This is a genomic window from Streptococcus sp. HF-100, from assembly GCF_015594635.1.
Taxonomy (GTDB): Bacteria; Bacillota; Bacilli; order Lactobacillales; family Streptococcaceae; genus Streptococcus; species Streptococcus vaginalis.
On record NZ_JADNQV010000002.1, the window covers coordinates 115344 to 230686 of the forward strand.

A 115343-nucleotide genomic window follows, 5' to 3' on the forward strand; every position below is an offset into this window, starting at 1 on the left:
TTTGGAGGAATTATGTCAACCATTGAAGAACAATTAAATAAGCTTAGAGAAGAAACTCTGGCGTCGCTGAAAAAAATTTCAACTGAAAATGAAAAAGAAATGCAGAATCTGCGTGTTTCTGTCCTTGGAAAGAAAGGCTCTTTAACAGAAATTTTAAAAGGTATGAAAGATGTCTCTGCTGATATGCGACCGATTATCGGGAAACATGTCAATGAAGCACGAGATGTGTTGACTGCTGCTTTTGAAGAATCTGCAAAATTATTGGAAGAACAAAAAGTTCTCAATCAGTTGGCTAAGGAGTCAATAGATGTAACGCTTCCGGGTCGGAAAATTCTTGCTGGGAATCGTCATGTTCTTAGCCAAACAAGTGAAGAAATTGAAGATATTTTTATTGGTATGGGCTATCAAGTCGTAGATGGTTTTGAAGTTGAAACAGACTATTACAACTTTGAGCGGATGAATTTACCAAAAGATCACCCAGCACGTGACATGCAGGATACTTTTTACATTACAGAAGAAATTTTGCTGCGCACTCACACCAGCCCAGTTCAAGCTCGTGCTATGGACGCTCATGATTTTTCTAAAGGTCCTCTGAAAATGATCTCGCCAGGGCGTGTGTTCCGACGGGATACGGACGATGCGACGCATTCTCATCAATTTCATCAAATTGAAGGTTTGGTTGTCGGGAAAAATATTTCTATGGCAGACCTTCAAGGAACATTGCAGCTCATTGTGCAAAAAATGTTTGGAGAAGACCGCAGTATTCGTCTGCGTCCGTCTTATTTCCCATTTACAGAGCCGTCTGTTGAGGTGGATGTTTCTTGCTTTAAATGCGGTGGGCAAGGATGCAATGTCTGCAAAAAGACTGGCTGGATTGAAATTATGGGAGCTGGAATGGTACACCCACGCGTCCTTGAAATGAGTGGCATTGATGCTGATGTTTATTCTGGTTTTGCTTTTGGGCTGGGTCAAGAACGGGTGGCTATGCTGCGCTACGGTATCAATGACATTCGTGGCTTCTATCAAGGTGATGTTCGTTTTTCAGAACAATTTAAATAAATGCTATGTTAGTAAAAGTAAAAGAAGAACAGGCTGAAGTTCTACGAGAACTGGAAGTGCAAACCTATCAAGAAACTTTCGGCCCTTATATCAAAGCGGAAGATATGCAAGATTATTTTACCCATGAACTCTCACTTGAGCAGATTCAGAAGGATTTGGCGCAAGTAGAGTCGGAGACTTATTTTGCACTAGATGAGAAAGAAAAGATTGTTGGTTTTCTCAAATTTAACTGGGGGCAAGCACAGACTGAGCCCGTAGAGGCAGAACACTCAATGGAGAATGCTTTTGAGGTTCATCGGATTTATGTTTTGAAATCTCATCAAGGACAGGGTTTTGGCAAGGAAATGTTTGATTTTGCCATGCAAGAAGCTACTAAACGAAAGTTTTCGTGGGTTTGGTTAGGTGTTTGGGAAAAGAATTTTAAGGCACAAAACTTTTACTTTAAATATGGTTTTAAACGTTTTAGTGAGCATGAATATGTGACTGGTGAAACGGTTGATATTGACTGGCTCATTCGGAAAGAATTAAAATAAGCAAAAAAGCACTTGGCTTGGGCACTTGTCCCAGCCTCAAAAAGAAAGGAAGTAATATGAGGCAAAATTTTTGAGCAGAAACAGTAGTTCTCAAAGATTTCTATGCACTCATATAGATGAATTATGCTAGTAAGTTATAAATGGTTAAAAGAACTAGTTGACGTAACTGTTCTGAGTGAAGAATTAGCTGAAAAAATGTCAACGACAGGGATTGAAGTAGAAGGGGTCAGTTCTCCTGCTGAGGGATTGTCAAAAATTGTAGTTGGTGAAGTGATTAGCTGTGAAGATGTAGCTGAGACGCACTTACATGTCTGTCAAGTGAATGTTGGCGAAGAAGCGCTTCGACAAATCGTTTGCGGCGCTCCAAATGTACGAACGGGAATCAAGGTTATGGTAGCTCTTCCAGGAGCTCGTATTGCGGATAATTACAAGATTAAAAAAGGAAAAATTCGTGGGTTAGAATCCCTTGGAATGATTTGTTCCCTTGGAGAATTAGGCATTTCGGACTCGGTTGTTCCAAAAGAATTTTCTGACGGCATTCAAATTTTGCCAGAAGAAGCTGTACCGGGGGATTCCGTTTTTCCTTATCTTGACTTGGATGATGAAATTATTGAGCTTTCTATCACGCCGAACCGTGCAGATGCGCTTTCAATGCGTGGAGTAGCGTATGAGGTAGCAGCTATCTATGACAAGTCAGTTCATTTTAAAGATTTTCCGTTGTTAGAAGCACAAGAGCAAGCTGCAGAACAACTCTCTGTTGCGATTGAAACGGACAAGGCTCCTTTTTATGCAGCACGTATTTTGGAAAATGTAACCATTGCTCCAAGTCCGCAATGGCTACAAAATCTGCTGATGAATGCAGGAATTCGCCCCATCAACAATGTAGTAGATGTGACAAATTATATTCTACTTTACTTTGGACAACCAATGCACGCCTTTGATTTAGATACTTTTGAGGGCAATCAAATTGTGGTGCGCGAAGCGCGTGCGGGTGAAAAATTAGTAACTCTTGATGATGAAGAGCGCGAATTAGAAACGAGCGATCTTGTGATTGCGGTAGCAGATAAGCCAGTCGCTCTTGCTGGTGTCATGGGTGGAGCTGCAACGGAAATTTCTCCTCAATCAAGGCGTATAGTGCTTGAAGCAGCAGTTTTTGACAGAACTTCTATTCGTAAGACAAGCGGACGTCTCAATCTTCGTTCAGAATCATCTTCTCGCTTTGAAAAAGGAATTAACCTAGCAACAGTAATAGAAGCTCTAGATGCTGCGGCTAGCATGATTGCAGAGCTTGCAGGTGCAACGGTACAGGCTGGTATCGTCTCAGCGGGTCAATTAGACACATCAGATGTTGAAGTTGTTTCAACATTATCAGATGTCAATCGTGTACTTGGGACGGAATTAACTTATACAGATATTGAAGATGTTTTCCGCCGTCTTGGCTTTGGTCTTACTGGCAATGCAGAGAAATTCACAGTCAGCGTACCACGCCGTCGTTGGGACATTCACATTGAAGCAGACCTTTATGAGGAAATTGCGCGTATCTATGGTTATGATAAATTACCAGCAACTCTTCCAAAAGGTGATGGGACAGCTGGTGAATTGACAGAAACCCAAAAACTTCGTCGCAAGGTTCGCACAGTAGCAGAAGGTGCTGGTCTGACAGAAGTTATCACCTATGCTTTGACTACTCCTGAAAAAGCTGTGCAATTTAGCACTAATCCAAGTAACTTGACAGAGCTGATGTGGCCGATGACAGTAGATCGCAGCGTTCTTCGTCAAAATATGGTAGCTGGCATTTTGGATACTGTTGCCTATAATGTAGCACGTAAAAATAAGGACTTGGCTCTGTATGAAATCGGAAAAGTCTTCGAGCAAACGGGGAATCCACAGGAAGAATTGCCAACTGAAATCAACAGCTTTGCCTTTGCTTTGACAGGTTTGGTTACTGAAAAGGATTTTCAAACTCCAGCTGTACAAGTTGATTTCTTTTATGCAAAAGGAATTTTGGAAGCACTTTTTGACCGTCTGGGTCTAAAAGTAGAGTACACAGCGACACAAGCATTAGCTGGTATGCACCCAGGTCGTACAGCGACTATTTCACTAGACGGACAAGTCGTTGGTTTTGTCGGTCAAGTTCATCCAGTAACTGCTAAGGATTATAATATCCCAGAAACGTATGTAGCAGAAATCAACTTGACAGCGATTGAACAAGTAATTCAACCGGCAAAACCATTTGTAGAAATTACCAAATTCCCAGCTGTAACACGTGATATAGCACTGCTTCTGAAAGCAGAAATCAGTCACAAAGAAGTCGTTGAAGCTATTGAGACTGCTGGTGTGAAACGCTTGACAGATATCAAATTATTTGACGTCTTCTCAGGTGAAAAACTGGGACTCGGCATGAAATCAATGGCTTACACCTTAACTTTCCAAAATCCAGAGGATACTCTGGAAGATGAGGAAGTAGCTCGTTATATGGAAAAAATCCAAAAGTCTCTTGAAGTAACGATTGGTGCAGAAGTGCGGTAAGACATGAAAAGCTCCTAAATTGAAGTTTAGGAGTTTTTTCTTGTAGTAATATAATGTATAATAAGGAAAAGTTTTATATCGGAGGAGAAAATGACGGTTTTTACACAACTTTGGAAAGCATTTTCCAATTTACCAGAAGTGACAGCGATTGCCTTAGGCGGATCTCGTAGCGGAGAAACTTATGATGAGACTTCGGACTATGATTTATATATTTACTGCACGAGCATTCCAGATGAAGACAGTCGGAAGTTGATTTTGACCCAATATTGTTCTTATATGGAAATAAGCAATCAATTTTGGGAATTGGAAGACGACTGTACCTTAAATAATGGCATTGATATTGATATTCTTTACAGGAACATTCGTGATTTTGCGCAAGATATTGAAAATGTTGTCGAAAAATACCAAGCAGGAAATGGCTATACTACTTGCTTTTGGCACAATTTAAAAACCTGCAAGGTTCTTTATGATGCCAATAGAGAGTTAGGAAAATTGAAAAAACGGTTTGACGTTCCTTTTCCTCAAAAATTAAAAGACAATATCATTTCACGAAATTTTAGTTTGTTAACCGGACATTTGCCGTCCTACGATATGCAGATTTTAAAAGCGGCGAAACGAAAAGACTTTGTTAGTGTCAATCATCGTGTAGCAGCCTTTTTAGAATCCTATTTTGACATCATTTTTGCAGTTAATGAATTGACCCACCCTGGCGAGAAGAGAATGATATCATATGCAGCAGCGCATGCGAACCTTCTTCCTAATCAATTTGAGCAATCTTTAAATACTTTACTAATGAGCATTACTGCTAGCCCTGAAATTCTTGAAAAACAATTAAAAGATATGATTGCAAATTTAGCAGAAATTTTATCATAAAATTCTCTGCAAATTGAATTGTTGAGGACTAAAAAACGGCTCAAGCCGTTTTTAAATGTTTTTGATTTATAACTGTAAAAGTGGTATAATGTCACATATTTTAAAGAACTATTTAAAAGGAGAGAAAAATGAATCATCAAGTAATGGATAAAGAGCGTTTAGGGCTTTTATTGATGCGGTGATTGCTATTATTATGACCATTTTGGTATTGGAACTGGACAAGCCGAGAACCTTTGATTTACAAGGCCTATGGGAGCTCAGAACTTTTTTTTTGCCTATGGATTGTCCTTTTTCTGGCTTGGGGCTATGTGGACAAACTTTCACTCTTCATCGCAGGTAGTGGAGAAGATTAGTCAAAAAACAGTCTGGGCTGCTATAGTCATGCTTTTCTTTTCATCATTTTTCCCTTATACGACAAAATTAGTTGCTTCAAATTTTAACAATGCTACTATGCAAGTATTTTATGGAGTCATTGTTCTGTTGATTTCATTCTCAGTCCTTTGGTATTATCACACATTGGTTGAAGTCAATCAAACAGCAGAGATTGAACAATTGAATATCAGTCGTTTGCATTGGATGAAGTGGGACATTGCAATTAAAATTTTAGGAATCATTCTTTCGCTCACGATTTTTCCAGCTGCAGAAATTGTTTCAGTGCTTATCACTCTTTGTGCACTTGTCATTCCAAATCAATTTAGATTATAAATGAAGAGAGTGTTGTTCCAGCTTTTTTCTAATAAGCCCAAAATTTGAAGATGAAGTAGCTGATTATGAAAAACACTGTTTGTTAATACTGTATGATATAATAAGTCTAGCAAATTATAACTAGGAATAGTGTGGAAGTTCAAGATAACAATGGAACAAAAAGAAACAATTATTGAGCTCTTGAAAAGTAGGTCAATGAAACAACGTGAACTTGCTGAATCTATCTACGGAGAGGAAAATCACACATTGAATATCTTAGATGAATTAAAAAAAACTAGAGACAGAAGAAATTATTATTCGTCATGACGATAGACATACCTATGATTCTTTAGCAGACTCTGCTCTTTCTGTTTTACAGACTTCTCGAAGTACCATGCTTGTGCCTAGACCAACTGTCATGGAAGTTGAAAAGTATTTGCAAGAGTGGGCTAACCTTGAAAGCTATAAATTACAAGAAACTGCATTAGATCGCTTGTTTTTTGAACTATCACCGAAAAATACAGATATTTCAGATATTCTGTTAAAGGTTGCAACACTAAATGACTTTTATAGTACTAATATTTTTTTCAATATTTCCTGTAGCAAAACATATTTTATCACTTGACATTGATGAGAGGTTAAAGAGTGGTGATATTTTTCTAGTAAATGAAATTCAAAATATAACCATAAAAGAAGGTGTGCAGCGAAAATTCTATTCTTTTGCAACTAAGCATTGCTCGCATCACAATCCTTTAGCGTATCCCATATACGATAGTTATGTTGAAAAGGTGTTGAAGTACTTTAGAAAAACAGATCATTTTGCAAAGTTTAAGAATGCTGATTTAAAGGATTACCAGCAATTCAAGAACCTAATTCTGACCTTTAGAAGTTATTACGGACTAGAGCAATTCAATCTTAAACAAATAGACCAATATTTATGGCAGCTGGGAAAAGAATATTTTCCAAATAATTATAAATAGTTTGTATCCCCTAGAAAGGAAAACGACAAAATTGCATTACAAATTTCTACTATTCGATCTTGACCATACCTTGTTAGATTTTGATTTGGCGGAGGATTTGGCTTTGACTGCTTTTCTAAAAGAGCAGGGTGTGGCTGATATTCAGGCTTATAAAGACTACTATATTCCTATGAATAAAGCTCTTTGGCGGGACTTGGAACAGGAAAAACTGACCAAATCTGAACTGATTAATACGCGCTTTTCTCGTCTCTTTAACCACTTTGGTATGGATAAGGACGGTGCCGAGTTGGCTCTCCATTACCAGCAGCATATTGCCCAGCATGGTCAGACCTATACTGGAGCTAGTGAGCTCTTGGATGTTTTGACAGAGGCGGATTATGAACTTTACGCTGCTACCAATGGTATCGGCTTCATTCAGACTGGTCGACTGTCTCACTCGGATATCTCCCCCTATTTTAATCAGATTTTCATCTCTGAGCAACTCCACACGCAAAAACCCGATGCTCTATTTTTTGAAAAAATAGCAGAGCTAATACCAAATTTTGACAAAAATCGAACTCTAATGATTGGAGATTCTTTGACAGCAGACATAGCGGGCGGAAACAATGCAGGCATTGATACGGCTTGGTATAATCCTAAAAGTTTGAGTAATCATACGCAAGCGAAACCGACTTATAATTTTCAGTCCTATCAAGATTTGTTAGACTTGCTGATAAAATAATAAGACAGAGATCATACCACCTCTGTCTTCTTATTTTATAGTTTATTTTCGTGCTATCCAAGCCATTAGAGTAGAAGCTAGAATGGCTAGAAAATAATGACTACCATGGCTTTAGGAGTGCCATCTGAAAAAAGAGCGAGGAGCAAGGAAGAAAGGATCCCACTTCCGTATTGGAGAGAGCCAAGGGGAGCGGCTGCTGAACCTGTCATCGAATCCTCTGCGCTATTGAGAGCTGCGGCATTTGAACATGCTGCAACGATACCATTGGTACTAAAAATGAGAAGCATAGGAAAGACGACTGCCCAAAGACTACGAAAATTTCCAATATTAAACAGTAGTAAAAGAGCAAAAGCAAGAGCACAGCTAGTGGCAATGCGCAAGAGATTTCGTAGAGAAAAACGATCAACTAACCGACGATTAAGCATACTGATGATTGAAACCCCGATAATATTGATACCGAAGAAAAACCCGTAATGTTCTGCTTTGTCGCCGTTTTCTTCTCTTCTCTCTTATTCATGAACTTTTCCTATTTTTTAAAAACTTTTTCCATGATGGTTTCTTGTGGTTTAAAACCTTGATGTTCATAAAACCGTAAGGCACCAGCGTTATCATTCCATACATTAAGGGTTAAGTTGTAACAGTCCATTTCTTGGGCAAATTCTTCTGCAAAACGGCAAAGCTGCTCACCAATTTTTTGACCACGAGCACTTTCATCAACGCAAAGGTCTTCAATGAAAAGTGTTTTGATAGGTGTCAATACGAGACTGTGTGGTTCTTTAATGATGCAAAAGAGGTGACCCAAGATTTTACCTTCTTCATTTTCATAGACAAAGATTGGTGTATGTTCTTGAGACATCAGTGTTTTCAATTGTTCATCGTTGAATTTGCAACCACTCTCTTTGAAAATGTCTGGTCGGACCTTGTGATGAATAAGCAAGACTTGCTCTAAGAGATTATTGAGTGCTGGAATATCGCTTGGGACTGCTTTTCTAATAGGCATGGTGAGCTCCTTTTGGTGACCGTCGGTTATTTTTTTTTAAAATATAATAGGACTGTTGGTCATTTTTGTCAAGAAGAAAATGAAAAAATCTTTTTGAGCAATGTAAAAAGAACCCACAACACGTGAGTTCTAATAATGGGAGTGAGACAACTTTATCAATTTTTAAAGTAGGGATGATCTTTTAAGCTTTTAAAAATAGGTCTACTGATAAAGCTAATTGCAATCAGTTTTATGAAATCTGGTAAAATGAAGGGGATGACTCCGACTGTAATAGCTTTATCAAGTTGAAAACCTGCTAGAAACATTAAACCAAGTACACCACCGACAAAAACCAAAGCATCTCCGAGTAGATTTGATACGAATATCGTTAAAAAGCTGCTATTTTTGGAAGTTAGACTAGCTGTTATTAGGGCGTAGAACAAATAAAACCAGAGATAACCTGCATTGGGACCGACAAGTGCTTGAAATCCACCGCTTCCTCCTGCAAAAACAGGAAGACCGATAGCGCCTAAGAGAAGATAAAGAGCGACTGCTAATAGAGCTTCTTTTCGATGAAAAATAGTAGCCACTAAGCCAATTGCCATATTTTGCAAAGCAAAAGGAACTGGACCGATAGGAATAGTAATCTGAGCAAAAACGGCTATCAAAGCTGCGCCAATTGCTGGTAAAACGAGTGTAAATGATTTTTTCATAATTGTAACCCTTTATTTTATGATATGGTAACTATTATAAAACAAATAAGAGAAATGTCAAGGGTTAAATAAAAAGGCAAAAGCATAGACTGAATTCACCTTTTTATCAAAATATTTACTTTTTCCGCGATATTGCTTTCCTTTTATGTTTACTGCGAAGGAATAATATCAAAAATGCAATTAGTCCAAAGACATTTAAAAAGATAAGTAAGACAGTTGTCAGAATTGTTTTGGTCTTTTGCATAAAAGTACCTCCTCGTAAAATCGCTTTAATATTATCATAACAAAATGTACCTCTTTATCAACTAAAAAATAACAGGAAAAAGGAGAGGCTGGGCAAAAATTGTCCCAGTTTCTATTAGATTTAGTAATAAACGAATAACGTAGAATAACGTAGCTTCAACAATTCAGTGAATTGTTGAAGGCGGGAAATCAGCCTTGCACAGCAAGCCACTATGATTGGGCTCTTCATTCACTGTTCAAGCTCGGAAGAGCACCTAATCACCCTTGCGGGGGTGGGACTACGAACTAAAAATCGAAAACTTTTAGTTCTGTCCCACTCCCTAGCAGATAAAATGAAAGAATAAGTTATGGAATGAGAAGAAGTTATCGTGTAAACTAAAATAGTCAGAGACGTTGGCAGCCATTCTGACTATTGAGATAAAATTGGAAAAACTCTGGGAGGAAGATATTTATGAGAAGCGTCTCTACGATTAACGCATGGTGACAAACTCTTCTGAACCTGTTGGGTGAATGGCGACAGTCGCATCAAAATCTGCTTTGGTAGCTCCCATTTTAATAGCAACAGCAAAACCTTGAATCATCTCATCAACACCGTAGCCAATAGCGTGGAGACCAATGACTTTCTCATCTGGTCCCGTTGTAATGAGCTTGAACTTGGCTTGTTGTCGGTGTTGGGTGACAGCTGAATACATGGAAGCAAAGTTAGAAGTGTAAATATGGATATTTTCTGCTCCGTATTGTTGAATCGCCTGCTCTTCGGTCAAGCCAACTGTACCAATCGCTGGGTGAGAGAAGACAACAGTTGGAATGTTAGAATAATCCATTTTAGCTTCAGTTTTTCCATTAAATAAGCGTTCGGCTAAGGTACGACCTGCTTTGATAGCAACAGGGGTTAATTCTTTTTCGCCTGTAACATCTCCTAGAGCATAAATACCCGATGTTGCTGTATTTTGAAATTCGTCAACTGCTATAAAGCCACGAGAATTTAGGGTAACACCAGCCGCCTCTAAATTCAACCCTTTGGTGTTTGCAGTCCGCCCAGTTGCCCAGATGACGTGTTGAGCGGTGTGGCTCGTTCCGTCCTCGAAGGTAATACGAATCGCTCCGTTTTCAAGTTTTTCAAGCCTTTCTGGTATTTTGTGCGTATGTAGAGTAGGATCTGATTTCTTCATTTCTTCCACAAGACCATCGATGATATAAGAATCAAAATTGCGGAGAGGACGATCTCGACGAACGAAAAGGTCTGTTTTTACACCCAGAGCATGAAGAAGTCCAGCTAGTTCAACTGCGATATAGCCGGCACCAAGAATGGCAACGGATTGAGGGAGTTTTTCCCATGCAAAAACATCGTCAGAGGTTTCACCGAATTCTGCTCCGGATACTGCTGGAATATGAGGGTGAGCACCAGTTGCGATGACAATATGCTTGGCTTGGATAAGCTCGCCGTTGACTTCAACTGTATGGCGGTCTATGAATTTGGCGCGACCTTCAATCAACTCAACGCCATTTCGATTGAAACTATTATTGTAAGAATTGCGGGCACGATCAATATAGGCTTCGCGATTCTTCCGAAGCGTCTTAAAGTCAAACTGCTGATTATCCGAAGTAAAACCATAGTCTGGTCCATAATCGCGAATGGCTTCGACAATCTGGGCGCCATACCACATGATTTTTTTAGGAACACAGCCGACGTTGACACAGGTGCCCCCTAATTTCTTTTCTTCAATAACGGCAGCTTTTGCACCGTGTTCTCCAGCACGGTTCATGGTCGCAATTCCTCCACTACCGCCCCCAATAGCAATGATATCAAATGTTCTCATACGAGTCTCCTTTTTATCTGTAGTATGAAATTATTGTAACGTTTTTAGAAAATGATTGCAAAAATCTGCTACAAAAATTGATAAAAGGCTTGATTATTTGATTGTATTATTGTATTATATATTTAATACAATACAAAATAACTAGAAAGAAGGTAGACGGATGTTAAAAGAGTAAAGGATTTCTTATAGATGTTATCTTATTTTTAATCGTATGTGTTATAATATAAAAAATAGACCGTTTTCATCAGGAGGAGAAAGAGATGAAAAAATTGAAAAAGTGGCAGTTGTACAGCTTGATTGGTATAACTGTGGTTGTCGTTTTAGGAGCGATAGGTACGATGTTATTGTTTAATGGTAATAGTACTGCTGATAAAGATAAAGAAGAAACGATTCAAGTGCAGAAAGCAAAAGAAGGGTCAGTTGCTTCATCTGTTTTGCTGTCAGGAAATGTTGCGGCTAACAATGAGCAATATGTCTATTATGACGGGACAAAGGGCGATTTGGATAATGTTCTTGTAAATGTTGGAGATCAAGTTACAGCCGGACAAGCTTTAGTTCAATACAAGAGTGTTGAAGCACAAGCTACATATGATGCTGCTGTTCGTGCTTTAAACAAGATTGATCGCCAAATTTATGATTTGAAAACGTATGGAACAACTGTTGATGTGACGGGTGATGAAGCGGCAGATAATAAAACAACTGCGTCTGCACAACGTTCGGTGGATTCTCAATTAAAGGATTTGCAGGACAATCGCGCAGATGCTGTGGACAATATCAATAAAGCACAGGCATTACTAGATGCAACGACTGTCATCAGTACAAATAATGGAACTGTAGTAGAAGTCAATCGTGATGTTTCTAAATCTACGACAGGTACTAATCAAACACTCGTTCATATTGTCAATAACGGAAACCTCCAAGTGAAGGGAGAGCTATCAGAGTATAATCTGGCAAATCTTTCAGTCGGACAAGAAGTGACGATTACGTCCAAGGTTTATCCAGATAAGAAATGGACTGGAAAAATCAGCTATATCTCAAATTATCCGAAAGACAGTCAAAATGCAGCGGCAGCTGGTGCAGGTACTGCAAATTCAGGAGCAAAATACCCCTATACAGTAGATATTACAAGCGAAATTGGTGATTTGAAGCAAGGATTTTCCGTCAATGTTGAAGTAAAAAACAATACAAGAGGGATTCTAGTGCCGGTCAGCAGCGTTGTTTCTGAAAACAATAAAAACTATGTTTGGACACTAGAAAAAGGAACTGCAAAAAAAGTGCAAGTGACACTAGGAAATGCAGATGCTAAAAATCAAGAAATCTCATCTGGTTTGACAAAAGATAGTAAAGTTATCACCAATCCAACAGATAGCTTGAAAGACGGTCAAGAGGTGAAATCGTATGAAGAAACTCATTGATTTAAAAAATGTTAGCAAAAGTTATCGCAATGGAGATCAGGAGCTTCAAGTTTTGAAAGATGTTCATTTAGAAGTTGAAGAAGGTGAATTTGTTGCGATTATGGGGCCTTCTGGCTCAGGAAAGTCAACCTTGATGAATATCATTGGTATGTTGGATCGCCCAACGAGTGGTGAATATTACTTGGAAGGTGAAGAAGTTGCCAAGCTCAGTGAGAAAAAGCTAGCCAAAGTGCGTAATCAGCAGATTGGCTTCGTTTTCCAACAATTCTTCCTCTTGTCAAAATTAAATGCTCTTCAAAATGTAGAACTTCCTTTGATTTATGCAGGGGTTTCTCAATCCAAACGGAAAGCTTTAGCAGAGCAATATCTTAAAAAAGTTGAGTTAGAAACGCGGATGCACCATTTACCATCAGAACTTTCTGGTGGGCAAAAGCAACGGGTGGCTATTGCGCGTGCCTTGGTCAATCATCCCTCCATTATCTTAGCAGATGAGCCGACGGGAGCCTTGGATACCAAGACGGGTGAGCAAATTATGGAATTGCTGACGGAGCTAAATCGTGAAGGAAAAACCATTATCATGGTCACTCATGAGCCTGAGATTGCAGCCTTTGCAAAACGACAAATCGTTATTCGAGACGGTGTCATCTCATCAGACAGTAAGAAAGGAGAAGCATGATGCAGAATTGGAAATTTGCAATCAACTCCATTATGGGGCATAAAATGCGCTCTTTCTTAACGATGTTGGGCATTATCATTGGTGTTATGTCTGTTGTGGTTATTGTGGCTCTAGGAAGTGGTATGTCCAATGCCTTCACAGATGTTTTGGGTGGTGCACAGCAAGATGTTTCCTTATTTTACTCACACAAGAGAAGTAAAAACGGTGATGGTGTTATGACGTATCAAGAGATGCGTGACGATGCTGAAAGTGGAAATGGTGATGAGACAGTTTCGACAGAAGAAGAGCCTCAAATCCAAGAAGTTTGGGTCAAGCAAGCGGTTAATGATATTAGCGGAATTGACAATTATTATGTTACAAATAACACAACCGCTACAGTAAATTATGGTAAGAAAAAGGCGGATAATATTCCTATAACAGGTATCAATTCCACTTACTTTACGGTAAAGAAATACCAAATCGTTGCAGGACGGACATTGAAATCAAATGATTATCAAACATTTGCAAGAGTTGTATTACTGGATACGAAACTAGCTGATATTCTTTTTGGAGGTGCAGATAAGGCGCTCAATCAGATTGTCCAGCTGGGATCTAATAATTACCGTGTGATTGGGGTTTATAAAGATCCAAATGAAACGCGAAATCGCTTAGCCAATATGAACAACGGAAATTTACTAATGGCTAACACTCAGTTGGCAGCTGAATACAATGTTGCTGAGATTATGAATGTCGTGGTACATGTTAAAAAATTAGATGATGTGCTGAAAGACGGAAGCGCAGCTGCGCGCTTGATGACAAAATTGTCTGGTGTGAGAGAAGGCGAGTACCAGATGTTTGATCAAGCCAGTCAATTAGCTGCTATTCAAAGTCAGGTTGCCATTGTACAAGTGGTTTTTGGAGCGATTGCTGGGATAGCACTTCTCGTTGGTGGTATCGGTGTTATGAATATTATGCTTGTATCGGTAACAGAACGAACCCGTGAAATCGGTCTTCGGAAAGCCCTTGGAGCCACACGTGGTAATATCTTGATGCAATTTGTCATTGAGTCAATGGTGTTGACAGCGATTGGCGGTTTGATTGGGCTTGCTTTAGCAGCTCTTATCGTGGCATCTATCGGTCATAGTTTGGATGCATTTTTCGGAGCTCCACCTACCATTACGACAGTATCTGCTGTCGGAAGTGTGCTCTTTTCTGCAACTATCGGGATTGTTTTCGGTATTTTGCCGGCTAATAAGGCTTCTAAATTAGATCCGATTGAATCCTTGCGTTATGAATAAAAAAACTGTCTTTTATAGTATGAGAAAGAACGTGTAAAAAAACTCCAACAGATACTCATTTTTCTAGTGAGTTATCCATTGGAGTTTTTATAATATATAAGCTATTAGTGTGATACACGTTTGCGAGCTGCTTTTTTACGGTTTTCTTCGATGAAAGCTGCTTTCTTTTCTTCAGGTTCAATCACTTTTTTCTTGAATGTATAAACTGCACCTGCAACAGCAGCAACAGTACCAGCTACGCCAGTTACAACACCTTTAACAAATCCTTTAGCCATGAGATTTCTCCTTTTCTGAACTTTATTTATGTTATAATATATAGTAACGAAAAATTAAATTTTTTTCAAGGGAAAATATGAAAACCAAGATAATTGTAATTGTAGGACCAACTGCTGTCGGAAAAACAGCTCTCAGCATAGACCTCGCAAAACGTTTCAATGGTGAGATTATTAGTGGTGATAGTCAGCAAGTGTATAGAAAACTGGACATCGGAACGGCTAAAGTCAGTCCAGATGAGCAGGAGGGGATTCCTCATTATTTGATAGATGTCCGGGAAGTGACCGAGTCTTATTCAGCCTTTGACTTTGTAAAGGAAGCAGAGGCTACTATTGAGATGATTGTAGCAAAAGGGAAACTGCCGATTATTGCAGGCGGAACGGGGCTTTACATTCAAAGTTTGCTGGAGGGCTATCATCTGGGTGGTTCAGCTTCTCATGAGGAGATTTTAGCTTATCGAGCTGAGCTAGATTCTTTGAATGATGAGGAGCTATTTGGCAAAATAGCAGAGCTTGGATTGGAAATTTCCCAGATTAACCGTAGGCGGGCTATGCGAGCGCTGGAAATTGCTCATTTGGGGAATGAACTTGAAAACAAACAGCCTGACTATGAATCCCTGCTGGTTTGTCTGAACGATGACCGAGAAATTCTTTATGAGCGTATCAATCAGCGAGTAGATTTAATGCTGAGGGCTGGCCTTTTAGAAGAGGCAAAGTGGCTTTATGACAACTATCCACATGTCCAAGCCAGCAAAGGAATTGGCTACAAGGAACTTTTCCCCTACTTTGCTGGAGAGTTGACCTTAGAGGAAGCTATCAATAAACTTAAACAAAATACTCGCCGCTTTGCTAAACGTCAGCTAACTTGGTTCAGAAATCGCATGAATGCTACTTTTTATCAGGTTTCAGAACCGAATGTCAAAGAGCGGATTATGCAGGATATAGAGGAATTTTTGAATGATTGAAACAGAAAAACAGCAGGAACGAGTGATCCTTATTGGAGTGGAATTGCAGGGAATAGAAAATTTCTCCATGTCTATGGAAGAATTAGCCAGTTTAGCCAAGACTGCTGGTGCTCAGGTGGTTTCCTCTTACACTCAGAAACGAGAGAAGTATGATAGCAAGACTTTTGTTGGTGCTGGAAAATTAGAAGAAATCAAGCGTATGGTAGAAGCAGATGAGATTTCCACCGTCATTGTCAATAATCGTCTGACACCTCGCCAGAATATCAATTTGGAAGAAATTCTAGGGGTTAAGGTTATTGATCGCATGCAATTAATTTTGGATATTTTTGCTATGCGGGCTAGAAGCCACGAAGGAAAACTTCAAGTTCATTTGGCTCAGCTCAAATATCTCTTGCCTCGCTTGGTCGGACAGGGGATCATGCTCAGCCGTCAGGCTGGGGGAATTGGTTCCCGCGGTCCTGGTGAAAGTCAGTTGGAACTCAATCGTCGTAGTGTTCGCAATCAGATCCACGATATCGAGCGCCAACTCAAAATTGTAGAGAAAAACCGCGCAACTGTACGGGAAAAACGTTTGGATTCTAGTGTTTTTAAAATCGGTCTGATTGGTTACACTAATGCTGGAAAGTCTACCATTATGAATGCCTTGACCAACAAGAGTCAATATGAGGCGGACGAACTTTTTGCTACTTTGGATGCGACAACTAAAAGCGTCAATCTGACAGGCAGATTCAATGTAACATTGACGGATACGGTCGGATTTATTCAAGACTTACCAACCGAGTTAATATCTAGCTTCAAATCCACTTTGGAAGAGAGTAAAAATGTGGACCTTTTAGTTCATGTGATTGACGCCAGCAACCCTAACCACGAAGAACATGAAAAAACGGTCTTGGCTATTATGAAGGACTTGGATATGCTAGACATTCCTCGCTTGACCCTCTATAATAAAGCAGACAAAGCAGAGAACTTCACTCCAACCTTAACTCCCTATGTCCTGATTTCGGCGAAAAATGAAAATAGCAGAACAGTTTTGCAGAATGCTCTGTTGAATAAGATGAGAGAACTTTTTGTCCCTTTTCGTATCAGGGTTAGTCCTAGCAAGGCTTATAAGTTACATGAATTGGAAAGTCTGGCAATCATTGATAAGAGAGAGTATCTGGAAGAAAGTGAAATGATTTCTGGCTATATAGCAGAAAAAAATAAATGGAGACTAGAAGAATTTTATGACTGATTATATCAATTTAGCGCTTAAATACGGTGGCTTTACGAGTTTAGACCGTATTTACCTAGAAAAGGTTCTGGACAAGCTGTCCGATTCGCAAAAAATGACTTTTATCACGCCACCGCCAAGTGTTATCAATGCGTATTTTTCGGAACTCTATCAAAAAAAGAGTCCGGAAGCTGCAACAACTTATTTTCTAGAACTAAGTAAAGAATTGGCTCTTTTTAACGACCATCCTAGCTTTGAGGAGGAAAAACCTTTTATTCGCCTGAATCTTTCAGGTAAGTCTTATGGTTTTTGCTTTGAAAATGAGGATGAAATTGGCTTGATTTTCTCGGAACATCCAGAGGAAATTGAGTCCAATTTGCTTTTTGAAATTGCTCAGATTTTCCCTCACTATCTGGTTTATGAAGAGGAAAATGTCATTCGGATGGTGCCAGCAATTCCTGAAGAAGTAGTACAAAAGCAGCCGCTCTCTGCTCTGACAGATTTTTATAAGCTAGCAGATGGTCGCCTGAAACTGGAAGGGTACAATCAAGAAGAGCTGATTCAGTTGGCTCAAGACTATGCTGGTCAGCTTTATTATCGTTCTCAGAATCGCTCTGCGATGATTTATATTAAGAAAAAATAGAAAGAAAAAGATGCAACTACAATTTTTAGGTACAGGAGCTGGTCAGCCTTCTAAGGCTCGGAATGTTTCTAGTCTGGTTTTGAAACTATTGGATGAAATCAATGAAATTTGGATGTTTGATTGTGGTGAAGGAACCCAGAATCGCATTTTAGAGACGACGATTCGTCCCAGAAAGATTAGAAAGATTTTTATCACTCATTTGCATGGGGATCATATTTTTGGTCTACCGGGCTTTTTATCCACTCGATCATTTCAAGCTAATGAAGAGCAAACAGATATTGAAATATATGGACCGATTGGCATTAAAAATTTTGTCATGACGAGTCTGCGAGTGTCGGGTTCGCGCCTGCCTTATCGGATTCATTTTCACGAATTTGACGAAAAACACTTAGGGAAAATTTTAGAAACTGATAAATTTACAGTTTATGCAGAGAAACTAGATCATAGCATTTTTTGTGTGGGTTACCGCATTATGCAAAAAGATTTGGAAGGTACGTTGGATGCTGAGAAATTGAAAGTCGCAGGTGTTCCTTTTGGCCCTCTCTTTGGTAAGGTGAAAAATGGAGAAGATGTAGTACTGGAAGATGGGACGAAAATTATAGCAGCAGATTACATTTCAGCTCCACGACCTGGCAAGATTATCACTATTTTGGGGGATACGCGTAAAACGCATGCCAGTGTGCGACTGGCTGTGAATGCAGATGTTTTGGTGCACGAGTCCACTTATGGTAAAGGGGACGAGAAAATCGCCAAGAACCACGGACATTCTACTAATATGCAGGCAGCAGAAGTTGCTAGAGAAGCTGGTGCCAAGCGTCTCCTTCTCAATCATATTAGCGCACGCTTTCTATCAAAAGATATAGGTCAAATGCGCAGAGATGCCAGTTCCATTTTTAAAAACGTTCACTTGGTCAAGGATTTAGAAGAAGTAGAACTATGAATTTTTGGCAAGGATAATTCTTAAAATTTAAAGGAAAGAGGAAATCATGAACCTATTATTTGTCAGACATGGGAAAGATTCTGATCAACACAGAGGTGGCTGGAGTCAGCTCGATTTGCTTCCTGAGGGGAAAAGAGAAGCAAAAACGTTAGCAGATTACTTAGTCCAACACAAAGAAGACTATCATTTTACGAAAATTATTACGAGTGATTTAAAAAGAACCGAAACAACTGCAACAATTTTAGCAGAGGCGCTTCAACTGCCATTGGAGAAAGAAAGCGCCTTACGAGAAACGAATAATGGCGATTTGGCAGGAATGTTAAATAGCGAGGCTGATCAAAAATTTCCTCATCTTTATTTTAGAAGTCTTGCAATGGACGAACATTATCCAAATGGAGAAAGTCCGAGAGAATTTTATCAACGGATAAAAACTTGGTTTCAACGCTTCTTGCAGGAAAATGATGATTCAGATGAGACACAAATTGTAGTCACACATGGTGGAGTGATCAACATTATCTATCATTTAGTGAACCAAATAGAGTGGACAAATAAAAGCAACCTATTCCACGTTAAACATTGCAGCATTAGTCTATTGAATAGAAAAACGCTTGTTTTTGAGGTTGAAAACCAAACGGATTTTTTAGAAGAAAAATAAGGAGAACACATGCGAACAATCGTTATTACAGGAGCTAGTGGCGGTGTGGCACAGGAAATGGTGAAGTTGTTACCAAATGACCAGCTGATTTTAGTGGGACGCAGCCTAGCAAAATTAACAAAACTTTATTCAAATCATGCTCATTGTGAATTAGTTGAGTTAGATATTACAGATTACAAAGCTTTAGAAGCTTTTACTGAAGAAATTTACCAGAAGTATGCTCAGGTGGATGTTTTAGTCAACAATGCTGGTTACGGTATTTTTGAGGAATTTGACAAGATTAGCAATGAGGATATTCATGCCATGTTTGAAGTCAACACATTTGCTCTTATGAATCTGTCTCGTCTTTTCGGAGAGCAGATGAAGCAAGCGGGTCATGGGCATATTGTCAATCTTGTTAGCACAGCTGGGCTGATTGCCAGCGCCAAATCCAGTCTTTACTCAGCTACCAAGTTTGCTGGAATTGGTTTCTCCAACGCCCTGCGCTTAGAGCTCATGCCTTACAATGTCTATGTAACTACGGTTAATCCGGGACCAATTAAGACGGCTTTCTTTGACAAAGCTGATCCTGACGGCAGTTATGTTAAGGCAGTTGATAAGTATATTTTAGAAGCAGATGTCGTCGCTAAGCAAATTGTGGACAATTTTGGGAAAAAGAAGCGGGAGCTGACGATGCCTTTTGCCCTGAAAGCAGCCCACAAACTTTACACACTTTTTCCAAATATTGGTGACAAACTAGCTAGTAAAATGTTTAATTATAAATAGGAGAAATTTATGGATGTGACAGCTTACAAGGCATTTGTAAATCAACCATGGGGCAAGCTTTATTATGAGATTCTCTTTGCTCAGCTAGCCCATATAAAAAATAAGGAAGTACTGGATTTCGGTAGTGGTTTTGGTCTGGTGGCGAATTTTTTAGCACAAAACAATCAGGTAACAGCCATAGAACCAAATGACGAGATGGTTGCAGAGCGGAAGCAGAATTTTCATTATCATCAACTACAAGGCAGCCTAGAATTGTTGAAGGAAATTCCAAGTGCTCGTTTTGACCTTATCATTTGTCACAATGTTCTGGAGTATGTGGATGAACCAGCTCTTTACCTAGCTGAATTTAGCAGATTGCTGAAAAAAGGCGGACAGATTTCTCTCATCAAGCACAATGAAGTGGGGCGAATCATGCAGACTGTTGTGTTTGCAAATGATACAAATTTAGCATTGGATTTATTATCAGGTAAGTCCTATCAATCACATACAATGGGGCAAGCAACCTATTATGAAATAGCAGACTTATTACAAAAAGCTGACATTGAACTGAATGTTCAGGACTATCAAGGAATCCGAATTTTCTATGGTCTGCAAGACAATGCAGTGAAGACTGCTAATGACTGGCGGGAAAAGATGCTGGAGGTAGAGCTTGTAGTTTGCCAACAGTCTCCTTATCGGGACATTGCGGCTTTTCAGCACATTTGGCTGCAAAAAGGAGACAAGAATGATTCGTTACTTTGCAAATAGACAAATTGCTATTGAAGACTTGCTTCCGCTTTACCAATCTGTTAGCTGGACTAACTATACAGAACGAGCAGATATGTTAAAGCAAGCATTTCAGCATTCACTGTTTTCTGTATCAGCCTATGATGGGGAACAGTTAGTTGGTCTCCTTCGAGCAGTCGGAGACGGATTTTCTAGTGTTTTCATTCAGGACTTGTTAGTTTTTCCGTCTTATCAGCGCCAAGGTATCGGTCGAGAATTGGTTCGACAAACGCTGGAGACCTTTGCAGATGTTTATCAGATTCAGCTAGTAACAGAGCAGTCAGACAAAAATTTAGCCTTTTATCGTTCTTTAGGATTTCGAGAATTGTCAGATTTGAATTGCACGGGTTTGATTTATAGAGGTAAAAGCTATTAGATAAATGCTTGTGTATAAAATTGGAGGTTTGGGCTAGTGAAAGCTAGTCTTTTCGTGTTATAATAGACTTTATATTGCAACAGAAAGATAAAAGCATGATTACATCAAAATATGATTGGCAGATTGCCACAAATTTTTCAGATGAGAGCTTTATTAAAAAAGCTAAAAAACTTGGCTTGGAGGCTTCGGTAGCTAATCTGGTTTATCAGAGAGGAATCCAGACAGAAGAAGCGCTGCGAGATTTTCTAGAGCCTAGTTTGGACCAGCTGCATGATCCTTATGAATTACATGATATGGATAAGGCAGTGACGCGCATTCGTCAAGCAATTGAAAATTATGAGCAGATCTTGATTTATGGAGATTATGATGCGGATGGCATGACTTCGGCTTCTATTGTTAAAGAAGCACTAGAACAACTTGGAGCAGAGTGTCAGGTCTATTTGCCCAATCGATTTACAGACGGTTATGGTCCTAACGCGAGTGTTTACAAGTATTTTATTGAAAATCAGGGAATTTCACTCATCGTTACAGTGGATAATGGAGTTGCAGGACATGAAGCAATCGAACTAGCTCAGTCTATGGGAGTGGATGTCATTGTGACGGATCACCATTCTATGCCAGAGGTACTTCCTGATGCTTATGCAATTGTCCACCCAGAACATCCGGAAGCTGAATATCCTTTTAAACATTTAGCTGGCTGCGGTGTAGCTTTTAAGCTAGCAACCGCGCTTTTAGAAGAAGTGCAAGTAGAGTTGCTAGATTTAGTCGCTATCGGAACTATTGCGGATATGGTCAGCTTGACAGGTGAAAATCGCATTCTGGTCAAATATGGGCTAAGTGTCCTCAAAAACACTCAACGAATCGGCTTACAGGAGCTTTTTAAGATTGCAGGTATTCAGGAAAATGAAGTGGATGAAGAAACGGTTGGTTTTCAGATAGCCCCTAGGCTCAATGCTCTAGGTCGACTTGATGATCCAAATCCTGCTATTGAACTTCTGACGGGTTTTGATGAAGAAGAAGCGCGTGATATTGCCCTTATGATTAACCAGAAAAATGAAGAGCGCAAAGAAATTGTTCAGAAGATCTATGATGAAGCCAAGACCATGGTTAATCTCAATAAATCTGTTCAGGTTCTAGCTGGTGAAGGTTGGAATCCAGGTGTTTTGGGAATTGTGGCAGGTCGGCTTTTGGAAGAATTACACCAGCCGGTCATCGTCTTGAATATTGAAAATGGTTTAGCCAAAGGTAGTGCTCGCAGCATTGAAGTAGTTGATATTTTTGAAGCGTTAGACCCTCATCGAGATTTATTTGTGGCTTTTGGTGGGCATGCCGGGGCAGCTGGGATGACTCTAGAGGCCAGCAAGTTAGAAGCACTCAGTCAGGTTTTGGTAGCATATATTGAAGATAATCAAGTGGATTTGTCCACTAAGAATGAGCTCTTTTTGGATGAGGAATTATCCTTGCCAGATTTGACACTAGAGACCCTCAAAAACTTTGAAAAGTTAGCTCCTTTTGGAATGGACAATAAAAAGCCTATTTTCTATTTAAAAGATTTTAAGGTTGAAAATTCCCGCACCATGGGGGCGGGAAATACTCATCTTAAGCTGAAAATTTCTCAGGCTGACGCAGTTTTTGAGGTAGTGGCTTTTGGTCTGGGTGATTTTGCGACAGAATTTTCCCAAACTAAAAACTTAGAGCTGGCGGTTACGCTGTCGGTTAATAAATGGAATGGTCAGACCAGTCTCCAGCTTATGCTGGTGGATGCTCGGGTCAATGGGATTCAGCTCTTTAATATCCGAGGTAAAAATGCTCCTTTACCTGAAAATGTGCCCGTCCTGCGTTTTTCAGAAGAAATTCCTAATTTGGAAAAGAGCAGAGCAGTTGTGGTGTATGACTTGCCTGGACGCCTAAATCAGCTCAAAGCAATCATTCAGCAAGGACATTTTGAAGCAATTTACTTTAAAAATGAGATTGCTCAGCCCTATTATCTGACAGGTTTCGGAACGAGAGACCAGTTTGCAAAACTCTATAAAACAATTTATCAATTTCCAGAGTTTGACATTCGTTATAAGCTCAAAGAACTAGCTGCTTATCTCAAGATTGACCCAATTCTACTCATCAAGATGATTCAGATATTTGAAGAGCTGGACTTTGTGACAATTCAAGATGGAGTGATGCAAGTAAACAAAAAAGCAGAAAAAAAGGCTATTGAAAACAGCCATATTTATCAAGAACTGAAGAAAACAGTCAAAGAGCAGGAGCTTATGGCTCTAGGAACGGTGCAGGAAATTTATGATTATCTGATAGAAAAAGATGAATTTTCAAACTAAATTTTAGATGAACTATTTATTTGTCTCGCACCGAAGGCCACGAGACGGACTGAAAGTCGCATAATAAAAAAGTCATGAGTAAGATGAATCTCATGACTTTATTGTTTATATAAGTATTGCTATCAGCTTGTGTTACCTACTGCAAATTCACTTTATTTTTGAGGATGTAATACGTTCCAGTATAGTAGATAAGCCCCAAAAGAAGAGAGGTTATGACTCCGCTCAAACTACCTAAAGAAGTTGAAAGCGACGGGAAGGCTGAAACATATAGATTAGCAGCGATAATCAGAGCAAATTGAATTCCAAAATAAGCTAGAAAGGCTATAGCGGCGCGGTGGTCTTGGAAAAGTTGACCAATAGAGATAGAAAGATAAATCAATAGGATATTTGGAATAAGGGCTACAAGATAGTATCCAAATGATTTCAATAGTTCACTAGCAATTTCCCAAAAGTGCTTGCCGAATAATTGTAGAACTGTTCCCATTTCAAATTGTGTATGAGAAGCTACCCCTACGATAAGAACAATGATTCCAAAACTAAGAAACAATGCAAGTGTGCTAAGAATCGTCCATATAACAGCACCGAGTAATTTTGAGAGGATAATTTGATGTTCGTTAACTGGTAAAGTGAGCGTTAGATATCCTTCTCTTTCATAAACACTATTTTTAAAGCGACGAATAATCAGAAAGAGTGTTGAAATGGCAAGTGCTACAAGGAGACCTGAGAAAATCAGCATTGTAAAACCGAAGAAAGTACTTGTCATACTCCCTGCTTCATTAGTAGAAGACTGCAAACGGTCGAAAAAGTTCCTTCCATTTGCAAAATGTCTTAGCCAAAGTCCAATACTAATAGATAGAAAGAGTACGATTCCATATAATCCTAAATACCACTTATTTACATTTTTAAATTCGTATTTTAATAAATTCCAAAACATAGTCAATCTCCTTTGTTCTAAGCCTTAAATTCTTGGCGGAAGAGCTGGTCAATAGATTCACCAGACTCATAGCGAATATCATCTACATTCCCTTGTCGAACAATCTTGCCATTATCAATAAAGATGATTTCATCTAGGATTGGTTCAATATCTGAAATCAAATGCGTTGAAATGAGAACGGAAGCGCTAGGTGAGTAATTGTTGATAATCGTCTTTAAAATGTAATCCCGCGCTGCTGGGTCAACCCCTCCAATAGGTTCATCCAGAACGTACAGTTTGGCTTGGCGGCTCATGACTAAAATCAACTGAACTTTTTCTTTGTTTCCTTTAGACAATTTTTTGAATGTCAAATTTTCGTCAATATGAAGATCTTGCAAGAGTGCCTGTGCACGCTCTATCTCAAAGTCTGCATAGAAAGATTGAAAATACTGCAAAGCATCTTTGACTTTCATATTTTCGTTTAGGTAAGTCGTATCTGGTAAATAAGATACGATTTTCTTAGTTTCTGACGACGGTTGAAGCCCGTCGATGAGGATTTTTCCGTCATTTGGTTGAAGTAAACCGTTGATTAGTTTTATCATGGTTGTTTTTCCAGAGCCATTTGGACCAAGTAAGCCGATAATTTTTCCGGCTTCAATTTCAAAATTGATGTGCTCTAAAGCCGGTGTGCTACCGTATGATTTTGAGACATTTTCAAATGCAAGTAATACCATTTCCTAAACTCCTTTTATATAATCTGCAATGATAGTTGGTAGTTCTTCTTTGTGATAGCCGAAGCGAGTCATATTGTTTACAAAATTTTTCACTTCCTTCTCAGAAAGTTTTTGTCTTGCTTGTAAAATCAAGTCGCGATTATCTGTAACGAAACGTCCTGATGTTCGTTGAGAATAGACAAATCCTTCCTTTTCCAAGTCAGATAAAGCTCGCTGGATTGTATTTGGATTGACCCCCGCTTCAGCAGCCAATTCTCTAACAGCAGGCAGCTTTTCGCCAGCTTGTAGTTGATTGGAGATGATTTGTAGTTTTATCCTGTCCATGATTTGTAAATAAATGGGCAGATTATTATCAAAAGTCCAACTCATGATTTCTCCTTTCTTCTGTATCTTTGTGCTAATTAAATAATACAATTTTTTTTTAAAAATAGCAAGCCTTTAGAAAAAACTTCTATCGTTTTTTCTTTAGCAAGCAAGCCAGAAATTTAGTATAATAGAAAAAAGAAGGATCAAAGGAGGATGCCGTGGTTGCTCAATTAGATACCAAAACTGTTTATACATTTATGGATAGTTTGATTTCTATAAAAAAATATGTAGAAACAGCTAAAAATTTAGGCTATCAAACTCTAGGGATAATGGATATTGATAATCTCTATGGGGCTTATCATTTCATGGAAACGGCGACTGAGCAAGGAATTCAGCCGCTTTTAGGTATAGAAATGACCTTGGATTACACTGGATTTCCTCTTAATCTCCACTTTCTAGCTCTTGACAGTCAAGGTTATCGCAATTTAATGAAACTTTCTACTTTAAAGATGATAGGAAAAAGCAAGTGGGAAGAATTTCAGCACTTATTGGAAGGGATAGCGATTATTGTGCCTGTGTTTGAGGGCATTGAAGCCTTAGACTTGGGACGAGAGTTTTATATTGGCGTATTTCCTGACACTCCTAAGCAGGCGTTTTCTCATGCAACCTTACCTTTGCAGACAGTTCGCTATTTTGATACAGGGGATTTAGAAACCTTGCAAATGTTATGTGCCATTCGTGAAAATAGTAGCTTGCGGGAAGTTGGAAATTTGCCAAATCACGAGTATCTCTTATCACCTGAGCAATTCACACAATCCTTTCAAGAAAATTATCCAGAAAGTCTGGATAATTTAAAGCGGCTAGTTGCAGGCATTCATTACGAAATCAATACAGAGTTGAAATTACCACGTTTTAATCCAGAACGACCAGCAGCAGAAGAATTACAAGAACGAGCAGAAATAGGATTAGAGAAAAAAGGACTGAATGGTTCGATTTATAAAGAACGATTGCAGCAAGAGCTGTCTGTCATCCACCAAATGGGGTTTGACGACTACTTTTTGATTGTCTGGGATTTATTGCGCTTTGGTCGCAGCCAGGGCTATTATATGGGTATGGGGCGTGGATCTGCAGTTGGAAGCCTAGTTGCCTATGCTCTTGAAATTACAGGGATTGATCCTGTCGAAAAGAACCTCCTTTTTGAGCGCTTTTTAAATCTGGAACGTTATACTATGCCTGATATTGATATTGATATTCCCGATGTCTATCGCCCGGAATTTATCCGCTATGTCCGCGATCGTTACGGGACGATGCATACAGCGCAAATCGTGACCTATTCTACTTTTGGGGCTAAGCAAGCAATTCGTGACGTTTTTAAACGCTACGGGGTGCCAGAATATGAATTGACCAACATTACTCGTAAAATCAGTTTTCGTGACACATTGACTTCAGCTTATGAAAAAAATATGTCTTTTCGTCAGATTATTAACAGTAAGCTGGAATATCAAAAAGCTTTTGAAATTGCGAAAAAAATTGAAGGGAACCCTCGTCAAACCTCTATCCATGCAGCAGGTGTGGTGATGAGTGACAATGATTTGACAGATCACATTCCACTTAAATACGGGGAAGATATGTATATCACGCAATACGATGCACATGGTGTTGAGAGTAACGGTCTGCTCAAGATGGATTTCCTTGGCTTGCGCAATCTGACTTTTGTTCAACGAATGAAAGAAGCAGCTTTGGAGAAATACGGTGTCGCTATTGACATTGCAAAGATTAACTTAGAAGATGCAGCAACCTTGCAGCTTTTCGCTGCTGGCAGAACCAAAGGGATTTTTCAATTTGAGCAAGCAGGTGCCATTAACCTTTTGAAACGGGTGCAGCCAGCTCAATTTGAAGAAGTGGTTGCAACAACTTCACTCAATCGTCCAGGAGCTAGTGACTATATAGATAATTTTGTCAGAAGAAAGCATGGACAAGAAAAGGTGGAAATGCTGGATCCAAGTTTGGAAGACATCTTGGCGCCAACTTACGGTATTATGCTTTACCAAGAGCAAGTAATGCAAGTGGCGCAGCGGTTTGGAGGATTTTCACTCGGAAAAGCTGACATTCTACGTCGTGCCATGGGTAAGAAAAATGTTGCCGAAATGCACAAAATGGAAGCAGAGTTTGTCACAGGAGCTTTCGAACTTGGGCATTCTGAAACTAAAGCAAAAGAAGTATTTGCAGTTATGGAAAAGTTTGCAGGTTATGGCTTCAACCGCAGCCACGCCTATGCCTATTCTGCACTTGCTTTTCAGTTGGCTTATTTCAAGGTGCATTATCCTGATATTTTCTTTGATATTATGCTGAATTATTCAAGCAGTGATTACATCACAGATGCGCTAGAATTCGACTTTCAAGTTGCCTCTTTAAATATCAATAACATTCCTTATAGAGATAAGTTTCAAGATAAGCAGATTTATTTAGGACTGAAAAATATCAAAGGTTTACCACGAGATTTTGCTTATTGGATTATTGAAAACCGCCCATTTACAAATGTGGAAGATTTTATTATGAAGTTGCCAACGCAATATCATAAGATTCAGTTGATAACCCCTTTGGTACAAGTCGGTTTGTTTGATGTATTTGAAAAGAATCGCCAAAAAATCCTACAAAATCTTCCGAACTTATTTGTCTTTGCGGATGAGCTGGGCAGTCTTTTTGCAGATACAAATTACAGCTGGACAGAAGCAGAGGATTATACAGAAGCAGAGAAATTCGAGTTAGAAAAAGAAATCATTGGTGTCGGTTTGAGCGAGCATCCTTTGGTAAAGCTTGCAAAAACTGCTACTCAATCCTTTACCCCTATTCAAGAGCTAGTTGAAAACAATCATGCAACGATTTTAGGAGAGATTTTGTCCATTCGTGTCATCCGTACCAAAACGGGGGAAAATATGGCCTTCTTGCAAGTAAGTGATGCTAAAAGAAAAATGGAGGTAACAGTCTTTCCAGACGCTTTCAAACAGTTCAGCAAAGGTTTGCATGAAAAAGGCTTCTATTATCTGACTGGTCGCGTTCAAAAACGAGAGGAGCGTTTGCAGTTGATTTTAAATGATTTGCAGGAAGCTGTTACAGAACGTTTTTGGATACAAGTAGAAGATCACGAAAGCGATGCAGCAATATCCGCTATTTTACGGAAATTTCGAGGAGATATTCCGGTTGTTCTTCGATATGAAAATGAAAGAAAAACAGTAGCAATCACTCAATATCGTGTTCAAAAATCAGAGAAATTACAAGAAGAATTGAAAAAAATAACCATGAAAACGATTTATCAATAAAAAGTTAGGAAAAAAGAGGAATTTTGGTTTTGATTGTGGTATAATCAAGGGTGAATGTAAAAAGAAAAAGGAGCGCAAACAAATGAAACGTATTGCTGTTTTGACTAGTGGTGGTGATGCCCCTGGTATGAACGCTGCTATCCGTGCAGTTGTTCGTAAAGCAATTTCAGAAGGAATGGAAGTTTACGGTATCTATGACGGCTATGCCGGCATGGTTGCTGGTGAGATTTATCCGCTTGATGCTGCATCGGTTGGAGATATTATTTCACGTGGTGGTACTTTCCTTCACTCAGCTCGTTATCCAGAATTTGCCCAATTAGAAGGACAATTAAAAGGGATTGAGCAACTTAAAAAACATGGGATTGAAGGAGTCGTAGTTATCGGTGGTGATGGTTCTTACCATGGTGCTATGCGTTTGACAGAACATGGTTTCCCAGCTGTCGGACTTCCTGGCACGATTGACAATGATATTGTTGGTACAGACTTCACAATCGGCTTTGATACCGCTGTAACAACTGCAATGGACGCCATTGATAAGATTCGTGACACATCATCTAGTCACCGTCGTACTTTTGTTGTTGAAGTCATGGGACGTAACGCTGGAGACATTGCTCTCTGGGCTGGTATTGCTACAGGAGCTGATGAAATCATCGTTCCCGAAGAAGACTTTAAGATTGAGGATATCGTCGCTAGCATTAAACGTGGCTATGAAGAAGGAAAGAAGCATAACATTATCGTTCTGGCAGAGGGTGTTATGTCGGCCGATGAATTTGGTAAGAAGTTGAAAGAAGCTGGTGATGTGAGCGATCTTCGTGTGACGGAACTTGGACATATTCAACGTGGTGGCTCACCAACTGCACGTGACCGTGTTCTTGCTTCACGTATGGGTGCTCATGCCGTTAGCCTTCTTAAAAAAGGTATTGGTGGTGTTGCGGTTGGTATTCGCAACGAACAAATGGTTGAAAATCCAATCCTCGGTACAGCAGAAGAAGGTGCTTTGTTTAGTTTAACTGAAGACGGCAAGATTATTGTAAATAATCCACACAAAGCTGATCTTGATCTCGCTAAATTAAACCGTAGCATTTCAATGTAATTTAAATTTGTTATCCTGGTCATAAAGACCATTAAATAAAAAGGAGTTTTCAGATATCATGAATAAACGTGTAAAAATCGTTGCAACTTTAGGTCCTGCGGTAGAAATCCGTGGTGGTAAAAGATTCGGTGAAGACGGATATTGGGGTGAAAAGCTTGACGTTGAAGCATCAGCGCAAAATATCGCTAAATTGATCGAAGCTGGAGCTAACACTTTCCGTTTCAACTTCTCACATGGTGACCACGCAGAGCAAGGTGACCGTATGGCTACTGTTCATCGTGCTGAAGAAATTGCTGGTCAAAAAGTTGGTTACCTTCTTGACACTAAAGGTCCTGAAATCCGTACAGAATTATTTGAAGGCGATGCTAAAGAATATTCTTACAAAACAGGTGAAAAAATTCGTGTTGCAACTAAACAAGGTATCAAATCAACTCGTGAAGTTATCGCATTGAATGTTGCTGGTGCACTTGATATCTATGACGATGTTGAAGTTGGAAAACAAGTTCTTGTTGATGACGGTAAACTTGGTCTTCGCGTTATTGCAAAAGATCCTGCTACACGTGAATTTGAAGTAGAAGTTGAAAACGACGGTATTATCGCTAAACAAAAAGGTGTTAATATTCCAAATACAAAAATTCCTTTCCCAGCACTTGCTGAACGCGACAATGACGATATTCGTTTTGGTCTTGAACAAGGAATTAACTTTATCGCTATTTCATTCGTACGTACTGCAAAAGACGTCAACGAAGTTCGTGCAATCTGTGAAGAAACTGGTAATGGACATGTGAAATTGTTCGCTAAAATCGAAAACCAACAAGGTATCGAAAACTTGGATGAAATTCTTGAAGTAGCGGACGGTATCATGATTGCTCGTGGTGATATGGGTATTGAAGTACCATTTGAAATGGTTCCAGTTTACCAAAAAATGATTATCACAAAAGTCAATGCAGCTGGTAAAATTGCGATCACAGCAACAAACATGCTTGAAACAATGACTGAAAAACCACGTGCGACTCGTTCAGAAGTATCAGACGTATTTAACGCTGTTATTGACGGAACAGATGCAACAATGCTTTCAGGTGAATCTGCAAATGGTAAATACCCACTTGAATCTGTAACAACAATGGCTACAATTGATAAAAACGCTCAAACTCTATTGAACGAGTATGGACGCTTGTCATCAGTTGATTACGCACGTAGTTCTAAGACAGAAGTTGTGGCTTCAGCTGTTAAAGATGCTACAAACTCAATGGACATCAAATTGGTTGTAACAATGACTGAATCAGGAAATACAGCTCGTTTGATTTCTAAATATCGTCCAGATGCTGACATCTTGGCAATTACATTTGATGAATTGACACAACGTTCATTGATGTTGAACTGGGGTGTTATTCCAGTAGTGACTGAAAAACCTGCATCTACTGATGATATGTTTGAAGTTGCTGAAAAAGTTGCTCTTGAAAGTGGTCTTGTGGAATCTGGCGACAATATTGTGATTGTAGCTGGTGTTCCGGTCGGAACTGGTGGAACAAACACAATGCGTATCCGTACAGTCCGTTAATCTATTTCATTCAGAAAACTAGCCTATCAATCCAACGATTATCTGATTGATAGGCTTTTTAGTTGTAAATGGGAGCAGAGATAAGAGTTGACTTTCCTACCTTTGTTTATTTTCTGAAAACATGATATAATGAGTAGAAGAAGAGGAGAGACTATGGTTAAAAGAGATTTAATTAGGAATGTTATTTTTTTATCTATTGTTGTGATAATCATTGCTTGTTTGCGAATTTTTATTTTTACACCATACAGGATTACTGCAAAAGATGCGAATCATTTTTTGCAAGATAAAGATGTTGTTATTGCCAATAAAAATGAAGCAATCAAAAGAGATGATTTTGTCTTGTACGAGGTGAAGGGAAAAGAGCATGTCGGACGTGTCATTGGTCTAGGAAATGACTCCGTTGTTTATATGGATGATGTTCTTTACTTAAATAATAAAATCAAGTCAGAAGATTATTTAACGAAGGCTAAGGAAGAGTACTTAGCAAAAGCTACTAGTACGGGTTATTTTACTCATGATTTCACCATTCAGACATTAACTAAATCGAATGCAAATAAAATTCCAGCGCAGTCATATCTGATTCTGAATGATAATCGGCAAGATATGGAAGATAGTCGGAAGTTTGGCTTGATTACAGAGAAACAAATTAAAGGAGTCATCTCATTTAGAGTACTCCCGCTTAATCAATTTGGATTTATTAAAACAAAGTAGTTCAACTATTTTGTTTTTTTATTCTTTAGAAAAGGAAGTTTTTGCGGTAATTATTAAATTTTTATGGATATATTTGCAAAAAGATGTTGAATATATAAAAATTTTTGATATAATGATAAATATTTATTTAGGAGGTGTACGCATGAACTATATTTTTGAAGTTTTGCCAAGCTTATTGAATGGCGCATTGGTGACTTTACAAGTATTTGTTTTAGTCTTAGTTTTATCCATACCACTTGGAATTGTGATTTCCTTTTTAATGCAAATCCACTTTAAGCTGCTTCATTGGCTTATAAATATTTATATTTGGATTATGCGCGGTACACCTCTCTTGTTACAACTAATTTTTATTTATTATGTGTTGCCAAGTATTGGTGTACGTTTGGATCGGCTTCCAGCAGCTATCATAGCATTCACGCTAAATTATGCTGCTTATTTCGCCGAAATTTTCCGTGGTGGGATTTTATCCATTCCAGCAGGACAATATGAGGCGGCTAAGGTTTTGAAGTTTACACCATTTCAAACGATACGGTTTATCATTTTACCGCAAGTTGTCAAAGTGGTGCTTCCTAGTGTCTTTAATGAAGTAATGACGTTGGTAAAAGATACATCCCTTGTTTATGCGCTTGGTGTTTCCGACTTAATCTTGGCTAGTCGGACTGCAGCCAATCGTGATGCGAGTTTAGCACCGATGTTTATAGCGGGGGCTATTTACCTGATCTTGATTGGTCTTGTGACGATTGTATCGAAGCAAGTTGAAAAGAGATATAGCTACTATAAGTAGGAGGCGCTTATGTTAGAATTAAAGAATATTAGCAAAAGGTTTGGCGAAAAGCAAATTATTTCCGACTTGAATTTAAAGGTGCCAGAAAAGCAAATCCTTGCCATTGTAGGACCGTCTGGCGGCGGGAAAACGACATTATTGCGGATGTTAGCTGGCTTGGAAACAATTGATTCGGGTGACATTATTTACAATGGCGAAGAGCTTCCCTTAGATGAACTTGAAAAACGTAATCTATTGGGATTTGTGTTTCAAGATTTTCAGCTATTTCCACATTTAACGGTTTTTGAGAATTTAACTTTATCACCCATTAAAACAAAACATTTTACAAAAGAGGACGCAGAAAAGAAAGCAATTGGCTTGTTGACCCGATTGGGACTAGCAGAATATGCAAAAGCGTATCCTTATTCTTTATCAGGTGGTCAAAAACAGCGTGTAGCATTAGCTCGTGCGATGATGATTGACCCAGAAATTATCGGTTATGATGAGCCAACTTCCGCATTGGATCCGGAATTGCGTCTTGAAGTTGAAAAGTTGATTCTTCAGAATCGTGAGCTAGGAATGACGCAAATTGTAGTGACCCATGATTTGAAGTTTGCAGAAAATATTGCAGATACGATTCTCAAAGTGCAGTCTAAATAGGAGGAGAATATGAAGATAAAACGTTATGTTCTTGCGATCTGTGGTTTGATTCTTTTTTTGCTCCTTACAGCTTGTAGCAATGTTAGCAACCCTAAAGTAGATAATTGGTCAAAATACCAACAAAAAAAGAGCATTACTATTGGTTTTGACAATACATTTGTTCCTATGGGATTTGAACAAAAAAATGGTCAATATGTTGGTTTTGATATTGACTTGGCAAATGCTGTTTTTAAAGAATATGGGATAAAAGTGAATTGGCAGCCGATTGATTGGGATATGAAAGAAACGGAGCTCACAAATGGAACGATTGATCTTATCTGGAATGGGTATTCGGCAACCAATGAGCGGCGGAAGAAAATACAGTTCACCATTCCTTATATGAAAAATGAGCAGGTATTAGTTGCTAAAAAGTCATCTAATATTGCAAAAACAGCTGACATGAAGGATAAAATTCTTGGCGCTCAGACAGGTTCTTCGGGTTACGATGAGTTTGAGGCTCATCCGGAGCTTTTGAAGAATCTGGTTAAAAATCATAAAGCTGCTCAATATCAAAGTTTTACAGAGGCGTTGATTGATTTGCAAAATAATCGGATTGATGGGTTGTTGATTGACCGAGTTTATGCTAATTATTATTTAAAAGAAGAGGGGATTTTGCCGGATTATTATGTTTTCCCAGCCGGATTTGATAGCGAATCCTTTGCAGTAGGCGCTAGAAAAACAGATAAGCAGCTCGTTGAAAACATAAACCAAGCATTCAAAAAATTATATCAAACAGGTCAATTTCAAAAAATAGCAAACAAATGGTTTGGTGAGGATATTGCGACAGATGAAGTCAAAAAATGAGAGAACATCTGATTGTTGCACCAATCACCCACAGAAGAAGTAAAGATAAAACCCAAAGTTTTCACTAGTAGTATCATCTTAGTGAGGGCTTTGGGTTTGATGATTTATTGATTGTGAGAAACGGGGGACAAATTAGTTTGCTTTACTGATAAATTCCTAAAAAAATAGGCTGAGAATATTTTTATCTCAGCCTTGTTTTTTATAGCAAAACTCCTTGTTAGCCTTGTGGGAGTGAAATAACAAAGCCGATTTCTATGGAATTACGACTGTTGTTCGCTCTCGTTTTTTCGTGTTTCCTGGTGGAAAATATTTTGCCATGTTTCGTGACGACGCCAAAGGCTGGTATGAATAATCCCGTCTTCTTCATAGCAAATTAGTTTGGTTTTTTGGCTGATAGAAGTTAATTGGAAATTTTTGATAGGAGATTGCTTTCCTTTTTCAATTTGAAATTCTTCTTTGTTCATTTGGCAACCGTCTTGGGAAATGTACACAAATTCAGGCGCTAGTAAGTCCTCTAATTGGCTTCCCTGCTCAACCAATTGTTCTCTCATAAATAACTTTCGATAAACATTGTCCAATATTTCATCTTCAGGGATAGGAGCAGGTTCAATGTGGATGTCAATATCAAAGACACCAAAGCGTTCTTTGAGCATATTTTCAACTTGATCGGCAATTTCGTGACTTTCATAGACAGATAAGTCAGGATTCATTTCTAAAATGAGGTCAAGGTAGATGTTGCTACCGTAAGTCCGCCCTCTTTGAGATTTAACACGGGAAATTTTGGGAATTTCTAAAATGGCTTCTTTGTATTCTTTTAAAAGATTTTCATCAAAGCCGTCTGATAAACTAAAAGAAGATTCCATGAAAATTTCGTAAGCTGTTTTAAGAATGAAAAATGTAATAATGATGGCAACCAGTTTATCCACAATCGGGAAATTGAAGGCGCTTGCGATGATTGCAATGGTTGTACCAAGCGAAGTAATGGCATCAGATAAATTGTCTTTGGCAGCTGCGTCGAGTGCTTTAGACTGTGCTTTTTTTGCTAAAGCTTTATTGTAAAAATACACTCCTGTCATGACTAAGGCGGAAATAATCCCGACGATAGCGCCTAAAGGATCAATAGTTGTTTCTTGGCGAGAGATAATTTTTTGAACGGTATCAATCAGAACATCAAAGCCAACAAAAAACATGATAAGAGAAGTGACAAGACTAGCCAAGTCTTCAATTTTCCAGTGACCAAATTTGTGATCCGTGTCAGCCGGTTTGCGTGCCATACGAAGTCCTATCAAAACGGCAATATTAGCAACAATATCCGAAACATTATTAAAACCATCGGCTGTCAAACTGGAGGATTGTAAGACAGATCCGGCAATGATTTTAGCAATGGATAAAACGATATAGGCTAGAATGGCTAAGATAGCGCCACGCTCTGCGAGTTTAAGATTCTTTGCTGGATTATTCATGCGTTTTCCTTTCAGAATGTTTATTATAACGCTTTTTTATTGATTTTTCAAACGTTTATAAGGGAAGAAATGATAGAAAGTCTCTCCTTTCTGGTTTAGCTTATGGATGATTTTTGTTATAATAGAGTCATTGACTTTGAAAGAGGAAAAAAGATGAATCCCTTATTAACTGGTATGAATGACCGTCAGGCGGAGGCAGTTCAAACAACGGAAGGCCCTTTGCTGATTATGGCAGGAGCTGGGTCTGGGAAAACCCGTGTCCTAACTCACCGTATTGCTTATTTGATTGATGAAAAGTTAGTCAATCCTTGGAATATCTTGGCGATTACTTTTACCAATAAAGCAGCTCGTGAGATGAAGGAGCGTGCTTATACTCTCAATCCAGCAACAGAAGATTGCTTGATTGCGACTTTTCACTCGATGTGCGTGCGGATTTTGCGTAGGGAAGCTGACCATATTGGCTATAACCGCAATTTTACGATTGTCGATCCTAGTGAGCAACGGACTCTGATGAAACGAATTCTTAAAACGCTCAATTTAGATCCTAAAAAGTGGAATGAACGAGCTATTTTAGGCACGATTTCCAATGCGAAAAATGATTTGATTGATGAAGTGGCCTATGTAGCTTTAGCAGGAGATATGTACACAGAGATTGTGGCGAAGTGCTATGAAATGTACCAAAAGGAACTGCGCCAGTCAGAGGCGATGGATTTTGATGACTTAATCATGCTGACCTTGCGCCTTTTTGATAAAAATCCAGATGTGTTGACTTATTACCAGCAGCGCTATCAATACATCCATGTGGACGAGTATCAAGATACGAACCACGCTCAGTACCAACTGGTTAAACTGTTGGCTTCACGTTTTAAAAATATCTGTGTAGTTGGTGATGCCGACCAGTCTATTTATGGCTGGCGAGGTGCTGATATGCAAAATATCTTGGATTTTGAAAAGGATTATCCTGAAGCTAAAGTTGTTCTTTTGGAAGAAAATTATCGCTCAACCAAGACCATTCTGCAAGCTGCTAATGATGTAATCAAAAATAACCGCAACCGCCGTCCGAAGAATCTCTGGACACAAAATGCTGACGGTGAAGATATTGTTTATTATCGGGCTAATGATGAGCAAGATGAAGCTCTCTTTGTAGCCAAAACCATTGATGAATTATCTAGCACATCTGACTATGTCTATCGGGATTTTGCTGTTCTTTATCGAACTAACGCCCAATCTCGGAATATTGAGGAAGCTCTCCTAAAAGCTAATATTCCTTACACCATGGTGGGGGGGACTAAGTTTTATAGTCGTAAGGAAATTCGAGATGTCATCAGCTATCTCAATCTCATCGCTAATACTAGCGACAACATCAGTTTTGAGCGTGTGGTCAATGAGCCTAAGCGGGGAGTCGGACCGGGTACAGTGGAGAAAATTCGTAATTTTGCAGCTGGTCAAGAGATGTCTCTTTTGGATGCTTCTTCGCAGATTATGCTCTCACCTGTTAAGGGGAAAGCTGCTCAGGCTGTTTTTGACTTTGCCAATCTCATTTTGAATCTGCGCGAGCAATTGGACGAATTGACCGTGACAGAATTGGTCGAGCTGGTGCTTGAAAGGACTGGTTACACCGAGCAATTAGTAGCTCAAGCTACACTGGAAAGTCAGGCTCGGATTGAAAATATCGAAGAATTTCTTTCTGTTACTAAGAATTTTGACGAAGATTCAGAAAATGATACTGAAGAGACTGGTTTAGATAGACTTAGCCGTTTTCTCAATGATTTGGCTTTGATTGCGGATACAGATGATGGTGTTCAGGAAAGCTCGGAAGTGACACTTATGACACTGCATGCTGCCAAGGGATTAGAGTTTCCAGTGGTTTTCATCATTGGTATGGAAGAGAATGTCTTTCCACTTAGTCGTGCGGCTGAAGATGAAGACGAGCTAGAGGAAGAGCGCCGATTAGCCTATGTTGGAATTACTCGTGCTGAAAAAGTCTTGTTCCTAACCAATGCAAACTCGCGCCTGCTATACGGAAAAACCAATTACAATCGTCCAACTCGTTTTCTCAATGAAATTAGCTCAAGCTTGCTAGATTATCAAGGCTTGGCTCGACCTGCTAATACATCCTTTAAAGCTTCCTATGTGAATGGTAAAACTGTTCAGTTTGGTCAAGGAATGAGTCTCGCTCAAGCATTGCAGGAACGCAAGCGGCAAGCTGCACCGAGCAGCATTTCCTCAAGCCAGTTGCCATTTGGTAAGAATGTAGCTGCTAATCAGCCGACTATTGATTGGGCTATCGGTGATATTGCTCACCATAAAAAATGGGGAGACGGAACGGTATTGGAAGTGTCAGGCAGCGATAGTAGCCAAGAATTGAAAATCAATTTCCCAGAGGTTGGATTAAAGAAACTGTTGGCAAGTGTTGCACCAATTGAGAAAAAGTGAAATCTAAGGGACTACTGCGATGAAATATTCCATTGAAGCCTGGATTTATAACCCGATTGCTAAGGAAATTTTGCTCTTAAAAGTTAAAACTGAACAACTTTCTTTCTGGCAACCGATTACTGGTGGCATTGAAAATGGTGAAAGTTCTGAAATAGCTTGTATTCGTGAGATTTTTGAAGAAACTGGACTGGAAATCGAGCTAACAAAACTGTTGCAAGTCGGTCATCACACAGTTGTTATTGATGAAGACTTGACCATTTTTAAAACACTTTTTCTTGTGGAAACAAAGCAAAAAGATATTCGTATTTCTGATGAGCACATTGATTTTATGTGGACAGAAGTTAAAAAGGTGCCTGATATATTATACTGGCAGAGCAATCAAGAGACTTTTCAAAAGATTTTAGAGAAATTGAGATAAGGTGTTCATGGAAAGGCACGGTCTATGACAGAGAGTAGATTATTTAGAATAGTGTATGTTCTTTTAGAAAGGGATAACGTTACAGCGAAGGAGCTGGCAGAACAATTTGAAGTATCTGTTAGAACGATTTATCGAGATGTTGACCGACTTAGCAGCGCAGGTATTCCAATTTACACGACACAAGGCAGAGACGGAGGCATTCGACTGACGGAGGATTTTGTCCTAAATAGTTCTTTGCTTAATCAATCGGAAAAAGAGCAACTGTTGGTTGCTTTACAAGGATTAGGGGTTACGGGTCTTCTGCATGAAAACGAGCTTTTGACCAAACTATCGGCTTTATTTAAATTGAACCAACCAAACTGGATAGAAGTAGATTTTACCAGCTGGTCCAATAGCAAGAAATATGAAGAGCTATTTCAGAATTTGAAAAATGCAATCATCAGAAAGCAAGTGATTTCCTTTTCGTATGTTAGCAACAAAGAAGAGTGCACCCAGCGTCAAGTAAAACCAGTCCGCCTGCTTTTTAAAGGACAATCCTGGTATCTTCATGCATTTTGCTTAGTCCGAAATGATTTTCGTTATTTTAAACTTTCTCGCATAAGCCAGCTAAAGCTTTTACCACAACATTTTGCAGATAACTTTGACAATGTTAGCTTGGAAAAAGAAGCGCGATTGGAAGAGGTCGTACGAGTCAAGCTGAAATTTAATAAAAAAGTTGCTTTTAGAGTATATGATGAACTGGATTGTCCAGTCAAAGAAGATGAGCAAGGAAATTTGTATGTAGATATAGAAATTCCAAATGATTATAGTCTGTACTGCTATATTCTCTCTTTTGGAGACAATGTGGAAGTGCTGGAGCCAACAAAGATTCGTGTGCAAATAACAGAAATGATTGAACGTATGGCACAAAAATATAAAAACTGATAGCAGTGTCTACTTTTTCAAGCTTCATTTGACTTTATTTCCAACCTCGAAAGGTTTCCCAAACCTTTCGAGCTGTGTGGAGGTGGGATAGAAATCAGGTTTCTACGAAACTACTGATTTCTGTCTCACTTTTTTATTTTTGTTTGACATTAGAATTGTCAGAATTTATAATATAAGTATAAATTAAATGACAGCATATCATGAATTGTTTGACTAGGGTTCTTTATTTGTTTTTTAGGAGAAAGAAGGGATTTGTATGAAGAAAAAGTCGGTTGTATCTTGGATACTGGAATTTGTCTCTCTTCACAAATTTTATTTTATTGTTAGTCTTGTTTTTGCCTTTTTATCTGTTTTATGCGGATTTTTTCCTTATTTTTTTGTAGGAAATATCATCAATCAGCTCTTACAAGGCAATCGAGATTGGAATTTTTATGTTCTTCAGTCCATTTGGATAGGACTGGCATGGATAGCACATTGGGGATTTCACGGGATTTCGACGCTCTTGTCTCATACAGCAACCTTTAAGATTTTAGCAGAAATGCGCTATCGTCTGACAGAGAAATTGGCCAAATTGCCTCTGGGAACGGTTTTAAGTCAATCTTCTGGAACTTACAAAAATATCATTGTTGAGCGAGTGGATGCCACAGAAGTAACTTTGGCACACTTAATTCCTGAGTTTACATCCGGGCTATTTGGTCCCTTTATTATCTTAATTGCCATGTTAGTGATTGATTGGCGCCTAACCATGCTTTCGCTTCTGACAATCCCGATTGTTATCTTAGCTTATGGGAATATGCTACGCAAGAGCGAAGGTGATTTTGAAAATACAGTCGAGAAAACGAAGAAGCTCAATGATACAGCAGTAGAATACATCAATGGGATTGAAGTCATCAAGGTTTTTGGAAAAGAGAAATTTTCTTACGATAAATTTGTCAAGGCTGCCAAAGAAGGAGCTGATTGCTTTATTGAATGGATGCGCAAGTGCGTAGTTGAAATGGGCATTGTTACAGCTTTCTTACCGTCTGGTTTGCTTTTCTTACTCCCTTTTGGAACTCTCTTTTACCTTCAAGGTAGCCTAACAGCTAGTAACTTTATTTTACTAATCATTCTGTCTCTTAGTCTTTTGACACCATTTATTTTAGTGGCTTCCTATATGGATGATTTACGGAAAATTGCGACAATCTTTGGTGAAGTGATTGCTATTTTGGAAAAAATTGATTTGCCTCGTCCGACAGAATTAACGGACATTCCAAAGGGAACAGAACTGCGAATGACAGATGTTAGCTTTGGTTATTCAGATAAGGAAGAAGTATTGCATAGTATTTCCTTAACGATTGAGCCTGATACAGTAACTGCTCTTGTCGGCCCTTCTGGCTCAGGGAAATCTACGATTGCTAAACTTCTAGCTTCTTTCTGGGATGTCAATTCTGGTAGTATTACCTTTGGTGGCGTGGACATTCAAAACCTACCTCTTGATTATTACAGTCGTCAGATTGCCTATGTCACACAGGATAATTACCTTTTTGATGAAACGATTATGGAAAATATTCGTATGGGTAATTCCGCTGCTTCGGATGAAGAAGTGATTGACATTGCTCGCAAGTGCGGCTGCTATGATTTTATTAGTAATTTAGAAAATGGTTTTGAGACCCGTGTTGGAACTGGTGGTAATCATTTATCTGGTGGAGAACGACAACGGATTGCAATTGCACGAGCTATGCTGAAAAACGCACTAGTCATTATTTTGGATGAGGCAACGGCTTATACCGATCCTGAAAATGAAGCTCTCATTCAGTCTAGTTTAGCTCGTTTGATAGAAGGTCGTACGCTTCTGGTCATTGCTCACCGTCTTTCAACGATTGCAAGTGCAGATCAGATTGTCGTAGTTAATGACGGACGTATTGAGGCAAAAGGAAAACATGTAGATTTGCAGAAGACTTGTCCGCTTTATGCTTCTATGTGGCAAGCTCATATAGCAGTAAAAGATAGCGATAAAATGACGGAAGGAGGATTGGCAGATGCTTAGTACATTGAAAAAATTCTTTGATTTTTGTACGGAAGAAGATCGTAAGAAATTCTACACTTCTGTTTGTTTAGGGGTTCTAAAGGCTTTCATTATTGCTTTTCGGATTCCAGCTATTGGGTTGGTTGTTATGGCTATCATTAACAATGATGTTTCTATGCAGATTGTATGGCTCTCTCTTGGAATTATGCTCTTGTCTGTTATTTTTAACATTTTGATTAGCCTGAAAGTTACGATGTTGCAGACAGAAGCGGGCTATCATACATGTACTCATAAGCGGATTGAAATTGCTGAACACATGCGCTACCTGCCAATGGGGTATTTTAATCAAAATAGTCTGGGACAAATTACCAGCGTTACAACCAATACACTTGAAAGTCTAGCAGATGTTGCTACTCGGGTTGTTATGATGACGTTGGAAGGATTCCTAACGGCAGGAACTATTACGGTTTTTGTATTTATCTACGATTGGCGAATTGGTTTAATCTTGTTGGCAGGATTGATACTGTTTCTCTTGCCAAATGGATTGATGCGTTGGCAAGCTGGGAATGTATCAGAAGCTAAACAACAAGCTGATACAGATTTGGTAGCAATTGTACTGGAATACAGTCAAGGGATTGCGGAAGTAAAGAACTATAATATTGTTCAATCATCATCTAAAAAGCTATCGCATGCTATTGAGAATAAAAGGCATTTAGATACAAAGCTGACTTGGGTTACCTCGCCTTATATCGCTCTGCAAGGGATGATTACCAAGCTGACTGGAACGATTATGGGACTGTTCTCTATTTACTTTTACCTAAAAGGCAGTATGAACCTTTTGATTTGTATCATGATGCTCATCAGTGCTTTTATGATTTACGAAAGTCTGGATGGAGTTGGCAGTTTTTCTTCTCTTCTTCGCATTGTTGATTTATCAGTTGATATGGTCAACAAAGTTTTGTCGATTAAACCAATGGATATTAGCGGAAAAGATTTGCAGCCAAAAACCAGCAATATCAAGCTGAATCATGTCAATTTTTCCTATGAGAGTAAGAAAATTATTGATGATGTATCGTTGGATATTCCAGAAAAGACGACGACAGCTCTTGTGGGACCCTCTGGCTCTGGAAAGACAACTCTTTGCAATCTCATTGCTCGTTTCTGGGATATAGAGAGTGGCAGTATTAGCTTAGACGGTCATGATGTGAAAGAATACAGTTATGACAGCCTTATTCGTAATTTTAGTTTTGTTTTTCAAACGGTCTATTTGTTTAAAGATACCATTGAAAATAATATTAAATTTGGAAATCCAGACGCTAGTCATGAAGAAGTTGTCGCTGCTGCAAAAAAAGCTGCTTGTCATGACTTTATCCTGTCTTTGCCAGAGGGGTATCAGACCAAGATTGGTGAGGGCGGAGCCAGTCTCTCTGGTGGAGAACGGCAGCGGATTTCCATTGCTCGTGCCATTATCAAGGACGCTCCAATTATCATTTTGGACGAAGCAACAGCCAATGTCGACCCTGAAAATGAAGAAGCGCTTATGCAAGCCATTCATTCTTTGACAAAGGATAAAACCATTATCATGATTGCTCATCGGCTAAAAACAGTAGAGCATGCCGATCAAATTATTGTTCTTAATCAAGGTCGTATAGTCGAGCAAGGCAAACACCAAGAATTGCTTGCTAAACAAGGATTATATAGTCGCTTTATTCAGGAAAGACGCAGTGCTGCCAGTTGGCGGATACAGGCTTAATTTACAAGCAAAAGGATTGTTGTTCATGTGCAACGGTCTTTTTTATATTTAAGCTGTTGATTTAAAATAACCATAAGAAATGGTATAATAAGATGTTATAAAGAACGATCAATGAAGAGGTATCCATGAACGAAATCAAATGTCCCAACTGCGGGGAAGTCTTTACAGTTAACGAAAGTCAATACAGCGAGCTCTTGGCTCAGGTACGGACGACAGAATTTGATAAGGAAATCCATGCTCGAATTGAGCAGGCGTTAGCTTTAGAAAAACAAAAAGCACAGAATGAGCAACAGCAGGTCTTAAGTCAGAAAGAATCTGAAATCCAGGAACTCAAGGCGACTATTTCCAATTTTGAATCCCAAAAAGAGCTAATCAAAAAGAATACAGAGCAGGCTTTGTCTGGAAAACTATCGGATAAAGAAAAAGAATTGGTAGAGCTACAAGCCCAACTAGACCGTCTTCGACTGGAACACCAAAATGAAATGCAAGCTTCGCTGACAAATATTGAAAAAGAACGCGACCAAATTCAAAACCAGCTTTTGTTGCAAGAGAAAGAAAATGAATTATCCCTTGCATCTGTTAAACAAAATTATGAAGCACAACTTAAGGCTGCTAATGAGCAAGTAGAATTTTACAAGAACTTTAAAGCACAGCAATCCACTAAGGCGATTGGAGAGAGTTTAGAACACTACGCTGAAAGCGAATTTAACAAGGTTCGTAGCTTCGCCTTTCCAAATGCTTACTTTGAGAAGGATAATCAGGTTTCTGCACGAGGATCCAAAGGGGATTTCATTTTCCGTGAGTGTGATGAAAACGGAGTAGAAATCATTTCTATTATGTTTGAAATGAAAAATGAAGCGGACGGTACGGAGAAGAAGCATAAAAACGCTGATTTTTACAAAGAATTGGATAAGGACCGCAGGGAAAAGAAATGTGAGTATGCTGTTTTGGTAAGCATGCTGGAAGCAGATAATGATTATTTCAACACTGGCATTGTTGATGTTAGCCATGAGTATGAAAAAATGTATGTGGTTCGTCCTCAATTTTTTATCCAGCTCATTGGACTTTTACGCAATGCTGCGCTCAATTCTCTTAAATACAAGCAGGAGCTGGCTCTGGTTCGAGAGCAAAATATTGACATTACCCACTTTGAAGATGATTTAGAAACCTTTAAAGTAGCCTTTGCTAAAAATTATAATTCAGCTTCTAAGAATTTCAATAAGGCAATCGAAGAAATTGACAAAGCCATTAAGCGAATGGAAGCAGTCAAACAGGCACTTCAGACATCAGACAATCAACTGCGCCTCGCCAACAACAAACTGGATGACGTCTCCGTTAAGAAACTGACCCGCAAAAATCCAACTATGAAAGCTAAGTTTGAGGCGTTGAAGAACGACTAGGAGGAAACGATGCAGATACGACAAGCAATCTTGAAAGACATAGAAGCCTTGCTACCCCTCTATGAAGATTTAGGCCATCCGACGACTGCTTCTAGTCTGACTAGATATTTGAATACAGCTTCATTACGGCTCTTGTGGGGCTGAAAGAAATAAAAAATTTAATCAACTACTAATAGAATTTTTAGCAGAATAAGGAATCAATGAACGGAATTATCAATTTAAAAAAGGAAGCGGGGATGACCTCGCATGATGCGGTATTTAAGCTGCGCAAAATTTTAGGAACTAAGAAAATCGGTCATGGGGGTACCTTGGATCCAGATGTGGTCGGGGTGCTTCCGATTGCTGTGGGCAAGGCGACGCGCTTGGTTGAGTTTATGCAGGAGGAAGGCAAGGTCTACGAGGGGGAGATTACCCTGGGCTGCTCAACAACGACAGAGGATGCTAGTGGGGAGCAGATTGCTTTCAGCCCTGTGACGGAAATATTGGATGAAAACTTAGTGGATCAAGTCATTGCTAGTATGGTTGGAGAGCAGACTCAAGTGCCGCCTATGTACTCGGCTGTCAAGGTCAATGGGCGAAAACTCTATGAGTATGCTCGATCTGGAGAGACAGTAGAGCGACCGAAGCGTCAGGTGACAATTTATAACTTTGAGCGGACAGGGGCTATTGTCTATGAAGGCGACTTGGCACGTTTTCCTTTTCGGGTTAAATGCAGCAAGGGGACTTATGTGCGAACGTTGGCAGTTGATTTAGGAGCGAAATTAGGATATGCTTCCCACATGTCTCAACTGACTCGAACTGCTGCGGCTGGCATGGCTTTGGAAGAAGCTTTGACTTTAGCAGAAATTGATGAGAAGGTGAATAAAGGAGACTTTTCATTTTTGCAGCCCATTGAATTTGGCATAGGAGATTTACCTAAGGTAAACCTTACGGAAGAGCAGGTTGAAGAAGTGCGATTTGGACGCTTTATTCATGTAGATACCAAGGCAGAACAGGTGGCTGGCTTTTATCAAGGGAAATTACAAGCCATTTTAGAAAAGCGCGACAAAGAATATAAACCTAGAAAAGTATTTCTTTAAAATTTTGTGATAAAATAGTTAAGTGATGAAAACGATTAGAATAAAAAATGAAAAAGACATTCAGCAAATTGAACACACAGTATTAGTGCTAGGGTATTTTGACGGGTTACATAAAGGACATCAAGCTTTGTTTGCTGAAGCGAGAAAAATGGCAGCAGAAAAGCATTTGAAGATTGCAGTGCTGACATTTCCAGAATCTCCCAAATTGGCCTTTGTACGCTACCAGCCTTCTTTAATGCTTCATTTGACTAGTCCAGAAGATCGCTTGCAGCAAATGGAAAATCTTGGTGTAGACTACCTTTATTTGATTGATTTCACCAGCCAGTTTGCTCGTAATACGGCTGAACAATTTTTTACAAAATACATCTCACGTTTGAAAGCAGAAGCAGTCATTGCGGGATTTGATTACCATTTTGGTTCAGATCGAGGCAATGCAGAAGATTTGGAGAAACTATTTGACGGACAAGTTATCGTGGTTCCTTCTGTAAATTTCAATGGAGAAAAAGTTAGTTCAACTCGCATTCGAGAAACAGTACTAGCAGGAAATGTCGCCGAAAGCAATCAATTGTTAGGCTATTCGTTATCCACTAGAGGAATTGTCGTTCATGGCAATGCAAGAGGGCGAACGATTGGCTATCCAACAGCAAATCTTGCTCCGCTAGATCGGGTTATTTTACCAGCCGATGGTGTCTATGTGGTTGATGTGGAACACGATGGAAAGATGTATCGCGGGATGGCTAGCGTCGGCAAAAATGTCACTTTTGAAGGAGATGAACTTCGTTTTGAAGCCAATATTTTTGAGTTTTCACAAGATATTTACGGTGATACTATTCGTATTTTTTGGTTGGATAAAATCCGAGATATGGTAAAATTCGACAATGTGGATGAACTAGTCAAACAATTGCAAGCAGATGAGGAAATCGCAAGATATTGGATACCTAAAAACGCAAACCACTAAATCATGTATTAAGCTTCTTATTTTTCCTAAAAAAATAGGAGAAAATTTGTAAAAATACCTAGTAATCTTACATAAAATTTAGTATAATGATAACAGTTACAAATAATAAGAAGAGAAATGCATGGTTACACTATTTTTATCACCGAGTTGTACAAGTTGTCGCAAGGCGCGTGCATGGCTATCCAATCATGAAGTTCCTTTTGAGGAGCACAATATTATGACTAGTCCACTGTCTGCACCAGAATTGCAACATATCCTTTCTCTGACGGAGAATGGGACAGATGACATTATTTCAACTCGTTCAAAAATTTTTCAAAAATTAAATTTAGATATTGAAAGTTTATCAATTTCCGAATTGCTTCGTCTAATTGAGGAAAATCCAGGTCTTTTACGTCGCCCGATTATTCTGGAAGACAAGCGAATGCAAATTGGATTTAACGAAGACGAAATCCGTGCATTTTTGCCTCGTGGTTATCGTAAACAAGAATTGCGCGATGCAACTTTGAGAGCTGAGATTGAATAATATGAATAAAAATTATCGTTACCCACTAGACATGTCGTGGAGCACTGAAGAGCTTGCTTCAGTGCTTTCTTTTTTGAATGATGTTGAGCAGGCTTATGAAGCGAAAATAGCAGCAGAAAAGATATTAGCTTCTTATCAACTATTCAAAAAAATTGTTTCAAGCAAAGCTGAAGAAAAGCGTATCGGACGTGAATTTGAAGCAGCGAGTGGCTATTCTTTATATCGAGCTATTCAAGCTGCAAAACAAAAGGAGAAAGGAACGTTTTCTCTTGGAAAAGAAATTTAATTTTGCCAAGCACATTGTACTGAATGCGGCTTCTTATATTAAAGAGCATTTGAATGATCAGTTGCAAATTGAGACCAAGTCCAGTCCGACTGATTTGGTAACTCAAATGGACAAAGAAGTTCAAGATAATTTAGTAACCTGGATTTTAGAAGCTTATCCTGCAGATCACATTTTAGCTGAGGAAAATGGCTTACGACATTCTATTTCAGATGGCAATGTTTGGGTCATTGATCCTATTGACGGCACGAATAACTTTGTAGCACAAAAAGCAGATTTTGCTGTTGTTCTGGCTTATTTTGAAAATGGCATTGGTCAATTTGGTGTCATTTATGATGTGATAGGAGATAAATTGTATCACGGCGGTGGTCAATTTGATGTCTATTGCAATGAGCAGAAATTGCTTCCCTACCAAGATCGCCCTTTAAATCAGTTTTTAATGGCATCAAATGCTGGTATTTTTGAGCGCAATGATTGGGGAATTGCAGATTTGGCAAAAGAAACCTTGGGCGTTCGAGTGTACGGAAGTGCTGCGATTAGTTTTAGCAAGGTTTTATCAGGACAACTGTTGACCTATATTTCCTATATTTGGCCTTGGGATTATGCTGCAGCTTCCATTATGGGAGATAAACTAGGCTATACGACATTGACATTTGAGGGTGAGGAGCCTGATTTTGAAAGCCACCAAGGTATTATGATGATTCCAACTATGAAATTGAACGAAATTAAAAAATACATATATCGAAAGCGAGAGGATTAGATGAATTTTCCAAAAGGATTTGAAGAAAAGTACAACAATCTTTTGGGAGAGGAGGCTCCCTCTTTTTTTCTAACTTTCGATGAGGAGCCAGTTTCCGCTTTTCGGGTCAATCCATTAAAAGAGCAGCAAAAAACTTTTCCAAATCCTATTCCAAATACGAACTGGGGTTATTATGGCAAAGTTTCTGGAAAATCAATAGAGCATGTCACAGGCTTAGTCTATTCACAAGAACCTGCTGCGCAAATGGTTGCCCAAGTTGCAGCACCACAACAGAATATGAAAGTACTTGATTTAGCTGCAGCGCCGGGTGGAAAATCCACTCATCTATTGTCATACTTGAACAACACAGGCCTTCTTGTTTCCAATGAAATCAATCCAAAACGATCTAAAGTGTTAGTAGAAAATATTGAGCGATTTGGAGCGAGAAATGTTGTGGTGACAAATGAATCAGCTGGCAGATTAAGTCAAGTCTTTCAAGGTTATTTTGACTTGATTGTCTTAGATGCACCATGTTCTGGTGAAGGAATGTTTAGAAAGCGGCCAGAAGCAATGGAGTATTGGAGTGAATCTTATCCTGCTCAATGTGCACAGCTTCAACGTGAGATATTGGAAGGTATGATAAAAATGTTGGCGACGAATGGTGAGTTGATTTACTCCACTTGTACTTGGGCACCAGAAGAAAATGAAAAAATAGTTGACTGGCTGTTAGAAAACTATCCACTTGAATTAGTTGAAATTCCAAAAATCAATGGCATGGTGGCTGGTATTCACTTTTCGGAAACAGCACGCATGTATCCTCACCATTTCAAAGGGGAAGGGCAATTTGTTGCAAAATTTCGTTTTTGTGGTGAGCAGTCAGCTAAAAAGATAAAGACAAGAAAAAGCTGTCTGACATCGGAGCAGAAGATGTTGTGGAAAGAGTTTCAAAGAGAACATCTTGCCATAGAGCTAACTGGAGAGTTACAGACTTTTGGTGAACATTTATATCTATTGCCACTAGGTCTTCCAGATCTATCGAAACTTAAAATTGCCAGAAATGGTTTGCACCTAGGTGTTTTTAAGAAAAAACGATTTGAACCGAGTTTTGCTTTGGGACTGACTTTAAAACCAAGTGAAGTAAAGCACATAATTGAAATTGATGAAGAGCAGTTTAAAAAGTACGTTGCCGGGGAGACAGTCAATCTCCATCAGAACACTGCAAATGGTTGGTATCAAGTTGTTGTCCAAGGCAATGGTTTAGGGTTTGCAAAAGTGACTGGAAATATTCTGAAAAATTATTTTCCAAAAGGCCTGAGATTTTAATAAAAAATCTTTCCAAATGTCTAAAGATATGCTATAGTGAGATTAGATGTGAAAAGATTAGGGAAATCTTAGAATGAAAATGCTTTCACATCTGAAAAGGAGTTTCATGTGATTAAACACAAAAAAATGCTTTGGGCAGTCACTCTCGTGATTTGCAGCATTGGTCTTTCAGCCTGTTCTTCCTGGATTAACCGCGGTGAGGCGATAACAGCAGTTGGCTCAACAGCTCTACAACCGTTGGTTGAAGCAGTTGTGGATAAATACACCGAGGAAAATCCGAAAAAAATTGTAAATGTGCAAGGTGGAGGATCGGGAACTGGATTATCACAAGTCCAATCCGGTGCAGTAGATATTGGAAATAGCGATTTATTTGCAGAAGAAAAAAGTGGTATCAATGCTAAGGCTTTAGTTGATCATCAGGTCGCTGTTGCAGGTACTGCTATCATAGCAAATAAAGGCATTAAGATAAACAACTTAACCACAGAGCAGCTACGTAAAATTTTTACCGGAGAATACACCAATTGGAAGCAAGTTGGTGGGCAGGATTTAGAAATTACAATTATCAATCGTGCGGTCGGTTCTGGTAGCCGTGCTGTTTTTGATAGTGTTATTATGAATGGCAAAGAAGCCAAGCAGGCGCAGGAGCAGGATTCTAACGGAATGGTCAAAACAATTGTTTCACAGACTCCAGGTGCCATTTCTTACTTAGCTTTTTCTTATGTGGACACGAGTGTGAAAAGTTTAAACTTGAATGGCTACAAGCCAACGAAGAAGAATGTGACAACGAACAACTGGCCTATTTGGTCTTATGAGCACATGTATACTAAGGGAGAACCTAACAAATTAGCTAAAAAATTTCTAGAGTATATGATGACAGCAGAAGTCCAAAATAATATTGTTGGTAAAATGGGTTACATTCCTATCAACGACATGAAAGTTACTCGTAGTCTTGACGGAACTATCGGCTCAAAGTAAAAGAAAGAATTTAGGAATAACATGAACGAAGTAGCAAAAAAAATGCTGACAAAGTCAAAAAACTCTCGTTTAGAAACATTTGGAAAAACCATTACTTTTCTTTGCATGAGTTTAATTGTTTTTGTCGTTGCAATGATTTTATTATTTGTAGCGGAGAAAGGACTTTCGACTTTCTTTGTTAATAAAGTAAACATCTTCAGTTTTCTTTTTGGAACAAAGTGGAATCCATCCGGTAAGGAATTCGGTGCTTTACCAATGATTCTGGGCTCTTTCCTCGTAACTCTCCTATCAGCTTTATTAGCAACACCATTTGCAATTGGAGCAGCTGTTTTTATGACGGAGGTTTCCCCTAAAGGCTCAAAAATTCTACAACCAGCTATTGAACTTCTAGTCGGAATTCCATCGGTTGTGTATGGATTTATTGGATTACAGGTAGTTGTTCCCTTTGTTCGCAGTATCTTTGGTGGAACAGGTTTTGGAATCTTATCAGGAATTTTTGTTCTTTTTGTCATGATTTTACCAACAGTGACCTTTATGACAACAGATAGCCTGCGTGCTGTACCGCGGCATTATCGAGAAGCTAGTATGGCAATGGGAGCGACTCGTTGGCAAACGATTTGGCGTGTGACGCTAAAAGCAGCTCGCTCAGGTATTTTTACGGCTATTGTCTTTGGAATGGCTCGTGCCTTTGGTGAAGCTTTGGCGATTCAAATGGTTGTCGGAAATTCAGCGGTTATCCCAACTTCTCTGACAACACCTGCTGCAACCTTGACCTCTATTTTAACAATGGGCATTGGAAATACCGTTATGGGAACCGTTAATAACAATGTCTTGTGGTCGCTTGCTCTGGTTCTGCTTTTGATGAGTTTAGCCTTCAATACTGTGATTAAATTGATTACAAAGGAAAGAGGTAAGAAGAACTATGCACGCTAAAAAGATGGATAAATTAGCAACAGGCGTCCTCTATACCATTGCAGGAATCATTGTTGCTATTCTTGCTTCCTTGATTTTGTACATTTTAGTAAGGGGCTTACCTCATGTTTCGTGGAAATTCTTGACGGGACAATCGTCTTCATACCAAGCGGGCGGCGGAATTGGAATTCAGCTCTATAATTCATTGTTTCTGTTAGTTATCACCTTGATTATTTCCATTCCTCTATCAATGGGAGCAGGGATTTACTTATCTGAGTATGCAAAAAAAGGTCCGGTAACAGATTTTGTCAGAACCTGTATTGAAATTTTATCCTCCTTGCCCTCTGTTGTTGTGGGTCTCTTTGGATATTTGATTTTTGTTATTCAATTTCAATATGGTTTCTCAATCATTTCTGGTGCTTTGGCTTTGACTGTATTTAATCTGCCACAGATGACACGTAGTGTGGAGGACAGCTTACAGCATGTGCATCATACACAGCGCGAAGCTGGGCTTGCACTTGGCATCTCTCGCTGGGAAACGATTGTCCATGTCGTCGTTCCGGAAGCGTTACTAAGTATTGTGACGGGGATTGTCCTAGCTTCTGGGCGTATTTTTGGGGAAGCCGCTGCGCTTATCTATACAGCAGGTCAGTCTGCCCCAGCACTTGACTGGTCAAATTGGAACATTTTTAGTGTAACCAGCCCAATCTCTATTTTTCGTCAGGCTGAAACATTGGCTGTTCATATTTGGAAAGTCAATAGTGAAGGAACGATTCCTGATGCTGTGGAAGTGTCAGCTGGATCAGCAGCGGTACTTCTCATCTTTATTTTAATTTTCAACCTCGGTGCTCGTAAACTTGGAAGTTACCTGCATAAAAAATTAACATCTGCCTAAAAGGAGAAGAAATGACAGAGTATAACTGGAATGAAAAACATATTGTTACTTTTCCTGAAGAAGAAGTTGTGTTATCAACAAAAAATTTGCATGTTTACTATGGTAAAAATGAATCCATTAAGGGGATTGATATGCAGTTTCAGAAAAATAAAATTACAGCTCTTATAGGACCTTCGGGTTCTGGGAAATCAACCTATCTTCGTAGCTTGAATCGAATGAATGATACGATTGACATTGCTAAAGTCACTGGTGAGATTTGGTATGAAGGTATTGACATTAATCGCCCAGATATCAATGTCTATGAAATGCGGAAGCATATCGGAATGGTCTTTCAAAGACCAAATCCTTTTGCTAAATCTGTTTACCGCAACATCACCTTTGCGCATGAACGTGCCGGTGTTAAGGATAAGAAAATCTTAGATGAAATTGTAGAAACATCTCTAAAACAAGCAGCTCTGTGGGAACAAGTAAAGGATGACCTTCATAAATCTGCTTTGATGTTATCAGGCGGTCAGCAGCAACGTCTTTGCATTGCCAGAGCCATTTCCGTGAAGCCAGAAATACTTCTAATGGATGAACCTGCTTCTGCACTCGATCCAATCGCAACAGCGCAGTTAGAAGAAACGATGTTAGAGTTGAAGAAGAACTATACGATTATCATCGTGACCCACAGCATGCAGCAAGCGGCGCGTGCGAGCGATTATACTGGTTTCTTCTATCTTGGTGATTTAATCGAATATGATGAAACAGCCAATATTTTCCAAAATGCTAAGTTACAGTCTACGAATGACTATGTTTCTGGTCATTTTGGCTAAGAAAATTGCTGCTTAATTAGAATTTATTAAAGGATTATCAAAATGACAGAACCTATTTTACAAATCAAGGACTTGTCGGTTTATTATAACAAAAAGAAAGCTCTTAATAGTGTATCGTTGGATGTATTGCCTCATGAGATTACAGCTTTGATTGGTCCTTCTGGGTCGGGAAAATCAACCCTCTTAAAAGCAATTAATCGCATGGGTGATTTAAATCCCGAGGTGACAACGACAGGTACTGTGATTTATAATGGGCACAATATCTACAGTCCACGGACAGATACGGTGGAGCTTCGCAAAGAAATTGGAATGGTCTTTCAACAGCCCAATCCATTTCCAATGACGATTTATGAAAATGTTATTTACGGTTTGCGAATCAATGGCGTTAAAGACAAAGAGATACTAGATGAAGTAGTTGAAACATCATTAAAAGGAGCATCTATTTGGGATGAAGTGAAAGATCGTTTGAATGATTCAGCGATTGGTTTGTCCGGTGGTCAGCAGCAACGTGTCTGTGTGGCTCGTGTTTTGGCGACAAGCCCGAAAATCATCCTTTTAGATGAGCCAACATCAGCACTTGATCCCATTTCTGCAGGAAAAATTGAAGAAACACTTCATGGGCTGAAAGATCAATATACAATGTTACTCGTGACCCGCTCAATGCAACAGGCTAGTCGTATTTCGGACAAGACAGCTTTCTTCCTAAATGGCGATTTGATTGAGTTTAATGCCACGAAAGAGATGTTCCTCAGTCCGATTCATAAGGAAACGGAAGATTATATCACAGGCAAGTTTGGATAGAGATTGTAATTACTCACTACAATATTGTGGCTATCTTCAATGTTTTGGAGACTGCTGTTTCTCTATATATTTATATATAAATGCACATATGCTTGTAGACAAGAATTATGTAAAAAGATGGATTTTCGTATAAAATTCTTTAGATCTTAGGAAAGGAAAATTTATGCTTAGAGTACAATTTGAAGAAGACTTAGCAAAACTCCATAACCAATTTTATGCAATGGGAAATGAAGTTTTGTCACAGATTAATCGCACAGTTCGCGCATTTGTGACCCACGACCGCGAATTAGCAAAAGAAGTAATTGAAGAAGACGCAGAAGTGAATGAATATGAAGTAAAATTGGAGAAAAAATCTCTGGAAATCATTGCTTTGCAGCAGCCTGTTTCGCAAGACTTACGAACTGTTATTACGGTTTTGAAAGCTAGCAGTGATGTGGAAAGAATGGGCGACCACGCTGTTTCCATTGCACAGGCAACGATTCGCATGAAGGGAGAAGTTCGCATCCAGTCTGTTGAGGAAGAAATCAGCAAAATGGGACGCGATGTCAAAAATTTTGTGGAAGCAGCACTTGATCTTTACCTCAATGGCGATGTGGACAAGGCTTACGAAATAGCAACTATGGATGAGAAAATCAATCAGTATTTTGATGATATTCGCGATTTAGCTACACAAGAAATTAAGGCAAATCCAGATTTGATTGTTACAGGTCGTGATTACTTCCAAGTTATTTCGTACTTAGAACGTATTGGTGATTACGCCAAAAATATCTGTGAATGGGTTGTTTACTTTGAAACAGGTAAAATTGTTGAAATGTAGATACTAACTTAAAAAATTTGAGAATGGGTACTGCACCCCAATGATGGGACAGAAGGAATCCCCTTTTTAGGCGACCAGATTTCTGTAATCTACAGGAGACTGGTCGTTTCATCTCTGTTGAATTCTAGTTTCATTATAAAATATGATGTAAGATTAACAATATCTGTTCTACTATCTTTGGTTAAGTTTCTCCAGTTATGGAGATAGAAGGTTTCAGACTTTAGGACAAAATGAAACCATTCGATACAGGCATTATCCGCTGGTGTTCCCTTGCGGGACATAGAGCGGGTGATGCCTTTTTCTGTGCAAGCCTGGTAATAAGCTTTTGAGGTATAGACAGAGCCTTGATCGCTGTGTAAGAGCGCTCCTTGAGGCAATTCTAGTTGATGGATCGTGTCTAACACAAAGTCCGTATCCTGACAATCTGAGATGGTATAAGCCACAATCTCACGATTATAGAGATCCATGATAGAGGACAGGTAGAGTTTACAGTTTCCAAAGTAGAGGTAGGTCATGTCTGTGACAAGCTTCTCCAGTGGCTTTTCCGCTTGAGAATCACGGTCTAGCTTATTCTCTGTTACATAGTAGGGCTTACCTAGACTCGGCCCCTTCTTAGGATGTACACGGCAGAGCTAACCATTCTCCTTCATAATACGATAAACCTTTTTAGGATTGATGACAAGGTTATCCCTCTTCTTGAGCAATCGGGTGATGGTACGATAGCCGTAGATAAACTGATTTCCCATACAGATTCGCTCTATTTTTTCTACCACCTCGGCCCTTTTTTTAGGCTTCTCACCTTCTACTTTCCAACGGTAGAAAGTGGATCGTTTGATACCAAAACAGTCCAGAATGACGGATACTGGGCAGACGTTTTTGTATTCTTCCACCAGCTTGATAAGACTTACTTTGTCGATGACCTTACCAAGCTCCGATACTTTTTTAGCAATTCCACCTGTAGGCGTAGTTGTTCCGCTTCGGATAGCTGTTCCATTCCTTTACCGTAGGTATATTGTTTCCCCACAGGTTGGTGGAAACGATGCAGTTCATCATTTCGATACCATCGCCACCAGGTCTTGACCTGACTAACATTTTTGATGCCCAGAGTCCCCATGATGACCTTATTGTACTTACCTGCCTTCTTCGTTTCAATGCAGGCTAACTTGGTTTCTACCGAATACGCTTTTTTGACCATAACAAAACCCTCCTGTTTCTAGTTTACTAGATTTCAACAGGAGGGTTTTTCTTGTGTCTCATTTTATGGGGCTAGTGCCAATCATTTCTCAGATTTTTTATTTTCCTCTTCTTTTTCCGAATAAGGATATGAGGAGGTTTTTTATGTATAGTATTTCATTTCAGGAAGATTCTTTGTTGCCAAGGGAACGTTTAGTCGCAGAAGGTGCAGAACAATTGAGCAATCAAGAATTGTTATCCATTCTTCTCCGAACTGGCAATAAAAAAGAAACTGTTTTTCAAGTTTCTCAACGAATTTTATCAACTATTTCTAGTTTGAATGATTTGCGCAATATGACGCTACAAGAATTGCAATCAATCTCTGGAATTGGTCGTATCAAGGCTATTGAATTACAAGCTATGATTGAATTAGGCCAGCGAGTCAGTAAGGCAGAATTGATTACGCAAGAGCAAATTTTAGGTAGTCAAAAGCTGGCGAAAAAAATGCAACAAGAATTGGGGCATAAGAAGCAGGAACACCTTGTAGCTTTATATCTGAATACTCAAAACAAAATCATTCATCAGCAGACGATTTTTATCGGTAGTGTGTCACGCAGTATTGCAGAGCCACGAGAAATCCTGCATTATGCTGTAAAACACATGGCGACATCCATTATTTTGGTGCACAATCATCCGTCAGGAGCTGTACTGCCAAGCAAAAATGACGATGAAGTGACCAAACATGTAAAAGAAGCGTGTGAATTAATGGGCTTCATCTTACTGGATCATCTCATCGTCGCAGAGAAAGATTATTATAGTTATCGCGAAGAAACAGACTTGATTTAAAGTCTATTGACAACATAGTCAAATAACATTCGATCTTTAGGACGTGTTTCAAATAAGAATTCTGGATGCCACTGGACTCCCAGATAAGCGATTTCATCAGTTGTTGTAATGGCTTCAATGGTGTTGTCTTTCGGATCACGGGCAATGACTTCGACATTTTCTGCTAAATCTTTGATACTCTGATGATGGAAAGAGTTGATATGAGATACTTCGCCGTAAATCTTTTCCAAAACAGAGCCGGATTTAGTGACTAGTTTTTGAGTAGTATATTCAGCAGAACTGTCTTGCCAATGGTGCTCAATATCTTGATAAAGTGTTCCACCCATTGCAACATTAAACAATTGCGTACCGCGGCAAACGGTAAAAATTGGTTTTTGTTGCTGGATAGCTTCATGGATTAAGGCTAATTCAAACAAATCACGCTCCAAATGGTAATCATCACTGTCAATTGTTTTTTCTTCGCCATAGAATTGTGGTGATACATTTTGCCCACCCGTTAGGATAAGTTTATCAATCATCTGGATGTAGCGCTGTGCCATATCTGCATCTCCAATCGGCAATATGATAGGAGTTCCACCAACTTCTTTTACGCCTTCCACAAATCCTTTAGCAGCATAACTCATGATGGCAAATTCGTCTTCAGGGTTTGGTCTTTCATTTCCAGTAATGCCGATAATAGGTTTCTTCATAAATAAATGTCTGCTCTTTCTAATTGCTTAATGCTCTTTTTTCATAAAATAAAGGAGTGTTTGTAGCTCACTTGTTAAATCAACATATTGAACGACAACATCTTTTGGAACGGTTAAGTGAATAGGAGAAAAACTGAGAATACCTTTTACACCAGCTTCCACAAGAACAGTTGCAACCTCTTGCGCTTTTGCACTAGGAACTGTTAAAATAGCTGTTTTAACATCCACACCTTTTAATTTGTTATTGATTTGTGAAATGCCATAAATAGGAATCCCGTCATTTGTAGTAGTCCCAACTTCAGGATGATCATCTGTATCAAATGCCATAACAATCTTCATTTTGTTCCGTTCGTGGAAACGGTAGTGGAGCAAAGCATGTCCCATGTTACCGATACCAACTAACATCACATTGGTAATGGAATTGTCATGAAGTAAGTCAGCAAAAAAATTCATGAGTTTTTTTACATCATAACCATATCCACGACGACCTAATTCGCCAAAGTAAGAAAAATCTCGACGGACAGTTGCAGAATCAATCCCGATTGCATCTGCGATTTGTTTTGAATTGGCTTTTTCAATTTTTTCGGAGTTAAATCGTTTGAAAATCCGATAATACAGAGAGAGCCTTTTAGCAGTTGCGCGTGGAATGGTTGTATTTTTTTCAGATTTCACAAAATCACATCCTTTCAAAGACTATTTTATAGAAAGTTTGTGAAAAAATCAACTTATTTGATAAAAATAGAAAAGGAGTAGGACAAAATCAAAGATTTTTGGCTTGTTTCCTACTCTTTATTGTTTTACTAATGATTTAAAAATGAGTTTTTAAGCTATTTGTTTATTGTTCTTGTTTAGTGAAAATACCACGTTCTACCAAGCTATCCATTAAGAAATAAAACTTTTCTTGAATGATGTGATTGTCTTCTGATTTAAAAATATTCACTAACCGAAGGCCAGATTTATCTGTGATGTTGATTTTTACACCTGAAAGGTTTTTGTTGATAATGATTTTCAACAAAAAGCCGTCTCCACTATTGGGAACATTTTCTAATAAGCGTGTCAATTCGTAATTTCCAACTTTGGTTTCGGCAAATGTATTATCGCGCAAAGTAAATTTTTTTACATTTTCTCCAAGAGAATAGCTGAAAGAGCAGTCTTTTAAGTGAATAGTGGTCTGAAAAGCCATCTATTTTATCCTCCTAAAATTTCTTTTAATGTTGTAGTAAATTGTCGAACTTCTTCTGAAGTATTTTGTTCTGAAAAGCTAATGCGAATAGATTCTCTTAATCGCTTTGAGTCGCTACCATAAAAAGCTTTAAGCACATGACTGGGTTCGATAGCTCCTGCTGTACAAGCAGAGCCAGTTGAGATAGAGATTCCAGCCAAGTCCAAACGCATGAGCAATAAATCGTTAGCTTGATTTAGAAAGCCAAGATTTACGACATAGGGAAGTGTGTGTGAATCATTATTTATATAGTAATGGATTCCGTCAAGTTCAGAGAGAAGTTGCTGTTTCAAACTTTCAACATGTTCCATGTTTTCTTGATAGCAATTGAGGCTCTCTTTTAGAGCCGCAACCATACCGGCAATAGCCGCTAAATTCTCAGTTCCTGCACGTCTTTTATCCTCTTGATCTCCACCATGTAAAAATTTGTCAAATTTTACATGATTGAAGTACAAGAAGCCGATGCCTTTTGGACCATGAAATTTATGAGCTGATGCACTCATAAAGTCAATTCCTAGCTCGTCAGGATAGACAGGTAATTTGCCTATAACTTGCACAGCATCCACATGATAAGCAGCGGGATGATGTTTCACAACGTCAGCAATTTCTTTGACTGGAAGCATATAGCCTGTTTCATTATTGGCATACATGGTTGAGACAAGTATTGTATCTTCTCGAAGGGCTTCTTTTATCTGTTGAGCCGTAATCTCTCCATTTTTAGGTTGGATATAAGTAGCTTCAAAGCCAAATTTATCCACCAGATATTCAATCGTTTCAAGAACCGAATGATGCTCAATAGCAGTTGTAATAATGTGTTTTCCTTGATCTTGATGGGCTAAGGCATATCCTTTTATGGCTGTATTGTTACTTTCTGTCCCACCAGATGTAAAGATGATATGTTGACTATTAGTATGAAGCAGTTCAGCAAGCTCTTGTCGGGCTTTGCGAAGAATTTTACTAGCAGCTCTTCCGTGGCTATGAATGCTAGATGGATTGCCAAAGGTATTTTCCATAACCTGTGTCATAGCAGTAATAGCAGCTATTGACATAGGAGTTGTTGCTGCATTATCGAAATAAATCAAGATTTCTCCTTATTTCTTTTTATTGTAAGCAAACAGTGGACTGACTGGTTTTCTTTTATGGATACGAACGATTGCATCTCCGATTAGCCCACTTGCAGTAATGTATTGAACATTTTTCGGAGTTTTTTCTTTCGTTGCAACTGAGTCAGTAACCAGGATTTCTTTGATAGGAGAGTTATCTAACTTTTCAGCGGCTCCCTCAACAAATAAACCATGACTAGAAACTGCATAAATCTCTGTTGCACCTTCTCGTTCAACGATTTTTGAAGCTTCAGCAAATGTACGACCAGTATTTAAAATATCATCAATAAGGATAGCTTTTTTTCCAGCTACATCTCCGATAATATAGCCTTCGTTACGGTGGGTATCGTCTTGTGCATAGTCAATAATCGCAATTGGAGCATCTAAATGTTCTGCTAAGCTTCTAGCACGTTTAACACCAGAGTTTTTGGGACTGACCACAACTACGTCCTCGCCAGACAAGCCTTTTTCGCAGTAATGTTTGGCAAAAAGAGGAACGGTGTAAAGGTTATCAACAGGGATATCAAAGAAGCCTTGAACTTGGACAGCATGCAAATCTAGGGTTAGAACACGATCAACTCCTGCCTTAACCAGCATATTCGCTACGAGCTTGGCTGTAATTGGTTCGCGAGGAGCGGCTGTTCGGTCTTGACGAGCATAGCCAAAATATGGCATCACAACATTGACAGAATTAGCGCTGGCGCGATTGCAAGCATCCACCATGATGAGAAGTTCCATCAAATGATTATTGACAGGAAAACTTGTTGATTGAATGATAAATACATCAAAGCCACGCACACTTTCCTCGATGTTTACTTGGATTTCTCCGTCTGAAAATTGACGTGATGAAAGTTTTCCAAGAGGCACACCAGCAGCTTTAGCAATTTTTTCGGCGATATCGTGATTGGAATTTAGTGCAAACAACTTCATCTGTGCTTTATCCGTCAGTATATCCATCATAACTTATATAAGACTCCTTTTGATTTCTACACTCCATTTTATCAAAAAATAAGCAAAATTTCAGCTTTTTATTCATAAGTTTTGAGCAAATCTTGCAACTTTAGGTTTTGCATATTTATAATGGATATGATGAGCTTGTAAAAAGCACTCGAATTGTTCTTTTCCAATTTTAGCATCTGTTACTTCTAGCTCTAATTCGTAGTCTGTTTTGTCAAAATAATGATTTTCATCAAGTGCCATCAAGCCAATAGTAGTCTCTTTTTCATAGCGAATAGTTGTCAAGCTCCCTAGAATCTTTAATTTCTCGAGGTTGATAGCAGCCTGAGTCAGCAGAGTGTGTATTTCTCCTTCAGGTAGCACACATGTATTGATGAGAGTGTGAGACTCTTCTAAAGTGAGAAATTGATTGTATTCCATATTACCGACCTGCTGCGGAATTTTTAAAGTTAATTCGGCACGAGTTTCAAAAGTACGAATCCGAAGTGCCATTTTTGCATCTCGAATTGAAAAGTCGGCTGTGTCAATATAGTAGTTTATCTGCTTGGTAGCTTTTATCTTTGAAAACAGTGGTAACAGCTGTTGGTACTCATTTTTTGTCAGAAGCGTTTTGTATTCAATTTCCAAATGATCCATTTTCCAATCCTTTTCTTTTGTTTGAAAGCGATTTATGTTATAATAAGTATTGTGTTTATTTTATAAAAAATTAAGTAAAATGACAAGGTGAGTGTATGCAATTAGAGTGGGAAGAGTTTCTGGATCCTTATATTCAAGCGGTTGGTGAATTAAAGATCAAACTGCGTGGGATTCGTAAACAGTATCGAAAACAAAAAAAACATTCTCCGATTGAATTTGTAACAGGTCGTGTAAAACCGATAGAAAGTATCAAAGAAAAAATGGCTTTGCGTGGGATTAAAGAGGAAAATCTAGCGCAAGATATGCAAGATATAGCTGGTTTGCGTGTAATGGTTCAATTTGTGGATGACGTAGAAGAAGTTTTGGATGTTTTGCGAAAGCGCCACGACATGCGGATTATCCAGGAGCGAGACTATATTAAAAACCGTAAGGCTAGTGGTTATCGAAGCTACCATGTCATTATTGAATATCCTGTTGATACAATTAATGGCAATAAAATCATTTTAGCAGAAATTCAAATTCGTACTCTGTCCATGAATTTTTGGGCAACGATTGAACATTCTCTGAATTATAAGTATAAAGGAGAATTTCCAGATGAGATTAAGAAACGTTTGGAAATTACAGCAAAAATCGCCTATCAATTAGACGAAGAAATGGGAAAAATTCGTGATGATATTCAAGAGGCACAAGCTTTATTTGACCCAATTAGTCGTAAATTAAATGATGGCGTAGGAAATAGTGACGATACAGATGAAGAATACAGGTAAAAGAATAGGGATTATCAGTAATCGCAGACGGCAAAGTCAAGAACTTTGTCGCCAATTAAAACAAAAATTAAAGCAAAATCATTTTATTTTGAATGATAATAATCCTGATATTGTCATTTCAATCGGTGGCGACGGGATGCTTTTGTCAGCCTTTCACAAATATGAAGATCAGCTAGACAAAGTTCGCTTTGTTGGTGTTCACACAGGACATTTGGGCTTTTATACAGATTATCGAGATTTTGAGTTGGACAAACTAATTGATAATTTAAAATTAGATACGGGCGCAAAGGTGTCCTATCCGATTTTAAATGTTAAAATTTTCCATGGAAATAATGAAATTTGTATAAAGCGTGCATTAAACGAAGCGACAGTCAAGCGTTCTGGACGAACAATGGTCGCTGATATCATTATCAATCAAGTGCATTTTGAGCGCTTTCGTGGTGATGGCATTTCAGTATCAACGCCGACAGGAAGCACAGCTTACAATAAATCGTTGGGCGGAGCTGTTCTCCACCCAACCATCGAAGCTCTTCAGATTGCAGAAGTTGCAAGCTTAAACAATCGTGTGTTTCGGACTTTGGGCTCCTCAATTATCGTTCCTAAGAAAGATAAAATTGAAATTGTGCCGACTTGGAATGATCGACATGCAATTTCGATTGACAATCAAAATTTTATGATTAACAATATTTCTAAAATTGAATTTCAAATCGATCAACATAAGATTAACTTTCTTGCTACACCGAGTCATACGAGCTTCTGGAATCGTGTCAAAGATGCCTTTATCGGCGAGGTGGAGGAATGAGGTTTGAATTTATCGCAGATGAGCATGTTAAAGTTAAGACCTTTCTAAAAAAACAGGAAATTTCCAAAAGTTTACTTGCAAAAATTAAGTTTTCTGGTGGGGATATTCAGGTAAATGGCAAAAAGCAAAATGCCATTTATTTGTTAGATATTGGCGACAAAGTTGCCGTCGATATTCCTGCAGAAGAAGGTTTTGGCAGTTTGCAAGCTGTAGAGAAAGATTTAGAAATTGTCTACGAAGATGCACATTTTTTGATTTTGAACAAGCCAGCAGGCGTGGCCAGCATTCCTAGTGTGAATCATTCCAATACAATGGCCAATTTTGTGAAGGCTTATTATATTGCAAATCATTATGAAAATCAGCAGATTCATATTGTGACTCGTTTAGACCGTGATACGAGTGGTCTGATGTTGTTTGCAAAGCACGGTTATGCTCATGCAAGATTAGATAAACAATTGCAAAAGAAAGTCATTGAGAAGCATTATTATGCTTTGGTCAAGGGTTCGGCACCGTTAAAGCCAGAAGGAGATATTATTGCTCCCATAGCGCGTGAAGATAGTAGTATCATTACTCGCTGTGTGGCAAAAAATGGAAAATATGCTCATACGAGTTATAAAGTTTTAGCGCAGTATGATGACATTTATCTCGTGGATATTCACCTTCATACAGGACGGACACACCAGATTAGGGTTCATTTTTCTTATATTGGTTTTCCGCTCTTGGGAGATGATTTATATGGTGGGAGTATGACTGACGGAATAACGCGGCAAGCGCTTCATTGTCATTCATTGCGTTTTTACAATCCATTCCATGAGGAAGTTGTGAATAAATCAAGTCCTTTTCCGGAAGATTTTAAAACAGTTATTCAAAAATTAAGCAATAATTAAGGAGTAAAACATGAAAATTTTTGAAACAATTCGTGAAACATTGCAAGACAAAGAAGTGAAGATTGTCTTACCAGAAGGTGAAGAACCACGTATTCTTCAAGCTACTAAACGTTTGGTAAAGGAAACAAGTATCACACCTGTTTTATTGGGAAATCCTGAAAAAATTCGTATTTACCTTGAAATTGAAGGTGTGACAGAAGGTTATGAAGTCATTGACCCTCAAAATTGTTCATGCTTTGAAGAAATGGTTGAAGCTTTTGTAGAACGTCGTAAAGGAAAGATCACAGAAGACGAAGCGCGTAAATTATTGAAAGAGGACGTCAATTATTTTGGTGTCATGCTTGTTTATCTTGGTAAAGTGCAAGGTATGGTTTCTGGTGCAATTCATTCTACAGCAAGCACGGTTCGTCCAGCTCTTCAAATTATCAAAACACTTCCTTGGGTTTCTCGCACATCCGGTGCCTTTCTCATGGTTCGCGGTGATGAACGTTATGTTTTCAGTGATTGTGCAATCAATATTGATCCAGACGCTAAAACATTAGCAGAAATTGCCATTAACTCAGCATTAACTGCACAAATCTTTGATATTGACCCTAAAGTGGCGATGCTGAGTTATTCAACTAAAGGTTCTGGATTTGGTGAAAAGGTTGATAAAGTCGTCGAAGCAACGAAACTTGCGCAAGAAATGCGACCAGATTTGGCTATTGACGGAGAGTTGCAATTTGATGCAGCTTTTGTGCCTAAAACGGCAGAATTAAAAGCTCCAGGCAGCAATGTAGCTGGTCAAGCGACTGTCTTTGTATTTCCTGGTATTGAAGCTGGAAACATCAGCTATAAAATGGCAGAGCGTCTCGGTGGCTTTTCAGCAGTCGGTCCTATTTTGCAAGGATTGAATCATCCAGTAAACGACCTTTCACGTGGATGCAACGCTGATGATGTTTATAAATTAACATTGATTACTGCCAGCCAAGCAGTTGGTCATTATTAGAAAGCCAAGACAGAATCCAGAATTCAAGTTCTGGGTTCTCTTTTTATTTTGTGTTATACTAAAGTTATGTTAGATTTGAAAAAATATGGAATTGAGATGTGGGAGGATGAAAAAATTGTCTCCTTTCGCCAAAAATTATTAGCTTGGTATGATGAGAATAAACGTGATTTGCCTTGGCGGAGAAGCAGTAATCCTTATCATATCTGGATTTCAGAAATTATGCTTCAGCAAACACGGGTAGATACGGTTATTCCTTACTATGAGCGCTTTTTAGCTTGGTTTCCGACAATCAAAGATTTAGCAGTGGCTTCAGAAGAACGTTTGCTTAAAGCTTGGGAGGGGCTAGGTTACTACTCGCGAGTGCGCAATATGCAACAGGCTGCTCAGCAGATTATGACAGATTTTAGTGGCGAGTTTCCTCACACTTACGAAGAGATTTCTAGTCTGAAAGGAATTGGTCCTTATACAGCAGGAGCTATTGCAAGTATTGCTTTTGGCTTGCCTGAGCCAGCGATTGATGGGAATGTTATGCGGGTCCTGAGCCGTTTATTTGAAGTGAATTTGGATATTGGTGTCCCTGCTAACCGAAAGGTTTTTCAAGCGATGATGGAAATTCTGATTGACCCCCAAAGACCGGGAGATTTCAACCAAGCTTTGATGGATTTAGGCTCAGATATTGAAGCACCTATCAACCCTAGACCTGAGGACAGTCCAGTAAGGGAATTTAGCGCTGCTTACTTACATGGAACAATGGATAGATACCCTATCAAAGCTCCTAAGAAAAAACCAGTTCCAGTTTATTTGTATGGTTTGATTATCCAGAATAATCAAGGAGAATTTCTTTTAGAGAAAAATGAAACAAGCAGTCTTTTATCAGGATTTTGGCACTTTCCTTTGATTGAAGTGGAAGAATTTCCGAACGGTGAACAGTTATCCTTTTTTGAAGTGGCAGAAAATCAAGTTGCATTTGAATTATCTCCGCAAGAAAGCTTTGAGCAGGATTATGATGTGGTAGTGAATTGGCAGGAGCAAGCTTTTCCGACAATTCAACATGTGTTCAGTCATCGCAAGTGGCAGATTCGTTTGCTTTACGGTCGAGTAGCAAATGTTACAAAAAATCAAAAAGAGGAACAAGTTCTGTGGCTGCATCCTGATGACTTTACCGACTATCCGTTTGCGAAACCTCAGCAGAAGATGTGGCAAGCCTTTCAGGAAGGCAAATTAAAAGGAAATTAAATGTTAAGAGGCAAGGATAATGTGCTCCCTGCCTCGCTTTGTGATTGTAAAAGCCACTGCCTAGTTGGTTTATAATATGCTGTGAAGTTGGAAATTTTAATTCCAGCTTCATTTTTATAAGTTAGCGAATGACTTGATTTCCTCAGCCGTCATAGAAGAGTCACAACGGATAGCTACTTGGCCATTCTCTATGTGTAGGAAACCTGGTACAGTTGGGATTCCGTATTCGGAACGGAAAGCTTGGAGCTCTTCCAGTTCACTAGGTCCCTCACTATTGATAAAGAAAATATGTGCTTGGGTTTCAGCGACAACACTAGCTAGCGTAGTGGCGAATTTACGACAGTAAGGGCACGTTTTACGCCCAATGAAAAAAGTTGCGTTTTCTTTATTTGCAATGGCTTGTCGGGCACGTTCAACAGTCGTGACTTCTAAATCTTTGATATCTTGTGTAAATTTATCCATAAAATAACCTCATTTCTTTTGTTCATTCTAGTATGCCACAAATAGGAAAATAATGCAGAGATTTGAAATGAAATGTAAAACATTGAAAGAGAGGTGAAACAGGACAACAGTCTGCTAGACTGTTTGAAGTTGTAAACAGAGAAAATATTATTTTCTATTATAAAAGCAGTTCGAGTCTGAGACACTCTTGTCCCAGACTCGAAGTTTGAATATTGTAGAAGTTAGACTGAGAAATCAAAACCTTCTTACTTTTTGCTTATTTTACAAAGTCGTTGATTTCTGCTTCAATTTTAGCAAGTTTTGCTTGAGCGTCTTGGCTGGAATCTCCGACAACAGCAATGTAGAATTTGATTTTTGGTTCTGTTCCTGAAGGACGTACAGCAATCCATGAACCATCAGCAAGTGTGTATTTTAATACGTCACTTGCTGGAGTTGTTAATTTCCTTACATTGCCGTCAGAATCGGTAGCGGTTTGTGCTTTGAAATCTTCTGTGACTGTAATAGCAGTAGCGTTGAATTCTTTCGGTGCATTGTCACGGAACTTGCTCATAATAGCTTTGATTTGTTCAGCGCCATCAACACCAGACAAAGTAACTGAAATCGTCTTTTCAGCATAATAACCATATTCTTTGTAGATTTCTTCAATTCCGTCTGCAAGAGTTAAGCCGCGAGAACGGTAGTAGGCAGCTAATTCTGCAACAACCAATACAGCTTGGATAGCATCTTTGTCACGCACAAATGGTTTAATCAAGTAGCCAAAGCTTTCTTCAAAGCCCATCATGTAAGTGTGATTGTGTTTTTCTTCAAATTCTTGAATCTTTTCAGCGATAAATTTGAAACCAGTTAAGACGTTAAACATGGTAGCGCCGTAGCTTTCAGCAATCTTGGTCACAAGATCGGTAGACACAATGGATTTGCAAAGTGCTGCATTGGCAGGAAGTGTTCCAGCAGTCTTGTGCGCTTCAAGGATATACTTAGCCATAATCGCACCGATTTGATTTCCTGAAAGATTGCGGTAGCTACCGTCTTTTTGGAGAACTTCAACACCCACACGGTCAGCATCTGGGTCCGTTGCGACAAGAACATCCGCACCAACTTTACGTCCCAATTCTTCAGCAAGAGCGAAAGCAGCTTGGTTTTCTGGATTTGGTGATTTGACAGTGGAGAAGTCTGGATCTGGCACGCATTGAGCTTCAACAACCTGAACAGAATCAAAACCAGCTTGGGCAAATGCTCGACGTGCTAACATTTCACCTGTACCGTGAAGCGGAGTGTAGACGATTTTCATGTCTTTGCCATATTCGTCAATCAATTGTTGATTGATATTCACGTCTTTTACTTCTTTAAGGTATTCAGTATCAACGTTTTCACCGATGATTTCAATCAATCCAGATGCTTTTTCGGCTTCAACATCAGCTACTTCAATAGTAAATGGATTTTCAATGGCACGAATATAAGCTGTTAGAGCATCAGCGTCATGAGGTGGCATTTGCCCCCCATCTTCACCATAAACTTTATAACCATTAAATGGAGCAGGATTGTGGCTAGCAGTAATCATAATTCCAGCAAAAGTTCCTAAATGGCGAACCGCAAATGACAGTTCTGGTGTTGGACGGAGACTTTCAAATACATAAGATTTAATGCCATGTTTTGCTAAAACAGCAGCAGATTCAAAGGCGAATTCTGGAGAGAAGTGACGAGAGTCATAAGCGATAGCGACACCGCGTTTTTTGAAATCTTCACCTTTTTCATCAATCAAACGTGCTAAACCTTCAGTTGCCTGACGAACGACATAAATATTGATACGATTCGTACCTGCACCAATCAAGCCACGCATACCAGCAGTACCAAATTCGAGATTGGTATAAAAAGCATCTTCTTTTGTCTTTTCATCCATCGAAGCCAATTCTTTACGAAGGTAATCTGGAAGTTCTGCAAAATCAAGCCATTTTTTGAAATTATCTTGGTAAGTCATTACGAAATCTCCTTTTTAAAATAGGGAAGCTTATGAAAAATCAGTGAAAACAGGAAATGTCATTGCCTATTTAATAAAGGAGCGAGCACATCCAGTTTTCTCAATTTTTCAGCTTTCTGCATTGTTTAACCGTTTTCATTATAGCATTTTTTCATAAAAAAATCACGATTTCACGTGATTATTTTCTAACTTTTTCAAGGGCTGGAATAATGGTAACCGTCAGAACCGCAGAAATAATCATTTCAGCAATGGAATTGGTTGAAATGACAGAAGCAAGCAGTAGTTGAATGTTCCCGTTATATACTTTGGAGAATAGTAGGAAAATCCCTCCTAAAACAAAAATAGTATTTGTCAATGAACCGACTGTTCCAGCTAAGATAAGTCCGGTCTTATTTTTAAGATATTTATAAACAAAATAAGGAGTAATTCCGATTAAGATTCGCGGAACGAGGGCAATGATGAGCGAATAAATATTCCCATTAGGGACAAACGGGCTAAACAAGTAACTGGTTGGCAAGAGAACAAGTGTGTTCGTAACCAGACTAATGATACCCATTAGCGCCCCTAAAATAGCGCCTACCTTTGGTCCATATAAAATACTTGCAATAATAACGGGAATGTGGACAATCGTTGGTTTGATTGGGACGGGAAAAAGGTTAAATATTACTGAACTCAATAGATGAATGACGAGCATAATCGCAAAAAAGATAGCAATTTGAGCAATATTAGATTGTTTCTTCATAAATCATTTCCTTTACTTTTTTTATAATTGTTTCTACAGAAGCAAGGGCGCCAATTCCGTGGTCACCACAGGCTAGGACGGTTTCTCTAGGCTGAATAATTTGCCAGCCGTATTTTTCTAGTTTAGATAGATTTTCTTGAGTGATTGAATTTTCATACATTTTGGTATTCATAGCTGGGGCTAATACCTTTTTGGCTGTTGATGGCAAAGCAAGTGCAGTGCTGGTTATCATATTGTCCGCAAAGCCATTGGCTAATTTAGCGATTGTATTGGCAGAAGCAGGTGCAACCAAGAAAAGATCTGTTTGCTTGGCAATTTCAATATGATTGACCTTGTTTGGCGCAGGCTCGTCCATGACATCTGTATGTACTAAATTTTTCGACAATACCTGCAAAGTCAAGGGGGTAATGAAATTTGTAGCTACTTGAGACATGAGAACAGTTACATTTAGATCGTCTTTTGTCAATTGACTGACCAAGTCGGCAGCTTTATATGCAGCAATACTTCCTGTGACAGCTAGTGTAATATGTTTCATAGATTGTCCTTTGTGTGAATATGTGTCAGCAATAATTGGGCAATTTCTTCTTTAGTAGTGGCTTCTATTACGGAATCTTGTTTGACCAAGAAAGCATGATGTTGATTATTGGAAATATCATACAAGTCATTTGCCACAATTATTTCTGCTTTGTTTTTTATGAGACTAGCACGAGCAACTGTCAGTAATTCTTCCTTAGAAACATCAACTAAGAGTTTAAAGCCAATTAGACGGATATTAGGATTCCATTTTTTTACTTGGCTGATAATTTTCGGTGTTTGTTTGAGAAAGAGCACTTGGTATTCATCTTTTGATGAAATCTTGCCTTGATCATTGGTCTTGTTTAAAAACTCTGTTAAATCCTGTGAAGCAGTGATTTGTTCAAAACCTGTCATGTAAATAGGCGTGTAGTCAGAAACGGCCATTGAATGAATTAAAACGCCATGAGTTTTGACTAAAGGCTGCATCGTTTCCAGCAAATCTTGTACATTTTCAATGATTTGAATGGTTAAATTTGGGTGAGCAGCAGGCTTGACAGCATTCTGTGTAGTGATTAAGGTGACCTGATTGCCTTGCGCTAAAAAGCTTTCCGCAATCAGTGCACCGAGTTGTCCTGTGGAGTGATTTGTAATAGAACGAACCTGATCAATTTTTTCGCTCGTTCCGCCAGAAGTAATCAATAGTTTCATAACTAAATTTTACACAAAAAAAGTTAATTCGTAAATAGAAAAGACTTTTCCGAACGTTTTTGAGAATTTTAGCTTTGAAAGTGTTTGTTTTCTTTATTTTTTGGTATAATAATCCTATCAAAACTGGAGGATTCCAAATGAAAACGGATATAGAAATTGCTCAGAGTGTTGACTTGCAGCCGATTGCTGATGTAGTGAAGAAAGTTGGAATTGATTACGATAATTTGGAGCTTTACGGTAAATACAAGGCGAAATTATCTTTTGACAAGATTCAGGAATTGCAAAAGAAGCCAGTTGGTAAGCTGATTCTGGTAACAGCCATCAACCCAACACCGGCCGGCGAAGGAAAATCAACTATTACTATTGGCTTGGCAGATGCTCTCAGCAAAATTGGAAAGAAAACCATGATTGCGATTCGTGAACCGTCTCTTGGACCAGTTATGGGAATCAAAGGCGGAGCCGCTGGAGGTGGTTATGCACAGGTTCTACCAATGGAAGACATCAATTTGCATTTCACAGGAGATATGCATGCGATTACCACTGCCAACAATGCCCTTTCTGCTTTGATTGATAATCATTTACATCAAGGAAATGCTCTAGGAATTGACCAACGTCGCATTATCTGGAAGCGCGTGGTAGATCTGAATGACCGTGCTTTGCGGCATGTGACCGTCGGTCTGGGCAGTCCGGTTAACGGAATTCCGCGGGAAGATGGCTTTGATATTACGGTTGCATCTGAAATCATGGCTATTCTCTGTTTAGCGACAAGTATTGAAGACTTGAAAGAACGTCTAGCTAATATCGTTATTGGTTATCGTTATGATCGGACGCCTGTTTATGTTCGAGATTTGGAAGTAGAAGGGGCTCTTGCTCTCATCTTGAAAGACGCTATAAAGCCCAATCTAGTACAGACTATTTATGGAACCCCTGCCTTTGTTCACGGTGGACCGTTTGCAAATATCGCCCACGGCTGTAATTCCGTTTTGGCAACGACAACAGCTTTGCATTTGGCGGACTACACGGTGACTGAAGCTGGATTCGGTGCGGATCTAGGGGCTGAAAAATTCCTAGACATCAAAACGCCCAATCTGCCGACTGCTCCAGATGTAGTGGTTATTGTTGCAACTCTCAGAGCATTGAAAATGAACGGTGGTGTTGCTAAAGAAGGCCTGACAACTGAGAATGTTGAAGCAGTTAAAGCAGGTTTTGCCAACCTCAAGCGTCACGTGGAAAATATCCGTAAATTTGGTGTTCCGGTCGTGGTGGCTATCAATGAATTTGTGACAGACACCCAAGCTGAAATTGCCGTTCTCAAGGAACTTTGCGCAGGTATTGATGTCCCTGTAGAATTGGCTAGTGTCTGGGCAGACGGAGCTGACGGTGGTCTAGCTCTTGCTGAAACTGTGGTTAAAACGATTGAAACTAGACCCGCCCACTACACTCGACTTTACGATAATAATCTGACAGTTGAAGAAAAAATTGAGAAAATTGTCAAGGAAATCTATCGTGGAACAAAAGTCAATTTTGAAAAGAAAGCAAAAACTCAAATTTCTCAAATTGTCAAGAATGGTTGGGATAAGCTGCCAATCTGTATGGCCAAGACCCAATACAGTTTTTCAGATAATCCAGCCCTGCTGGGAGCGCCAGAAGATTTTGAAATCACTATCCGTGAAGTCGTTCCAAAACTAGGTGCAAGCTTTATTGTAGCCTTGACCGGTGATGTTATGACTATGCCCGGTCTGCCAAAACGCCCAGCAGCCCTCAATATGGACGTAGCAGCAGACGGAACTGCTATTGGACTATTTTAAAACGAAAAAGGTTCGAGAGAGCCTTTTCTTTTTGAATTTGGTAAAATATACATGGTGATATACTTCATTTTTATGAAAGTAATAAGAAGAAAGGAACGTTTGGATGAACATCAGATTAGCAAATAAAAACGACACCGCTGCTCTCATTGCTATTTACGCACCCTATGTGGAGAAAACAGCCATTACTTTTGAGTATGATGTTCCGTCGGTGGAGGAATTTTCTGGTCGGATTGAGAAGACCTTGGAAAGGCATCCTTATTTGGTGGCCGAAGAAGAGGGAGTCATTCTGGGTTATGCTTATGCTTCGACTTATTATGGTCGAGAGGCATACAACTGGGCTGTTGAACTATCGGTCTATGTAGCTGATGAGAATCGCGGCAGAGGGATTGGGAAGCAGCTTTATGACAAATTGGAAGAAATTCTTGAACAGCAAGGTTTTGTTCATTTTCTAGCTTGTATTGCTCTGCCGAATGACGCCAGTATTTCTTTCCATAAAAAACGTGGTTATCAGCAAGTAGCGCATTTCCCAAAAATCGGATATAAATTTGACTGCTGGCATGATACAGTTTGGTTGCAGAAGAGTTTAGATAAGCCAGCAAGACCAATTAAATTATTCAAAGATATGAATGTTGAAAGTGAATGGTAATATGAAAGTAGAAGATATTTTCCAAGAATTAAAAGAAGTAGCAAATCCTGAAGATGCTATTCACATGAAAGCATATATGAAAGACCAATTTGAGTTTTTAGGAGTTAAAACACCTGTTAGACGCCAAGTTTCTAAGATATTTTTTAAGAAAAATCACAAGTCTACGATAGATTGGGAATTTGTCAATCAGGCTTGGGAGAACCCCTATCGTGAAATGCAATATGCGGTGCTGGATTATTTGCAATTGAAACAAAAAGCTTTGAAACCAAGCGATTTGCTAAAGATAAAGAAATTAGCACAAACAAAGCCATGGTGGGACACCATTGACTTTTTGTGCCGCTCAGTAGGCTTTATTTGCCTGCACTATCCTGAGACAAAGAAATTTGTGTTGGAGTGGAGCAGGGATGAAGATTTTTGGCTGCGGCGCCTTGCCATTGAACATCAATTGCTTCAAAAAGAAGAAACGGATGTCCAGCTGCTGGAGCAAATCCTGATTAATAATCTTAATCAGACCGAGTTTTTCATCAATAAGGCCATTGGTTGGGCACTTCGGGACTACTCCAAGACCAATCCCGACTGGGTGCGGGAATTTATCGAAAAATACAAAGATAGGCTGAGCAAACTCAGCATTAAAGAAGGAAGCAAGTATTTGTGAGATTGATAGATGAGGAAGTTTTTCTATCAGTAGTTAAAAACTGATGAAGAGGATCGATAAATGAAATATCGCAGGCAAGTATTGATGAACTAGCAAAAACCGAACCAATTCTCTTTGTGAGCATTACCCAAGAGGATTGGTTCGGTTTTTTTTCTTACTTAGCTCCTAGTTTGCTTTCGATTTTCATTAAGTGTTAGATATTTTTTTGCTCTAAGTGATGTATATGATTGTATCTAGTATAATGAATGATAATAATCGTCAAAATAGTAGTGACTGTCCAGATAGCATATTGATGAATGAAACGTGTGAGAAATCCAGTAAAAATAGCACCGCCGATGAAACTAGCGACAATCATAGAGTAATTAGCCGCTTGCCTTCTAATAATATGTCTGCGGTCTTTAAAACGAATATACTCATACCAAGCAGTGACCATTCTCCGATAGTTTCCTGAAGTCATCATAATCATGTAGGGATAAGACTCAATTTTTGAGCCTGTATAAGTTAGCATGACCATTCCGGTAGAGGTTGCAAGCAATATCACCCAGATAAAATAATGAGAATGAAAGAAAGGAAAGAGGAAAGTCGTGAGAGTTAACGGTAAGACTCCCCAAGTACGCCAGTGTGAGCTTTGCGCCCGTTCCTTAAGTAGAATACCGAGGACAAAGCCACAGGTAAAGAAGATAAGCGAAAGAATACGGTAAGCAGTCTTTACGGTCGGCCCATCCCAATTGGCTACAATTAAAATAATATTCCCTGTCTGAGTGGCGATTAGTGTACTAAATTGTATATGCGAAAAAACGTCTAGGCAACCACCCACAGCTCCGAGCAAGAGAGCCATTGTTCGCCTATCTTGAGGCATGGGGACAGGCTGTTTCGTAGTATCCATAACTTTATCCTCCTAAAGACTATTTTACTCTTTTAAGGCACCAATTTCAAATATGGATAAGCTAGAAAATCTCTCATAAAAAATAGTTTGACTTTTAGGATTCTCTATAGTAGAATGCTAGATATGCGATGAGTCGATAGGTGGCGCAAACCACATATTGAGCATGGGAGGTCATATACGCAGGAGCGGACCTTGATGAGTTGTGTGAACCTGCTCATCACACGTAAGTGCCCTCAATCCCTACTTTTTAGTGGGGATTTTTTTCTTATAAGTCTTTTCAATTCTTTAGAAAAGTAGTATAATACCAGCAATACACAAATTTTTTGAAAATTCAGAGAGGTATGTTATGGGATACACAGTTGCTGTGGTAGGTGCTACAGGTGCCGTTGGAGCTCAAATGATTAAAATGCTGGAAGAATCAACTCTTCCGATTGAGAAAGTACGCTACTTGGCTTCAGCTCGTTCAGCGGGGAAAGTTTTGAAATTTAAGGACCAAGACATCACAATTGAAGAAACAACGGAAACTGCCTTTGAAGGTGTAGATATCGCTCTCTTTTCAGCAGGTGGCTCAACATCTGCCAAATATGCACCTTATGCTGTAAAAGCAGGTGCAGTTGTAGTGGATAACACCTCTTATTTTCGACAAAATCCTGATGTTCCTTTGGTTGTACCAGAGGTCAATGCACATGCACTTGATGCTCATAACGGAATTATTGCCTGCCCAAACTGTTCAACTATCCAGATGATGGTGGCGCTGGAGCCTGTTCGTCAGAAATGGGGCTTAGAGCGCATCATCGTATCGACCTATCAGGCCGTGTCTGGAGCTGGTATGGGAGCTATTCTTGAAACTCAGCGTGAACTGCGTGGGGTCTTAAATGACGGTGTCAATCCGCGTGATGTTAAGGCTGAGATTTTGCCTTCCGGCGGTGACAAGAAACACTATCCGATTGCTTTTAATGCTCTTCCTCAAATTGATGTCTTTACGGACAATGACTACACCTACGAAGAGATGAAGATGACCAATGAAACCAAGAAGATCATGGAAGATGACACGATTGCGATTTCTGCTACTTGTGTTCGTATCCCTGTTCTTTCAGCGCACTCAGAGTCTGTCTACATCGAGACAAAAGAAGTAGCACCCATCGCAGAGGTCAAAGCAGCTATTGCCAATTTTCCTGGAGCAGTATTAGAGGATGATGTTGCTCATCAAATCTACCCTCAAGCTGTCAATGCTGTCGGCAAAAAAGAAACATTTGTTGGTCGTATTCGCAAAGATTTGGATGCTGAAAAAGGGATTCATATGTGGGTGGTTTCAGACAACCTGCTCAAAGGTGCGGCTTGGAATTCTGTTCAAATTGCTGAGACCTTGCATGAACGTGGCTTGGTGCATCCAACAGCAGAGGTCATTTTCGAATTGAAGTAAAATGTGAGATAATATTTGTATAGTTGTATTTTGCAAGCTAGGAGGACGAGATTTATGTCTATAGAAGATTTAAAAAAAGCAAGAATTATAACAGCACTTGTAACACCGTTTAAAGAGGACGGTAGCATTAACTTTGAAGCTCTTCCTAAGCTGATTGAGCACCTTCTAGCGCATCATACAGAAGGACTGATTATCGCAGGAACGACAGGTGAAAGCCCAACTCTGACGCATGAAGAGGAGCTAGAATTATTTGCAGAGGTTCAAAAGATTGTAAAAGGGCGAGTTCCGTTGATAGCCGGAATTGGTACGAATGATACTCGAGATTCAATTGAATTCGCGCGTGAAGTTGACAAATTTGGTGGTTTTGCTGCCGGACTTGCAGTGACTCCTTATTACAATAAACCGACTCAAGAAGGTCTATATCAGCATTATAAAGCGATTGCGGAAGCTTCAAATCTGCCAGTCATCGTTTATAATGTTCCTAGCCGAACGGTTGCTGGTTTGACAGTAGAAACTTCCTTGCGCTTAGCACAATTGCCAAATATTATTGCAATCAAAGATTGTACAGGCATAGATGCTCTTACCCATTTGGTTGAAAACGCTCCACAGGACTTTCTAATTTATACTGGGGAAGACGGACAAGCTTTTCATGCAAAGGCAATCGGAGCACAGGGGGTTATATCTGTTGCGGCTCATACTAATGGAGATGACTTTTATGAAATGTTTGCTGCTTTAGATGAGGGTAAGCTGAAAAAAGCTGCTCAGATTCAACGTCAGCTGTTACCAAAAATAGAAGCTCTCTTTTCTGTGACAAGCCCAGCACCACTTAAAGCTGTGCTAAATTCTCAAGGGTTTGAAGTCGGACCACTCCGCCTCCCATTGGTTGCTTGTACAGAGCAAGAAAAAGCCGTTATTCTTTCATTTTTTGAAGATTGAAGGAAGCATTTTAGGTTTGTAAAATGTTGGGAACATTTACGATGAACTAGTGAATTTTTTATTACGTAGGACTTTAGCATTTAAATCTGCAAGAAGAAATGTTTGAAAAGACAAAACTAAACTGAATGGAAAGACTGATATTACTAGATTGTCATATTTTCTGTTATGATAAGATAAGAGTGGGATATTTAGTATAATAGAAATGGATAAATTGAAAGTTGATGAGAAGTTGGAGCATATGAAGAAAAGAAAATTGAGAATCAGTTCCATTGAAATTATGGCGATTTTAGGATTATTAATTTGGCTACTCACAATATTTTTAAGAAAATATTATTCAATTAATTCAGTTGTTCCTATATTTTATGTCACACCCTAGTTTTGGAGGAGCATGGATTGGAACAGCTATGCTAAAACAACCTTTTAGTCCAACATTCAGTGTAAATAAAGTCTCAACTATTGAATTTTCTAAAAAGACACTTATGTATATATGTATAGTGGTTGTACTGATGTCTTTTATTAATGAGTTATTACCATTGGGTAATACTAGTGTAGTATTTGACGTATACGATGCGCTTGCTACTGTACTAGCGGAAATCATAGCTTTTAACATACCTGTCATTCTAAAAGAAAAGACTTTAATAGATTACCGTTGATTTTGGGAAGATTAAAAAACCAGTGTCGAACTGAACAAGGAATAAAAACACATTAGACGGTAGAATGAAACATTCTATCGTCTTTTCGTATTAGTTCTTACCATTTTCTCTTTTTCCGACAATTTAATAAATCTACGAATCAAAAGGGATAGCTTTTCACTCCAATTATAAAAAATGATCAAAAAGTCTTGTAATTTTTTTCTTATGTTACGATTGTTAATAGTTAGAAAAAATTGTAAAATTAGTGCAGTAAAAGCTTAGCCTTTGATGTTTTTAGACAATAGTTTCATTTTTTAATAGCTTTTTTGATTTACAATAAAACATGTGAAATTTCTTTCTTCTGCGCAAACCTATAAATTCCGTACAAATTTGATGGGGGATAAATTTTCCTATCGTTTATACTATAGGCAAGGAGGTAGGAAGATGAATTTATACTTTGGTGATATTCCGATTTGTTATTCTCATTCGACGGCTATGGCCTTACAGGCTGCGGGCTATGATTTTCGCTCGGACTACCTAGAAGCGATCATGGTCATGGGTAATGGAGCTACCCTTGTGAAAAAAGACGACAGACATCCTTTGGTTTTCTTTGATAATGGCATGCCAGATGAGTCCATTAGTCATTGTTTACAAATTCTTGGATTTGACTATGAGGAGTTTTTCTGTGATTCTTCAGAGCCAGTCAATGTGATAGAACTAAAAGAAAAACTCAAGACATATCTAGACCATGGATCTGTTATTGTAGGTCCTTTGGATATGGGATATCTGACTTATAATCTCAATCATAGCCATCTACGAGGTGTGGATCATTTTGTTTCAGTTTATGACATGGATGAGCATTGGATTTATTTCCATGATCCGGCAGGCTATCCTTGTGTGAAAATGGATTTTCGTGATTTTTGTAAAGCGTGGAAAGCAGAAGCGATTGACTATAAAAGAGGAGCTTATTCCATGTGGGGAAATTTGCAAAGAAATAAGCTTCCAACAAGTCAGGAGATTTATCACAGTGTCTCTATTATCATGAAACAACGATATGAAAATGGTGAGGTTGGTATAATTGAGGACTATGCTAAAACTATTCGAGCAAACGGCTTAAATGCGGAACAAAAACAACTCCATCAATTTTTTTCATTTCGTTTGGCAGCCGTTAGAAGTCTTTACTTGAGTCAATTTTTGAAAGATTATGATCCTGTAAAAGCAGACTTGAAGGAAAAAATTGCTATGCTTTTTAGCCAAGCCTATCTGGACAGCAGGCAGGAAGCCTATAATTCTTTAGCAGATACCCTGATGGAGATTGCCCAATTGGATGTACAGTTTAGGGATTTGTGCCTTCAATGTATCAAGGGATAAAACTCTGAAAGATTATTGTACTAAAGGTAAAGAAGTTAGAGATTTTGGTATCTTTACATAGGATAGAAAAATGAATAGAGGTAAAATATGCAGATAATTCAATTTTTTAATGAAACAATTAACTACATTGAAAGTGTGCTGGATAGCGAAATAGATGAAGATAAAATTACCCATTTATCCACTTATTCTTATCCTATGTTTAGCAGACTCTTTTCTATATTAACAGATACAACATTGTCAGAGTATATTAGAAGTCGAAGGTTGACAGAAGCGGCTGTTTTACTGAGAGATACCAATATTAAAGTTATTGATATAGCGATGAAGTATGGATATGAATCATCTGATTCATTTGGGACTGCATTCAAAAAATTTCATGGATTTACACCTTCAGAGGTAAGAAATGGAAAACCATTCAAAATAGTTTCACGAGTGCAGCTAGCACTAAGTGTAAGAGGAGGAAGAAGTATGAACATCACAATTCAAAAGAAAAATTCATTTACAGTTGCAGGTAGGAATGAACAAAATATCAATTCATCATTATGTCCGAGTGTTTGGAATAAACTATATGGAGAATATCGTCATGATGAATTAGCAAGATTGGGAGAAGGTCAAAGTGTCGGTGTTTGTTACAATGTAGAACAACCAAGTACTATTAATTACATAGCAGGGTATATCGTTACAGATGTAGATAAAGCAAAAAGTATGGGCTTAGATGTTTTGAAAGTTGAAGAAGCAGAATATGCCATTGTAGAGTTAACAGGAAGTGTTCCGGAATGTATTCATAATGGTTGGAAATATGCAATGGAAGTATTTTTTCCAGAACATGGTTATGTTCATTCAGGAAAACCTGACTTTGAATATTATTATGAAGGGGATATGGATAGCAAAGACTACAAAATGGAACTTTGGATTCCAATTGTAAAAGCATAATAAATATAAGATAGTTAGAGCAGATCTTTATGGTCTGCTTTTTTATTTTTCCAATAATTTAATAAATCTGCTAACTAAAAAGAATAGATTTTCGTTCTAATTATAAAAATTATTAAAAACTCTTGCAATCTTTTTTTTCTTATGTTACAATAATCATTGGTTTGAAAAAACTGCCTAAGACAGTAGGGGAGCTTGACTCATAAAGATCCTACCGAGGACAAAACGGATCATGTAAAAGAAACGTATTGTACTTTCGTGTCTAGGTTTGGGCGCGTTTTTCTTTTGGAAAAATTTCCCAAGCAAAATAATTACGGAGGTGAAACACTAAATGAGTGAAGCAAGTATTGCTAAAAAAGCGGAACTAGTTGATGTAGTTGCTGAAAAAATGAAAGCAGCTGCAAGTATCGTTGTTGTGGATGCTCGTGGTCTTACAGTTGAACAAGACACAGTTCTTCGTCGTAATCTTCGTGGAAGCGAAGTTGAGTATAAAGTTATTAAAAACTCAATTTTACGCCGTGCAGCTGAAAAAGCTGGACTTGAAGGTCTTGCTGATGCATTTGTTGGACCATCTGCTGTTGCATTTTCAAATGAAGATGTTGTAGCACCAGCAAAAATCATCAATGATTTTACTAAAGAAGCTGATGCACTTGAAATTAAAGGTGGAGCTATTGAAGGTGCTGTTGCATCTAAAGAAGAAATCGTTGCTCTTGCAACTCTTCCAAATCGCGAAGGACTTCTATCTATGCTACTATCTGTGCTTCAAGCACCAGTTCGCAATGTTGCTCTTGCAGTCAAAGCGGTTGCAGACAACAAAGAAGAAGCAGCTTAATTTTAAGTTGCGCGTAGCCTATGCTACAAATTAATAATAAATAACGAAAACATATTTGGAGGAAATAACAATGGCATTGAACATTGAAAATATTATTGCTGAAATTAAAGAAGCTTCAATCCTTGAATTGAACGACCTTGTAAAAGCTATCGAAGAAGAATTTGGTGTAACTGCAGCTGCTCCTGTAGCTGTAGCTGCTGCTGGCGCTGGTGAAGCTGCCGCTGCAAAAGATTCATTTGACGTTGAATTGACTGCAGCAGGCGACAAGAAAGTCGGCGTTATCAAAGCTGTTCGTGAAATCACAGGTCTTGGTCTTAAAGAAGCTAAAGAACTTGTTGACGGAGCACCAACTGTTGTTAAAGAAGGTGTTGCAACTGCAGAAGCTGAAGAAATCAAAACTAAATTGGAAGAAGCTGGAGCTTCAGTTACTCTTAAATAAGAAGCACATAGCAATTTGAGAGTGGAATCCCGATTTACCAGTCTTTGATTGCGATAAGCGAATGAAAAAAACAGGTTAAATCATTTGATTCCCTGCTAAAAATCCCTGTCAAAATTTGTTTGGCAGGGATTTTTGTTTTTTTAAAGAATTATTTATCTCAAGTGAGAACTGTTTTCATAATTCTCACTTTTTTGTATTTAAGGAGGAAGCATGCAGAAGGAAATACAATTGTCATGTTACATCGTGATTTCCTATCTAGTCCGACAAATGGGGATACTAAACTTATTAGGAACTCAAAGAACATTACGAAGAAGCGACTGGGGGACTCTTCTCGAAGAGAGAAATCACTAGTCAACTAGAAATCGCCCTCCAAGAGCAACATGGAGTGGACTTTGAAGACCCTGAAAAAGAAGATTATCTGGAATTGGTTCAAAAATTAGAAGAGTTTGATTCCAAGGACGCAGTCTTTTATCGTCGCATGGTAGAGTGGTAGGAGGGTTATGACAGATTTTCTGATTCTTCCTCTTATCCTCATGGTGGTGGGCATGATTGCCTTGATTCTCTGGAAACTCTTAATCCTAGACAGTGGTGTGTTTTTTATAGGACTGGCTTGTGCTATTCTTTTTACAGAGGTTTATGGATTCTATCTTCTCTTTACAGAACCTGAACTTTATACAGCAGACCTGACACAAAATGGATTTCTGAGTTTTACTTGAATCATTATTTTAATAGATGTATAATGCATTTAAAGAAAAACAAAGAACTTCCTAAGAGATCAGAAACTGTAACCAATACCTGTAATATTTGCAGTTAGTAGATTAGAAACGGTAATATGGAGAGGAGTGCTAGCCTTTCTATTTTTCCAGGAGGACATTATGAATAAAATTTTTCACTATCTGGATAAGAAAACGAAATTTTATACTGTCATCGGGGCACTGGCAAATGGAGGATTGGCTCTTGCTCAACCTTTAGTAGTATCTCGAGCTTTGTCCTTAAACCAAGGAGAACTAACCTATTTTAAGATAGTGCAATTTGCTCTTTTTGGTTTTACAGTCTACTTTGTCTTGTATAGCTTGATGCTCTTTTGCAATCACACGCATAACGTATTTCGACGTGAGATTCAGATGAATATGAGAGCAGATTTATTTGGTAAGTTAATGACAAATAAGGATTATAGTGAAGATGAAAAAATCACCATGCTCACACAGGATATGGAGTATTTGGGGGATAATTATTTAGAAAAGTACATTAACATAATTTGCTGGGGATTTGTTGCTTTACTAACAGCAATTTATATTATTACGCAAAATCTGTTACTGGGGAGTATTTTTGTCTTCTTTACTATCTTACGCCCTATTCCTCAATATTTAATGAACAAAAGGCTCAAACATACTGGTGACGATATGGCTCAAGGCAGAGTGGAGGTTCATAATCAGGTATCTGACAGCATCCGAGGGGCGCAGACTCTGCTCATGAATCAAGCGATTCTGGAAAATAGACAAAAATTATGGAATGTGAATTGGAAATATCAACGAGCTATCCAAAAATTTTGCTTCACCCATAATATCGTCTTCTTTTGTAATGGCTTTATGGTATTTCTGAGTCAGGTTTTACCGCTTGTGTTAGGTTTCTTCTTTTCCATGAATGGTCATAGGGTATCTGTCGCTAGTCTTGTCGCCATGTATATCGCAGCTGGTCAGTTGGTGAGTCCTATCCAGACAATCATGTATGATACAGTAGATATCCAAGGGGCAAAAACGACTGCGGACAAGATTTATGGAGTATTAGACAGTAAAGATGATAAACAACTGGCGAAAGATGATATGCAAGAACTTCGTGCCCTGCACATCCAAAATTTAAGTAAATCTTATGGTAGCAGACAGCTTTTTACCCATCTGAATTTGGACATCCAAAATGGTCAGAAAGTTTTAATCAAGGGACCGAGTGGCTGTGGGAAATCGACCTTGTTTCGGATAATTATTGGTGAGGAGCAGGCTGATGAAGGTCAGATTACTGGTGTGACAACAACTAATAAATATACATCTCATTTTGTATCTAGTGTTGGTATCATTAGCCAGCATCCATTCCTTTTTAATGACACGGTTCGATATAATTTGACTTTGGGACAAGTCTTTTCTGATGAAGATTTGTGGTTTGTTTTAAAACAAGTCAAGCTCGACAATGAATTAACAGAAGGGTTGGACTTTGTTGTCAGTAACAATGGTGACAATATTTCGGGTGGTCAGAGGGTTCGGATTGAACTGGCAAGATTTCTTCTGCGTAAAAAGGATGTTTTACTAGTAGATGAGGTAACTGCTGCCTTGGACGAGGAAAACAGCAAGATGGTGCGTGATCTACTGTTTTCTCTACCTGTTATGATGCTAGAAATTGCTCACCATATTGAGGATGAAAGTAGATATAATCAAATTTTAGACTTAGGAAAATATTGAGCTATTTTTGATAGCTCTTTTTTTGTGATAGAAGCTCCAAGCTATATATAATACGCTTGAGCTAATTTATAGAAAGTATAGGAAAACTCCCCTTATAGTTTTAGTGAATTTTTGTTTTTTTCATTGTCCACTATAAGGGAGTATATCACATCATGGCGTGGGTGGGTCTTTGTTTTCTTGAGAATTCCTTTTATTCATGATAGAATAAATAGGATAATGCTAGTATTTGGAGAGAAAATGAACTATTATAATGTTGGAAAAATTGTAAATACGCAAGGTTTGCAAGGTGAAATGCGTGTTATGTCCGTGACGGATTTTGCAGAGGATCGTTTTAAAAAAGGAAGTATGTTGGGCCTTTTTGATAAGAAAGATAATTTTGTCATGAATGTGGAAATTGCTAGTCATCGTAAGATGAAAAATTTTGATATTATCAAATTCAAAGGAATGTACCATATCAATGACATTGAGAAATATCGTGATTTTACTTTGAAAGTGGCTGAAGAAGACTTATCGGATTTAGATGAGGGCGAATTTTACTATCATGAAATCATCGGTTTGAATGTTTATGAACGGGGTATTTTGATTGGAACAATTAAAGAAATTTTGCAGCCCGGTGCCAATGATGTCTGGGTGGTAAAGCGCAAAGGCAAGCGTGATTTACTGTTGCCTTATATTCCGCCTGTTGTATTGAATATTGATCTTGAAAATAGTCGAGTAGATGTGGAAATTCCGGAAGGACTGGATGATGAAGATTGATATTTTAACATTATTTCCGGAGATGTTTGCCCCGCTGGAACATTCAATAGTTGGCAAGGCGCGTGAAAAAGGGTTGCTGGAGATTCACTATCATAACTTTCGGGAAAATGCAGAGAAATCACGACATGTTGATGATGAGCCTTATGGAGGCGGTCAAGGAATGTTGCTCAGAGCGCAACCGATTTTTGATGCTTATGATGTGATTGAGAAAAAACAGCCACGGGTTATTTTGTTAGATCCCGCTGGTCGAATGTTTGATCAAGCCTATGCGGAAGAGCTTTCCCAAGAAGAAGAATTGATTTTTATTTGTGGACATTATGAAGGTTATGATGAGCGGATTAAAAGTTTGGTGACAGACGAAATCTCGCTTGGAGACTATGTTTTGACCGGTGGAGAATTGGCTGCCATGACGATGATCGATGCGACGGTACGGCTGATTCCTGAAGTTCTTGGTAAGGAAGCCAGTCATACTGATGATAGTTTTTCATCAGGGCTTTTAGAATATCCTCAATATACTCGCCCGTATGATTTTCGTGGAATGGTTGTGCCAGATATTTTGATGAGTGGTCATCATGAAAATATCCGAAAATGGCGTCTGTATGAGAGTCTGAAAAAGACTTACGAGCGTCGTCCAGATTTGCTAGAAAAATATGAGTTCACAGCAGAAGAAGCTGAAATGCTGGAAGAGATTCGTAAAGAAAAAAGCGATTGGTAAGAGTAAAAGTTTTCTAATGTTATTTAGAAAGCTTTTTTATTATTGTTAAAAAAACAGATAAAAAATTCTTGACAGCTAATTTCTATCATGGTATCATATTAACCAGTTAATAAACTGGTTAAACACTAGTTAAGGAGTGATATATGAAATTAAGGAAATATTTATTTTCTATTTTTGTGGCGGGACTGGTTTTGCTGCTGACGGCGTGCGGTGCAGGTAGCAAAAAGCAGAGTAAGGGAATGAAAATTGTAACAAGTTTTTACCCGATTTATGCCATGGTCAAAGAAGTATCAGGCGATTTAAACGATGTTCGGATGATTCAATCCAGTAGCGGTATTCATTCCTTTGAACCATCAGCCAACGATGTAGCAGCTATCTATGATGCAGATGTCTTTGTTTATCATTCTCATACGTTAGAATCTTGGGCTGGAAGTTTAGATCCGAGTTTGAAAAAATCTAAAGTGAAGGTACTTGAAGCTTCAGAAGGGATGAAGCTGGAGCGTGTGCCGGGATTAGAAGATGTAGCAGCTGGTGAGGGAGTGGATGAAAAGACTCTTTACGATCCGCATACTTGGTTAGACCCAGAAAAAGTGGCAGAAGAAGCACAGATTATCGCTGATAAACTTTCGAAGATTGATAGTAAAAATAAAGAAACCTATCAAAAAAATGCGAAAGAGCTGGCAGGTAAGGCAAAAGAATTGACTAAAAAATATCAACCGATTTTCAAAGCTGCAAGGCAAAAAACATTTGTGACTCAGCATACTGCCTTTTCTTATTTGGCGAAGCGATTTGGATTGAGGCAATTAGGCATCGCAGGCATTTCACCAGAACAAGAACCAAGTCCACGTCAATTGACAGAAATTGAAGAATTTGTCAAAACTTATAAAGTTAAAACCATTTTTGTGGAAAGCAATGCTTCATCAAAAGTTGCGAAAACCTTGGTCAAATCTACGGGCGTTAAACTAAAACAATTAAATCCTTTGGAAGCTGATCCGCAAAATAATAATACTTATCTTGAAAATCTAGAAGCCAATCTAGCGACATTGGCAAAAGAATTGAAAAAATGAGGAGAAAAATGAAGAAAAAATATATTGTTGGATCTATTGCAGTTCTTGCATTGAGCATTTGTGCGTATGAGCTAGGACGTTATCAAAGTGTTTCTAGCAAAGCAGACAATCGTGTAGCTTATGTTGATAGCAAGTCGAAAGCGAAAGCCAAAAAGGCTGAGAATTTGACTCCTGATGAAGTGAGTGCGAAAGAAGGAATCAACGCAGAACAAATTGTTGTGAAGATTACGGATCAAGGTTATGTGACTTCCCATGGAGATCATTATCATTATTACAATGGGAAAGTTCCTTACGATGCGATTATCAGTGAAGAACTGATCATGCGCGATCCAAACTACACTTTGCAGCAGTCTGATATTGTCAACGAAGTAAAAGACGGCTACATTATTAAGGTGAATGGCAAGTATTATCTTTATCTGAAAGATCCGAATCATACAAGCAATGTTCGGACAAAAGAAGAAATCGCTCGTCAAAGGGCAGAATATAGCAGCAAAGGGCATAAAGGATCGAAAAGTAGTACTGTAACAACAGCTGTCAAAGAAGCTCGTGCGCAAGGTCGTTATACGACAGACGATGGCTATGTCTTCAATCCAACTGATGTCATTGAGGATACAGGTGATGCTTTTATCGTTCCGCATGGCAATCATTTCCACTACATTCCAAAGAGCGATTTGTCGCCTAGTGAATTGGCGGCGGCTCAAAACTATTGGGACAACAAACACAAATCTGGCGGTACGACATCAACTCCGAGTCCAAGTCCAACGCCATCAAGACCATCAAATGGCGGAACTACACTACCTTCTATCCATTACCAACCATCAACGCCGGGAACACAGACCCATCAGGGCAATAATCATCATGCGCAGCCATCACAACCAAGTCATCAGAATACTCCATCTGCTCATCAAGAAATCATCAATCTGTTAAAACAACTGTACTTGATGCCGTTAAACCAACGTCATGTGGAATCTGATGGTTTGGTATTTGACCCGGCACAGATTACTAAAAAATCTTCTAGTGGGGTGGCAGTGCCACATGGTAATCATTATCATTTCATTTACTATAGTCAAATGTCGCCACTAGAAGAAAAAATTTCGCGGATGATTGTTCCTGGTACGGACTATTCAGAAGCGAAAAAGCTAGCTGGTCAAAGTAATCAACAGACAAACCCAAGTAAACCGAACCAAGATACGGGCAAGGATCAAACACAGCCAAACAAACCTAATGATGGCAAGCAAACTGAGCCAAGCAAAGAGCCTGAAAAGCCAAAAGAAGAACCATCTGAGACAGAAGTGACGGATGAACAGATTCAAACCTTTATCAATAAGGCTGAAAGTTTGATGAGTAAGGTGACAAATGTTAGTCAAAAGGCAAACTTTGAAGAGCAACTCGCTGGTATCAAATCTGGCTTCACTCTTGGAACAGAAGAAAAAGCAACAGTGCTTCAAAAAGTGAAAGATTTGTTGTCTGAAATCGTCAAGGCGGTTGATCCGGAAACACAAGCGGGACTGACAAAGAAAAATGCTGAAATCGTTGCTGCTTTCAAGAAAGTCTTAACACCAATTCGTCAAACGCTTGAAAGCAAAGGGGATAAAGCACAACTGGCAATGGTTGAAGACCTCATGCAACAGGCTGCCAATCCGAATGTGGATAAGCTTGCCTTATTGGATAAGGTTTTGAAATTGTCAAGTGAGGTACAGCACCCTGACCGCGCAGGCAAAGCAAATTCGCAAATTGCTTATACGGCTGATGAAGTTGCGCTAGCTAAAGCTGCAGGTCGTTATGCGACATCAGACGGTTATATCTTTGATCCGCATGATGTGACAGAGGAGCAGGGAGATGGCTACACTGCGCCACACATGACACACAGCCATTATATTCCTAAGAAAGATTTGTCAGAATCTGAGCGTAAGGCGACAGAAGAATATCTGAAAACCAAAGCGCCGAATGAAAAGAAAGAAGACAAGCCTAAAACTGATCCAAAGCAACCTCAAAAAGAAAGTGCGCAATTAATCTATGAACGCGTGACACCAGCTAAAAAAGTGCCGGTTGAGGCAATGCCATATCATACAGCTTATGTTGTGGATTACAAGAATGGGCAATTGATTATTCCGCACCATGATCACTATCACAATATTTCTCTCTCTTGGTTTGACGAAGGCCTTTACAACGCGCCAGAGGGTTATAGCTTGGAAGATTTCCTTGCTACGGTGAAATATTATGTGCAAAATCCAAACGATCGTCCTCACTCTGATGATGGCTTTGGTAATGACAGCAATCATGGTAAGCAAAACCAATCAGATGATGGCAAGAATTATGCACCAAATGAAGAGCCAGAGGATAAGAAAGACGACTCTGCAAGTAAAGAGGTAGATGATGAAAAGGAAAATTCAGAAGGGACTGAAAAACCAACAGTTAATGCTGAAGAAGAAGCTGAAAAGGCACGCGCAGCAAGCTATGGATTGTCTCTGCAAGATTTCCGAGCAAAAATGATTAAAATTGCTTTTAAATATGGTTTGAGCTTAGAAAAGTTTACCTATCATCCTGCAAACAAGACGGTCAGCTATACTGATTTGACAGGAACTGTCAAGTCTATCAATGTACTCACAGGAGAATTGGTTTCTTAATAATGCACCCCTCAAGAGTTGGAAATTGACTTTCCAGCTCTTTTGTTATTCTATGTTTATAAAGGGAAGTTTATCTTGTCCGCCAGACGGATAAGATAAACTAAAAGAGATTCACTCCGTCCGCCGGGCGGATAAGCCAAACCAAAAGGATTTCACTTTGTCCGCCGGGCGGATAAGCCAAACCAAAAGGATTTCACTTTGTCCGCCGGGCGGATAAGATAAACTAAAAGAGATTCACTCCGTCCGCCGAGCAGACAAGCCAAACCAAAAGGAATTCATTCTGTCCGCCGAGCGAATAGAACAAACCAAAACTAATTTATCCTGTCCGAGGGTCGGCTTGTCTCAACCAAAATTGATTCACTTCGTCCGACCCTCGAACGACTTTTTATAAACTAACAAATCTATCATTTTTGAGGAATGACTTTATTGGTGGTATAATAGGTTATGAAAAAGAGGGAAGGGAAACACATCATGTGGGATAGACCGGATTTTACAACGATAAAGACTTATCAAGAGTTTTCTCAATATTATTGGTATCGTGCAGAATTGGCAGACATTTGCAAACGATTGGGGAAGGAGCATTCAGGGGTCAAAAAAGAGCTAGAAGCACAAATCAAACAATATTTTGCAGGGAATGTTGCTCAAAAGAAAGTCCGTTTAAAGACTAAGAAAGAGAAAGATGTAGAGCTTACTTTAGACACGCCCTTACTTACTTGTGGTTTTGCCTTTAATACCCGATTTCGGGAGTTTTTCGCTCAGCAGATGGGTAGCAGTTCATTCAAGTTTACAGCGGACATGGCGGCAGCTTGGCGAAAGGTAAAAGCAGAAAAAGATGTTGAATTCACACTGCGAGATATGATAGCGATTTATCAAGGACAATCAAGCTATGCTCAATATGATACTTCTAGCTGTCAGTGGAATCAATTTGTCAAAGATTTCTGCGCTGACACAAGCAATGCTTCTTTTCAGCCTAAACTAAAAGTTGCCGCTATTCTTTGGCAGAAAGTAAAACATTCAACCGCTCCTAAAGTCTATCACCAGCAGCTAGTAAAGAACTTTTGGGATGATATTTCTATGTATTGGAAAAGGAAATAAGAAGAATGATTTGTCCACTTGCGAAAAAACAGTCACGAGGCTGTTTTTTTGATATAATAGAAAGTATGAATCAATCAGAAAAAATTTCAAATTATCAATTACTTTTAGCGCAGCTTGAAGCATTACTAGAGGGCGAAAGCAACGCTTTGGCAAATCTCTCAAACAGCTCTGCTCTGCTAAACCAAGCTTTGCCAAATTCTGTCTTTACAGGCTTTTATCTTTATGACGGAAACGAGTTGGTGTTAGGTCCTTTTCAAGGGGGCGTTTCCTGCGTGCACATTGCTTTAGGAAAAGGGGTCTGCGGTGAAGCAGCAGCCAAACGGCAGACGATGATTGTAGAAGATGTGACCCAACATGGCAATTACATTTCCTGTGATAGCAGAGCTCGCAGCGAGATTGTAGTACCAATGGTCAAAAACGACAGCCTAGTAGGGGTGTTGGATTTGGATTCTCATCTGGTGGCAGATTATGATGAGATTGACCGAGAATATCTGGAAAATTTTGTGGCTCTCTTACTAGAGAAAACAAGTTGGAATTTTGAAATGTTTGGAGACAAAGCCTAATGTATCAAGCTTTATATCGAAAATACAGAAGCCAAACCTTCGGTCAGCTAGTCGGGCAGGAGGTTGTGGCGACAACCTTGCGGCAGGCAGTTGAACAGGATAAAATCAGTCATGCCTATCTCTTTTCAGGTCCCAGAGGGACAGGAAAGACCAGCGTAGCCAAGATTTTTGCTAAGGCAATGAATTGCCCCAACCAAAAGGATGGAGAGCCTTGCAATGACTGTTATATTTGCCAAGCCATTACCGAAGGAAGCCTAGAAGATGTCATTGAGATTGACGCGGCTTCTAATAATGGTGTGGATGAAATCCGAGATATTCGTGACAAATCTACTTATGCTCCCAGTCTAGCGAAGCACAAGGTTTATATCATTGATGAGGTTCACATGCTCTCAACAGGCGCTTTTAATGCGCTTCTTAAGACTTTGGAAGAGCCGACAGAGAATGTTGTCTTTATTTTAGCAACGACAGAACTGCATAAAATACCAGCAACCATTCTTTCGCGTGTTCAGCGCTTTGAGTTCAAGTCGATTAAAACCAAAGATATTGTAGAACACATTGAGTGGATTTTGCAGCAAGAAAATATTGACTTTGAAAATGAAGCGGTGCAGATTATTGCAAGACGATCAGAAGGCGGTATGCGAGACGCTCTATCTATCTTAGATCAAGCTCTCAGCCTAACCCAAGACAATCAGCTGACAACGGCTATTTCTGAAGAAATCACGGGTTCTATCAGTCTAGGGGCGCTAGACGCTTATGTAGCAGCTGTATTAGCTCATGATACGTCAGCAGCATTAAAAAATCTTGATGTCATATTTGACAGCGGCAAAAATATGGCTCGCTTTGTCACAGACCTGCTGCAATATCTTAGAGACTTGCTCATTGTTAAAACGGGTGGAGAAAATACGCATACGAGTGAAAGCTTTTTAGAAAACCTCAAGACTCCGCAAGAAAGATTGTTTGAGTTGATTGAGATTGCAACGAAGAGCCTTGCGGAAATCAAGAACAGCTTGCAACCCAAGATTTATACAGAAATGATGACCATTCGACTGGCAGAAGGGCAAGATAAAGCAGAATTACCCTCCAATATAGCAGGCGAGATAGAAACGCTCAAAGAAGAAATCAGCCAGCTTAAAAATCAATTGGCAAGTTTGCAGTCAAGTTCCGCACCTAGTAAGCCAGTACAGGCAACACGCTCAGCCAAAACAAGCAAGGGTTATCGAGTAGACCGCCATAAAGTGAATGCCATTCTGCAAGAAGCAGTTGAAAATCCTAGCCTGGCTCGCAGTAATTTAACCAAGTTGCAGAATGCTTGGGGAGAAATTATTGAAAGTTTAGCCGGAGCAGATAAGGCACTTTTAGTCGGCTCACAACCCGTCGCAGCTAACGAAAACCACGCTATTCTTGCATTTGAGTCAAGCTTTAATGCAGAACAGACCATGAAACGGGAAAATCTCAACACCATGTTTGGGAATTTATTAAGCAATGCTGCTGGATTTTCACCAGACATCTTGGCGGTTTCTATGACAGATTGGACAGAGATTCGGGCTGAATTTTCGGCTAAAGCGCGTGGAGAAAATGCACCACAAGCTGAAGAAAAAGAGAATACGGTCATTCCAGAAGGATTTGATTTCTTAGCGGAAAAAATTACCGTTCAAGAGGACTGAATTTAGATTTTTCTGCTGTTTCATGCTATAATAGAATCATGACAAGACAACAATTTCTTACAACAGCTTTTTTCACAGCAATTGAAACGTATTTTTTTAACGAAGCAATGATGTCAGGACACTATTTATTTGCCGTTTTCTGGGCGCTTCTAGTGATTCGCAATTTACAGGTGAGCTATGTCATGGGTAAAATAGTGGACGAAATTGACAAACATATCAAACGTAAAAAATAACAAGAAAGGTTGGGGCGAAAATCCTCAACCTTTTCTTTTCAATTTGAAAAAATATTCTGCTTGCTGTAAAATAAAAGTGCAAAGATAAAAACACAGTTTCGGTTGGTAGTCCGAACATATTCGTGACAGGCTAGATTTGTTTTTCTAATGACAATTGAAGTAGGTCACGACTATCAGTAACCCTCCTCCTTGGTTGTCCCTTCTTTGTAATGTATTTAAGGAGGATGCTGTATGGAACATGTTTCATTAGAATTGACCATATACTTTGAAAATGGCTTTTATTATGGCCTATTTGAGCAAGAAAATGCTCAAGGTTTGTCCGTTTGTCGGGTGACATTTGGAGTTGAGCCCCAAATGAACGAGGTTTTGGAATTTGTTAATCAGAAGTTTTCACAACTACAATTTAGCCCGGCTGTTGCACTAAAGAAAAAAAGACATTGTGCAAATCCCAAACGCTTGCAGCGATTAGCAAAAAAAGAAATGAAGCGTGAAAAACGCTCAACGAAATCACAAGACGCACTAAAACTGCAACAAGAGTTAGATAAACAAGCTAAACGTTCCAGATTGAAAGCTCAAAAAGAATATGTGCAAAATAGAAAATTCCAACTAAAACAGCAAAAACGCAAAGAAAAGCACAAAGGTCGTTGATTTTGTGCCGAAAAAAAAGAGACAAGTTGATGTTTATTCAATTTATCTCCTTCTTTTATTTACCAACTTGTTAAAGAAACTTCACCGCTATTTAGCCACATTTCTTGTCCAGTATCTAATTGAACCAATAGCTGACCGCTATCTGATATTTCCTTGGCAATTCCTTTGTAGTCTTTGTCATTTTGGCAAAAAGTGACCGTCCGACCTAAGACAAGGGAATGTTGTTTGTAAAGGTAAATCAGCTCGTCTGGCTCACATTCATAGAAATCTTTCCAAATCTCAGCGATAAGTTCATTGCGCGTGATAGATTGCTTTTCGTGGAAGAGAGAGGCAGCCTTATTTTTTAACTCTTTCGGAAAATCAGAGATTGCGAAATTGATGCCCACTCCAATAATCACATCAGTGACTAAGCCCGTCTCGACAGAAGTAATAGCTTCGGTTAAAATGCCGGCTATTTTCTTGCCTTTGTAATAAACGTCATTCACCCATTTAATGTCCATCTCCATTAAAGTGAGGTCTTTAATAGCCTTGTAAATGGCTCCAGCAGTCAAGATAGTATAGGCGGGAATTTGTTGAAAAGGAAGATTGGGTTTCAAGTGAAGAGACATATAAATCCCGCCTTGATCTGGGGCAAAATAATTTCTGCTAAAGCGTCCACGACCAGCTGATTGAGAAGCAGCAAGATAGAGCGTATTGGCAGGCTTACCAGCTTCAATTCCTGCTTTGGCATCAAGTTGAGTGGATTTGCAGTTTGGATTGAAGGAAACTTGAATAGGAGCAGTTTCTTCTATTTTCTCAGCAATCAATAAATCACCTGAAAGGAGCTTATAGCCTTTATTTTTAACGGATTCAATGTGAACGCCTTCTTTTTCCAAATGTTGAATAGCTTTCCAGATAGAAGTGCGTGAAATTCCTAACTCCTGTGCTAATTTTTCACCGCTGATATAGTCAGATTCTCGACTTAAAATGTCGAATAAAATTTCGTATGTTTTCATTTCTATAAGCTGCTCTTTCTAAGGGTCAGTTTGGTGGCAAGTGTTACCATACGTGGAATGGTCGAGCCAGGATGTTGAAATTCCTCGTGCAGCAGTTGCAAGCCTTGCCGCCCCATTTCTTCTGTAAAGACAGTAACCGTGCTGAGTGGTGGATAGACGTACTTGGCGATAGATGTATCATTAAAAGCAATCAAACTAACACGAACTGGTACAGAGATGTCAGCTTCTTGAAGCGCTCGAAGGGCGCCAACAGCTAAGGCATCACTTGCCATGAAAAATGCAGTTGGAAGTTGTTCACCTAAATTTTCAATCAATTCTTTCATCATGGAATAACCTGATTCAGATGAAAAGTTTCCTATTTTGACGTATTTTTCCTGATAAAGTTGTTTTTCAGTTAGAAAATTTTTAAAGGTTACTAAGCGTGGATCGGATAGAGTAGTGGTTTTGTCAGAAGTTTGTTCTTGACCAATCAGCAGTCCAATTTGTTGGTGTTGCTTTTCTAAAAAGTGATTAAGAACAGCTATAACAGAATTTTCAAAGTCAGCCATCACACAGCTATGTCCATAGGCAAGTGTATTGCTATCAATAAAAACAAGGTGTTTTGTATAGAGTTCTAGTTCTTTAATTTTTTGAGGGCTGAATTTTCCAATCGCGATGATGCCGTCAATTTGCTCAAGCTGATTTAATGTTTCATTATTGAAAAAGCGCATAACATCATAACCCAACTCTTGGGCTTTTTTCTCTACCCCAAGACGAATGGCATAGTAGTAGAGGTCGTCTAGTTCCTCCTCTTCTGTGTACCATTCTACGATCGCAATTCTGCGGTTTTGGGAATTTCGCGTGCTTCCTCTTTTTGTTTTTTTATATTCTAATTCTTCTGCAATATCAAATATCTTTTGGCGAGTCTCGTCACTCACAGACATGGATTGGTCGTGATTTAAAACGCGTGATACAGTTGCTGGAGAGACACCAGCACTTTTTGCGATATCTTTAATCGTTGCCATGATTGTTTCCTAATTTCTTTAAAGAATATGTCTATTATATCTTAAAAATTAGTAAAATACAAAAATATTTAGTAAATTTCCTAAAAATTAGTATGAAAGATTGACGAGTATTATTTTTTACAACTTGATTGATAAAATTTTGGTAAAATTTTACTAAAATACTTGAAGTTTTACTAATGATGTTTTATAATAAAGATAATAAAACGGTTACAATACCAAATAAAAAGGAGACTTTTTATGTCAACGACTCTTTCTATTCAACAATTACGTTCAAACTTTGCAACAACTTTTGGGGCAGAAGCAGATCACACATTTTTTTCACCGGGTCGCATTAACCTGATTGGTGAACATACAGACTACAATGGTGGTCACGTCTTTCCTGCGGCTATTTCACTAGGAACTTACGGAGCAGCGCGCAAACGTGACGATAATTTACTTCGTTTTTACTCAGCAAATTTTGAAGACAAAGGGATTATTGAGGTGCCGATAGAAGATCTTCGTTTTGAAAAAGAGCATAATTGGACGAATTATCCAAAAGGGGTGCTTCATTTCTTGCAAAAAGCAGGACATGTCATTGATAAAGGGATGGATGTCTATGTTTTTGGAAATATCCCAAATGGTTCAGGTCTCTCTTCATCGGCTTCTTTAGAGCTACTAACAGGAATAATTGCAGAGAGACTATTTGATTTAAAATTAGAGCGTTTAGATTTAGTAAAAATTGGTAAACAAACAGAGAATGAATTTATCGGTGTTAATTCTGGTATCATGGATCAGTTTGCCATTGGTATGGGAGCGGATCAACGGGCAATTTACTTAGATACGAACACGCTCGAATACGACTTGGTACCGCTTGATCTCAAAGACAATGTGGTTGTCATCATGAATACAAACAAGCGTCGTGAACTAGCAGACTCCAAATACAATGAACGCCGTGCAGAGTGTGAAAAAGCAGTCGGGGAATTAAAGCAAAAACTCTCTATTGCAACCTTGGGTGAATTAAATGAGTGGGATTTTGATGAATACAACTACCTAATTCAAGATGAAAATCGACTCAAACGTACTCGTCACGCTGTATTGGAAAATCAACGGACACTTCAAGCTCAAGCTGCTTTGCAAGCTGGCAATCTGGAAAAATTCGGTCGCTTAATGAATGCGTCTCATGTCTCACTTGAACATGATTATGAAGTCACAGGATTAGAATTGGATACATTGGTTCATACTGCATGGGAGCAAGAAGGAGTGCTGGGCGCTCGCATGACAGGAGCAGGATTTGGCGGTTGTGCCATTGCTTTGGTTCGCAAAGATGCAGTGGAAGCTTTTCAAAAAAATGTTGGGCAAAAATATGAAGAAGTCGTAGGTTATGCACCGAGCTTCTATATTGCTGAAATCGCTGGTGGCAGCCGTGTGTTGGATTAAGCGAGCGTTTTACATAATAGTAATAAGGGCTGACGAGGATTTCAGCCCTTTCTATAAAAGAAAGGAAAATCAATGGCACGAAATTTACTGAATGCCTTTGTAACAGAGGTCATAGCAAATAGCTCTTTTACAGAAATCGACCGAATTTATTTGACAAATCGCGTCATGAGTCTGGTTGGAGAAGAAGCTGCAAAGCAAGAGACAGCAGCAACCAGCTTAATTGATCTCAAAGATGATTTACTAGAAGTTGCTTTAGCAGTTGGAAAAATCGGCTCAACTCTTGCAGAACAGGATATTCTTGGGGCAGAGTTGATGAATTTAGTCACGCCAGCACCTAGTCAGCTCAATCAGCAATTTTGTCAAACTTATGAACAAGATCCTGAACGAGCTATTGCTGATTTTTATGAGCTTAGTAAGCGCAATGATTATATCAAGGTCAAAGCTATTGCTAAGAATATTGCCTATCAAACACCGACTGAATATGGTGATTTGGAGATTACAATCAACCTTTCTAAACCAGAAAAAGATCCCAAGGAAATTGCAGCAGCTAAGAAAGCCAAGACGAGCCACTATCCAGCTTGCCAGCTTTGTTTTGAAAATGAGGGGTATCAAGGACGGCTAGATCATCCGGCGCGAGCGAATCATCGAATTATCCGCTTTGACTTAGCCGGACGAGAGTGGGGCTTTCAGTATTCGCCCTATGCATATTTTAATGAGCATTGTATCTTTTTAGATAGCAAGCATACTCCTATGGCTATCAGTCGTGCTACTTTTGAACGTCTTTTGGACATTGTAGAGACTTTTCCAGGTTATTTTGCAGGCTCCAATGCGGATCTTCCTATCGTAGGAGGCTCCATTCTCACTCACGACCATTATCAAGGTGGACGACATACTTTTCCTATGGAAAAGGCAGAGCTGGACAAAACTTTCATCTTTGCAGGTTTTGAAAATGTAGAAGCTGGTATTGTCAACTGGCCCATGTCGGTTTTAAGGTTGCAATCAACTGATAAATCCGCATTGGTAGATTTGGCGGATAAAATTTTACAGAAATGGCGCAGTTACTCCGATCCGACTGTTCAGATTTTAGCTGAGTCAAATGGTGAACTACATCATACGATTACTCCAATAGCACGTCAAAAAAATGGTAAGTTTGAGTTAGATTTGGTTCTTCGGGACAATCAAACGTCAAAAGAATATCCAGATGGTATTTATCATCCGCATAAAGATGTTCAACACATCAAGAAAGAAAATATCGGCTTGATTGAGGTCATGGGCTTGGCAATTCTCCCATCTCGTTTGAAAAATGAGTTAAAAGAAGTTGAAGAATTTCTTTTGGGGCAAATAAAAGAAGTGGCTCCTTATCATCAAGTGTGGGCTGAACAGTTAAAAGCTAGCCATTCAAATATAACGGCAGAATCAGCTCAATCAATTGTACGTGCTTCGGTTGGTCAGATTTTCAAACGTGTCTTGGAAGATGCAGGTGTTTACAAGCGAACAAAAGAAGGTCACATTGCCTTTATGCGTTTTATTGAATCGATTGGTCTAGTGAAATAACCTATTAAAAAATTGCTATTTTCGGAGATGATTATCGAGACAGCTTGGAAATGGCATTCGACACATCCAAACGGTTACGCTGATTGACATTGAAATCCAGCAGGAAGCCTGTTGGATTTTTACTTTGTGGGGATTTTCAGTTGTAATCTTTTTATTTCAGCTATCATTTGAAAAACTATCTTCTTCATGTTACAATTAGAAGAGTAAATTAAATACATAGAGGTAATATCGTGGCTTTTGGTGATAATGGACAACGGAAAAAAACAGGATTTGAAAAATTGACTTTGATTGTAGTTGTTATCATGTTATTGGTAACGGTTGGAGCAATCTTTGCAAGTGCACTTGGTGCTTTGAGCAATTTCTAATCCTCAAACGCTTGAAAGAGCGTTTTTTTAGAGTGAAAAACGAGAGAAGAGAAAAATATGAGTATGTTTTTGGATACAGCTAAGATAAAAGTCAAGGCTGGCAATGGCGGTGATGGCATGGTAGCTTTCCGCCGTGAAAAGTATGTCCCAAATGGTGGACCTTGGGGCGGTGACGGTGGTCGTGGCGGCAATGTTGTTTTTGTCGTAGATGAAGGGCTTCGCACTTTGATGGATTTTCGCTACAATCGTCATTTTAAGGCTCAGTCTGGTGAGAAGGGAATGACCAAGGGAATGCACGGTCGTGGTGCAGAAGATTTGATTGTTCACGTACCACAAGGGACAACCGTTCGTGATGCTGAAACAGGGAAAATCCTGACAGACTTGATTGAAAATGGGCAAAAGTTCGTCGTAGCTCACGGCGGTCGTGGCGGTCGTGGCAATATTCGCTTTGCGACGCCTAAAAATCCAGCACCAGAAATTTCTGAAAATGGTGAACCGGGTCAAGAACGCGAACTCCAGTTGGAGCTGAAAATTTTGGCAGATGTTGGTTTGGTTGGATTTCCGTCTGTTGGAAAATCCACACTTTTGAGTGTCATCACTTCTGCTAAGCCGAAAATTGGCGCTTATCATTTCACAACTATTGTACCTAATCTTGGAATGGTTCGGACGCAGTCCGGTGAATCCTTTGCTGTGGCAGACCTGCCTGGCTTGATTGAAGGAGCCAGCCAAGGTGTAGGACTTGGAACACAATTTCTTCGCCATATTGAGCGAACTCGTGTCATCTTGCATGTCATTGATATGTCAGCTAGTGAAGGACGTGATCCTTACGAAGATTATCTTGCTATCAATAAGGAATTGGAATCCTACAATCTTCGCTTAATGGAGCGTCCACAGATTATTGTCGCTAATAAAATGGACATGCCTGAAAGTGCAGAGAATCTAAAAGTCTTTAAAGAAAAATTAGTAGCAAATTATGATGAATTTGATGAACTGCCACAGATTTTTCCAATTTCAAGTTTGACGAAACAAGGCTTGTCAACGCTTTTGGATGCAACTGCAGAATTGCTTGATAAAACACCTGAATTTCTGCTTTATGATGAGTCCGAAATGGAAGAAGAAGCCTACTATGGCTTTGATGAAGATACTCCAGCATTTGAAATCTCACGCGATGATGACGCTGTCTGGGTTTTATCTGGTGATAAGTTGGAAAGACTCTTTACCATGACAAACTTTGACCGTGAGGAGGCTGTCATGAAATTTGCACGGCAACTACGTGGTATGGGGGTAGACGAAGCATTACGGTCGCGTGGTGCTAAAGATGGTGACTTGGTTCGTATCGGCAAATTTGAATTTGAATTTGTAGACTAAAAAGGAGCGATTTTATGGGTGATAAACCAATATCCTTTCGTGATAAAAATGGCAATTTCGTTTCTGCAGCTGACGTTTGGAATGAAGAAAAACTCGAAAAACTTTTTAACAAACTCAATCCGAACCGAAAATTTCGCTTGGAACGTGAGAAATTAGCACAAAAGAAAAAAGAATAGGACTTGCTCATTTTTGAGCCAAGTCCTATTCTTTAATTTGTAGCAATTTCATTTAATAAGTCTTGTGCAGTCGTTGTTGGATTGACACGAACACGGTTGAGGGTTAAAAGTCCGTCATTAAGAGAAGCTAGTCCGTTGTTGGTTGTCAATCCCATTTTATAGCCGAGGCTTTCAGCAATTTGTGTCGTTGTTTCACTATAACGTCCTGAAGGATAAGCAACCGTCGTTGTATTTTGGGAGAGGTTGCTGTCTAGATACTGCTTAGAGGCTTGCAATTCTGTCGTTTGTGTTTCTGCACTTGAAAGGGATAAATCCGGATGGTTAACGGTATGATCTTCAAAAGACATTCCCTTTTGCTTCATTTCCTTGATTTGCTCAAGCGTCAGCATATCCTCGCGCCCATTTTCGACAAAACCAGTAATGACATTATTGGTTGCCCGCATTTGGTATTTTTGAAGAAGTGGGAAAGCATTGGTGTAAAAATCTCTCAAACTATCATCAAAGGTCAACCAAACGACTTTTTTATTTTTCGGAAGGACATTTTCAGTCAAAACTTTATAGGCTTCCTTTGGCGTGAGAGTATAATAGCCAGCGTCTTTTAGAGCTTTCAAATGACTTTCAAACGTTTCAGGCGAGACAATCAAACCAGCATTTGCTGCTTCAGAAGGATCCATATTGTGAATCGCATGGTACATCAAAATAGGGAATTTAACAGGCTGATCTTGCTTTATCCATTTCACTTTGCTTACTTTTTCACTAGATCCAGATGTCTCTTTAGTAGTTGCTTGAGAAGTAGAAGATTTGCTCACTTTTGAAGTGGCAGTTCTTGTATGGTTATTAGCCAGATTTGTTCCAGAGCGTTTCCACATAAATGTTCCTGCAATCACCAGAACAACCAATAAGATGAAGCTTATAATAGCACGCCGTTGTCTCCTCTTACGAATACGATTTCGTACAGAACGATTACCAGAATGTTTTCCCATTATGTGGAACTCCTTTTACTTTTAAATCACTATGTATATTTTACCATATTTCTGACTAACCGTTCACAATTTTTTAAAATAGATTTCTATTATTTTTATAAAAATCCTGAAGTTTGCTTACTAGAAAAAAACAAGTTTATTTGCTATAATAAAAAGCATAAAATCTCAAGGAGTAGTCATGTCTATTAAAATTGCTTTACTTGGTTTTGGGACAGTTGCTAGTGGTGTTCCATTTTTATTGAAAGAAAATAGTGAAAAGATTGTGCAAGCAGCTCATTCAGAAATTGAAATTGCGAAAGTATTGGTAAAAGGTGATGCTGAAAAAGAACGCTTGTTAGCAGCAGGAAATCATTTTAATTTTGTCACGACGATTGATGAAATTGTGAATGATAAAGAAGTAACGATTGTCGTTGAATTGATGGGGCGTATTGAACCTGCAAAAACTTTCATCACTCAAGCGTTAGAAGCAGGTAAACATGTTGTCACTGCAAATAAAGACTTGCTGGCAGTTCATGGCGCTGAGTTGCTTGAGATTGCTGCAAAACATAAGGTGGCTCTTTACTATGAAGCGGCAGTAGCGGGAGGAATTCCGATTTTACGCACGCTTGTTAATTCCCTAGCTTCTGATAAAATTACGCGTATTCTCGGTGTGGTCAATGGAACGTCCAACTTCATGATGACCAAAATGGTAGAAGAAGGTTGGTCTTATGAGGCGGCACTTGCTGAAGCACAGCGACTTGGATTTGCAGAAAGTGACCCAACCAATGATGTGGACGGAATTGATGCTGCATATAAAATGGTTATTTTAAGTCAATTTGCCTTTGGAATGACGGTTAAATTTGAAGATGTCGCCCACCAAGGCATTCGCAATATTACACCAGAAGATGTAGCGGTTGCGCAGCAATTAGGTTATGTTGTCAAATTAGTTGGTTCTATTGAAGAAACAAAATCAGGTCTCGCTGCAGAAGTCACACCGACCTTTTTACCAAAATCTCATCCTCTTGCTAGTGTAAATGGCGTGATGAATGCAATCTTTGTAGACTCTATCGGTATTGGTGAGTCGATGTATTACGGTCCAGGTGCGGGACAAAAACCCACTGCAACAAGTGTTGTTGCAGATATTATTCGGATTGTTCGACGGATTAACGAAGGAACTGTTGGAAAAGCCTTTAATGAGTTTCAGCGTGAATTAGTTCTGGCTAAACCAGAAGATCGTAAGAGCCCGTATTACTTTTCGATATTAGCACCTGATGCGAAAGGACAAGTTTTACGCTTAGCAAAAATTTTTAATGCTGAAAATGTCTCCTTTAAGCAAATTCTGCAACAAGGAACAGACGGAAATACTGCACGTGTTGTGATTATTACCCATGCTGTCAACAAAACGCAGCTAGAAAATGTCACTCGAAAATTGCAGGCAACTTCTGATTTTAAATTATTGAACACCTTCAAAGTATTAGGAGAATAAAATGAAAATTATTGTACCTGCAACGAGCGCGAATATTGGTCCAGGATTTGACTCGGTTGGTGTAGCTGTCAGTAAATATCTAACCATTGAAGTTTTGGGAGAAAGCGACCGTTGGCTAATTGAGCATGATTTGGAGCGGCGTATTCCTTCAAATGAACGGAATTTATTGATTAAAGTGGCGCGCAGAATTGCTCCAGCTATTCAACCTCATCATTTAAAAATGACAAGTGATATTCCTTTAGCGCGTGGTCTGGGTTCTTCTAGTTCCGTTATTGTTGCAGGAATTGAACTTGCAAATCAATTGGCAAATTTGCAGTTGTCAAATGCTGAAAAATTGAATTTTGCGACGAAAATTGAGGGACATCCAGATAATGTGGCACCTGCTATTTATGGTAATTTGACGATTTCTAGTTATTTAAACGAGAAAGTTTCAACTGTGGTGACGGAGTTTCCAGAAGTAAGGTTTATTGCCTATGTTCCAAATTATGAATTGCGTACTAAAGACAGCCGTGGCGTTCTTCCAAAAGGTTTATCTTATCGTGAAGCTGTCACTGCAAGCTCTGTAGCGAATGTGGCTATTGCCGCTTTAATGAAGGGCGATATGGTAACAGCGGGGCGTGCTATTGAGTCCGACCGTTTTCATGAGCATTTTCGCCAAGGTTTGATTAAGGAATTTCCAAAAATCAAGATGTTGGCAAAGAAAAACGGTGCGTATGCGACTTATCTATCAGGAGCAGGACCTACTGTGATGGTTCTAGCACCAAAAGACCAGTCGAATATGATAAAAGAGAAAATAGAAGAGCAACAATTTAAAGGACAAGTTTTTGACCTTCAGGTTGATTGCCGAGGCGTTCGAGTAGAAAAATGAGAAGAGAGTGAAGAGGGTGGAACAGAACTAATGAAACGAAAATTTAGTTCGTAATCCTACCTTCGTAAGGTTGCTCAATAGTCTGAGAGATTATTGAGGTGGCAGATAAAGAAAACAAAGTTTTCGCCCAAAGTGGCTCTTCCGAGCTTGAAAGGTGAACCGCTTGGAAAGCTCTATCTGCACCTCAAGGCAGTACTTTGAGCAATCAGTCGCTGCGTTGTTGATTTATTACATAGTATGCTTTTAGGTTGGGAATTTTTGTCCTAACCTCTTTTAATATTCTTACGAAAAATTCCCTCTTGTCTATTTATTCAAATGTATGCTATAATAAATAAAGAATATATAAAGGAGTCCGGCTATGAATAAACTTGATTTGCAGGCACTTGCGGATGAGTTGGGGTTGCAGTTTGATGAGACTTCATCTGTTATTTTTGGTCAAAAGGGTGGTTATACTTTCTATATTGAACAAACGAATCAAAAAAATCAATATTGTATTTGTTGTTCGGTAAAAAATGGTGAAGCATTACCGTCTTTGGAAGAATTTAAAGAATTGACGAAATCTTCTAAGGCTTTGAAAACTTATCAGGTTAATTTATATAAAGCAACTTTTTATATTAAAACTGGTATGACTAAAGGAAAAACACGTGAACATATTCGTCAGGGATTACAAGATATTATCGCGTTCTTGAAAGAAAGAAATCTGACGAATGTTTGCGAGCAGACAGGAAAAGCAGGGCAAGTAGATCTTTATCAAGTCGGAGGAAATCTTTTACTGCTTTCACCAGAAGCCTTTCAGGAATTAAGTTCGGATTTGTCTATCGCCAATCAAGCTTATGATCATCAAAAAGAAAGTATCTTAGCAGGTACAGTAGGGGCATTTCTGGGAAGCTTGATAGGGGGAATTGTTACCTTGGTGATTGCTCAACTTGGATATGTAGCTGTTGTTGCAGGGATTGTCATGGGAGTTTGTACAATCAAAGGATATGAATTGTTAGGTAAAAAGTTATCCAAAGTTGGGATTGCAATCAGTGTCGTGTTTATGTTTGTGATGATGTTGGTTGCACATCAATTTGACTATGCGATTCAGCTTGCAAAAGCAGAAAGTTTGGATGTGTTTACTGCCTTTACTTATTTGACAAATTATATTTTGAAAGGAAATGAAGTACATATCTCTTATTGGACAAATCTTGGTTTGCTATTATTATTCACAGGTGCCGGTGCTGTGGGAACGATTATTAGCGTTTTGTCTGCACAGTCACAAAAATATGTTACAAGAAAATTAGGGTAAAAGAATTCAAAGGTTTAGATTTTTATCTGAGCCTTTTTAGGTCTGATTAAAAAACATTGAATAATAAATATTCAAACATGTAGCATTTAATTTTAAAAAGGCTAATTGAATTGTCATCTCAACTATGCTACAATCAAGCTATGATGTTCAATAAATTAACCAGAAAAAGTCGTATAGATCAATACTTAATAAAAAAAATGATTGCCTTTCGGCAAATGAGTTTCATTAAAATTACACAAGAAACATTGGTATCGCTCTTTCCTTTTTTCTTGCTAACAACGACAACAATGGTTTTGTCAGAGTCGGTTTTTTCAGTAAATGGTTATATTAACAACCTATTCAGCGTTCGCTCTTGGTTTCCTCATTTTTCAACTATTAGCTTAGTTACGACAAATTTCACCTATCTGATAGGGGGATTGGCAGGACCATTAGCGACTTATTTTAGTGCAAAATACACAGCTGGTTATTATGGTCGTAGTACGGGGACAGCTGGGATTACAGCCTTTATTTTTAGCTTATTAGTTAATTCGCGCGAATTATTTTCGGTGGTTTTAAATGACGGCGCTTTGACGAAAATCAATCTTCCTGTCAATATCAATCTAATTGTTGCGATATTGATTGGTTATGTGGTGGGACAAATTTTTCGATTTTCAAGTCCGAATGATGACCACATTGTAGATGAGCATTTTATTTATTACCCTAAAACGTTGCGCCCTATCTTTTGCTCGTTTGCTCTGGCTGTCTTGGTTAGTTTTCTCATTAATCTGGGCAATCGACACAATGTTTTTTCAACAATTGCAAATTTTTTGTCAGGCTTAATTGTCAATAGAAACAATATCTTTGTCATTGAAATGAATACTGCCTTACGGACTTTTAGTGCTTGGATTGGAAATAGTAATCCATTTAATGACTTGCCATTTGTCAACGACTCCTTTGCCTTGGATAATCTCAATTATGCTTTGAAATATCATACTACAACAGGGGTACCTTATCTCTTTTCAACGACCAATCTGTATGATGCTTATGGAACATTTGCGGGACTGGGCGGAGTTTTAGCTCTTCTCGTAGCTATTCTCTGGAAATCTCGGAGTGACAAAGACCGAGATGTGAGTTTGAAAAGTATTTTTCCTTCACTTTTTAACCATGGTGTAGCCTTTATGGTTGGGATTCCTATATTTTTCAACTTTCTATTTTTAATCCCTTTTATCCTCGTACCAATGCTGAATGTCTTTGTAGCTAGTATTTTTCTATATTTTAGAATAATGCCTCCGGCTGTTTATCCAGTTCCTAGCGGAGCGCCAAGTGTACTCTATGCTTTTATTGGGACAGGCGGAAGTTTGCGAGCATTAGCAGTAGGAATTTTCATTTTTATTATCGATGTTCTTATTTATATCCCCTTTGTGAGATTTAATGACCGGATTCATGAGGAACTCAGACAAATGGATCAGAAAGGAGGCGAACATGACTAAAAAGATAAAAATAGTGCTGCTGACTGTTCTAATTTTTTTGATAGGACTAGCAGTTCCCTCTTATAGTTGGACGAGAAAAAACATTGATCAAATTGCTAAATTTTATAATGCTCGGATGTCGCCAATCATTATGATACCAGGTAGTTCTGCTACGGAAAACCGCTTTGACAGCTTGGTTCAAAAGCTCAATCAAAGACATCGTGGCGTGAAGCATAGCTTGCTCAAAGTTAAGGTCTGGAATGACGGACGAATTACATATAGCGGATCTATCGCAGCGAATGATAACGAGCCAATTATTGTAATTGGTTTTGAAAATAATAAAGATGGCTATAGTAACATCAAAAAACAAGCCAAAATGGTTGACGTTGCCTTTGAAAATCTCCAAGGAAAATACAATTTCAATAATTTTAAGGGCTTGGGTCACTCGAATGGTGGTTTAATTTACACAGCTTTTATTGAAAATTACCTCGGCAGCTATGATGTGGAATTGAAGAAATTGATGACAATAGGAACACCTTATAACTTTACTGAAATCAATATCAACAACAAAACTGAGATGTTAGCTGATTTTATTAAAAATCGCAAAAATATTCCGACCACTTTAGCTATGTATTCTGTTGCAGGAACCATTACTTATGATTCAGACGAATTGGTACCAGATACGAGCGTGAGTGCAGGGAAATATATTTATCAGGGGCAAGCAGCGCACTATACTGAAACCACAGTCACAGGTGCGGATGCCCAGCACTCGGACTTGCCAACAAATGATGAGGTTGTCTCCTTAGTCCAAGAGCGCCTTGTAGATAGACAAAACCAGCGAAATCAAAGAAATTGAGAAGGAGTAGGACAGACGACTAGGGCTGCTGACACAATCATGGTCATCTATCCTAATCTCCTCTTTTTGTTGTTATAAATTATGAATCGGACGATAATTTGCTATTCATTTTTTGCATACCCACTCTGAAATTTTGCTATTGTACTTTTTCTGAAAAGAGCGTTATACTTATGATAAAAATTGCTAAAAGAGGAAATCACATGCAAAATATAACCTTAAACAACGGTGTCGAAATTCCAATTTAAGGTTTTGGAGTGTACCAAATTGCTCCCAAAGATACCAAGAGTGCTGTGCTAAATGCTATCAAGGCAGGTTATCGTCATTTTGATACTGCTCAAGCCTATGCCAATGAAAAGGAAGTAGGCGAGGCGATTCGAGAGTCTGGGATTGATCGCAAAGAGTTTTTCATCACTAGTAAAGTCTGGTTATCCAACTATGGATACGACAAGGCTTATGCCTCGGTTTTAGAATCTCTTGACAGAATGGAGTTAGATTATCTGGATCTTATGTTGCTCCACCAACCTTTTGGTGACTATTATGGTGCCTACCGTGCTTTGGAAAAACTTTACAAAGAAGGAAAACTTCGAGCGATTGGTGTGTCTAATTTCTATCCAGATCGTCTCAGCGACATTGTAGCTTTCAATGAGATTACACCACAAGTCAATCAAGTGGAAACTCACCCACTGAATCAACAGATATTCGCACAAGAAAATATGATAAAAAATAAGGTGCAAATTGAATCTTGGGCTACTTTTGCAGAAGGTCGTGGTGACATTTTCAACAATCCAATTCTCAAAAGTATTGCTGATAAACATGGTAAATCCACTGCACAAGTCATGGTTCGCTGGCAAGTTCAACGGGGAATTGTTTGCTTGACTAAGTCTTCACGTTTTGAGCGAATGAAGGAAAATATTGATGTTTTTGACTTTGAACTCAGTGCAGAAGATATGGCAAAGATTGCAAGTATGGATACCCAAACCAGCCTTTTCTTTAATCATCAAGAAGCCAGCACAGTAGATCTCTTTTTAGGATTTCTGGGGAGAAAATGAAAACAGGATTTTCGTTTGATTTCAGAAAATAACTATGCTGGTGTTCATTCAGATAACATTTTAATAACAATTGGGTATAATTGCTTGATTTTCGCTTGAGGAAGATTATTATATATGTAAGTAATCTGATGTAAAGAATGCTTTATTATAATTTTTGAAAGGTTATCTAATGTTAACTCCAAAATTTAGTCTATTTGTTCTTGCTAGCTATTTTATCTTACCAATTATTGCATTGTTATTTCCAAACAAATATGTTAAATTAATCATATTTGATATTTCTATTAGAAAATATTTTGGTGATAGGTCTGTATATAAAGGGCAAGTATTTTAACTGATAGCCTTATCTTACAATACAATAGTAACAATAGTACCAAGAAAAAAGCCTAACTTTTTATTTTGATTGAGTTGGGCTTTTTCATCTTATTCAGTTTTAATATTAGAACGATATTGAGTTGATTAATAATCTTATTTTATAGTGAATATATCTTGTTTTTTTCATGAGCATGGACTATTTAGTTTTCACCAACTCCTGTAAAATAGCTTTGTTCTTCTTCAAAACGGAAATGTAGAAAGTCTTGGTAGCTTCTTTGTCCGAGATAGGAATCTGGATACGTTGGCTATTTACAGTGGATTCTTCAGTGTTTTGTTGAGTAATATTGGTAGAAAAAGTTGGTAATGCAGAAGCATTTACTAAATCAACAAAGGCTGCCCGATCTTTTTGAACAATAAACTTTGTTTGCGTCAGTTGATTGACTAATGGCTGCCAAATGCCTAGATCCGAGCGCAGCAGCATAGTCAAATTAGCCAATTCTGCAAGCTTTATCTCTTTTCGTGTGGCATACGGGTGAGTCAAGGGAACGGATAAGTAAAGTTGCTCCATGAAAAGATCCATGGAAAGAATATGCTCTTTTTTGATAGGATAGTCTGTTACAATGAAGTGAACGTTTTCATCGTCCAGAGCTTTCTCCAATTCGTCATTCGTCTTTTGCTCAATTTGAATGTGTTGCTCCAAGCCCTTTTCTTTTATACGACTTTCCAGTTCAAAGATGGCTCCCGGTGCATTAACACCACCAAAAATAATACTTTCTTTTAATGCAAAATGTTGTACATCATCGAGAAATTTTTGTTTTTGTTTCAGGAATTTTTGGGTTAGTTTAACTGTTTGATGACCGGTTTCCGTGAAACTTAATTTATTTTTTCTTCGCTCAAAAAGAATAACTCCCAATTCATCTTCAAGCATTTGCATATTTCGAGTTAAGGATGGCTGAGAGATGAGTAGGACGTCGGCTGCTTTAGACAAGGTTCCCTCCTGTGATAAAACAATGAGTTGCTCCAAGTGTTGTAAATTCAGCATGATGTCTCCTTTTTGATTAATGAGTTGGACAGCTTTGACTATAGGTAAAATGAATACCAGTATCATCTATCGTTATTGTACAATTTTTCATTTATCTTGTAAAATGAGAGCAGAGAGCAGCACAAGTCGTTCAAAACTATTTTTTAAAAGCTCTTGACAAATCTATTTATCTATCTTATACTTAATACAATTAATACAACTTTAATCATGTCCCGTGAGGCATAAAAGTAATCGTTAAAATGGATTAAGGTGCTAATCTACTATTTTACTGTAAACTTTTGGCTCAGGACTTCCTGAGCTTTTTGATTTTTAGGGCTGTATTCAATTAATAAATGTAGTCTGTGAGCTACGATTAAGGAGAATGTGCATGTCTTTAGACAAAAATAATAAGCGAGCATTAGTTGCTGCAATTGTTGCATCAGGAACAGACGACTTAAATGTCATGTTCTTAGCTTTTTCGATGTCGTCTATCATTTCAGAATTGGGCGTTACAGGAGCCCAAGGGGGCTGGATTGCGACGATTACCAATCTAGGAATGTTGGTTGGTGGTTTGCTCTTTGGTATACTGGCTGACCGTTATCACAAGTTCAAAGTCTTTAAATGGACGATTGTTATTTTTTCATTAGCGACAGGGCTGATTTACTTTACACAAAATATTTATTATCTCTATCTCATGCGTTTCATTGCTGGGATAGGTGTTGGTGGAGAGTATGGGGTTGCCATTGCGATTATGGCAGGTATTGTTCCTATTGGAAAAATGGGGCGCATTTCATCTTTGAATGGAATTGCAGGGCAAGTTGGTTCTATTACTTCAGCACTTTTAGCAGGTTGGTTAGCTCCCGCACTTGGTTGGAAGGGGCTTTTCCTCTTTGGACTTGCGCCTATTGCCTTGGTTTTGTGGATGATGTTAGCGATTGATGATGATCATATCCGAGATAATGGCAATGTGACATTAAAAGCAGAAGGGCGTCAGTCTGTTAAAATGAGCGAATTGTTTAAAACACCAGCTCTAACAGCTCAGACGTTAGCACTAATGGTCATGACGACGGTACAAATTGCTGGATATTTTGGGATGATGAACTGGCTTCCAACCATTATCCAAACAAGCCTGCATATTTCTGTAAAAGATTCCTCACTTTGGATGGTCTCAACGATTTTGGGAATGTGTCTGGGAATGCTCACTTTCGGTCAAATCCTTGATAAATGGGGACCAAGATTTGTTTATTCAATCTTTCTTTTAGCTTCTTCTATGTGTGTTTACCTCTTCCAATTTGCCAATTCAATGCCAGCCATGATTATCGGCGGTGCGATTGTCGGTTTCTTTGTAAATGGAATGTTTGCGGGCTATGGCGCGATGATTACGAGATTGTATCCAGCTCATATTCGCTCCACAGCTAATAATGTCATCTTAAATGTCGGACGAGCAATTGGAGGCTTTTCATCTGTGATTATTGGGAAAATTTTAGATGTTTCAAGTGTCTCAATGGTTATGATTTTCCTAGCAAGTCTTTATTTGATTAGCTTTGCTGCCTTGTGGACGATTAGGAACTTAAAAGCAGAACGTTACACACAATTAGGAGAAGAATTAGTCGTAAAAGAAGCGTAATATACCAAGTTTTAATGAAAGTCTGTTCATTTGAATGACAGGCTTTTTGCATTTCATGATATAATGAAATCAGGCAAGTATAGGAGGAAATGGGATGAATTTTAAACAGCTGTCGTATTTTCAGGATATTGTTCGTACAGGGAGTTTTACAGAAGCAGCAGAAGAAAATTTTATTTCGCAATCGGTCATGTCCCAACAGATGAAGTCGCTGGAAGAGGAGCTTGGTGTGATCCTTTTTGAACGCAAAAATCGCGGATTTCATTTAACGAGAGCTGAGAAATTTTTTATCAAAAAAGTCAACGGTTGCTAGAAGATTATAATGGCTTGGTAGCTGATACACAAGTTTTGACAGGAACACAGCCAGTTTCCATGCGGATAGGTCTATTGTGGGGAATGGACAGAAAGCGTACTGCCCCAGATTTTAGCTGAATTCAAAGAGCGTTTTCCAAGTGTTCAGTTGGAGATCATGGTAGGAAGTCATGAAGAGATTGGCACGGCACTGCGTCAGCAAAAGTTGGATATGACCATTAGCGACCAGCAAAAAGCATTTTCTGGCAATTATGCGAATATTTGCTTAACTTCTTTCCCGCTTTATATCAGAGTTGGACATACTCATCCTTTATCCCAATCAAAATCTGTTCAGATGAAAGACTTGCAGGTCTATCCAGCTTTGTTATTAGCTGTGAAAGGACAGGAAAAGATAGAATCTGATTATTATCGTGACAATCTTGGTTTTCAGTCGGAATTTAATTTTGCTTATTCTCCAGAAGAAGCAGCATTGCAACTCATGGTTTCTACTGCTTATTTTCCTTTTGAAAAAATGACTACTAAGGCAACTTCAAACCTTTATTGCGAATATTGCGAATTTCCTCTTTTGCAGAATCAGCAACCGATAGAGCGAGACTATTTTCTTTTTTATCATTTGGAGCATGCTCATCCTTACACAGAAGATTTTTTAGAAATTGCTAAACGTTATTTCAGATAAGTTTTTCTTATCTGATTTTTCTTGCAATTCAAATTGATTTGTCAAAAGCAAAGCCGTACAATAAGAAATGTAAAGAAGAAAGTGAGGAAATGTCATGGATATTGATAATAAAGTCTCTTTTCCGGATTTGCTAGGCTTATCTGAAACGGATCCAGAATTTGTTGCACTCTTTAAACAATTCGCTTTTCAGGAAGTGCCGAAAGACCTCCCCTTCTCATTAGATGAAAGAAGATATTAGTTAGCCATTTTAGCTGTTTTAGTTGGCAGTCAAGGGCTTGAAGCCTACAAAGAGATTCTTCCCGTTGCTTTGGACAATGGGGTGAAAGCTGTGGAAGTCAAAGAAATGCTGTATCAAGCGGTTGCTTATCTAGGTCTTAGTCGGGTTTATGCCTTTTTCGCACCTACGAATACGATTTTTACCAATCAAGGAATGTCACTTCCTTTGGCTAGTCAAAAAAACACGAAAAATCAAACTCGCTTAGAAGCTGGTGAAGAAGCTCAGATTGCAATTTTTGGCGACCAGATGAAGGGCTTTGCGACAAAGGGAGAGCCGGATGTACGCCATATCAACAAATGGTTAGTCGATAATTGTTTCAGTGATTACTATACTCGCTCTAGCCTTGATTATGCTGAGCGTGAATTGCTGACATTTTGCTACCTTTATTCTCAAGGGGGCTGTGAACCGCAGTTGAAGGGACATATTGCAGCCAATCTTTACTTGGGAAATGATAAAACGTTGTTAATTGCAGTCATCTCTGCCTGTATCCCTTATATCGGTTATCCGCGTACTCTCAATGCACTTAGCTGTATCAACGAAGTTGCAAATGCACAACAGTAAATTTATCACAAAGGAAGTAGAAAAATGAAATATCAAACAAAAGAAGCCTTTGATAAGGCAAATCATTTCGGACTTGGTACATCAAATGATGCTTATGCTCAATACTTTATCGGTCAATCGTATCTAAATGCTCTCGGTGCAACAAAGGATGGTGTGATTGCCCTTCATAATGTTACTTTTGAGCCTGACTGTCGAAATAATTGGCATATTCACCACGCTAGCAAGGGTGGTGGACAAATTTTGATTTGTACGGCTGGTGAAGGCTGGTATCAAGAAGAAGGTAAAGAAGCCGTTAGTTTATCTGAAGGCTCTGTAGTGATTATCCCCGCGAATGTAAAGCACTAGCACGGTGCGAAAAAAGATTCTTGGTTCAGTCATATAGTGCTTGGTGTTCCTGGGGAAGATTTGTCAAATGAATGGTGTGAAGCCGTTTCAGACGAAGAATATAATCAATTAAAAGATTAGAAAGTTACTGTTAGAATGAAGAGAGTTCTTATTTTAGAAGCCAATGGGCAAATTGCTCGTTTGGTGATTCCAAGATTATTACAGGAAACAGATGTACATTTGACGCTTTATTTGCGAAAAATTGCTCGTTTATAGTCACTTGCAGGTGAACGAGTGGATGTTCTTGAAGGGGATGTCAATGATTTTGCAGCCTTGACAAAAGTTATGAAAGGTCAAGATATGTCTACGCCAATCTTGGTGGACAGTTTGAGCCTATGGTAGCAAATATTGTTAAAGCAATGGAAGAAAATCAAGTTTCTCGTTTGATTTATGTAACAGGCCTTGGTTTGTATCACGAAGTTCCAGGAGAGTTTGGTCGTTGGGTAGAAGAAAGTATTGGTTCGGATATTATGGACGATACTCGTCGCGCAGCGAAAATCATTGAAGAGTCTACTGTTAATTATACGATTTTACGCGCCGCATACATGACAAATAATCCTGAAATTGACTATGAATTAACAGAAAAAGGGGAGTTTTACAAGGGAACAATCATTTCAAGAGTAAGTATTGCGGATTTGATTGTTCGTATCATAAAAGAACCGTCTTTACACAGTTATGCTAGTCTAGGCATTTCAAAGCCAAGAACAGACGGCGATAGACCTATGTATTAAAGAAAATAGCACAAACCTATGGTAAGAAAGTTTGTGCTGTTTTTATTTGTGAGCTTTCAGATCATTCTATCTATGGAATATAGTCCGCCCGCTGGGTAGAAAGACGAGAATTGTAGAAAAAACTCCCACCGCAGTACAATAAAAGGATTCAAGCCTATTGTAAAGCGACAGGAGAAAATATAGCATAAAAATTTCATTGTTTATCACATATAAGAGTGGAACAGATGGTTATGATTTACTTATCAAATTGAACTTCTTCTAACAGGTACTCAATGAATTTATCCCCCATTTTAGACAAACTAGCTTTTTCGTGTTTGATATAAACCAGCTCAATAGGGTCATCAATATCTAGCGGAATGGAAACAATATTGTCACCGTTGAGATTGCTGTTGAGAATACCAGTTGCGATAGTGTAGCCGTCAAGACCGATTAAAAGATTGAAAAGGGTTGCTCGGTCACTGACAACGATGGATTTTTTATGGTGTTCTTGGGATAGGATTTCTTCTGAAAAGTAAAAGGAATTGTGGGTGCCTTGGTCATAGCTCAGATAAGGAAAATCTTCTAGATCAGCTAATTGCACCAGTTTTTTCTTTGCTAGAGGATTGCTCTTGCTGACAAAGATATGGGGCTGTGCGGTAAAGAGATGAGTGGCAATCAAGTGATTGTCATCTAGCATTTTGGAGAGGACATCGCGGTTGTAGCTGTTGAGAAATAGAACACCAATTTCACTACGGAAATTTTTGACGTCATCAATGATTTCCCAAGTTCGGGTTTCCCGCAGGAAGAGCTCGTACTTTTCCATGTCACTCTTTTTGAGCAGAGATACGAAAGCATTGACCACAAAGGCGTAGTGTTGTGAGGAAACGCTGAAAAGTTCTCGATTAGCAACGGGATTTTTATAACGTTCTTCCAGCAGCTGGGTTTGCTCTACTACCTGACGAGCATAGGAAAGAAATTCCATGCCGTCCTTAGTCAAGGTAATGCCTTTGGGATTGCGGATGAAAATCTCAATACCCATTTCATTTTCCAAATCACGCACAGCATTAGATAGACTGGGCTGGGTGATGAATAATTGTTTGGCAGCTTCGTTCATACTGCCCGTTTCGACGATTTTGATAATATAATGTAATTGCTGAATTCTCATAAGCCTATTTTATCACATTAGCATTGACAAAACACTTGTTAAGTTGTAAAATATGTTAAATTTAACCTTTAAGAAAGTCCAGCGAGGCTTCCAAGGTTTCAGGTGAAGGAAGAGTGGGAGCAGTCTACTCTCTATTTTCGTGAGACCTTGCGTGTGTGTGCGAGGTCTTTTTTGGTAAAGAAATGAGGTAGAAATGGTAAGTAGTTCGTGTAAGAAAAGATTTGGAAAAATCATGTTGGAAAAGATGAACATTGTGCATCAAGAGGAAATTGCTCCGCGAATTTTTGCTATGGATTTACAAGGGGAAATGGTTAGCCAGATGAAGGCTGGGCAGTTTCTACATATTCGAGTCCCAGATGATACAAAGCTTCTACGGCGACCTATTTCAATTTCAGAGATTGATAAAGAGAGAAAAATTTGTCGGATTATTTACAGGATAGAAGGGGCAGGCACAGAAATTTTTTCTAAATTGCAGAAGGGTTTTCAGTTGGATGTCATGGGTCCTCAAGGAAATGGGTTTGATTTATCTGGTTTGGAC

111 protein-coding genes, 6 pseudogenes and 1 other annotated feature (1 of these 118 only partly in view) are annotated in these 115343 nt (G+C 38.8%); of the genes and pseudogenes, 90 read left to right on the forward strand and 27 right to left on the reverse strand.

What is annotated here, in order from left to right; all coding sequences use genetic code 11:
- Nucleotides 1-12: 12 nt before the first annotated feature.
- From pheS to IYQ23_RS02860, 7 genes and pseudogenes are all read left to right on the forward strand, one after another.
- Entirely contained in the window at nucleotides 13-1059 is a 1047-nt protein-coding gene (gene pheS / locus IYQ23_RS02830) for a phenylalanine--tRNA ligase subunit alpha (RefSeq protein ID WP_049517549.1), read from the forward strand.
- A gap of 5 nt (nucleotides 1060-1064) precedes the next feature.
- A complete protein-coding gene (locus IYQ23_RS02835; RefSeq protein WP_195674013.1) occupies nucleotides 1065-1592 on the forward strand; it encodes a GNAT family N-acetyltransferase in 528 nt (175 codons plus the stop codon).
- A 123-nt stretch (nucleotides 1593-1715) separates the two neighbouring features.
- On the forward strand, nucleotides 1716-4121 hold the full coding sequence (pheT, locus tag IYQ23_RS02840; protein WP_195674014.1) for a phenylalanine--tRNA ligase subunit beta: 2406 nt from the start codon (nucleotides 1716-1718) through the stop codon (nucleotides 4119-4121).
- 90 nt (nucleotides 4122-4211) lie between these two features.
- Nucleotides 4212-4994 (forward strand): nucleotidyltransferase domain-containing protein, encoded by a 783-nt coding sequence (locus IYQ23_RS02845; protein ID WP_195674015.1) that lies wholly within the window; start codon nucleotides 4212-4214, stop codon nucleotides 4992-4994.
- 143 nt (nucleotides 4995-5137) lie between these two features.
- Nucleotides 5138-5699 (forward strand): annotated as a pseudogene (locus IYQ23_RS02850) (TMEM175 family protein).
- 539 nt (nucleotides 5700-6238) lie between these two features.
- On the forward strand, nucleotides 6239-6658 hold the full coding sequence (locus tag IYQ23_RS09715; RefSeq protein WP_003024064.1) for a hypothetical protein: 420 nt from the start codon (nucleotides 6239-6241) through the stop codon (nucleotides 6656-6658).
- A gap of 31 nt (nucleotides 6659-6689) precedes the next feature.
- Nucleotides 6690-7379 (forward strand): YjjG family noncanonical pyrimidine nucleotidase, encoded by a 690-nt coding sequence (locus IYQ23_RS02860; protein ID WP_195674016.1) that lies wholly within the window; start codon nucleotides 6690-6692, stop codon nucleotides 7377-7379.
- An 86-nt stretch (nucleotides 7380-7465) separates the two neighbouring features.
- Here the strand turns inward: IYQ23_RS02860 and IYQ23_RS02865 are convergent, their stop codons facing one another.
- The 4 genes from IYQ23_RS02865 to gorA all read right to left on the reverse strand — a co-directional run bounded on the left by IYQ23_RS02865 (nucleotide 7466) and on the right by gorA (nucleotide 11134).
- Nucleotides 7466-7804 (reverse strand): hypothetical protein, encoded by a 339-nt coding sequence (locus IYQ23_RS02865; protein ID WP_195674017.1) that lies wholly within the window; start codon nucleotides 7802-7804, stop codon nucleotides 7466-7468.
- Nucleotides 7805-7905: 101 nt separating this feature from the next.
- On the reverse strand, nucleotides 7906-8379 hold the full coding sequence (locus IYQ23_RS02870) for a GNAT family N-acetyltransferase (protein WP_195674018.1): 474 nt from the start codon (nucleotides 8377-8379) through the stop codon (nucleotides 7906-7908).
- A gap of 155 nt (nucleotides 8380-8534) precedes the next feature.
- Nucleotides 8535-9071 (reverse strand): biotin transporter BioY, encoded by a 537-nt coding sequence (locus tag IYQ23_RS02875; RefSeq protein ID WP_021001832.1) that lies wholly within the window; start codon nucleotides 9069-9071, stop codon nucleotides 8535-8537.
- Between the two features lie 713 nt (nucleotides 9072-9784).
- Nucleotides 9785-11134 carry a glutathione-disulfide reductase gene (gorA, locus tag IYQ23_RS02880; RefSeq protein WP_195674019.1) on the reverse strand — a complete coding sequence of 450 codons (1350 nt, stop codon included), beginning with the start codon at nucleotides 11132-11134 and terminating at the stop codon, nucleotides 9785-9787.
- A gap of 260 nt (nucleotides 11135-11394) precedes the next feature.
- Here gorA and IYQ23_RS02885 point away from each other — a divergent pair, with 260 nt between their 5' ends.
- Genes IYQ23_RS02885 through IYQ23_RS02895 form a run of 3 tightly spaced genes read left to right on the forward strand, consistent with a single transcriptional unit; the run spans nucleotide 11395 to nucleotide 14502 of the window.
- Nucleotides 11395-12549 (forward strand): efflux RND transporter periplasmic adaptor subunit, encoded by a 1155-nt coding sequence (locus IYQ23_RS02885; protein WP_195674020.1) that lies wholly within the window; start codon nucleotides 11395-11397, stop codon nucleotides 12547-12549.
- A complete protein-coding gene (locus IYQ23_RS02890; RefSeq protein WP_003024078.1) occupies nucleotides 12533-13225 on the forward strand; it encodes an ABC transporter ATP-binding protein in 693 nt (230 codons plus the stop codon). The genes IYQ23_RS02885 and IYQ23_RS02890 overlap by 17 nt, the downstream gene beginning before the upstream one ends.
- On the forward strand, nucleotides 13225-14502 hold the full coding sequence (locus IYQ23_RS02895; RefSeq protein ID WP_018543525.1) for an ABC transporter permease: 1278 nt from the start codon (nucleotides 13225-13227) through the stop codon (nucleotides 14500-14502). Before IYQ23_RS02890 ends, IYQ23_RS02895 begins: the two co-directional genes overlap by 1 nt.
- 104 nt (nucleotides 14503-14606) lie before the next feature.
- Here the strand turns inward: IYQ23_RS02895 and IYQ23_RS02900 are convergent, their stop codons facing one another.
- Nucleotides 14607-14777: a DUF3042 family protein gene (locus IYQ23_RS02900; RefSeq protein ID WP_003024081.1), complete on the reverse strand. Its 171-nt coding sequence runs from the start codon at nucleotides 14775-14777 to the stop codon at nucleotides 14607-14609.
- A gap of 77 nt (nucleotides 14778-14854) precedes the next feature.
- Here IYQ23_RS02900 and miaA point away from each other — a divergent pair, with 77 nt between their 5' ends.
- From miaA to recJ, 9 genes are all read left to right on the forward strand, one after another.
- Complete coding sequence (gene miaA, locus IYQ23_RS02905; protein ID WP_195674021.1) at nucleotides 14855-15739, forward strand: tRNA (adenosine(37)-N6)-dimethylallyltransferase MiaA; 885 nt, start codon at nucleotides 14855-14857, stop codon at nucleotides 15737-15739.
- Entirely contained in the window at nucleotides 15732-16970 is a 1239-nt protein-coding gene (gene hflX, locus IYQ23_RS02910; protein ID WP_003029250.1) for a GTPase HflX, read from the forward strand. The genes miaA and hflX overlap by 8 nt, the downstream gene beginning before the upstream one ends.
- Nucleotides 16963-17592, forward strand: coding sequence for a hypothetical protein (locus tag IYQ23_RS02915; protein WP_022526180.1), 630 nt, complete (start codon nucleotides 16963-16965; stop codon nucleotides 17590-17592). Before hflX ends, IYQ23_RS02915 begins: the two co-directional genes overlap by 8 nt.
- A 10-nt stretch (nucleotides 17593-17602) precedes the next feature.
- Nucleotides 17603-18532 carry a ribonuclease Z gene (gene rnz, locus IYQ23_RS02920; protein WP_117644379.1) on the forward strand — a complete coding sequence of 310 codons (930 nt, stop codon included), beginning with the start codon at nucleotides 17603-17605 and terminating at the stop codon, nucleotides 18530-18532.
- Between the two features lie 46 nt (nucleotides 18533-18578).
- The gene (locus tag IYQ23_RS02925) at nucleotides 18579-19187 is read left to right on the forward strand and encodes a histidine phosphatase family protein (protein WP_195674022.1); all 609 of its coding nucleotides are present in this window, start codon (nucleotides 18579-18581) and stop codon (nucleotides 19185-19187) included.
- 9 nt (nucleotides 19188-19196) lie between these two features.
- The gene (locus IYQ23_RS02930; protein WP_195674023.1) at nucleotides 19197-19952 is read left to right on the forward strand and encodes an SDR family NAD(P)-dependent oxidoreductase; all 756 of its coding nucleotides are present in this window, start codon (nucleotides 19197-19199) and stop codon (nucleotides 19950-19952) included.
- Between the two features lie 9 nt (nucleotides 19953-19961).
- Nucleotides 19962-20699, forward strand: coding sequence for a class I SAM-dependent methyltransferase (locus tag IYQ23_RS02935; protein ID WP_195674024.1), 738 nt, complete (start codon nucleotides 19962-19964; stop codon nucleotides 20697-20699).
- Nucleotides 20677-21093: a GNAT family N-acetyltransferase gene (locus tag IYQ23_RS02940; protein WP_195674025.1), complete on the forward strand. Its 417-nt coding sequence runs from the start codon at nucleotides 20677-20679 to the stop codon at nucleotides 21091-21093. The genes IYQ23_RS02935 and IYQ23_RS02940 overlap by 23 nt, the downstream gene beginning before the upstream one ends.
- Before the next feature lie 95 nt (nucleotides 21094-21188).
- A complete protein-coding gene (recJ, locus tag IYQ23_RS02945; protein ID WP_195674026.1) occupies nucleotides 21189-23423 on the forward strand; it encodes a single-stranded-DNA-specific exonuclease RecJ in 2235 nt (744 codons plus the stop codon).
- A 136-nt stretch (nucleotides 23424-23559) separates the two neighbouring features.
- On the opposite strand, the gene IYQ23_RS02950 is transcribed toward recJ, so the two are convergent.
- Genes IYQ23_RS02950 through IYQ23_RS02960 form a run of 3 tightly spaced genes read right to left on the reverse strand, consistent with a single transcriptional unit; the run spans nucleotide 23560 to nucleotide 25439 of the window.
- Nucleotides 23560-24357: a hypothetical protein gene (locus tag IYQ23_RS02950; protein WP_022526173.1), complete on the reverse strand. Its 798-nt coding sequence runs from the start codon at nucleotides 24355-24357 to the stop codon at nucleotides 23560-23562.
- 17 nt (nucleotides 24358-24374) lie between these two features.
- A complete protein-coding gene (locus IYQ23_RS02955; protein WP_003024105.1) occupies nucleotides 24375-25070 on the reverse strand; it encodes an ABC transporter ATP-binding protein in 696 nt (231 codons plus the stop codon).
- Nucleotides 25071-25073: 3 nt separating this feature from the next.
- Nucleotides 25074-25439, reverse strand: a complete 366-nt coding sequence (locus IYQ23_RS02960) for a GntR family transcriptional regulator (protein ID WP_195674027.1) — start codon at nucleotides 25437-25439, stop codon at nucleotides 25074-25076.
- A gap of 155 nt (nucleotides 25440-25594) precedes the next feature.
- Between IYQ23_RS02960 and IYQ23_RS02965 the strand changes: the two genes are divergently transcribed.
- The 7 genes from IYQ23_RS02965 to IYQ23_RS02995 all read left to right on the forward strand — a co-directional run bounded on the left by IYQ23_RS02965 (nucleotide 25595) and on the right by IYQ23_RS02995 (nucleotide 34327).
- Nucleotides 25595-28696, forward strand: a complete 3102-nt coding sequence (locus IYQ23_RS02965; protein WP_195674028.1) for a DNA polymerase III subunit alpha — start codon at nucleotides 25595-25597, stop codon at nucleotides 28694-28696.
- An 82-nt stretch (nucleotides 28697-28778) separates the two neighbouring features.
- Nucleotides 28779-29789: a 6-phosphofructokinase gene (gene pfkA / locus IYQ23_RS02970; protein WP_003032502.1), complete on the forward strand. Its 1011-nt coding sequence runs from the start codon at nucleotides 28779-28781 to the stop codon at nucleotides 29787-29789.
- A gap of 58 nt (nucleotides 29790-29847) precedes the next feature.
- On the forward strand, nucleotides 29848-31350 hold the full coding sequence (pyk, locus tag IYQ23_RS02975; protein ID WP_003024114.1) for a pyruvate kinase: 1503 nt from the start codon (nucleotides 29848-29850) through the stop codon (nucleotides 31348-31350).
- A gap of 153 nt (nucleotides 31351-31503) precedes the next feature.
- Nucleotides 31504-32061 carry a signal peptidase I gene (lepB, locus tag IYQ23_RS02980; protein ID WP_049517533.1) on the forward strand — a complete coding sequence of 186 codons (558 nt, stop codon included), beginning with the start codon at nucleotides 31504-31506 and terminating at the stop codon, nucleotides 32059-32061.
- A 142-nt stretch (nucleotides 32062-32203) separates the two neighbouring features.
- A complete protein-coding gene (locus IYQ23_RS02985) occupies nucleotides 32204-32845 on the forward strand; it encodes an amino acid ABC transporter permease (RefSeq protein WP_022526169.1) in 642 nt (213 codons plus the stop codon).
- A gap of 9 nt (nucleotides 32846-32854) precedes the next feature.
- On the forward strand, nucleotides 32855-33484 hold the full coding sequence (locus IYQ23_RS02990; RefSeq protein WP_195674029.1) for an amino acid ABC transporter ATP-binding protein: 630 nt from the start codon (nucleotides 32855-32857) through the stop codon (nucleotides 33482-33484).
- Nucleotides 33485-33493: 9 nt separating this feature from the next.
- Nucleotides 33494-34327: an amino acid ABC transporter substrate-binding protein gene (locus IYQ23_RS02995; protein ID WP_195674030.1), complete on the forward strand. Its 834-nt coding sequence runs from the start codon at nucleotides 33494-33496 to the stop codon at nucleotides 34325-34327.
- A 260-nt stretch (nucleotides 34328-34587) separates the two neighbouring features.
- On the opposite strand, the gene IYQ23_RS03000 is transcribed toward IYQ23_RS02995, so the two are convergent.
- Nucleotides 34588-35790 (reverse strand): cation diffusion facilitator family transporter, encoded by a 1203-nt coding sequence (locus tag IYQ23_RS03000; protein ID WP_049517530.1) that lies wholly within the window; start codon nucleotides 35788-35790, stop codon nucleotides 34588-34590.
- 153 nt (nucleotides 35791-35943) lie between these two features.
- Between IYQ23_RS03000 and pcrA the strand changes: the two genes are divergently transcribed.
- From pcrA to phoU, 19 genes and pseudogenes are all read left to right on the forward strand, one after another.
- Nucleotides 35944-38226 carry a DNA helicase PcrA gene (pcrA, locus tag IYQ23_RS03005; protein ID WP_195674031.1) on the forward strand — a complete coding sequence of 761 codons (2283 nt, stop codon included), beginning with the start codon at nucleotides 35944-35946 and terminating at the stop codon, nucleotides 38224-38226.
- Between the two features lie 19 nt (nucleotides 38227-38245).
- Complete coding sequence (locus tag IYQ23_RS03010; protein WP_003032515.1) at nucleotides 38246-38644, forward strand: NUDIX hydrolase; 399 nt, start codon at nucleotides 38246-38248, stop codon at nucleotides 38642-38644.
- Nucleotides 38645-38668: 24 nt separating this feature from the next.
- Nucleotides 38669-39568, forward strand: coding sequence for a helix-turn-helix transcriptional regulator (locus IYQ23_RS03015; RefSeq protein ID WP_195674032.1), 900 nt, complete (start codon nucleotides 38669-38671; stop codon nucleotides 39566-39568).
- Between the two features lie 256 nt (nucleotides 39569-39824).
- Nucleotides 39825-41594, forward strand: a complete 1770-nt coding sequence (locus IYQ23_RS03020; RefSeq protein WP_195674033.1) for an ABC transporter ATP-binding protein — start codon at nucleotides 39825-39827, stop codon at nucleotides 41592-41594.
- Nucleotides 41587-43326, forward strand: a complete 1740-nt coding sequence (locus IYQ23_RS03025; protein WP_195674034.1) for an ABC transporter ATP-binding protein — start codon at nucleotides 41587-41589, stop codon at nucleotides 43324-43326. The genes IYQ23_RS03020 and IYQ23_RS03025 overlap by 8 nt, the downstream gene beginning before the upstream one ends.
- Nucleotides 43327-43451: 125 nt before the next feature.
- Nucleotides 43452-44726, forward strand: a complete 1275-nt coding sequence (locus IYQ23_RS03030) for a DUF2130 domain-containing protein (protein ID WP_195674035.1) — start codon at nucleotides 43452-43454, stop codon at nucleotides 44724-44726.
- Nucleotides 44727-44735: 9 nt separating this feature from the next.
- Nucleotides 44736-44877, forward strand: a pseudogene (locus IYQ23_RS09635) (GNAT family N-acetyltransferase); the annotation flags it as partial.
- 49 nt (nucleotides 44878-44926) lie between these two features.
- Nucleotides 44927-45805 carry a tRNA pseudouridine(55) synthase TruB gene (gene truB / locus IYQ23_RS03040; RefSeq protein ID WP_049508406.1) on the forward strand — a complete coding sequence of 293 codons (879 nt, stop codon included), beginning with the start codon at nucleotides 44927-44929 and terminating at the stop codon, nucleotides 45803-45805.
- A 25-nt stretch (nucleotides 45806-45830) separates the two neighbouring features.
- Nucleotides 45831-46763 carry a bifunctional riboflavin kinase/FAD synthetase gene (locus IYQ23_RS03045; protein WP_195674036.1) on the forward strand — a complete coding sequence of 311 codons (933 nt, stop codon included), beginning with the start codon at nucleotides 45831-45833 and terminating at the stop codon, nucleotides 46761-46763.
- A gap of 121 nt (nucleotides 46764-46884) precedes the next feature.
- On the forward strand, nucleotides 46885-47286 hold the full coding sequence (locus IYQ23_RS03050; RefSeq protein WP_003033247.1) for a Spx/MgsR family RNA polymerase-binding regulatory protein: 402 nt from the start codon (nucleotides 46885-46887) through the stop codon (nucleotides 47284-47286).
- A gap of 1 nt (nucleotide 47287) precedes the next feature.
- Nucleotides 47288-47572 carry a UPF0223 family protein gene (locus tag IYQ23_RS03055; RefSeq protein WP_195674037.1) on the forward strand — a complete coding sequence of 95 codons (285 nt, stop codon included), beginning with the start codon at nucleotides 47288-47290 and terminating at the stop codon, nucleotides 47570-47572.
- On the forward strand, nucleotides 47556-48329 hold the full coding sequence (locus IYQ23_RS03060; RefSeq protein WP_195674038.1) for an inositol monophosphatase family protein: 774 nt from the start codon (nucleotides 47556-47558) through the stop codon (nucleotides 48327-48329). Before IYQ23_RS03055 ends, IYQ23_RS03060 begins: the two co-directional genes overlap by 17 nt.
- Entirely contained in the window at nucleotides 48330-49631 is a 1302-nt protein-coding gene (locus IYQ23_RS03065) for an RsmF rRNA methyltransferase first C-terminal domain-containing protein (protein WP_195674039.1), read from the forward strand.
- Between the two features lie 108 nt (nucleotides 49632-49739).
- Nucleotides 49740-50606 carry a phosphate ABC transporter substrate-binding protein PstS family protein gene (locus IYQ23_RS03070; protein WP_003024153.1) on the forward strand — a complete coding sequence of 289 codons (867 nt, stop codon included), beginning with the start codon at nucleotides 49740-49742 and terminating at the stop codon, nucleotides 50604-50606.
- A gap of 21 nt (nucleotides 50607-50627) precedes the next feature.
- Nucleotides 50628-51539: a phosphate ABC transporter permease subunit PstC gene (gene pstC / locus IYQ23_RS03075; protein WP_195674040.1), complete on the forward strand. Its 912-nt coding sequence runs from the start codon at nucleotides 50628-50630 to the stop codon at nucleotides 51537-51539.
- A complete protein-coding gene (gene pstA, locus IYQ23_RS03080; RefSeq protein WP_195674041.1) occupies nucleotides 51529-52413 on the forward strand; it encodes a phosphate ABC transporter permease PstA in 885 nt (294 codons plus the stop codon). The genes pstC and pstA overlap by 11 nt, the downstream gene beginning before the upstream one ends.
- Before the next feature lie 11 nt (nucleotides 52414-52424).
- Nucleotides 52425-53228, forward strand: coding sequence for a phosphate ABC transporter ATP-binding protein PstB (gene pstB, locus IYQ23_RS03085; protein WP_195674042.1), 804 nt, complete (start codon nucleotides 52425-52427; stop codon nucleotides 53226-53228).
- Between the two features lie 42 nt (nucleotides 53229-53270).
- Nucleotides 53271-54029: a phosphate ABC transporter ATP-binding protein PstB gene (pstB, locus tag IYQ23_RS03090; RefSeq protein ID WP_117644400.1), complete on the forward strand. Its 759-nt coding sequence runs from the start codon at nucleotides 53271-53273 to the stop codon at nucleotides 54027-54029.
- Nucleotides 54030-54192: 163 nt separating this feature from the next.
- Nucleotides 54193-54846, forward strand: a complete 654-nt coding sequence (gene phoU, locus IYQ23_RS03095) for a phosphate signaling complex protein PhoU (protein ID WP_003032560.1) — start codon at nucleotides 54193-54195, stop codon at nucleotides 54844-54846.
- Nucleotides 54847-54954: 108 nt separating this feature from the next.
- Here the strand turns inward: phoU and IYQ23_RS03100 are convergent.
- Nucleotides 54955-56041, reverse strand: a pseudogene (locus IYQ23_RS03100) (IS3 family transposase).
- 143 nt (nucleotides 56042-56184) lie between these two features.
- On the opposite strand from IYQ23_RS03100, the gene radC reads away from it, so the two are divergent.
- Nucleotides 56185-56865, forward strand: a complete 681-nt coding sequence (radC, locus tag IYQ23_RS03105; protein ID WP_195674043.1) for a RadC family protein — start codon at nucleotides 56185-56187, stop codon at nucleotides 56863-56865.
- Here radC and IYQ23_RS03110 read toward each other — a convergent pair.
- From IYQ23_RS03110 to IYQ23_RS03135, 6 genes are all read right to left on the reverse strand, one after another.
- Nucleotides 56862-57554, reverse strand: a complete 693-nt coding sequence (locus tag IYQ23_RS03110; RefSeq protein ID WP_003042762.1) for a gamma-glutamyl-gamma-aminobutyrate hydrolase family protein — start codon at nucleotides 57552-57554, stop codon at nucleotides 56862-56864. The two genes, radC and IYQ23_RS03110, sit on opposite strands and share 4 nt — an antisense overlap.
- Nucleotides 57555-57581: 27 nt before the next feature.
- On the reverse strand, nucleotides 57582-58226 hold the full coding sequence (locus IYQ23_RS03115) for a redox-sensing transcriptional repressor Rex (RefSeq protein WP_174720637.1): 645 nt from the start codon (nucleotides 58224-58226) through the stop codon (nucleotides 57582-57584).
- A 163-nt stretch (nucleotides 58227-58389) separates the two neighbouring features.
- Nucleotides 58390-58737 (reverse strand): DUF1831 domain-containing protein, encoded by a 348-nt coding sequence (locus IYQ23_RS03120; RefSeq protein ID WP_022526151.1) that lies wholly within the window; start codon nucleotides 58735-58737, stop codon nucleotides 58390-58392.
- A gap of 5 nt (nucleotides 58738-58742) precedes the next feature.
- On the reverse strand, nucleotides 58743-59858 hold the full coding sequence (locus IYQ23_RS03125; RefSeq protein WP_195674044.1) for a cysteine desulfurase family protein: 1116 nt from the start codon (nucleotides 59856-59858) through the stop codon (nucleotides 58743-58745).
- Nucleotides 59859-59867: 9 nt separating this feature from the next.
- Nucleotides 59868-60827: a ribose-phosphate diphosphokinase gene (locus IYQ23_RS03130; protein ID WP_106384385.1), complete on the reverse strand. Its 960-nt coding sequence runs from the start codon at nucleotides 60825-60827 to the stop codon at nucleotides 59868-59870.
- An 84-nt stretch (nucleotides 60828-60911) separates the two neighbouring features.
- A complete protein-coding gene (locus tag IYQ23_RS03135) occupies nucleotides 60912-61472 on the reverse strand; it encodes a CYTH domain-containing protein (RefSeq protein WP_126407224.1) in 561 nt (186 codons plus the stop codon).
- A gap of 95 nt (nucleotides 61473-61567) precedes the next feature.
- Here IYQ23_RS03135 and IYQ23_RS03140 point away from each other — a divergent pair, with 95 nt between their 5' ends.
- From IYQ23_RS03140 to mutY, 5 genes are all read left to right on the forward strand, one after another.
- Nucleotides 61568-62239 (forward strand): GTP pyrophosphokinase, encoded by a 672-nt coding sequence (locus IYQ23_RS03140; protein WP_003024184.1) that lies wholly within the window; start codon nucleotides 61568-61570, stop codon nucleotides 62237-62239.
- Nucleotides 62223-63041, forward strand: coding sequence for an NAD kinase (locus IYQ23_RS03145; protein WP_022526149.1), 819 nt, complete (start codon nucleotides 62223-62225; stop codon nucleotides 63039-63041). Before IYQ23_RS03140 ends, IYQ23_RS03145 begins: the two co-directional genes overlap by 17 nt.
- A complete protein-coding gene (locus tag IYQ23_RS03150) occupies nucleotides 63038-63928 on the forward strand; it encodes an RluA family pseudouridine synthase (protein WP_195674045.1) in 891 nt (296 codons plus the stop codon). The genes IYQ23_RS03145 and IYQ23_RS03150 overlap by 4 nt, the downstream gene beginning before the upstream one ends.
- A 10-nt stretch (nucleotides 63929-63938) precedes the next feature.
- A complete protein-coding gene (gene pta, locus IYQ23_RS03155) occupies nucleotides 63939-64916 on the forward strand; it encodes a phosphate acetyltransferase (protein ID WP_195674046.1) in 978 nt (325 codons plus the stop codon).
- 66 nt (nucleotides 64917-64982) lie between these two features.
- A complete protein-coding gene (mutY, locus tag IYQ23_RS03160; protein ID WP_195674047.1) occupies nucleotides 64983-66152 on the forward strand; it encodes an A/G-specific adenine glycosylase in 1170 nt (389 codons plus the stop codon).
- 114 nt (nucleotides 66153-66266) lie between these two features.
- Here mutY and IYQ23_RS03165 read toward each other — a convergent pair whose 3' ends face one another.
- The 5 genes from IYQ23_RS03165 to IYQ23_RS03185 form a co-directional block, all read right to left on the reverse strand.
- Nucleotides 66267-66614, reverse strand: a complete 348-nt coding sequence (locus tag IYQ23_RS03165; protein WP_195674048.1) for a thioredoxin — start codon at nucleotides 66612-66614, stop codon at nucleotides 66267-66269.
- A gap of 256 nt (nucleotides 66615-66870) precedes the next feature.
- A complete protein-coding gene (locus IYQ23_RS03170) occupies nucleotides 66871-68589 on the reverse strand; it encodes a phospho-sugar mutase (RefSeq protein WP_195674049.1) in 1719 nt (572 codons plus the stop codon).
- Nucleotides 68590-68767: 178 nt separating this feature from the next.
- Nucleotides 68768-69331: an ECF transporter S component gene (locus IYQ23_RS03175; protein ID WP_022526144.1), complete on the reverse strand. Its 564-nt coding sequence runs from the start codon at nucleotides 69329-69331 to the stop codon at nucleotides 68768-68770.
- Nucleotides 69315-69866, reverse strand: coding sequence for a phosphopantothenoylcysteine decarboxylase (gene coaC, locus IYQ23_RS03180; protein WP_195674050.1), 552 nt, complete (start codon nucleotides 69864-69866; stop codon nucleotides 69315-69317). Before coaC ends, IYQ23_RS03175 begins: the two co-directional genes overlap by 17 nt.
- Complete coding sequence (locus IYQ23_RS03185; protein WP_195674051.1) at nucleotides 69863-70555, reverse strand: phosphopantothenate--cysteine ligase; 693 nt, start codon at nucleotides 70553-70555, stop codon at nucleotides 69863-69865. The genes coaC and IYQ23_RS03185 overlap by 4 nt, the downstream gene beginning before the upstream one ends.
- A gap of 137 nt (nucleotides 70556-70692) precedes the next feature.
- Between IYQ23_RS03185 and IYQ23_RS03190 the strand changes: the two genes are divergently transcribed.
- The 3 genes from IYQ23_RS03190 to IYQ23_RS03200 all read left to right on the forward strand — a co-directional run bounded on the left by IYQ23_RS03190 (nucleotide 70693) and on the right by IYQ23_RS03200 (nucleotide 73664).
- On the forward strand, nucleotides 70693-72363 hold the full coding sequence (locus IYQ23_RS03190) for a formate--tetrahydrofolate ligase (RefSeq protein ID WP_022526141.1): 1671 nt from the start codon (nucleotides 70693-70695) through the stop codon (nucleotides 72361-72363).
- Nucleotides 72364-72466: 103 nt separating this feature from the next.
- The gene (locus IYQ23_RS03195) at nucleotides 72467-73009 is read left to right on the forward strand and encodes a GNAT family N-acetyltransferase (RefSeq protein ID WP_195674052.1); all 543 of its coding nucleotides are present in this window, start codon (nucleotides 72467-72469) and stop codon (nucleotides 73007-73009) included.
- A 1-nt stretch (nucleotide 73010) separates the two neighbouring features.
- The gene (locus IYQ23_RS03200) at nucleotides 73011-73664 is read left to right on the forward strand and encodes a DNA alkylation repair protein (protein WP_195674053.1); all 654 of its coding nucleotides are present in this window, start codon (nucleotides 73011-73013) and stop codon (nucleotides 73662-73664) included.
- 193 nt (nucleotides 73665-73857) lie between these two features.
- On the opposite strand, the gene IYQ23_RS03205 is transcribed toward IYQ23_RS03200, so the two are convergent.
- Nucleotides 73858-74550 (reverse strand): YoaK family protein, encoded by a 693-nt coding sequence (locus IYQ23_RS03205; protein WP_195674054.1) that lies wholly within the window; start codon nucleotides 74548-74550, stop codon nucleotides 73858-73860.
- 346 nt (nucleotides 74551-74896) lie between these two features.
- Between IYQ23_RS03205 and IYQ23_RS03210 the strand changes: the two genes are divergently transcribed.
- The 18 genes and pseudogenes from IYQ23_RS03210 (at nucleotide 74897) to IYQ23_RS03295 (ending at nucleotide 92928) form a co-directional block, all read left to right on the forward strand.
- Entirely contained in the window at nucleotides 74897-75973 is a 1077-nt protein-coding gene (locus IYQ23_RS03210) for an aspartate-semialdehyde dehydrogenase (RefSeq protein WP_195674055.1), read from the forward strand.
- A 54-nt stretch (nucleotides 75974-76027) separates the two neighbouring features.
- On the forward strand, nucleotides 76028-76909 hold the full coding sequence (dapA, locus tag IYQ23_RS03215) for a 4-hydroxy-tetrahydrodipicolinate synthase (protein WP_117644412.1): 882 nt from the start codon (nucleotides 76028-76030) through the stop codon (nucleotides 76907-76909).
- 1076 nt (nucleotides 76910-77985) lie between these two features.
- Nucleotides 77986-78912 (forward strand): hypothetical protein, encoded by a 927-nt coding sequence (locus tag IYQ23_RS03220; protein WP_022526131.1) that lies wholly within the window; start codon nucleotides 77986-77988, stop codon nucleotides 78910-78912.
- Nucleotides 78913-78999: 87 nt separating this feature from the next.
- Nucleotides 79000-79842, forward strand: a complete 843-nt coding sequence (locus IYQ23_RS03225; protein ID WP_003029379.1) for an AraC family transcriptional regulator — start codon at nucleotides 79000-79002, stop codon at nucleotides 79840-79842.
- A 155-nt stretch (nucleotides 79843-79997) separates the two neighbouring features.
- Nucleotides 79998-80132: a sequence feature (ribosomal protein L10 leader region), on the forward strand.
- Between the two features lie 38 nt (nucleotides 80133-80170).
- Nucleotides 80171-80671, forward strand: coding sequence for a 50S ribosomal protein L10 (gene rplJ / locus IYQ23_RS03230; protein WP_003029380.1), 501 nt, complete (start codon nucleotides 80171-80173; stop codon nucleotides 80669-80671).
- A 70-nt stretch (nucleotides 80672-80741) separates the two neighbouring features.
- Nucleotides 80742-81110, forward strand: a complete 369-nt coding sequence (gene rplL, locus IYQ23_RS03235) for a 50S ribosomal protein L7/L12 (RefSeq protein WP_003024225.1) — start codon at nucleotides 80742-80744, stop codon at nucleotides 81108-81110.
- Nucleotides 81111-81399: 289 nt separating this feature from the next.
- Nucleotides 81400-81603: pseudogene (locus IYQ23_RS03240) on the forward strand (DUF5962 family protein); the annotation flags it as partial.
- Nucleotides 81604-81610: 7 nt separating this feature from the next.
- The gene (locus tag IYQ23_RS03245; protein WP_003024228.1) at nucleotides 81611-81826 is read left to right on the forward strand and encodes a DUF5966 family protein; all 216 of its coding nucleotides are present in this window, start codon (nucleotides 81611-81613) and stop codon (nucleotides 81824-81826) included.
- A 159-nt stretch (nucleotides 81827-81985) separates the two neighbouring features.
- Complete coding sequence (locus tag IYQ23_RS03250; protein WP_195674056.1) at nucleotides 81986-83560, forward strand: ATP-binding cassette domain-containing protein; 1575 nt, start codon at nucleotides 81986-81988, stop codon at nucleotides 83558-83560.
- 237 nt (nucleotides 83561-83797) lie between these two features.
- Entirely contained in the window at nucleotides 83798-84316 is a 519-nt protein-coding gene (gene rimM / locus IYQ23_RS03255; RefSeq protein ID WP_106384337.1) for a ribosome maturation factor RimM, read from the forward strand.
- Nucleotides 84306-85031: a tRNA (guanosine(37)-N1)-methyltransferase TrmD gene (gene trmD, locus IYQ23_RS03260; RefSeq protein WP_106384387.1), complete on the forward strand. Its 726-nt coding sequence runs from the start codon at nucleotides 84306-84308 to the stop codon at nucleotides 85029-85031. The genes rimM and trmD overlap by 11 nt, the downstream gene beginning before the upstream one ends.
- A 143-nt stretch (nucleotides 85032-85174) precedes the next feature.
- Nucleotides 85175-86098 carry a metal ABC transporter solute-binding protein, Zn/Mn family gene (locus IYQ23_RS03265; protein WP_195674057.1) on the forward strand — a complete coding sequence of 308 codons (924 nt, stop codon included), beginning with the start codon at nucleotides 85175-85177 and terminating at the stop codon, nucleotides 86096-86098.
- Nucleotides 86099-86106: 8 nt separating this feature from the next.
- Entirely contained in the window at nucleotides 86107-88725 is a 2619-nt protein-coding gene (locus tag IYQ23_RS03270) for a pneumococcal-type histidine triad protein (protein ID WP_195674058.1), read from the forward strand.
- A gap of 471 nt (nucleotides 88726-89196) precedes the next feature.
- The gene (locus IYQ23_RS03275) at nucleotides 89197-89820 is read left to right on the forward strand and encodes an SAP domain-containing protein (RefSeq protein WP_049533870.1); all 624 of its coding nucleotides are present in this window, start codon (nucleotides 89197-89199) and stop codon (nucleotides 89818-89820) included.
- 65 nt (nucleotides 89821-89885) lie between these two features.
- Nucleotides 89886-90383 (forward strand): GAF domain-containing protein, encoded by a 498-nt coding sequence (locus IYQ23_RS03280; RefSeq protein WP_049533820.1) that lies wholly within the window; start codon nucleotides 89886-89888, stop codon nucleotides 90381-90383.
- Nucleotides 90383-92047, forward strand: a complete 1665-nt coding sequence (gene dnaX, locus IYQ23_RS03285) for a DNA polymerase III subunit gamma/tau (protein ID WP_195674059.1) — start codon at nucleotides 90383-90385, stop codon at nucleotides 92045-92047. Before IYQ23_RS03280 ends, dnaX begins: the two co-directional genes overlap by 1 nt.
- Before the next feature lie 38 nt (nucleotides 92048-92085).
- The gene (locus IYQ23_RS03290) at nucleotides 92086-92280 is read left to right on the forward strand and encodes a DUF3272 family protein (protein ID WP_003024260.1); all 195 of its coding nucleotides are present in this window, start codon (nucleotides 92086-92088) and stop codon (nucleotides 92278-92280) included.
- Between the two features lie 231 nt (nucleotides 92281-92511).
- The gene (locus tag IYQ23_RS03295) at nucleotides 92512-92928 is read left to right on the forward strand and encodes a YjdF family protein (RefSeq protein WP_195674060.1); all 417 of its coding nucleotides are present in this window, start codon (nucleotides 92512-92514) and stop codon (nucleotides 92926-92928) included.
- A gap of 59 nt (nucleotides 92929-92987) precedes the next feature.
- Here the strand turns inward: IYQ23_RS03295 and birA are convergent, their stop codons facing one another.
- Nucleotides 92988-93923 (reverse strand): bifunctional biotin--[acetyl-CoA-carboxylase] ligase/biotin operon repressor BirA, encoded by a 936-nt coding sequence (gene birA, locus IYQ23_RS03300; RefSeq protein WP_195674061.1) that lies wholly within the window; start codon nucleotides 93921-93923, stop codon nucleotides 92988-92990.
- 2 nt (nucleotides 93924-93925) lie between these two features.
- Nucleotides 93926-94927 carry a LacI family DNA-binding transcriptional regulator gene (locus IYQ23_RS03305; RefSeq protein WP_195674062.1) on the reverse strand — a complete coding sequence of 334 codons (1002 nt, stop codon included), beginning with the start codon at nucleotides 94925-94927 and terminating at the stop codon, nucleotides 93926-93928.
- Between the two features lie 237 nt (nucleotides 94928-95164).
- Between IYQ23_RS03305 and IYQ23_RS03310 the strand changes: the two genes are divergently transcribed.
- The 5 genes from IYQ23_RS03310 (at nucleotide 95165) to IYQ23_RS03330 (ending at nucleotide 99806) form a co-directional block, all read left to right on the forward strand.
- On the forward strand, nucleotides 95165-96343 hold the full coding sequence (locus IYQ23_RS03310) for a galactokinase (protein ID WP_195674063.1): 1179 nt from the start codon (nucleotides 95165-95167) through the stop codon (nucleotides 96341-96343).
- Nucleotides 96344-96415: 72 nt separating this feature from the next.
- Nucleotides 96416-97897, forward strand: a complete 1482-nt coding sequence (gene galT, locus IYQ23_RS03315; RefSeq protein WP_195674064.1) for a UDP-glucose--hexose-1-phosphate uridylyltransferase — start codon at nucleotides 96416-96418, stop codon at nucleotides 97895-97897.
- Nucleotides 97898-98127: 230 nt separating this feature from the next.
- A complete protein-coding gene (locus tag IYQ23_RS03320; RefSeq protein ID WP_003024272.1) occupies nucleotides 98128-98262 on the forward strand; it encodes a DUF4044 domain-containing protein in 135 nt (44 codons plus the stop codon).
- A 57-nt stretch (nucleotides 98263-98319) separates the two neighbouring features.
- Complete coding sequence (obgE, locus tag IYQ23_RS03325; protein WP_195674065.1) at nucleotides 98320-99630, forward strand: GTPase ObgE; 1311 nt, start codon at nucleotides 98320-98322, stop codon at nucleotides 99628-99630.
- A gap of 14 nt (nucleotides 99631-99644) precedes the next feature.
- Nucleotides 99645-99806 carry a hypothetical protein gene (locus IYQ23_RS03330; RefSeq protein WP_003033070.1) on the forward strand — a complete coding sequence of 54 codons (162 nt, stop codon included), beginning with the start codon at nucleotides 99645-99647 and terminating at the stop codon, nucleotides 99804-99806.
- 32 nt (nucleotides 99807-99838) lie between these two features.
- On the opposite strand, the gene IYQ23_RS03335 is transcribed toward IYQ23_RS03330, so the two are convergent.
- Nucleotides 99839-100789 carry a polysaccharide deacetylase family protein gene (locus tag IYQ23_RS03335; protein ID WP_021001756.1) on the reverse strand — a complete coding sequence of 317 codons (951 nt, stop codon included), beginning with the start codon at nucleotides 100787-100789 and terminating at the stop codon, nucleotides 99839-99841.
- A 178-nt stretch (nucleotides 100790-100967) separates the two neighbouring features.
- On the opposite strand from IYQ23_RS03335, the gene IYQ23_RS03340 reads away from it, so the two are divergent.
- The 6 genes from IYQ23_RS03340 to IYQ23_RS03365 all read left to right on the forward strand — a co-directional run bounded on the left by IYQ23_RS03340 (nucleotide 100968) and on the right by IYQ23_RS03365 (nucleotide 107763).
- Nucleotides 100968-102254 (forward strand): homoserine dehydrogenase, encoded by a 1287-nt coding sequence (locus tag IYQ23_RS03340; RefSeq protein WP_195674066.1) that lies wholly within the window; start codon nucleotides 100968-100970, stop codon nucleotides 102252-102254.
- A gap of 1 nt (nucleotide 102255) precedes the next feature.
- Nucleotides 102256-103122 carry a homoserine kinase gene (gene thrB, locus IYQ23_RS03345; protein WP_195674067.1) on the forward strand — a complete coding sequence of 289 codons (867 nt, stop codon included), beginning with the start codon at nucleotides 102256-102258 and terminating at the stop codon, nucleotides 103120-103122.
- Between the two features lie 358 nt (nucleotides 103123-103480).
- Nucleotides 103481-104410 (forward strand): hypothetical protein, encoded by a 930-nt coding sequence (locus IYQ23_RS03350; RefSeq protein WP_195674068.1) that lies wholly within the window; start codon nucleotides 103481-103483, stop codon nucleotides 104408-104410.
- A 140-nt stretch (nucleotides 104411-104550) separates the two neighbouring features.
- Nucleotides 104551-105879, forward strand: coding sequence for a PTS sugar transporter subunit IIC (locus tag IYQ23_RS03355; protein ID WP_195674104.1), 1329 nt, complete (start codon nucleotides 104551-104553; stop codon nucleotides 105877-105879).
- Complete coding sequence (locus IYQ23_RS03360) at nucleotides 105872-106714, forward strand: alpha/beta hydrolase (RefSeq protein WP_195674069.1); 843 nt, start codon at nucleotides 105872-105874, stop codon at nucleotides 106712-106714. Before IYQ23_RS03355 ends, IYQ23_RS03360 begins: the two co-directional genes overlap by 8 nt.
- A gap of 254 nt (nucleotides 106715-106968) precedes the next feature.
- Nucleotides 106969-107763, forward strand: coding sequence for an aldo/keto reductase (locus tag IYQ23_RS03365; RefSeq protein ID WP_324253107.1), 795 nt, complete (start codon nucleotides 106969-106971; stop codon nucleotides 107761-107763).
- A 508-nt stretch (nucleotides 107764-108271) separates the two neighbouring features.
- Here IYQ23_RS03365 and IYQ23_RS03370 read toward each other — a convergent pair.
- Entirely contained in the window at nucleotides 108272-109117 is an 846-nt protein-coding gene (locus IYQ23_RS03370) for a LysR family transcriptional regulator (RefSeq protein ID WP_195674070.1), read from the reverse strand.
- Between the two features lie 367 nt (nucleotides 109118-109484).
- Between IYQ23_RS03370 and IYQ23_RS03375 the strand changes: the two genes are divergently transcribed.
- The 6 genes and pseudogenes from IYQ23_RS03375 (at nucleotide 109485) to IYQ23_RS09530 (ending at nucleotide 113661) form a co-directional block, all read left to right on the forward strand.
- On the forward strand, nucleotides 109485-110723 hold the full coding sequence (locus IYQ23_RS03375) for an MFS transporter (protein ID WP_195674071.1): 1239 nt from the start codon (nucleotides 109485-109487) through the stop codon (nucleotides 110721-110723).
- A 94-nt stretch (nucleotides 110724-110817) separates the two neighbouring features.
- Entirely contained in the window at nucleotides 110818-111033 is a 216-nt protein-coding gene (locus IYQ23_RS03380) for a LysR family transcriptional regulator (protein ID WP_195674072.1), read from the forward strand.
- 147 nt (nucleotides 111034-111180) lie between these two features.
- On the forward strand, nucleotides 111181-111708 hold the full coding sequence (locus tag IYQ23_RS03385) for a LysR family transcriptional regulator (RefSeq protein WP_229311919.1): 528 nt from the start codon (nucleotides 111181-111183) through the stop codon (nucleotides 111706-111708).
- Nucleotides 111709-111802: 94 nt separating this feature from the next.
- Nucleotides 111803-112546, forward strand: a pseudogene (locus IYQ23_RS09675) (carboxymuconolactone decarboxylase family protein).
- Between the two features lie 24 nt (nucleotides 112547-112570).
- Nucleotides 112571-113011: pseudogene (locus tag IYQ23_RS03395) on the forward strand (cupin domain-containing protein).
- A gap of 254 nt (nucleotides 113012-113265) precedes the next feature.
- Entirely contained in the window at nucleotides 113266-113661 is a 396-nt protein-coding gene (locus tag IYQ23_RS09530) for an NAD(P)H-binding protein (protein WP_225620254.1), read from the forward strand.
- Nucleotides 113662-113896: 235 nt separating this feature from the next.
- Here the strand turns inward: IYQ23_RS09530 and IYQ23_RS03405 are convergent, their stop codons facing one another.
- Entirely contained in the window at nucleotides 113897-114805 is a 909-nt protein-coding gene (locus tag IYQ23_RS03405; RefSeq protein WP_004224921.1) for a LysR family transcriptional regulator, read from the reverse strand.
- Nucleotides 114806-114998: 193 nt separating this feature from the next.
- On the opposite strand from IYQ23_RS03405, the gene IYQ23_RS03410 reads away from it, so the two are divergent.
- Nucleotides 114999-115343, forward strand: partial view of a dihydroorotate dehydrogenase electron transfer subunit gene (locus tag IYQ23_RS03410; protein WP_195674073.1) — the 5' end (the start) only. Its footprint extends 462 nt past the window's final position; only the first 345 of its 807 coding nucleotides appear in the window; its start codon is at nucleotides 114999-115001; its stop codon lies off the right edge, out of view.

Bases quoted from the DNA above. Each gene is read 5' to 3' on its own strand.
- IYQ23_RS02890 (WP_003024078.1), top strand. From the start codon at position 12,533: ATGAAGAAACTCATTGATTTAAAAAATGTTAGCAAAAGTTATCGCAAT.
- pyk (WP_003024114.1), top strand. From the start codon at position 29,848: ATGAATAAACGTGTAAAAATCGTTGCAACTTTAGGTCCTGCGGTAGAA.
- pfkA (WP_003032502.1), top strand. From the start codon at position 28,779: ATGAAACGTATTGCTGTTTTGACTAGTGGTGGTGATGCCCCTGGTATG.
- IYQ23_RS03380 (WP_195674072.1), top strand. From the start codon at position 110,818: ATGAATTTTAAACAGCTGTCGTATTTTCAGGATATTGTTCGTACAGGG.
- IYQ23_RS03015 (WP_195674032.1), top strand. From the start codon at position 38,669: ATGACAGAGAGTAGATTATTTAGAATAGTGTATGTTCTTTTAGAAAGG.
- IYQ23_RS02885 (WP_195674020.1), top strand. From the start codon at position 11,395: ATGAAAAAATTGAAAAAGTGGCAGTTGTACAGCTTGATTGGTATAACT.
- IYQ23_RS02875 (WP_021001832.1), bottom strand. From the start codon at position 9,071: ATGAAAAAATCATTTACACTCGTTTTACCAGCAATTGGCGCAGCTTTG.
- IYQ23_RS03370 (WP_195674070.1), bottom strand. From the start codon at position 109,117: ATGCTGAATTTACAACACTTGGAGCAACTCATTGTTTTATCACAGGAG.
- IYQ23_RS03000 (WP_049517530.1), bottom strand. From the start codon at position 35,790: ATGAATAATCCAGCAAAGAATCTTAAACTCGCAGAGCGTGGCGCTATC.
- IYQ23_RS02930 (WP_195674023.1), top strand. From the start codon at position 19,197: ATGCGAACAATCGTTATTACAGGAGCTAGTGGCGGTGTGGCACAGGAA.
- IYQ23_RS03170 (WP_195674049.1), bottom strand. From the start codon at position 68,589: ATGACTTACCAAGATAATTTCAAAAAATGGCTTGATTTTGCAGAACTT.
- IYQ23_RS02915 (WP_022526180.1), top strand. From the start codon at position 16,963: ATGACTGATTATATCAATTTAGCGCTTAAATACGGTGGCTTTACGAGT.
- pta (WP_195674046.1), top strand. From the start codon at position 63,939: ATGAAAATTTTTGAAACAATTCGTGAAACATTGCAAGACAAAGAAGTG.
- recJ (WP_195674026.1), top strand. From the start codon at position 21,189: ATGATTACATCAAAATATGATTGGCAGATTGCCACAAATTTTTCAGAT.
- IYQ23_RS02985 (WP_022526169.1), top strand. From the start codon at position 32,204: ATGAACTATATTTTTGAAGTTTTGCCAAGCTTATTGAATGGCGCATTG.
- IYQ23_RS03310 (WP_195674063.1), top strand. From the start codon at position 95,165: ATGTCAACGACTCTTTCTATTCAACAATTACGTTCAAACTTTGCAACA.
- birA (WP_195674061.1), bottom strand. From the start codon at position 93,923: ATGAAAACATACGAAATTTTATTCGACATTTTAAGTCGAGAATCTGAC.
- IYQ23_RS03355 (WP_195674104.1), top strand. From the start codon at position 104,551: ATGATGTTCAATAAATTAACCAGAAAAAGTCGTATAGATCAATACTTA.
- IYQ23_RS03245 (WP_003024228.1), top strand. From the start codon at position 81,611: ATGACAGATTTTCTGATTCTTCCTCTTATCCTCATGGTGGTGGGCATG.
- IYQ23_RS02990 (WP_195674029.1), top strand. From the start codon at position 32,855: ATGTTAGAATTAAAGAATATTAGCAAAAGGTTTGGCGAAAAGCAAATT.
- IYQ23_RS02895 (WP_018543525.1), top strand. From the start codon at position 13,225: ATGCAGAATTGGAAATTTGCAATCAACTCCATTATGGGGCATAAAATG.
- IYQ23_RS03185 (WP_195674051.1), bottom strand. From the start codon at position 70,555: ATGAAACTATTGATTACTTCTGGCGGAACGAGCGAAAAAATTGATCAG.
- IYQ23_RS03050 (WP_003033247.1), top strand. From the start codon at position 46,885: ATGGTTACACTATTTTTATCACCGAGTTGTACAAGTTGTCGCAAGGCG.
- IYQ23_RS03295 (WP_195674060.1), top strand. From the start codon at position 92,512: ATGGAACATGTTTCATTAGAATTGACCATATACTTTGAAAATGGCTTT.
- IYQ23_RS02835 (WP_195674013.1), top strand. From the start codon at position 1,065: ATGTTAGTAAAAGTAAAAGAAGAACAGGCTGAAGTTCTACGAGAACTG.
- pstB (WP_195674042.1), top strand. From the start codon at position 52,425: ATGACAGAGTATAACTGGAATGAAAAACATATTGTTACTTTTCCTGAA.
- IYQ23_RS02950 (WP_022526173.1), bottom strand. From the start codon at position 24,357: ATGTTTTGGAATTTATTAAAATACGAATTTAAAAATGTAAATAAGTGG.
- IYQ23_RS03020 (WP_195674033.1), top strand. From the start codon at position 39,825: ATGAAGAAAAAGTCGGTTGTATCTTGGATACTGGAATTTGTCTCTCTT.
- galT (WP_195674064.1), top strand. From the start codon at position 96,416: ATGGCACGAAATTTACTGAATGCCTTTGTAACAGAGGTCATAGCAAAT.
- IYQ23_RS02845 (WP_195674015.1), top strand. From the start codon at position 4,212: ATGACGGTTTTTACACAACTTTGGAAAGCATTTTCCAATTTACCAGAA.
- IYQ23_RS03145 (WP_022526149.1), top strand. From the start codon at position 62,223: ATGAAGAATACAGGTAAAAGAATAGGGATTATCAGTAATCGCAGACGG.
- IYQ23_RS03135 (WP_126407224.1), bottom strand. From the start codon at position 61,472: ATGGATCATTTGGAAATTGAATACAAAACGCTTCTGACAAAAAATGAG.
- hflX (WP_003029250.1), top strand. From the start codon at position 15,732: ATGATTGAAACAGAAAAACAGCAGGAACGAGTGATCCTTATTGGAGTG.
- IYQ23_RS02865 (WP_195674017.1), bottom strand. From the start codon at position 7,804: ATGCTTAATCGTCGGTTAGTTGATCGTTTTTCTCTACGAAATCTCTTG.
- lepB (WP_049517533.1), top strand. From the start codon at position 31,504: ATGGTTAAAAGAGATTTAATTAGGAATGTTATTTTTTTATCTATTGTT.
- IYQ23_RS03405 (WP_004224921.1), bottom strand. From the start codon at position 114,805: ATGAGAATTCAGCAATTACATTATATTATCAAAATCGTCGAAACGGGC.
- IYQ23_RS03250 (WP_195674056.1), top strand. From the start codon at position 81,986: ATGAATAAAATTTTTCACTATCTGGATAAGAAAACGAAATTTTATACT.
- IYQ23_RS03150 (WP_195674045.1), top strand. From the start codon at position 63,038: ATGAGGTTTGAATTTATCGCAGATGAGCATGTTAAAGTTAAGACCTTT.
- rimM (WP_106384337.1), top strand. From the start codon at position 83,798: ATGAACTATTATAATGTTGGAAAAATTGTAAATACGCAAGGTTTGCAA.
- pcrA (WP_195674031.1), top strand. From the start codon at position 35,944: ATGAATCCCTTATTAACTGGTATGAATGACCGTCAGGCGGAGGCAGTT.
- IYQ23_RS03350 (WP_195674068.1), top strand. From the start codon at position 103,481: ATGAATAAACTTGATTTGCAGGCACTTGCGGATGAGTTGGGGTTGCAG.
- coaC (WP_195674050.1), bottom strand. From the start codon at position 69,866: ATGAAACATATTACACTAGCTGTCACAGGAAGTATTGCTGCATATAAA.
- IYQ23_RS02900 (WP_003024081.1), bottom strand. From the start codon at position 14,777: ATGGCTAAAGGATTTGTTAAAGGTGTTGTAACTGGCGTAGCTGGTACT.
- IYQ23_RS02870 (WP_195674018.1), bottom strand. From the start codon at position 8,379: ATGCCTATTAGAAAAGCAGTCCCAAGCGATATTCCAGCACTCAATAAT.
- IYQ23_RS03280 (WP_049533820.1), top strand. From the start codon at position 89,886: ATGAATCAATCAGAAAAAATTTCAAATTATCAATTACTTTTAGCGCAG.
- IYQ23_RS03265 (WP_195674057.1), top strand. From the start codon at position 85,175: ATGAAATTAAGGAAATATTTATTTTCTATTTTTGTGGCGGGACTGGTT.
- thrB (WP_195674067.1), top strand. From the start codon at position 102,256: ATGAAAATTATTGTACCTGCAACGAGCGCGAATATTGGTCCAGGATTT.
- rnz (WP_117644379.1), top strand. From the start codon at position 17,603: ATGCAACTACAATTTTTAGGTACAGGAGCTGGTCAGCCTTCTAAGGCT.
- IYQ23_RS03335 (WP_021001756.1), bottom strand. From the start codon at position 100,789: ATGGGAAAACATTCTGGTAATCGTTCTGTACGAAATCGTATTCGTAAG.
- IYQ23_RS03210 (WP_195674055.1), top strand. From the start codon at position 74,897: ATGGGATACACAGTTGCTGTGGTAGGTGCTACAGGTGCCGTTGGAGCT.
- IYQ23_RS03165 (WP_195674048.1), bottom strand. From the start codon at position 66,614: ATGGATAAATTTACACAAGATATCAAAGATTTAGAAGTCACGACTGTT.
- rplL (WP_003024225.1), top strand. From the start codon at position 80,742: ATGGCATTGAACATTGAAAATATTATTGCTGAAATTAAAGAAGCTTCA.
- IYQ23_RS02995 (WP_195674030.1), top strand. From the start codon at position 33,494: ATGAAGATAAAACGTTATGTTCTTGCGATCTGTGGTTTGATTCTTTTT.
- obgE (WP_195674065.1), top strand. From the start codon at position 98,320: ATGAGTATGTTTTTGGATACAGCTAAGATAAAAGTCAAGGCTGGCAAT.
- trmD (WP_106384387.1), top strand. From the start codon at position 84,306: ATGAAGATTGATATTTTAACATTATTTCCGGAGATGTTTGCCCCGCTG.
- truB (WP_049508406.1), top strand. From the start codon at position 44,927: ATGAACGGAATTATCAATTTAAAAAAGGAAGCGGGGATGACCTCGCAT.
- phoU (WP_003032560.1), top strand. From the start codon at position 54,193: ATGCTTAGAGTACAATTTGAAGAAGACTTAGCAAAACTCCATAACCAA.
- IYQ23_RS03045 (WP_195674036.1), top strand. From the start codon at position 45,831: ATGAAAACGATTAGAATAAAAAATGAAAAAGACATTCAGCAAATTGAA.
- pheT (WP_195674014.1), top strand. From the start codon at position 1,716: ATGCTAGTAAGTTATAAATGGTTAAAAGAACTAGTTGACGTAACTGTT.
- IYQ23_RS09530 (WP_225620254.1), top strand. From the start codon at position 113,266: ATGGTAGCAAATATTGTTAAAGCAATGGAAGAAAATCAAGTTTCTCGT.
- IYQ23_RS02925 (WP_195674022.1), top strand. From the start codon at position 18,579: ATGAACCTATTATTTGTCAGACATGGGAAAGATTCTGATCAACACAGA.
- IYQ23_RS02935 (WP_195674024.1), top strand. From the start codon at position 19,962: ATGGATGTGACAGCTTACAAGGCATTTGTAAATCAACCATGGGGCAAG.
- IYQ23_RS03030 (WP_195674035.1), top strand. From the start codon at position 43,452: ATGAACGAAATCAAATGTCCCAACTGCGGGGAAGTCTTTACAGTTAAC.
- radC (WP_195674043.1), top strand. From the start codon at position 56,185: ATGTATAGTATTTCATTTCAGGAAGATTCTTTGTTGCCAAGGGAACGT.
- pstB (WP_117644400.1), top strand. From the start codon at position 53,271: ATGACAGAACCTATTTTACAAATCAAGGACTTGTCGGTTTATTATAAC.
- IYQ23_RS03275 (WP_049533870.1), top strand. From the start codon at position 89,197: ATGTGGGATAGACCGGATTTTACAACGATAAAGACTTATCAAGAGTTT.
- IYQ23_RS02955 (WP_003024105.1), bottom strand. From the start codon at position 25,070: ATGGTATTACTTGCATTTGAAAATGTCTCAAAATCATACGGTAGCACA.
- mutY (WP_195674047.1), top strand. From the start codon at position 64,983: ATGTTAGATTTGAAAAAATATGGAATTGAGATGTGGGAGGATGAAAAA.
- IYQ23_RS03375 (WP_195674071.1), top strand. From the start codon at position 109,485: ATGTCTTTAGACAAAAATAATAAGCGAGCATTAGTTGCTGCAATTGTT.
- IYQ23_RS03175 (WP_022526144.1), bottom strand. From the start codon at position 69,331: ATGAAGAAACAATCTAATATTGCTCAAATTGCTATCTTTTTTGCGATT.
- IYQ23_RS03225 (WP_003029379.1), top strand. From the start codon at position 79,000: ATGCAGATAATTCAATTTTTTAATGAAACAATTAACTACATTGAAAGT.
- pstA (WP_195674041.1), top strand. From the start codon at position 51,529: ATGCACGCTAAAAAGATGGATAAATTAGCAACAGGCGTCCTCTATACC.
- dnaX (WP_195674059.1), top strand. From the start codon at position 90,383: ATGTATCAAGCTTTATATCGAAAATACAGAAGCCAAACCTTCGGTCAG.
- pstC (WP_195674040.1), top strand. From the start codon at position 50,628: ATGAACGAAGTAGCAAAAAAAATGCTGACAAAGTCAAAAAACTCTCGT.
- IYQ23_RS03360 (WP_195674069.1), top strand. From the start codon at position 105,872: ATGACTAAAAAGATAAAAATAGTGCTGCTGACTGTTCTAATTTTTTTG.
- IYQ23_RS02940 (WP_195674025.1), top strand. From the start codon at position 20,677: ATGATTCGTTACTTTGCAAATAGACAAATTGCTATTGAAGACTTGCTT.
- IYQ23_RS03200 (WP_195674053.1), top strand. From the start codon at position 73,011: ATGAAAGTAGAAGATATTTTCCAAGAATTAAAAGAAGTAGCAAATCCT.
- dapA (WP_117644412.1), top strand. From the start codon at position 76,028: ATGTCTATAGAAGATTTAAAAAAAGCAAGAATTATAACAGCACTTGTA.
- IYQ23_RS03305 (WP_195674062.1), bottom strand. From the start codon at position 94,927: ATGGCAACGATTAAAGATATCGCAAAAAGTGCTGGTGTCTCTCCAGCA.
- IYQ23_RS03220 (WP_022526131.1), top strand. From the start codon at position 77,986: ATGAATTTATACTTTGGTGATATTCCGATTTGTTATTCTCATTCGACG.
- IYQ23_RS03340 (WP_195674066.1), top strand. From the start codon at position 100,968: ATGTCTATTAAAATTGCTTTACTTGGTTTTGGGACAGTTGCTAGTGGT.
- IYQ23_RS09715 (WP_003024064.1), top strand. From the start codon at position 6,239: ATGACTTTTATAGTACTAATATTTTTTTCAATATTTCCTGTAGCAAAA.
- IYQ23_RS03110 (WP_003042762.1), bottom strand. From the start codon at position 57,554: ATGAAGAAACCTATTATCGGCATTACTGGAAATGAAAGACCAAACCCT.
- IYQ23_RS03055 (WP_195674037.1), top strand. From the start codon at position 47,288: ATGAATAAAAATTATCGTTACCCACTAGACATGTCGTGGAGCACTGAA.
- IYQ23_RS03290 (WP_003024260.1), top strand. From the start codon at position 92,086: ATGACAAGACAACAATTTCTTACAACAGCTTTTTTCACAGCAATTGAA.
- IYQ23_RS03190 (WP_022526141.1), top strand. From the start codon at position 70,693: ATGAAAACGGATATAGAAATTGCTCAGAGTGTTGACTTGCAGCCGATT.
- IYQ23_RS03195 (WP_195674052.1), top strand. From the start codon at position 72,467: ATGAACATCAGATTAGCAAATAAAAACGACACCGCTGCTCTCATTGCT.
- rplJ (WP_003029380.1), top strand. From the start codon at position 80,171: ATGAGTGAAGCAAGTATTGCTAAAAAAGCGGAACTAGTTGATGTAGTT.
- pheS (WP_049517549.1), top strand. From the start codon at position 13: ATGTCAACCATTGAAGAACAATTAAATAAGCTTAGAGAAGAAACTCTG.
- IYQ23_RS02960 (WP_195674027.1), bottom strand. From the start codon at position 25,439: ATGAGTTGGACTTTTGATAATAATCTGCCCATTTATTTACAAATCATG.
- IYQ23_RS03330 (WP_003033070.1), top strand. From the start codon at position 99,645: ATGGGTGATAAACCAATATCCTTTCGTGATAAAAATGGCAATTTCGTT.
- IYQ23_RS03270 (WP_195674058.1), top strand. From the start codon at position 86,107: ATGAAGAAAAAATATATTGTTGGATCTATTGCAGTTCTTGCATTGAGC.
- gorA (WP_195674019.1), bottom strand. From the start codon at position 11,134: ATGAGAACATTTGATATCATTGCTATTGGGGGCGGTAGTGGAGGAATT.
- IYQ23_RS03120 (WP_022526151.1), bottom strand. From the start codon at position 58,737: ATGGCTTTTCAGACCACTATTCACTTAAAAGACTGCTCTTTCAGCTAT.
- IYQ23_RS03065 (WP_195674039.1), top strand. From the start codon at position 48,330: ATGAATTTTCCAAAAGGATTTGAAGAAAAGTACAACAATCTTTTGGGA.
- IYQ23_RS03140 (WP_003024184.1), top strand. From the start codon at position 61,568: ATGCAATTAGAGTGGGAAGAGTTTCTGGATCCTTATATTCAAGCGGTT.
- miaA (WP_195674021.1), top strand. From the start codon at position 14,855: ATGAAAACCAAGATAATTGTAATTGTAGGACCAACTGCTGTCGGAAAA.
- IYQ23_RS03010 (WP_003032515.1), top strand. From the start codon at position 38,246: ATGAAATATTCCATTGAAGCCTGGATTTATAACCCGATTGCTAAGGAA.
- IYQ23_RS03025 (WP_195674034.1), top strand. From the start codon at position 41,587: ATGCTTAGTACATTGAAAAAATTCTTTGATTTTTGTACGGAAGAAGAT.
- IYQ23_RS03205 (WP_195674054.1), bottom strand. From the start codon at position 74,550: ATGGATACTACGAAACAGCCTGTCCCCATGCCTCAAGATAGGCGAACA.